The 115343-nt window shown below is 56.5% G+C and carries 104 protein-coding genes (1 of these 104 running past the window's edge); 55 read left to right on the top strand and 49 right to left on the bottom strand.

Annotated features, from left to right (window positions below):
• The 5 genes in view from AC2FIT_RS15875 to AC2FIT_RS15855 are tightly spaced (at most 46 nt apart) and all read right to left on the bottom strand, a layout consistent with a single transcriptional unit that may run on beyond the window.
• Positions 1–729: the 5' portion of a geranylgeranyl diphosphate reductase gene (locus AC2FIT_RS15875; protein ID WP_496831024.1), read on the bottom strand. The gene continues 450 nt to the left of window position 1, outside the view; the window shows 729 of its 1179 coding nt (coding positions 1–729); it begins with the start codon at positions 727–729; its stop codon lies beyond the left edge, outside the window.
• A 2-nt stretch (positions 730–731) separates the two neighbouring features.
• Positions 732–2024 (bottom strand): BCD family MFS transporter, encoded by a 1293-nt coding sequence (locus AC2FIT_RS15870; RefSeq protein WP_496831023.1) that lies wholly within the window; start codon positions 2022–2024, stop codon positions 732–734.
• On the bottom strand, positions 2021–2929 hold the full coding sequence (gene chlG, locus AC2FIT_RS15865) for a chlorophyll synthase ChlG (protein WP_496831022.1): 909 nt from the start codon (positions 2927–2929) through the stop codon (positions 2021–2023). Before chlG ends, AC2FIT_RS15870 begins: the two co-directional genes overlap by 4 nt.
• A gap of 46 nt (positions 2930–2975) precedes the next feature.
• Positions 2976–4394 (bottom strand): transcriptional regulator PpsR, encoded by a 1419-nt coding sequence (ppsR, locus tag AC2FIT_RS15860; RefSeq protein WP_496831021.1) that lies wholly within the window; start codon positions 4392–4394, stop codon positions 2976–2978.
• A gap of 1 nt (position 4395) precedes the next feature.
• Entirely contained in the window at positions 4396–5178 is a 783-nt protein-coding gene (locus AC2FIT_RS15855) for a cobalamin B12-binding domain-containing protein (protein WP_496831020.1), read from the bottom strand.
• Positions 5179–5498: 320 nt separating this feature from the next.
• On the opposite strand from AC2FIT_RS15855, the gene bchF reads away from it, so the two are divergent.
• The 15 genes from bchF (at position 5499) to AC2FIT_RS15780 (ending at position 21127) form a co-directional block, all read left to right on the top strand.
• Positions 5499–5972 carry a 2-vinyl bacteriochlorophyllide hydratase gene (gene bchF / locus AC2FIT_RS15850; RefSeq protein ID WP_496831051.1) on the top strand — a complete coding sequence of 158 codons (474 nt, stop codon included), beginning with the start codon at positions 5499–5501 and terminating at the stop codon, positions 5970–5972.
• Positions 5969–7246, top strand: coding sequence for a ferredoxin:protochlorophyllide reductase (ATP-dependent) subunit N (locus tag AC2FIT_RS15845; RefSeq protein WP_496831019.1), 1278 nt, complete (start codon positions 5969–5971; stop codon positions 7244–7246). Before bchF ends, AC2FIT_RS15845 begins: the two co-directional genes overlap by 4 nt.
• Positions 7243–8751, top strand: coding sequence for a ferredoxin:protochlorophyllide reductase (ATP-dependent) subunit B (bchB, locus tag AC2FIT_RS15840; RefSeq protein WP_496831018.1), 1509 nt, complete (start codon positions 7243–7245; stop codon positions 8749–8751). Before AC2FIT_RS15845 ends, bchB begins: the two co-directional genes overlap by 4 nt.
• On the top strand, positions 8741–12277 hold the full coding sequence (locus AC2FIT_RS15835) for a magnesium chelatase subunit H (RefSeq protein WP_496831017.1): 3537 nt from the start codon (positions 8741–8743) through the stop codon (positions 12275–12277). Before bchB ends, AC2FIT_RS15835 begins: the two co-directional genes overlap by 11 nt.
• Before the next feature lie 10 nt (positions 12278–12287).
• Positions 12288–13187 carry a ferredoxin:protochlorophyllide reductase (ATP-dependent) iron-sulfur ATP-binding protein gene (gene bchL / locus AC2FIT_RS15830; protein WP_496831016.1) on the top strand — a complete coding sequence of 300 codons (900 nt, stop codon included), beginning with the start codon at positions 12288–12290 and terminating at the stop codon, positions 13185–13187.
• Positions 13187–13855, top strand: a complete 669-nt coding sequence (gene bchM, locus AC2FIT_RS15825) for a magnesium protoporphyrin IX methyltransferase (RefSeq protein ID WP_496831015.1) — start codon at positions 13187–13189, stop codon at positions 13853–13855. The genes bchL and bchM overlap by 1 nt, the downstream gene beginning before the upstream one ends.
• A complete protein-coding gene (locus tag AC2FIT_RS15820) occupies positions 13852–15273 on the top strand; it encodes a PucC family protein (RefSeq protein ID WP_496831014.1) in 1422 nt (473 codons plus the stop codon). The genes bchM and AC2FIT_RS15820 overlap by 4 nt, the downstream gene beginning before the upstream one ends.
• Positions 15274–15304: 31 nt before the next feature.
• Positions 15305–16075: a photosynthetic reaction center subunit H gene (puhA, locus tag AC2FIT_RS15815; RefSeq protein ID WP_496831013.1), complete on the top strand. Its 771-nt coding sequence runs from the start codon at positions 15305–15307 to the stop codon at positions 16073–16075.
• Positions 16076–16091: 16 nt separating this feature from the next.
• The gene (puhB, locus tag AC2FIT_RS15810; RefSeq protein WP_496831012.1) at positions 16092–16715 is read left to right on the top strand and encodes a photosynthetic complex putative assembly protein PuhB; all 624 of its coding nucleotides are present in this window, start codon (positions 16092–16094) and stop codon (positions 16713–16715) included.
• A gap of 10 nt (positions 16716–16725) precedes the next feature.
• Complete coding sequence (gene puhC / locus AC2FIT_RS15805; RefSeq protein WP_496831011.1) at positions 16726–17193, top strand: photosynthetic complex assembly protein PuhC; 468 nt, start codon at positions 16726–16728, stop codon at positions 17191–17193.
• A 13-nt stretch (positions 17194–17206) separates the two neighbouring features.
• Positions 17207–17503, top strand: a complete 297-nt coding sequence (locus AC2FIT_RS15800; RefSeq protein ID WP_496831010.1) for an O2-dependent cyclase accessory protein — start codon at positions 17207–17209, stop codon at positions 17501–17503.
• Complete coding sequence (gene acsF / locus AC2FIT_RS15795) at positions 17500–18627, top strand: magnesium-protoporphyrin IX monomethyl ester (oxidative) cyclase (RefSeq protein ID WP_496831009.1); 1128 nt, start codon at positions 17500–17502, stop codon at positions 18625–18627. Before AC2FIT_RS15800 ends, acsF begins: the two co-directional genes overlap by 4 nt.
• Entirely contained in the window at positions 18627–19430 is an 804-nt protein-coding gene (puhE, locus tag AC2FIT_RS15790; RefSeq protein WP_475180556.1) for a putative photosynthetic complex assembly protein PuhE, read from the top strand. Before acsF ends, puhE begins: the two co-directional genes overlap by 1 nt.
• Complete coding sequence (gene hemA / locus AC2FIT_RS15785; protein WP_496831008.1) at positions 19420–20634, top strand: 5-aminolevulinate synthase; 1215 nt, start codon at positions 19420–19422, stop codon at positions 20632–20634. Before puhE ends, hemA begins: the two co-directional genes overlap by 11 nt.
• A 67-nt stretch (positions 20635–20701) precedes the next feature.
• Positions 20702–21127 (top strand): c-type cytochrome, encoded by a 426-nt coding sequence (locus tag AC2FIT_RS15780; protein WP_496831007.1) that lies wholly within the window; start codon positions 20702–20704, stop codon positions 21125–21127.
• On the opposite strand, the gene dxs is transcribed toward AC2FIT_RS15780, so the two are convergent.
• The 13 genes from dxs to AC2FIT_RS15715 form a co-directional block, all read right to left on the bottom strand.
• The gene (dxs, locus tag AC2FIT_RS15775; protein WP_496831006.1) at positions 21124–23046 is read right to left on the bottom strand and encodes a 1-deoxy-D-xylulose-5-phosphate synthase; all 1923 of its coding nucleotides are present in this window, start codon (positions 23044–23046) and stop codon (positions 21124–21126) included. The genes AC2FIT_RS15780 and dxs overlap by 4 nt on opposite strands.
• A 185-nt stretch (positions 23047–23231) precedes the next feature.
• Positions 23232–24347: a photosynthetic reaction center cytochrome PufC gene (gene pufC / locus AC2FIT_RS15770; protein WP_496831005.1), complete on the bottom strand. Its 1116-nt coding sequence runs from the start codon at positions 24345–24347 to the stop codon at positions 23232–23234.
• Position 24348: 1 nt separating this feature from the next.
• Positions 24349–25335 carry a photosynthetic reaction center subunit M gene (gene pufM, locus AC2FIT_RS15765; RefSeq protein WP_496831004.1) on the bottom strand — a complete coding sequence of 329 codons (987 nt, stop codon included), beginning with the start codon at positions 25333–25335 and terminating at the stop codon, positions 24349–24351.
• A gap of 3 nt (positions 25336–25338) precedes the next feature.
• Positions 25339–26178: a photosynthetic reaction center subunit L gene (gene pufL / locus AC2FIT_RS15760; protein WP_475180537.1), complete on the bottom strand. Its 840-nt coding sequence runs from the start codon at positions 26176–26178 to the stop codon at positions 25339–25341.
• Between the two features lie 126 nt (positions 26179–26304).
• On the bottom strand, positions 26305–26463 hold the full coding sequence (gene pufA, locus AC2FIT_RS15755; protein ID WP_068334249.1) for a light-harvesting antenna LH1, alpha subunit: 159 nt from the start codon (positions 26461–26463) through the stop codon (positions 26305–26307).
• A gap of 13 nt (positions 26464–26476) precedes the next feature.
• Complete coding sequence (gene pufB, locus AC2FIT_RS15750) at positions 26477–26626, bottom strand: light-harvesting antenna LH1, beta subunit (RefSeq protein ID WP_068334243.1); 150 nt, start codon at positions 26624–26626, stop codon at positions 26477–26479.
• Positions 26627–26713: 87 nt separating this feature from the next.
• A complete protein-coding gene (gene pufQ / locus AC2FIT_RS15745) occupies positions 26714–26941 on the bottom strand; it encodes a cytochrome PufQ (protein ID WP_068334241.1) in 228 nt (75 codons plus the stop codon).
• Positions 26929–28422, bottom strand: coding sequence for a chlorophyllide a reductase subunit Z (gene bchZ, locus AC2FIT_RS15740; protein ID WP_496831003.1), 1494 nt, complete (start codon positions 28420–28422; stop codon positions 26929–26931). The genes pufQ and bchZ overlap by 13 nt, the downstream gene beginning before the upstream one ends.
• A complete protein-coding gene (bchY, locus tag AC2FIT_RS15735) occupies positions 28422–29978 on the bottom strand; it encodes a chlorophyllide a reductase subunit Y (RefSeq protein ID WP_496831002.1) in 1557 nt (518 codons plus the stop codon). Before bchY ends, bchZ begins: the two co-directional genes overlap by 1 nt.
• The gene (locus AC2FIT_RS15730) at positions 29975–30976 is read right to left on the bottom strand and encodes a chlorophyllide a reductase iron protein subunit X (RefSeq protein ID WP_496831001.1); all 1002 of its coding nucleotides are present in this window, start codon (positions 30974–30976) and stop codon (positions 29975–29977) included. The genes bchY and AC2FIT_RS15730 overlap by 4 nt, the downstream gene beginning before the upstream one ends.
• Positions 30973–31911 carry a chlorophyll synthesis pathway protein BchC gene (gene bchC / locus AC2FIT_RS15725; protein ID WP_496831000.1) on the bottom strand — a complete coding sequence of 313 codons (939 nt, stop codon included), beginning with the start codon at positions 31909–31911 and terminating at the stop codon, positions 30973–30975. The genes AC2FIT_RS15730 and bchC overlap by 4 nt, the downstream gene beginning before the upstream one ends.
• A gap of 125 nt (positions 31912–32036) precedes the next feature.
• A complete protein-coding gene (locus AC2FIT_RS15720; protein WP_496830999.1) occupies positions 32037–33161 on the bottom strand; it encodes a methyltransferase in 1125 nt (374 codons plus the stop codon).
• Positions 33162–33163: 2 nt separating this feature from the next.
• Positions 33164–34033 carry a polyprenyl synthetase family protein gene (locus AC2FIT_RS15715; RefSeq protein ID WP_496830998.1) on the bottom strand — a complete coding sequence of 290 codons (870 nt, stop codon included), beginning with the start codon at positions 34031–34033 and terminating at the stop codon, positions 33164–33166.
• A gap of 77 nt (positions 34034–34110) precedes the next feature.
• Here AC2FIT_RS15715 and crtD point away from each other — a divergent pair, with 77 nt between their 5' ends.
• Together crtD and crtC are read left to right on the top strand one after the other, a co-directional pair.
• Positions 34111–35709, top strand: a complete 1599-nt coding sequence (gene crtD, locus AC2FIT_RS15710) for a 1-hydroxycarotenoid 3,4-desaturase CrtD (protein WP_496830997.1) — start codon at positions 34111–34113, stop codon at positions 35707–35709.
• Entirely contained in the window at positions 35628–36542 is a 915-nt protein-coding gene (gene crtC / locus AC2FIT_RS15705) for a carotenoid 1,2-hydratase (RefSeq protein WP_496831050.1), read from the top strand. The genes crtD and crtC overlap by 82 nt, the downstream gene beginning before the upstream one ends.
• On the opposite strand, the gene tspO is transcribed toward crtC, so the two are convergent.
• The 3 genes from tspO to AC2FIT_RS15690 are packed head-to-tail and all read right to left on the bottom strand — an operon-like array spanning position 36539 to position 39611.
• The gene (tspO, locus tag AC2FIT_RS15700) at positions 36539–37021 is read right to left on the bottom strand and encodes a tryptophan-rich sensory protein TspO (protein ID WP_496831049.1); all 483 of its coding nucleotides are present in this window, start codon (positions 37019–37021) and stop codon (positions 36539–36541) included. The two genes, crtC and tspO, sit on opposite strands and share 4 nt — an antisense overlap.
• The gene (gene crtB / locus AC2FIT_RS15695) at positions 37021–38064 is read right to left on the bottom strand and encodes a 15-cis-phytoene synthase (RefSeq protein ID WP_496830996.1); all 1044 of its coding nucleotides are present in this window, start codon (positions 38062–38064) and stop codon (positions 37021–37023) included. Before crtB ends, tspO begins: the two co-directional genes overlap by 1 nt.
• Entirely contained in the window at positions 38061–39611 is a 1551-nt protein-coding gene (locus tag AC2FIT_RS15690; protein WP_496830995.1) for a phytoene desaturase, read from the bottom strand. Before AC2FIT_RS15690 ends, crtB begins: the two co-directional genes overlap by 4 nt.
• 102 nt (positions 39612–39713) lie before the next feature.
• On the opposite strand from AC2FIT_RS15690, the gene crtA reads away from it, so the two are divergent.
• The 4 genes from crtA to bchO are packed head-to-tail and all read left to right on the top strand — an operon-like array spanning position 39714 to position 43929.
• Positions 39714–40433, top strand: a complete 720-nt coding sequence (gene crtA / locus AC2FIT_RS15685) for a spheroidene monooxygenase (RefSeq protein ID WP_496831048.1) — start codon at positions 39714–39716, stop codon at positions 40431–40433.
• Positions 40430–41437, top strand: coding sequence for a magnesium chelatase ATPase subunit I (gene bchI / locus AC2FIT_RS15680; RefSeq protein WP_496830994.1), 1008 nt, complete (start codon positions 40430–40432; stop codon positions 41435–41437). The genes crtA and bchI overlap by 4 nt, the downstream gene beginning before the upstream one ends.
• A 5-nt stretch (positions 41438–41442) precedes the next feature.
• Positions 41443–43068, top strand: coding sequence for a VWA domain-containing protein (locus tag AC2FIT_RS15675; RefSeq protein WP_496830993.1), 1626 nt, complete (start codon positions 41443–41445; stop codon positions 43066–43068).
• Between the two features lie 3 nt (positions 43069–43071).
• Entirely contained in the window at positions 43072–43929 is an 858-nt protein-coding gene (gene bchO, locus AC2FIT_RS15670; RefSeq protein ID WP_496830992.1) for an alpha/beta fold hydrolase BchO, read from the top strand.
• Between the two features lie 239 nt (positions 43930–44168).
• Here bchO and AC2FIT_RS15665 read toward each other — a convergent pair whose 3' ends face one another.
• Positions 44169–44936, bottom strand: a complete 768-nt coding sequence (locus tag AC2FIT_RS15665; protein ID WP_496830991.1) for a hypothetical protein — start codon at positions 44934–44936, stop codon at positions 44169–44171.
• A gap of 289 nt (positions 44937–45225) precedes the next feature.
• Here AC2FIT_RS15665 and AC2FIT_RS15660 point away from each other — a divergent pair, with 289 nt between their 5' ends.
• The 3 genes from AC2FIT_RS15660 (at position 45226) to AC2FIT_RS15650 (ending at position 48756) form a co-directional block, all read left to right on the top strand.
• The gene (locus tag AC2FIT_RS15660; protein WP_496830990.1) at positions 45226–46758 is read left to right on the top strand and encodes a phospholipase D family protein; all 1533 of its coding nucleotides are present in this window, start codon (positions 45226–45228) and stop codon (positions 46756–46758) included.
• A 65-nt stretch (positions 46759–46823) separates the two neighbouring features.
• Entirely contained in the window at positions 46824–47189 is a 366-nt protein-coding gene (locus AC2FIT_RS15655) for a cupin domain-containing protein (protein WP_496830989.1), read from the top strand.
• A 175-nt stretch (positions 47190–47364) separates the two neighbouring features.
• Entirely contained in the window at positions 47365–48756 is a 1392-nt protein-coding gene (locus AC2FIT_RS15650; protein ID WP_496830988.1) for an alpha/beta fold hydrolase, read from the top strand.
• A gap of 168 nt (positions 48757–48924) precedes the next feature.
• Here AC2FIT_RS15650 and htpX read toward each other — a convergent pair whose 3' ends face one another.
• Positions 48925–49830, bottom strand: a complete 906-nt coding sequence (gene htpX / locus AC2FIT_RS15645) for a zinc metalloprotease HtpX (RefSeq protein ID WP_496830987.1) — start codon at positions 49828–49830, stop codon at positions 48925–48927.
• A 283-nt stretch (positions 49831–50113) separates the two neighbouring features.
• Here htpX and AC2FIT_RS15640 point away from each other — a divergent pair, with 283 nt between their 5' ends.
• A complete protein-coding gene (locus AC2FIT_RS15640; protein ID WP_496830986.1) occupies positions 50114–50533 on the top strand; it encodes a hypothetical protein in 420 nt (139 codons plus the stop codon).
• A 118-nt stretch (positions 50534–50651) separates the two neighbouring features.
• Positions 50652–51146 (top strand): P-loop nucleotide/nucleoside kinase family protein, encoded by a 495-nt coding sequence (locus AC2FIT_RS15635; protein ID WP_496830985.1) that lies wholly within the window; start codon positions 50652–50654, stop codon positions 51144–51146.
• A gap of 30 nt (positions 51147–51176) precedes the next feature.
• Here AC2FIT_RS15635 and AC2FIT_RS15630 read toward each other — a convergent pair whose 3' ends face one another.
• Positions 51177–52154: a serine hydrolase domain-containing protein gene (locus AC2FIT_RS15630; RefSeq protein ID WP_496830984.1), complete on the bottom strand. Its 978-nt coding sequence runs from the start codon at positions 52152–52154 to the stop codon at positions 51177–51179.
• Between the two features lie 289 nt (positions 52155–52443).
• Between AC2FIT_RS15630 and AC2FIT_RS15625 the strand changes: the two genes are divergently transcribed.
• Positions 52444–53340: a hypothetical protein gene (locus tag AC2FIT_RS15625; protein WP_496830983.1), complete on the top strand. Its 897-nt coding sequence runs from the start codon at positions 52444–52446 to the stop codon at positions 53338–53340.
• 85 nt (positions 53341–53425) lie between these two features.
• Here AC2FIT_RS15625 and AC2FIT_RS15620 read toward each other — a convergent pair whose 3' ends face one another.
• Both AC2FIT_RS15620 and AC2FIT_RS15615 read right to left on the bottom strand, forming a co-directional pair.
• Positions 53426–54523 carry a Gfo/Idh/MocA family protein gene (locus AC2FIT_RS15620; protein ID WP_496830982.1) on the bottom strand — a complete coding sequence of 366 codons (1098 nt, stop codon included), beginning with the start codon at positions 54521–54523 and terminating at the stop codon, positions 53426–53428.
• 12 nt (positions 54524–54535) lie between these two features.
• Positions 54536–55246: a GntR family transcriptional regulator gene (locus AC2FIT_RS15615; RefSeq protein ID WP_496830981.1), complete on the bottom strand. Its 711-nt coding sequence runs from the start codon at positions 55244–55246 to the stop codon at positions 54536–54538.
• Between the two features lie 106 nt (positions 55247–55352).
• On the opposite strand from AC2FIT_RS15615, the gene AC2FIT_RS15610 reads away from it, so the two are divergent.
• Genes AC2FIT_RS15610 through AC2FIT_RS15585 form a run of 6 tightly spaced genes read left to right on the top strand, consistent with a single transcriptional unit; the run spans position 55353 to position 60929 of the window.
• A complete protein-coding gene (locus AC2FIT_RS15610) occupies positions 55353–56507 on the top strand; it encodes an LLM class flavin-dependent oxidoreductase (RefSeq protein ID WP_496830980.1) in 1155 nt (384 codons plus the stop codon).
• Positions 56507–57397, top strand: a complete 891-nt coding sequence (locus AC2FIT_RS15605; protein ID WP_496830979.1) for an aldo/keto reductase — start codon at positions 56507–56509, stop codon at positions 57395–57397. Before AC2FIT_RS15610 ends, AC2FIT_RS15605 begins: the two co-directional genes overlap by 1 nt.
• On the top strand, positions 57397–57912 hold the full coding sequence (locus AC2FIT_RS15600) for a flavin reductase family protein (protein WP_496831047.1): 516 nt from the start codon (positions 57397–57399) through the stop codon (positions 57910–57912). Before AC2FIT_RS15605 ends, AC2FIT_RS15600 begins: the two co-directional genes overlap by 1 nt.
• Before the next feature lie 53 nt (positions 57913–57965).
• Positions 57966–58553 carry a TRAP transporter small permease gene (locus tag AC2FIT_RS15595; protein ID WP_496830977.1) on the top strand — a complete coding sequence of 196 codons (588 nt, stop codon included), beginning with the start codon at positions 57966–57968 and terminating at the stop codon, positions 58551–58553.
• Entirely contained in the window at positions 58554–59843 is a 1290-nt protein-coding gene (locus AC2FIT_RS15590; protein ID WP_496830975.1) for a TRAP transporter large permease, read from the top strand.
• 24 nt (positions 59844–59867) lie between these two features.
• Entirely contained in the window at positions 59868–60929 is a 1062-nt protein-coding gene (locus AC2FIT_RS15585; RefSeq protein ID WP_496830973.1) for a TRAP transporter substrate-binding protein, read from the top strand.
• 33 nt (positions 60930–60962) lie between these two features.
• Here AC2FIT_RS15585 and AC2FIT_RS15580 read toward each other — a convergent pair whose 3' ends face one another.
• On the bottom strand, positions 60963–61433 hold the full coding sequence (locus tag AC2FIT_RS15580; RefSeq protein WP_475180430.1) for a tetratricopeptide repeat protein: 471 nt from the start codon (positions 61431–61433) through the stop codon (positions 60963–60965).
• 75 nt (positions 61434–61508) lie between these two features.
• Between AC2FIT_RS15580 and AC2FIT_RS15575 the strand changes: the two genes are divergently transcribed.
• The gene (locus tag AC2FIT_RS15575; RefSeq protein ID WP_496830971.1) at positions 61509–62720 is read left to right on the top strand and encodes a cytochrome-c peroxidase; all 1212 of its coding nucleotides are present in this window, start codon (positions 61509–61511) and stop codon (positions 62718–62720) included.
• A 117-nt stretch (positions 62721–62837) separates the two neighbouring features.
• Here AC2FIT_RS15575 and xylA read toward each other — a convergent pair whose 3' ends face one another.
• Complete coding sequence (gene xylA, locus AC2FIT_RS15570; RefSeq protein ID WP_496830969.1) at positions 62838–64145, bottom strand: xylose isomerase; 1308 nt, start codon at positions 64143–64145, stop codon at positions 62838–62840.
• Between the two features lie 415 nt (positions 64146–64560).
• Here xylA and AC2FIT_RS15565 point away from each other — a divergent pair, with 415 nt between their 5' ends.
• On the top strand, positions 64561–65748 hold the full coding sequence (locus AC2FIT_RS15565) for an ROK family protein (RefSeq protein WP_496830968.1): 1188 nt from the start codon (positions 64561–64563) through the stop codon (positions 65746–65748).
• Between the two features lie 139 nt (positions 65749–65887).
• On the opposite strand, the gene xylB is transcribed toward AC2FIT_RS15565, so the two are convergent.
• The 11 genes from xylB to AC2FIT_RS15510 all read right to left on the bottom strand — a co-directional run bounded on the left by xylB (position 65888) and on the right by AC2FIT_RS15510 (position 77916).
• The gene (gene xylB, locus AC2FIT_RS15560) at positions 65888–67345 is read right to left on the bottom strand and encodes a xylulokinase (RefSeq protein ID WP_496830966.1); all 1458 of its coding nucleotides are present in this window, start codon (positions 67343–67345) and stop codon (positions 65888–65890) included.
• An 81-nt stretch (positions 67346–67426) separates the two neighbouring features.
• A complete protein-coding gene (locus tag AC2FIT_RS15555; RefSeq protein WP_496830964.1) occupies positions 67427–68581 on the bottom strand; it encodes a Gfo/Idh/MocA family protein in 1155 nt (384 codons plus the stop codon).
• Positions 68581–69636, bottom strand: coding sequence for a sugar phosphate isomerase/epimerase family protein (locus AC2FIT_RS15550; protein WP_496830962.1), 1056 nt, complete (start codon positions 69634–69636; stop codon positions 68581–68583). The genes AC2FIT_RS15555 and AC2FIT_RS15550 overlap by 1 nt, the downstream gene beginning before the upstream one ends.
• Positions 69637–69663: 27 nt before the next feature.
• Positions 69664–70722: a LacI family DNA-binding transcriptional regulator gene (locus AC2FIT_RS15545; protein WP_496830960.1), complete on the bottom strand. Its 1059-nt coding sequence runs from the start codon at positions 70720–70722 to the stop codon at positions 69664–69666.
• Positions 70723–70729: 7 nt separating this feature from the next.
• Entirely contained in the window at positions 70730–72352 is a 1623-nt protein-coding gene (locus AC2FIT_RS15540; protein ID WP_496830958.1) for a dihydroxyacetone kinase subunit DhaK, read from the bottom strand.
• A gap of 11 nt (positions 72353–72363) precedes the next feature.
• Positions 72364–73356: an ABC transporter ATP-binding protein gene (locus AC2FIT_RS15535; protein ID WP_496830956.1), complete on the bottom strand. Its 993-nt coding sequence runs from the start codon at positions 73354–73356 to the stop codon at positions 72364–72366.
• Positions 73349–74446 carry an ABC transporter ATP-binding protein gene (locus tag AC2FIT_RS15530; RefSeq protein ID WP_496830954.1) on the bottom strand — a complete coding sequence of 366 codons (1098 nt, stop codon included), beginning with the start codon at positions 74444–74446 and terminating at the stop codon, positions 73349–73351. The genes AC2FIT_RS15535 and AC2FIT_RS15530 overlap by 8 nt, the downstream gene beginning before the upstream one ends.
• Before the next feature lie 2 nt (positions 74447–74448).
• Positions 74449–74637, bottom strand: a complete 189-nt coding sequence (locus AC2FIT_RS15525) for a hypothetical protein (protein ID WP_068334147.1) — start codon at positions 74635–74637, stop codon at positions 74449–74451.
• A complete protein-coding gene (locus AC2FIT_RS15520) occupies positions 74634–75572 on the bottom strand; it encodes a carbohydrate ABC transporter permease (RefSeq protein WP_496830952.1) in 939 nt (312 codons plus the stop codon). Before AC2FIT_RS15520 ends, AC2FIT_RS15525 begins: the two co-directional genes overlap by 4 nt.
• A complete protein-coding gene (locus AC2FIT_RS15515; protein ID WP_224890237.1) occupies positions 75569–76516 on the bottom strand; it encodes a carbohydrate ABC transporter permease in 948 nt (315 codons plus the stop codon). Before AC2FIT_RS15515 ends, AC2FIT_RS15520 begins: the two co-directional genes overlap by 4 nt.
• Positions 76517–76596: 80 nt before the next feature.
• Complete coding sequence (locus AC2FIT_RS15510; RefSeq protein ID WP_496830950.1) at positions 76597–77916, bottom strand: ABC transporter substrate-binding protein; 1320 nt, start codon at positions 77914–77916, stop codon at positions 76597–76599.
• Positions 77917–78299: 383 nt separating this feature from the next.
• Here AC2FIT_RS15510 and AC2FIT_RS15505 point away from each other — a divergent pair, with 383 nt between their 5' ends.
• Positions 78300–79079, top strand: coding sequence for an MOSC domain-containing protein (locus tag AC2FIT_RS15505; RefSeq protein ID WP_496830948.1), 780 nt, complete (start codon positions 78300–78302; stop codon positions 79077–79079).
• A 108-nt stretch (positions 79080–79187) separates the two neighbouring features.
• Here the strand turns inward: AC2FIT_RS15505 and AC2FIT_RS15500 are convergent, their stop codons facing one another.
• From AC2FIT_RS15500 to AC2FIT_RS15485, 4 genes are read right to left on the bottom strand one after another with little or no spacing between them, the layout of a single operon-like run.
• Entirely contained in the window at positions 79188–79937 is a 750-nt protein-coding gene (locus tag AC2FIT_RS15500; protein WP_496830946.1) for a proteasome-type protease, read from the bottom strand.
• Between the two features lie 11 nt (positions 79938–79948).
• Positions 79949–80746, bottom strand: a complete 798-nt coding sequence (locus tag AC2FIT_RS15495; protein WP_496830944.1) for a transglutaminase family protein — start codon at positions 80744–80746, stop codon at positions 79949–79951.
• 3 nt (positions 80747–80749) lie between these two features.
• Positions 80750–81691 carry an alpha-E domain-containing protein gene (locus AC2FIT_RS15490; RefSeq protein ID WP_496830942.1) on the bottom strand — a complete coding sequence of 314 codons (942 nt, stop codon included), beginning with the start codon at positions 81689–81691 and terminating at the stop codon, positions 80750–80752.
• Positions 81692–81693: 2 nt separating this feature from the next.
• A complete protein-coding gene (locus AC2FIT_RS15485) occupies positions 81694–83112 on the bottom strand; it encodes a circularly permuted type 2 ATP-grasp protein (protein ID WP_496830940.1) in 1419 nt (472 codons plus the stop codon).
• Between the two features lie 249 nt (positions 83113–83361).
• Here AC2FIT_RS15485 and AC2FIT_RS15480 point away from each other — a divergent pair, with 249 nt between their 5' ends.
• Positions 83362–84684, top strand: coding sequence for a glycosyltransferase (locus tag AC2FIT_RS15480; RefSeq protein ID WP_496830938.1), 1323 nt, complete (start codon positions 83362–83364; stop codon positions 84682–84684).
• A 302-nt stretch (positions 84685–84986) separates the two neighbouring features.
• Here the strand turns inward: AC2FIT_RS15480 and AC2FIT_RS15475 are convergent, their stop codons facing one another.
• The gene (locus AC2FIT_RS15475) at positions 84987–85247 is read right to left on the bottom strand and encodes a hypothetical protein (RefSeq protein WP_496830936.1); all 261 of its coding nucleotides are present in this window, start codon (positions 85245–85247) and stop codon (positions 84987–84989) included.
• A gap of 28 nt (positions 85248–85275) precedes the next feature.
• Here AC2FIT_RS15475 and AC2FIT_RS15470 point away from each other — a divergent pair, with 28 nt between their 5' ends.
• The 9 genes from AC2FIT_RS15470 (at position 85276) to AC2FIT_RS15430 (ending at position 99079) form a co-directional block, all read left to right on the top strand.
• Positions 85276–86430 (top strand): HupE/UreJ family protein, encoded by a 1155-nt coding sequence (locus AC2FIT_RS15470; protein WP_496830934.1) that lies wholly within the window; start codon positions 85276–85278, stop codon positions 86428–86430.
• A gap of 111 nt (positions 86431–86541) precedes the next feature.
• Positions 86542–90660: an amino acid adenylation domain-containing protein gene (locus AC2FIT_RS15465; RefSeq protein ID WP_496830932.1), complete on the top strand. Its 4119-nt coding sequence runs from the start codon at positions 86542–86544 to the stop codon at positions 90658–90660.
• 1 nt (position 90661) lies between these two features.
• A complete protein-coding gene (locus AC2FIT_RS15460; protein ID WP_496830930.1) occupies positions 90662–94495 on the top strand; it encodes an amino acid adenylation domain-containing protein in 3834 nt (1277 codons plus the stop codon).
• Positions 94496–94772: 277 nt separating this feature from the next.
• The gene (locus AC2FIT_RS15455) at positions 94773–95231 is read left to right on the top strand and encodes a hypothetical protein (protein WP_496830928.1); all 459 of its coding nucleotides are present in this window, start codon (positions 94773–94775) and stop codon (positions 95229–95231) included.
• Positions 95224–95892, top strand: coding sequence for an ABC transporter ATP-binding protein (locus tag AC2FIT_RS15450; RefSeq protein ID WP_496830926.1), 669 nt, complete (start codon positions 95224–95226; stop codon positions 95890–95892). Before AC2FIT_RS15455 ends, AC2FIT_RS15450 begins: the two co-directional genes overlap by 8 nt.
• Entirely contained in the window at positions 95889–97058 is a 1170-nt protein-coding gene (locus AC2FIT_RS15445) for an ABC transporter permease (RefSeq protein ID WP_496830924.1), read from the top strand. The genes AC2FIT_RS15450 and AC2FIT_RS15445 overlap by 4 nt, the downstream gene beginning before the upstream one ends.
• A gap of 13 nt (positions 97059–97071) precedes the next feature.
• The gene (locus tag AC2FIT_RS15440) at positions 97072–97842 is read left to right on the top strand and encodes a DUF4198 domain-containing protein (protein WP_496830922.1); all 771 of its coding nucleotides are present in this window, start codon (positions 97072–97074) and stop codon (positions 97840–97842) included.
• Positions 97839–98174, top strand: a complete 336-nt coding sequence (locus AC2FIT_RS15435; protein WP_496830920.1) for a hypothetical protein — start codon at positions 97839–97841, stop codon at positions 98172–98174. Before AC2FIT_RS15440 ends, AC2FIT_RS15435 begins: the two co-directional genes overlap by 4 nt.
• Before the next feature lie 2 nt (positions 98175–98176).
• Positions 98177–99079, top strand: coding sequence for a metal ABC transporter substrate-binding protein (locus AC2FIT_RS15430; RefSeq protein WP_496830918.1), 903 nt, complete (start codon positions 98177–98179; stop codon positions 99077–99079).
• A 98-nt stretch (positions 99080–99177) separates the two neighbouring features.
• Here the strand turns inward: AC2FIT_RS15430 and AC2FIT_RS15425 are convergent, their stop codons facing one another.
• The gene (locus AC2FIT_RS15425; RefSeq protein ID WP_496830916.1) at positions 99178–100107 is read right to left on the bottom strand and encodes a response regulator; all 930 of its coding nucleotides are present in this window, start codon (positions 100105–100107) and stop codon (positions 99178–99180) included.
• 728 nt (positions 100108–100835) lie between these two features.
• Between AC2FIT_RS15425 and AC2FIT_RS15420 the strand changes: the two genes are divergently transcribed.
• Positions 100836–101399, top strand: a complete 564-nt coding sequence (locus tag AC2FIT_RS15420) for an acyl-homoserine-lactone synthase (RefSeq protein ID WP_496830914.1) — start codon at positions 100836–100838, stop codon at positions 101397–101399.
• 742 nt (positions 101400–102141) lie between these two features.
• Here the strand turns inward: AC2FIT_RS15420 and AC2FIT_RS15415 are convergent.
• Positions 102142–103125 carry a calcium/sodium antiporter gene (locus tag AC2FIT_RS15415; protein WP_496830912.1) on the bottom strand — a complete coding sequence of 328 codons (984 nt, stop codon included), beginning with the start codon at positions 103123–103125 and terminating at the stop codon, positions 102142–102144.
• A gap of 388 nt (positions 103126–103513) precedes the next feature.
• Here AC2FIT_RS15415 and AC2FIT_RS15410 point away from each other — a divergent pair, with 388 nt between their 5' ends.
• From AC2FIT_RS15410 to AC2FIT_RS15385, 6 genes are all read left to right on the top strand, one after another.
• A complete protein-coding gene (locus AC2FIT_RS15410) occupies positions 103514–103729 on the top strand; it encodes a helix-turn-helix domain-containing protein (protein ID WP_496830910.1) in 216 nt (71 codons plus the stop codon).
• Between the two features lie 56 nt (positions 103730–103785).
• Positions 103786–104334 (top strand): cation-transporting P-type ATPase, encoded by a 549-nt coding sequence (locus tag AC2FIT_RS15405; RefSeq protein ID WP_496831046.1) that lies wholly within the window; start codon positions 103786–103788, stop codon positions 104332–104334.
• 33 nt (positions 104335–104367) lie between these two features.
• Positions 104368–105756, top strand: coding sequence for a cation transporting ATPase C-terminal domain-containing protein (locus tag AC2FIT_RS15400; RefSeq protein ID WP_496830909.1), 1389 nt, complete (start codon positions 104368–104370; stop codon positions 105754–105756).
• Between the two features lie 13 nt (positions 105757–105769).
• Positions 105770–106789, top strand: a complete 1020-nt coding sequence (adhP, locus tag AC2FIT_RS15395) for an alcohol dehydrogenase AdhP (protein WP_496830907.1) — start codon at positions 105770–105772, stop codon at positions 106787–106789.
• Positions 106790–106819: 30 nt separating this feature from the next.
• Positions 106820–108547: a cation:proton antiporter gene (locus AC2FIT_RS15390; RefSeq protein WP_496830905.1), complete on the top strand. Its 1728-nt coding sequence runs from the start codon at positions 106820–106822 to the stop codon at positions 108545–108547.
• A 63-nt stretch (positions 108548–108610) separates the two neighbouring features.
• Positions 108611–109522, top strand: a complete 912-nt coding sequence (locus AC2FIT_RS15385; protein WP_496830903.1) for a universal stress protein — start codon at positions 108611–108613, stop codon at positions 109520–109522.
• A gap of 89 nt (positions 109523–109611) precedes the next feature.
• On the opposite strand, the gene AC2FIT_RS15380 is transcribed toward AC2FIT_RS15385, so the two are convergent.
• Together AC2FIT_RS15380 and AC2FIT_RS15375 are read right to left on the bottom strand one after the other, a co-directional pair.
• The gene (locus AC2FIT_RS15380) at positions 109612–110385 is read right to left on the bottom strand and encodes an FkbM family methyltransferase (protein WP_496830901.1); all 774 of its coding nucleotides are present in this window, start codon (positions 110383–110385) and stop codon (positions 109612–109614) included.
• Positions 110386–110474: 89 nt separating this feature from the next.
• A complete protein-coding gene (locus tag AC2FIT_RS15375; RefSeq protein WP_496830899.1) occupies positions 110475–111503 on the bottom strand; it encodes a GlxA family transcriptional regulator in 1029 nt (342 codons plus the stop codon).
• 143 nt (positions 111504–111646) lie between these two features.
• Here AC2FIT_RS15375 and AC2FIT_RS15370 point away from each other — a divergent pair, with 143 nt between their 5' ends.
• On the top strand, positions 111647–113041 hold the full coding sequence (locus AC2FIT_RS15370) for an FAD-binding oxidoreductase (protein ID WP_496830897.1): 1395 nt from the start codon (positions 111647–111649) through the stop codon (positions 113039–113041).
• A gap of 444 nt (positions 113042–113485) precedes the next feature.
• Here the strand turns inward: AC2FIT_RS15370 and AC2FIT_RS15365 are convergent, their stop codons facing one another.
• Positions 113486–113974, bottom strand: a complete 489-nt coding sequence (locus AC2FIT_RS15365) for a hypothetical protein (protein ID WP_496830895.1) — start codon at positions 113972–113974, stop codon at positions 113486–113488.
• A 761-nt stretch (positions 113975–114735) separates the two neighbouring features.
• On the opposite strand from AC2FIT_RS15365, the gene AC2FIT_RS15360 reads away from it, so the two are divergent.
• Entirely contained in the window at positions 114736–115227 is a 492-nt protein-coding gene (locus tag AC2FIT_RS15360; protein ID WP_496830893.1) for an Lrp/AsnC family transcriptional regulator, read from the top strand.
• Positions 115228–115343 lie beyond the last annotated feature (116 nt).

Below are 115343 nucleotides of genomic sequence, written 5' to 3'. Positions count from 1 at the left end.
GCGGATCGTACGACACTCTCCCAAACCGGACGCAGTGCGCAAATCCTTGGTGGCCTTTTTCAGATCGAACCCGTTGATCCCGGTGCCCATACCAACGCTGGCAGTCCGACCGTGCGGAAACACCCAGCCGTAAAAATCAGGCGAGATCGCACCGTCATAGACCACGTCGCACCGGGTTGGGTCATAGGCATTCACCGCCTCTGGCGCTTCGATGATCTCATGATAGGCGATCACATAGGGGATGGTGTCGCCACCGGGCACCTCGGCCCGTGCAACATCTGATCGCGCGCCGTCAGCTCCGACGATCAAACGGGTGGGCAGTGTGCGTTCTTCGCGTGTTTGCTTGTCCCGATAGATGACCTTGGGTCCAGCCTCATCCCGTTCGATCCTAAGGAATGTTCCCGTGCAACGGTCTGCCCCGGCTGATTGCGCACGGCCCCGCAGGTACTCGTCAAAATGTTCCCGGTCCACCATGCCGACAAAGCCGTTTTCGATGGCAATATCCACCTGCCGCCCGGTTGGGGAAATCATGCGCGCCGTGTTGATCTTGGCCACCAGCTGCGCGTCGGGAATATTGTAATCCTCGATCAGGCGCGGCGGGATGGCACCGCCGCAAGGTTTAATGCGCCCGTCCCGGTCCAGCATGCAAACCTTGTGGCCTGCTTTTGCCAGATCCTCGGCGGCTGTTGCCCCGGCTGGGCCTCCTCCGACAACGACGACATCATACATGGCTATTCTCCCGCAACGACGCGCGTTTCACGCCGTGTTTCGTGAATGACTTGTGCAGCCAGAATGGCAGCGGCTACGAACAGCGCGGCTTCGGCCAGAAAGACAGCGCCGAATGCGGTTGCATCCAGCATCACCGACCGGAACAGGTCAGCGGCTGCCGCACCGACCAAGCCTCCGACCCCGGCAGCAATGGCTTGCGCTGCGCCCCACAGGCCCATGCGCGTCCCTTCCTGCCCTTGGGCCTGTTCACCGGCCAGCTCCATCATTGCGCCGATCGCCGCGACGGCAAACATGCCGTTGAAAAACCCAAGCACCACCACCGCAAGTACTAACGGAGCATCCGGCCCTATCTGGCCCATTGCACTGATCGCGCCCAGACTGGCCGCAGAGCCTAGGCACCCTGCCACGACCCATCCGCGCAGCGATCCGATTTTAAGACCGGTAACCGCAATGCCAACTGACAGCATGCCCAGGAAAACTCCGCCATTCTGCGCGCCGGAAAGCGACGTGGACTCACCCGGCGTGAACCCGAAGACCAAACCGGCATAGGGTTCGAGGATCAATTCCTGCATGAAGAAGGCAGTCATCGACAAAAATACAAAAACAGTGAACCGCCGCGCAGCGTCGTCTGCCCAGACCTCGCGCAAGGCTGCGCGGAAACGGGGTTTTACGGCCGATGGCTGGGCGGAAACTCCGACCTCAACACGCCAGACGGCAAGAGAGGTCAGCACCACGGCGCCTGCCCCGACTAGGGCCACGATGACCAGCAGCCGCCTTGGGCTATACGGGTCCAGCATCGCACCGACCGAGGCCGCGGTGATCGCGATACCGGCGATCATCATCAGCCATGTGATCGTTGCGGCCGCTGCACGTCGACGTGGCGCTGTTGTCGTGGCCAACAAGGCCAGCAGCGACGTACCCGATGCACCCACGCCCTGCCCAATCGCTGTGTACGACAGGACGGACAGTGTCAATGCCGACCAAAAACTATTATCAAACAACGGGATAGCAAGTGCAGCGCCCAAAGCGCCAAGCGCGAGAATGGCCATTCCTCGGACAATCCAAGGGGTCCGCCGACCGGTTGCATCCGACAAGACGCCCCAATGAGGGCGAGAGATCTGGATGCCGTAGTGCAGCCCCACCAACAGGCCCGGTAAAATGGCAGGCAATGCCAGTTCAACCACCATCAACCGGTTCAGTGTCGAAGTGGTCAGAACAACGATACTGCCCAAACACATCTGCACCAGACCCAGACGCACAATTCCGATCCACGAGAGGTTTTTGGCGCGGGTCATAGTGCGGCCTCCAATCCACGCAGGCCAAAGGCTGCGATCATCATGCCGCTGACATAAAGGGAAACGCCCGTTCCATTATACCACGGGGCACGCGCCTTTGGGTCCCGCAAGAGAACCCGCATGGCCAGGACCTGCCCAATCAACGCCGCGAATATGGCCACTGCAAAGGCTGGTTTGCCCCACAAGAACAGCAAGGCAATGACCGCAATCTGCGGGACAATCATCACCACACAGGCCAAACGTGCAGCGCGATCCGGGCCTAACGTGACCGGGAGCGAATTAATTCCCAGCTGACGATCCCCCTCCAAGGCTTTGAAATCATTTAAGGTCATGATCCCATGCGCCCCAAGCGCGTAAAGAGCCGCGATACCGACAACCTGAACCGACGGTGCCCCGGCGGACAGGATTGCCGCGCCTGTAAACCAAGGCAGACCCTCATAGCACAACGCTACAAGTCCCGGCCCCCACCAGCCTGATCTTTTCAATCGCACAGGCTCGGCCGAATAGGCCCAAGCCGCCAGAACACCAAAGACGGTGGCACCAAATCCCCACGAGCCCAACTGCCAACCAACGGCCAAGGCCAGCACGCTCATTGCGATGGCGATCCACGCGCCCCACATTCCGGGGATGCGGCCCGATGGAATTGGACGATGCGGTTCGTTTATCTTGTCAACATGGCGGTCGCACCAGTCATTCGCAGCCTGACTCATGCCACAGACAATTGGTCCCGCGAGGATCAATCCCAACGCAATCAGTCCCACGTTTCCAGTCAGCGCACCGCCCGAGGATACAACTCCGCACAGGAACGCCCACATCGGTGGAAACCATGTGATGGGTTTGATCAGCTCAAGGGCAGCCAGAGGCTGCGGCCACGAGGATATTTGTAAATTTGAGTTTGCGCTCATGCGTCAATCTTGATTGACAACTTGAGTCGATGCAAGAAAAACGCGGCTAATGGCCGTCCTGTTTTTCCTGAATACCAAGCTTGTGCAGCTTGACGTAAAGACTTTGACGCGAAAGCCCCAGCATCTCGGCTGCGGCGGCACGGTTGTTGCCCGTTAACTCAATTGCCGTTTCGATGCAGATACGTTCAATAACATCTGTTGTCTGAGATACGATGTCTTTCAGATGAGCCGATCCGACCAGATCCACAACATCCTCGCCCGCCATATTTGAATTTCCCTGCGCAGGCGTACGCATTGCCTCGGACCGCGTCGCGTCACGGATCACAAAGGCCACCGTCGGAGTGGAGCGTTTATTCAGATATGACACCGAAACTTCGGCAGCCGTCCACACCCCAACATCATTGCAGAATTTGGTCGAATAAGCGGACATTCGACCCGTCTTAATAGCATTGTCCAACATCACATTCAGGTCAATCTGACCGCGCGACATATACTCGGCCAAGCTGGTACCGCGCACGTCAACATGATGCGCAAAGTCCACCAGCCTCAGAAATGCGTCATTCGCCGACTGAACGACTCCGTTACTGTCGGTAAACACAATCGCCTCGGGGCCATGACGGAAAAGACGTACCAAATTGTCCGAAAGCTTGTCACTTGCATGTTCTTCGGACGTGCCGACCTCTAGCCGACAGATCAGCATACGCGCCCCTCCAGCCCGAAAGCTGATCGGTGTGATCGTGACCTCGTTGCGGGTACGCTTGGTCTGAATCGTGACCTCGGCATCCGCTTCGGACAATGCGAGGGCCAAGATATTCTGAACAAATTCCGCGCGCCCGCGATCCTTGAACTCATTTGCAAAGGGCTGTCCCTGCAACTGGTCCTTTGCCGCGCCCAGAATATGCGCGGCAGCATCGTTCAAATCCCTAATCCGACCATCCGCAACAGAGACCAGAACAAACGCCTCGCGCGCGACTGACATCAACATGCGGTAACGCGCATCAAACTCGCGCCGCTCTTCATATCCCTGCTCAAGTGCAAATTGGGCCTGAACCAATTGCTGTTGAGTTTCAGCGACTTGCCGCAGATCGCGCCCCAACATCAAAATGGCCCGCTCGCTGTGGCCGACCGGATGGATCGAATACCGAACAGGATATTGCCACACCATTTTATCGCGATGGTTCAGCTCGACACGCTGAACTTTTTCATCCCGAGAGCTTCGCTCAAGTATGCGGTCCAACTTTGGAATACATTCTTCGGTCAGGAAATTTGTAAGCTTTTTGCCGATCCAATGATCCAGGCTGCCATACGGAGATCCGGTTTCGTTGACCAAGGCAGCCATGACCACGCCTTCCGGATCCACAATCAACGCGATGTCAGATGCCTCGGACAGAACACCGGACAAAAACTCTGGCTCGATCATCGGCAATGCCGCGATCTGCCAGGGGTTTGGCTTACCGGAAGTCATTTTATTGAGCCGCCAGCGGTTCCGTAGAACTCCTGGCATTTGTCAGACCAGCGAGAGCGGCCTCAAAATTGGATGTTACTAAATCCGCCCCTGTACTTGCTGAAGTCAACTTCACTTGCTTTTCTATCGCCCCGCCGATGACCAGTCGTGGCGGCTGGTCTATTTCTGATCGAATACGTGTTATGAAATGCACAGCATTGTCAAGAGCCAGACTTCCTGCGCAAGAAATTAGGACCGCATCGAACGCGCCCCGCTTGATGCACGCGATGGCCTCTTTCGGCGTAGCGCCCCCCAGCAATTGAACCGAACAGCCCATCCGCCGCAGTTGCGATGCAGCGACAACGGACCCAATCATGTGCTGTTCACCCGGTGCAATTACAACCAGAACGGTGGGTTGCCCAGTGCAGCGCGGGCGCAACTCCCACGTTTCGGAAAGAGCCTTGCAAATTGCATATAAGCGCGAGGACGCCAACGTAACATCGGCAAAGCTCGCTTCGTCATCCACCCATGCTTGACCTGCGCGACAGGCGGCGTCGGGGATGCAAATATCGATTATTTCAGACGAAGACACACCGGTTTCCTCCAGAAAACAAAGCGTTTCTTCAAACGAGAACGGAACCGGGGAAATGACGTGTGCATATAGCCAATCCGTTATCGAACCTAAATTCAGAGACGACGGATTCTGCGGATGAGAGTCCAAGGATTTCAGCACCCGCTTTGCAAATGCTTCCAGTTGATTTTGATTCAGCGGTCGACTGCCTTCAAACGGATCGACTGGGGGCATTGGATTATCCAATCCTTGCTAAAGAAAAGCCGCTGGAATCGGCAGAAACACATTCAAACGACTTAATGTCAGTCTGGTTCAAGCCGCAGCGTTTGTCAAATAAAGTAGACATAATATGGACGCCCTGAGCGCCAACGTAAGGAAACTTCAATTTTCCGTATTTAAAGCAAATAGTTATGCTTTTGCTTATAAATTGTGCGCTCGGCTTTACAGTTCGAATCCGTCAATTCAAAAGTGTAAGTTTTAATTGACACATTCATGTTTATCCTTCTACGCTGAGATGGAAGTTCAGCAGGGAGGCCATCGTGGCGCAATCAGCCATGAACACGCCTGGAACGCACCAGCTTTACACTCCTGACCAACTGGCGCGCCGGGACAGCACATATTGGACGACCGTTCAGGGCGTCCTGGCGCCACTGCAATTCGCGGTGTTTCTCGTCTCGCTTGCGTTGGTGGTGCGCTATCTTGCGACCGGCGAAGGCTACGCAATCGCCACGGTTTCAATTCTCCTGAAAACTCTCGTTTTGTACCTGATTATGATCACAGGGGCGATCTGGGAAAAGGTTGTTTTCGGGCAGTACTTGCTGGCGCCTGCTTTCTTCTGGGAAGACGTGGTCAGCTTTTTGGCCATTGCGCTGCACACGGCGTATTTGGTCGCCCTTTCAACTGGTTGGCTGACGCCGGCACAACTGATGCTGCTGACGCTGGCAGCTTATCTTGTGTACGTTATCAACGCTGGCCAGTTTCTTTTGAAACTGCGCCGCGCGCGGCTGCAGATGCAGGTACCCACATGACGACGCCCGGCCAGATATCCAAAGGCTGCACCCAAACGCCGGTCCTGCGTGAGCGTGGACAGCACGAGGTTTTCTGCGGCTTAACCTCTATCATCTGGTTGCATCGGATGATGCCAGATTCCTTCTTTCTGGTTGTTGGATCCCGCACCTGCGCCCACCTTCTTCAAAGCGCAGCAGGCGTGATGATTTTTGCCGAGCCTCGCTTTGGTACCGCGATTCTTGAGGAGACCGACCTGGCCGGAATGTCTGACGCACAGGATGAGATCGACCGCGAGGTCGACCGTCTACTGTCAAGGCGCGCTGACATTCGTCGTTTGTTCCTTGTCGGGTCCTGCCCATCCGAAGTGATTAAGCTGGATCTTGCCAAGGCAGCCGAACGCCTGAATGCCCGCTACGCGCCGAAGATCAGGGTACTGAACTTTACAGGTTCAGGGATCGAAACGACGTTTACCCAAGGCGAGGATAGCTGCCTTGCGGCGATGGTGGCCGCAATGCCCTCAAGTGACACCGCAAGGCTGGTGATTGCTGGTGGTCTTCCTGACGTGGTGCAGGATCAGATGCTGGACCTGCTGGATAGGATTGGCGTGAAGGACGTCAGGCTATTGCCCAACCGATCCAGCGATGAGGAATTCGGCATTGGCCCGAACACACACGTTGCCTTTGTACAGCCCTTCCTGGGCGAGACATTTGACATTCTGCTCCGTCGGGGCGCCCACCCCATAAGCGCGCCGTTCCCATTCGGCGAACAGGGGACAACAGCGTGGTTGCAAGCCATCGCGTCCCGGTTCGGCATTTCTGCAAATCATGTCGATGCCGTGACCGAACCCGCGCGGCTTCGGGCGCGTAAGGCTGTGGCGCAGGCGTCCGAGCCGTTGGACGGAAAGCGTGTCTTTCTTATGCCCGACAGCCAGCTAGAGGTTCCACTTGCCCGCTTTCTATCGCGTGAATGCGGTATGGAACTGGTGGAGGTTGGCACTCCTTACCTCCATCGCGATCTGGTCGGGTGCGATCTGGCCCAGATTGCCGAATGCCCCACCCTGTCCGAAGGGCAGGACGTGGAAAAACAACTCGACCGCGTGCGCGCGGCGCGTCCCGATCTGACGGTTTGCGGTCTTGGCCTCGCCAACCCGCTGGAGGCCGAAGGGCTGGCGACCAAATGGGCGATCGAGCTGGTCTTCTCACCCATCCACTTCTACGAACAGGCTGGCGATCTTGCCGGGCTGTTTGCGCGACCGCTGAGACGACGGGCCATGTTGCAGGTGGCTGCGGAATGAAGCTCTCGGTCTGGACATATGAAGGCCCGCCCCATGTCGGGGCCATGCGTGTCGCCACCGCGATGAACGGCTTGCACTATGTCCTGCACGCGCCGCAGGGCGATACTTATGCAGATCTTCTGTTCACCATGATCGAGCGCCGCAACCACCGCCCGCCAGTGACATATACGACTTTTCAGGCGCGTGATCTGGGCTCGGACACGGCCAAACTGTTTCGCGATGCCTGTCAGGCGGCTTATGACCGGTTCCGACCGCAGGCCATGATTGTCGGAGCCTCTTGCACCGCCGAATTGATACAGGACGATCCCGGCGGCCTGGGCGCAGCCCTCGGCCTGCCGATCCCTGTGATCCCATTGGAATTGCCTAGCTATCAGCGGAAAGAGAATTTCGGGGCGGATGAGACCTTTTTGCAGATCGTGCGTACGCTTGCCAAGCCGACAGACCGGAGCGCTCGGGTATCGTGCAACCTGATCGGGCCAACCGCGCTTGGGTTCCGGCACCGCGACGACATTACCGAAGTTACCGCTCTGCTGAACGACATGGGTGTCGAGGTGAATGTCACTGCCCCCTATGGCGCAACGCCAGCAGACATCGCGCGTCTGGGTGCCGCACATTTCAACGTATTGATGTATCCTGAAACCGGTGAAAGTGCCTGCCGCTGGATGGAGCGCACTCTGGGCCAGCCCTATACACGCATCATCCCGATTGGGGTTGGCTCCACCAAGGATTTTGTCGACGAGGTCGCTGCGTTGACCGGGTGCGCACCGCGTCTCGATACGGATCGCCTGCGCCTGCCGTGGTACTCGGCCAGTGTTGACAGCACCTATTTAACCGGAAAGCGCGTGTTCATCTTCGGCGATGGCACTCATGTCGCCACCGCCACCCGGATCGCGCGCGAGGAAATGGGGTTCGAGGTTGTAGGCATCGGCTGCTTCAACCGCGAGATGGCTCGCCCGATCCGCGCGGTTGCAAAGGATATCGGCGTCGAGGCGCTGATCAGTGACGACTATCTTGAGGTTGAAGCCAGGATTTCGAACCTCGCCCCCGAACTGATCCTCGGCACCCAGATGGAACGCCATATCGGCAAGCGCCTTGGCATTCCCTGCGCGGTGATTTCGGCGCCGGTGCATGTGCAGGATTTCCCCGCGCGATACTCGCCTCAGATGGGGATCGAAGGCGCCAATGTCATCTTTGACACCTGGGTCCACCCGCTTGTGATGGGACTTGAAGAACACCTTCTGCACATGTTCCGCGAGGATCCCGAATTCAACGACGCCGCTGGCCCTTCGCATCATGCACACGGGGCCAAACAGGTGTCGGACGCACCAGACCCCGTCGGCGCGCAGATCATCTGGCTGGACGAGGCCGAGCGTGAACTGCGCAAGGTTCCGTTCTTCGTGCGGGGCAAGGCGCGTCGCAACACCGAAGCCTTTGCCGAGGCACGGGGCGAATCCGAAATCTCAGTCGAAACTCTGTACGAGGCGAAAGCCCACTATGCGCGATGATTTCCAGACATATCGGCCCTATCGCGTCGCGATCGTGACGCTGGACAGCCACGCCGCTGGCCCGTGCGCGCGCGTCCTCTCGACACTGCAGCGTGATTTTCCGGGGCTGGAGGTTCAGGTCTTCGCGGCTGCGGAATGGGGCAAAGACACCGCAGCGCTCGATAAGGCGAAACAGGTGGTTTCGCAGGCAGATATCGTCATCGCCAACCTGCTGTTTCTGGAAGAGCATGTTTTGGCAATCCTTCCCAGCCTGCAAGCCCGCCGTGACAGTTGCGACGCAATGATCGGCATTATCGCCGACGCGCAGATCGTCAAGCTGACCCGGATGGGTGTGCTGGATATGGCCGCGCCGACCTCTGGCGCGCTGAAACTGTTACGACGGCTGCGCGGATCGTCCAAACCATCGTCCGATACCGGCCAGCGCAAGATGAAGATCCTGCGTCGCCTGCCGCAGATCCTGAAATTCATTCCCGGCAAAGCGCAGGATTTGCGCGCGTGGTTTATCACCATGCAATACTGGCTGGGCAGTTCCGACGACAATATGGAGGCGATGGTCCGCTTTCTGATCGGCCGATACGCATCTCGCCCCGAATGGCGAGACGCCGCAGCCCCCGAGCCGCGCGACTATCCTGATACCGGGCTTTACCACCCCGACCTGCCGAGCCGTATCACCACAAACCCTGACGATCTGCCCGGCCCCAAAAAGCCGCACGCGACCGTTGGTGTTCTGATGATGCGGTCGTATGTGCTCAGCTCAGACACCGCACATTACGACGCCGTGATCCGAGCTCTTGAGGCGCGCGGCCTGAAAGCTATCCCTGCTTTTGCGGGTGGGTTGGATGCCCGACCGGCCATTGATCAGTTTTTCCAACCGAACGGACAGCGCAAGATCGACGCGCTGCTTTCGCTGACCGGGTTCTCGCTGGTGGGTGGCCCGGCATATAACGACAATGACAGCGCCGTCAGAGTACTGGAACAGCTTGATATTCCTTATGTTTCGGCACACCCGCTTGAATTCCAGACACTTGAGCAGTGGGCCGGGTCAAAACAAGGGCTTGGCCCCATTGAGACCACGATGCTGGTCGCGCTGCCCGAATTGGACGGGGCAACCTGCCCCACCGTGTTTGCCGGCCGCCACGGCATCAGCAATAATGGAACGCAAGGCGGCAAGGCCATGGCCCCATGTCCGGAACGTGTAGACATGCTAGCGGCCCGTCTGAACCGGTTGGCATCGCTGCGCAAGTCCCGCCCGCAAGACCGTAAGCTGGCCATTGTCCTGTTCGGTTTTCCGCCCAACGCGGGCGCTGCCGGGACGGCGGCACATCTGGATGTCTTTGCCTCTTTGCTGAATACGATGCAGGCGCTGAAGGTCGAAGGATACGACCTTGATCCGCCTGAAACCGTCGACGAGTTGCGCGAAGCCGTTCTGGGCGGCAGCGCCGAAGTTTACGGGCAAGAGGCCAACGTTGCCGCCAAGATCAGTGCCGACGATATCGTGCGTGATACGCCATGGCTGGAAGAGATTGAGGCCAGCTGGGGCCCTGCCCCCGGAAGGGTTCAGACCGACGGGCGGGATGTCTTTGTGCTTGGCCGTCAGTTCGGCAACATCTTCGTCGGCCTGCAACCGGGTTTCGGCTATGAGGGCGACCCGATGCGCCTGCTGTTCGAGCATGGCTTTGCCCCGACCCACGCCTTTGCGCAGTTCTACCTGTGGCTGCGCAACAGTTTTGGTGCAGACGCAGTGCTGCATTTCGGAATGCACGGCGCGCTGGAATTCATGCCCGGAAAGCAAACGGGTCTCAGCGGTGCAGACTGGCCGGACCGCCTGATCGGGGACTTACCGAACATCTACCTTTATGCCGCGAACAATCCGTCCGAAGCCTCGTTGGCCAAACGTCGGTCATGTGCCGTGACGGTCAGCCATTTGACGCCGCCGCTCTCAAGCGCAGGATTGTACAAAGGCTTGGCCGAACTGAAGGACAGCCTGAACCGTTGGCGCACCCTGCCCCCTGATGCGATAGAGCTGGCTGATCTAGAAACACTGATCGCCGATCAGGCCGAGGCCGTTGACATGGAGGGGACGGATCCGGCGGCCCTGTGGCACACACTTTTGGACACCGAAGGCGCACTGATCCCCGAAGGTCTGCACGTGGTCGGCCAGACCATGACCGATCAGGAGCGGTCAGATTACTTGGACCTGTTGCCCGATCTGGATGCCGTTGATCGCGCGGAAATGGACGCGGCACTGTCGCGAGAAACCGAACTACCCGCATTGATGCGGGCTTTGGATGGCCGGTACACGACCCCCGTTCCCGGCGGTGATCTGCTGCGCAATCCCGATATTCTGCCAACAGGCCGCAACATCCACGCGTTTGATCCGTTCCGAATGCCCACGGCCTATGCCTGTCACGACGGCGCAAAACAAGCTGAGTTGCTGTTAAAAACCCATGCCTCAGTGCCGCGAAGTGTGGCTTTGGTTCTTTGGGGCAGCGACAATATCAAATCCGACGGTGGTCCTATCGGGCAAGCGCTGGCGCTGATGGGCGCAAAACCCCGGTTTGACAGCTTTGGCCGTCTGTGCGGCGCGGACCTGATCCCGCTGTCGGAACTGGGCCGTCCGCGGATCGACGTGGTGATGACCCTTTCGGGTATTTTCCGCGATCTGTTGCCCCTGCAAACCCGCCTGCTGGCCGAGGCCGCGCTGAAGGCCGCGCAAGCCGATGAACCGCTGGGCCAGAACTTTATCCGCGCGCATAGCCTCTCGTATGCCGAGCGCACGAATGTGTCGTTGGACGAGGCCGCACTGCGCGTCTTTTCAAATGCCGAAGGGGCCTATGGCTCGAACGTTAATCAACTGGTCGACAGTCTGGCCTTTGTGGATGAGGACGAGCTGGCCGACGCATACGAGGCCCGCAAGGGGTTTGCCTATGATACGAAAGGCAAGGCCCACAAAAACACCGATCTGTTGCAACAGACGATGAAAGATGTCGAAGTTGCCTATCAGAACCTCGAATCCGTTGAGCTTGGTGTCACCACTGTTGACCACTACTTCGACACGCTGGGCGGCATTTCCCGCGCCGTTCGCCGGGCGCGGGGTTCAGATGTTGCTGTCTACATCAGCGACCAGACACGCGGCGACGGCAAGGTGCGGACGCTGGCTGATCAGGTGGCACTGGAAACTCGGTCACGCTCGCTGAACCCGAAGTTTTACGAAGGCCTGCTGAAACATGGTGCCGAAGGTGTGCGCCAGATCGAAGCGCATGTGACCAACACACTGGGCTGGTCAGCCACGACCGGTCAGGTCGAACCCTGGGTGTATCAGCGTATTTCGGAAACATTCGTCTTGGACGAAACCATGCGCAACCGGCTGGCCGATCTGAACCCGGTCGCGTCAAGCCGTATGGCAAACCGTCTGCTTGAGGCCAATGACCGCGCCTATTGGCAGCCCGATGCCGAAACGCTTGGCGCACTGCAACGTGCGGCCGACGCCCTGGAAGACCGGATGGAAGGGATTGCTGCGGAATGAGGATTACATCATGAGCCCACTGGATAAGAACCTTCCGAACCTGACTGGCCTTGATGGAGAAGGCTCGGTTCAGGTGCATCAGGACCCGACCGCGCGGATAGAAGGAGCCAAGGTGTTCTCGGTCTATGGCAAAGGCGGGATCGGGAAATCCACCACCAGTTCGAACCTGTCGGCGGCGTTTTCGACCTTGGGTAAGCGGGTGCTGCAGATCGGTTGTGACCCAAAACATGACAGCACCTTCACCCTGACCGGATCACTGGTGCCGACGGTCATCGACATTCTGAAAGAGGTTGATTTCCACCCCGAGGAACTGCGCCCCGAAGACTTTGTGTTCGAAGGCTGGGGTGGCGTGCAATGTGTCGAGGCTGGCGGCCCTCCTGCCGGGACTGGCTGCGGTGGCTATGTCGTGGGCCAGACCGTGAAACTGCTGAAACAGCATCACATGCTGGACGATACTGATGTGGTGATCTTTGACGTGCTGGGCGATGTGGTCTGCGGCGGGTTTGCCGCGCCGCTGCAACATGCTGACCGGGCTGTGATCGTCACCGCAAACGACTTTGACTCGATCTATGCGATGAACCGGATCATCGCAGCCGTTCAGGCGAAATCCACCAATTACAAGGTTCGTCTGGCCGGGTGCGTCGCCAATCGCAGCCGTGACACGGATGAGGTGGATCGCTTCTGTGATCAGGTCGGCTTCAAGCGCATCGCGCATATGCCCGATGTGGACGCCATCCGCCGCTCGCGCCTCAAGAAGAAAACCCTGTTCGAGATGGACGATGACGAAGATGTCGTCCGCTGCCGCGCTGAATATGTCCGGCTGGCCGAAACCCTTTGGAACGGGACCGAAGCCTTGGCCCCCGACCCTCTGCCAGACCGTGTGATCTTTGAATTGCTAGGGTTCGACTAATGACTTATGAGGCGACACGCGCACGGGTCGAAACCTATTTCGACCGCACCGCCACCCGCACGTGGGAGCGGCTGACCAGCGATGCGCCGGTGTCGAAAATTCGTCAGACCGTGCGCGAAGGCCGAGACCAGATGCGGGATCGCCTGTTGAGCGCGCTTCCACAAGACTTGACAGGCCGTCGCATTCTGGATGCGGGCTGCGGCACAGGTCAGTTGACCGAGGTTTTGGCAGCGCGCGGCGCCGAGGTTGTGGCAATCGACATTTCGCCAGCCCTGATCAACATCGCCCGTGCGCGTTTGCCAGCGCCATTGCAAGCGAAGGTGGATTTCCACGCCGGTGACATGCTGCACGAACCCAGCGGCCCATTCGATCATGTCTTTGCCATGGATAGTCTGATTTACTACGACACCGACCATATCCGCACAGCGGTTGACCGGTTCGTCGATCACGGCGCGACCGTGCGGTTCACCATCGCTCCACGCACGATGCTGCTGGCAGCCATGTGGTACGCGGGCAAGGTGTTCCCCAAAAGCGATCGCTCGCCGACCATGGTGCCGCACAACACAGCGACGTTAAAGCGCAAGCTGGATGGTGCCGGTAAAGTCCGCGATCTGGGGCGCGTCAATTGCGGTTTCTACATCTCTCACGCGTTGGAGGTCGCCTCATGAGCCAGCGCCCCTCGCCCTTCACCCGGATACCGGCCGAGTTCCTGCCCTTTGCAGATGCCGCAAGCGCGGATCTGCCTTTGGGGCAGTTGCTGCGGCTGTCGCTGTTTCAGGTGTCGGTCGGAATGGCCTCGGTCATGCTGCTGGGCACGCTGAACCGCGTGATGATTGTCGAACTTGGCGTTGCCGCGACGGTTGTTGCCATCATGATTGCCCTGCCTGTGCTGATCGCACCCTTCCGTGCCCTTCTGGGGTTCCGCAGTGACACCCATCGCAGTGCGATTGGATGGAAGCGTATCCCTTATCTGTGGTTCGGCTCGATCTGGCAGATGGGTGGGCTTGCTGTCATGCCCTTTGCCCTGCTGGTTCTGGGCGGCCACTCCACGCTGCACGTTCCCTTCGCGGGTGAGGCACTGGCGGCGATATCCTTCCTGATGGCGGGTCTTGGCATCCACATGACCCAAACCGCTGGGTTGGCTCTGGCCTGCGACCGCGCAACACCCGAGACGCGGCCCAAAGTTGTTGCTCTGCTCTATGTCATGTTCCTGATTGGCATGGGCGCATCGGCGTTGATCGTCGGTTGGCTGCTGCGTGACTTTTCCGACCTGCGCCTGATCCGCGTGGTTCAGGGCGCGGCAGTTGTTGGCATGGTGCTGAACATGATCGCGCTTTGGCGGCAGGAAAAAGTCCGCCCGATGAGCGCAGAAGAACGCGCAGCCCCCCGCCCCCGGTTCAGCGACGCATGGTCCGATCTGCTGAGCGGAGGTCAGGCCGGACGGCTTTTGGCCGTCGTCTTCCTTGGCACCATGGCATTCAACATGCAGGATGTGCTGCTTGAGCCTTACGGCGGCGAAATCCTTGGCCTTTCGGTTTCATCCACGACCGTTTTGACGGCCATGTGGGCAACCGGAGCACTGGCTGGATATGGCTTATCGGCGCGGCTGCTTGGGCATGGGCGCGATCCGATCCGTCTGTCCTGCGGTGGCATTCTTGTTGGCATCGTTGCCTTCAGCGCAGTGATTTTCTCGGCCCCGATGCAAGCTCCGATGCTGTTCTTCACCGGTGCCGGGCTGATTGGTTTTGGCGGCGGGATCTTCGCCGTCTGCACCCTGATCTCAACGATGTCTCTACCCGAACAGGGCTTTGCCGGGCGCGGTCTGGCCCTTGGCGCGTGGGGGGCTGCACAGGCAACCGCGTCGGGCCTTGCCATCGCTTTGGGCGGGGCTCTGCGCGACATCGTCAATGTGCAAGCCTTGAAGGGTAACTTGGGCACCGCGCTGGACTCGGCCGCCACGGGTTATTCCTTTGTCTACCATGCGGAAATCGCACTTCTTTTCATAACGCTGATTGTACTTGGCCCACTGGCAACCCGCAAACGCCGGGCTGCCGCGCCATCCGGATTGCCGGAGTTTCCGACATGATGCGTATTCCTCAAACCGAAAGGATCCCGGAATGACCCAGACCTTCTTCGGAAATTTTGACCTCGCCAGCCTGTCGATCTGGTTGTTTTGGGTCTTTTTCGCTCTGCTGATCTTTTACATCCAGCGGGAAAACATGCGTGAGGGCTTTCCACTGGTTGATGATGACGGCGAGGAAGCCCCCAATCAGGGGTTATTCTCAGTCCCCGACGACAAAACGTTCAAACTGCCGCACGGGCGAGGTGAAGTAACCGTTCCCAGCGGGCAACGCGGTGACCGCGATGACCTTGCACTGGAACGCACCAACGCCGCCGGTGGGTATCCGTTCGAACCCACTGGCAACCCGATGCTCGATGGTGTTGGGCCAGCATCTTGGGCGCCGCGCCGCGACATCCCGGAACTGGACGGACACGGACATCTGAAACTGCAACCGATGCGCGGGCTTGAGGCGTTCTCGCACGCTGCAGGTCGCGATCCGCGCGGCAAGCCTGTCGTCACCGGCGACAACAAGCCGGTGGGCACCGTGACGGATATGTGGATCGACGTGCCCGAGCAATTGGTCCGCTATCTCGAATATGAGCTGGACGCTGAATACGGCGGCGGCACCCGGTTGGTTCCGTTGACGATGACGCGCATCCAGTCAAACCGGGTCAAGGTACGCTCGATCTTTGCCGAGCATGTCAAAGACGTGCCCCAGATCGCCAGCCCCAACCAGTTGACCATGCTCGAAGAAGAAAAAATCAGCGCCTACTACGCCGGTGGCACGCTTTACGCCAGCGAAGCCCGGCAAGAGCCGCAGATCTGAAGTCAGGAGCAAACCCATGCCGCACGACGATTTCGCAGTTGAACCAGTTCCGGGCCTACCGGAACGCCCGCCCGAGGGTGAGGTGATCCTGTGGCAGGGTCGCCCTCATTGGTGGGCGCTTGCCAAATCCTCGGTCAGCGTTTTGTGGGTGGCTGGCTATTTCGCGTTTCTGACCATCTGGCGGTTTGTATCGGTCGTTGACCTGATGCCGCTGGACTTGGCCATCGCCGCGTCCCTGCCCTTTGTGATCCTTGGGGCGGTGACCTGTGCTTTGCTGGTCGTCTTTGCGGTGATTCAGGCGCGCAGCACAATGTATACGCTGACCAATCGCCGCGTCGCCATGCGTATCGGAGCGGCGCTGACCATGACGCTGAACCTGCCTTATACCAAGATCGACAGCGCCGATCTGGATCTGCGAAAAGACGGCACCGGGACGATTGCCTTAACTCTGCAGGGTCCGGTCCGGTTCAGCTACCTGTTGTGCTGGCCGCATGTGCGCCCCTGGCATTTCCACACCCAACCCGCCCTGCGCTGTATTCCCGATGCGGCGAACGTTGCGCGCATCCTTGCAGATGCCGCGGAAGCCCGCGTCAGTATCCCCCGCGTTGAACGCGATCTGAAACCGATCGCCGCGGAATAGGAGGCTCAAAATGACCGACACCCTGCACCAAACCCAGAACCAGGACCGAGAGTTGATCCCGCGCGTCCTGCTGCGGGCGATGGGACTGTTGGTTTGCGCCGTCCTCGCCATCGTCGCCTATGCGCGCCTAACGGATGTGCCGCTGTCGGCCTCGCCCCCCGCTGCAGAAATCACACATGAACGTGCGATGATTTTGGTCAGCGATGGCGTCAGCGGGGCGGTCACCGTCTTGTCCCCCGAAGGCGCGGTGATTGACCAGCTCAGCGCCACCGAAGGCGGCTTTGTCGCTGGTGTCGCCCGGGTGATTGATCGCACTCGAATGCAGGCAGACCAGCCTGCGAATACCCCCGTCATCGTGACGCGCCGCGCCAACGGCCGTCTCGATATTACCGATCCCTCAACGGGATGGAGCGCCGACCTCATGGGGTTTGGTGCCGACAACGCCAGACGTTTCGCCAGACTTCTGGATAAACCTTGAAAGGAAGCCAAACATGGGAATTTTGACGAAAGACTTTGAACGCGCGCCCTGCACAGTCGAGGTGAGCCACAAATTCGAGAGCCTGCACGCCCATGTCAGGTTCGACAACGGTGCCGTGATCTATCCCGGCGACGAGGTAAAGGTAAAAGGCCCTGAAATCATGGCTCCTTTCGGTGAAATCGTCATCGAACAGCGCGAGGCCACGATCATCCGCGCCAGTCTGTTGGAACGTCTCTGGACCCGCCTGACCGGCGATTTCGAAGTGATGGAGCTGTGCGAATTCTCGTTCTCTGAGGAGGTGTCGCTATGAACATTCAAGCCAAGCACACAGCTGACGCGACCTCGGTCGAAGAAGGTCTGGCTATCGCCGCCGAACAGGACGCCATCTATAACAACGAAATGGCGACCGAGACGGCGATGCAGAACACTCTGCTAACGCCGCGCTTTTACACCACCGATTTCGATGAGCTGGACGCGATTGATGTGTCTCCCGTTCGCGAAGACTGGGACAAGTTGATCGCGCAGATGGTTTCAGACCCGAACAAGGGGCACTTCAAAAAGAACGAAGACTGGGACCAGATCGACTGGGACGGTATGGAGCCGCAACTGAAGAAAGAGTTCATCGATTTCTTAATCTCATCCTGTACCGCCGAATTCTCGGGCTGTGTGCTGTACAAAGAGATGAAGCGGCGCGGAAATAACAAGGACATCACCCAGTTGTTCCAGCTCATGGCTCGGGATGAGGCGCGCCATGCGGGTTTCATCAACGATGCGCTGCGCGAGGCCGGGCTGCGGGTCAATCTGGGCTTCCTGACGCAGAAGAAGAAATATACCTATTTCCGGCCCAAGTTCATCTATTACGCCACTTACCTGTCTGAAAAGATCGGCTACGCCCGCTACATCACCATCTTCCGGCACCTTCAGGCCAATCCCGAGCATCGGTTCCATCCGATCTTCAAGTGGTTCGAAGAGTGGTGCAATGATGAGTTCAGCCATGGCGAGGCGTTTGCTTTGCTGATGAAGACCGACCCCAAGCTGACCTCGGGCGTCAACGTGCTGTGGATCAAATTCTTCCTGACCGCCGTATACGCAACCATGTTCGTGCGCGACCATCAGCGACCAGCCTTCCATGAGGCCTTGGGCGTCGATCCCGATTGGTACGCTCACGCGGTGTTCGAGAAAACCAGCGATCTCAGCAAGCAGATCTTTCCGATCACGCTGGACATTGACGATCCGCGCTGGCTCAAGAACTGCCGTGCGCTGCACCGGGCCAATGTGGATATCGCCGCAGCCAAGGAGCGTGGAGGTATTGCAGGCAAAGCCTCGCAGGTTTGGGGCTCTGTCAGGGCTGCCCGTGCTTTTGCCGCGTTGTACTTCATCCCAGCCAAAAAACATGAGGTTCCGGCCCAGACAAGATTGGAGCCTTGCTACTGATGACCCTCGCGCCCTGGATCGCCGCGCCTGCTGCGCTTTTCCTCTGGTGGTTTTCCACCGGGGCGATCCTGTGGGTGGTGCGCCGCAGTGCGGGCGGACGCAGCCGCGCCGCGCTGTGGTCATTACCTGCTCTGTTCGCCGGGTTGGCTGGATTTTGGGTGTCTCTGGCTAACGGCGACACGATGGCGGTCTATTTGGGCTTCATCAGTGCCCTATTGATTTGGGGCTGGATCGAATTGGCCTTTCTGTGTGGCATGATTACTGGCCCCAACGCCTACCCCTGCCCGACCGATGCGCCGTTCTGGGAAAGGTTCATCCGCGCCTGGGGGACGATCGCCTACCACGAGATGCTGCTGGTTCTGATCACCATCGCGCTTGCCGCAATCAGTTGGAACCAGCCCAACACTGTTGGCGCTTGGTGTTTCGGCATCCTCTTCGCGGCCCGCATATCGGCCAAGCTGAACCTGTTTTTCGGCGTACCGAAATTCAATACAGAATTTCTGCCCGACCACCTGTCGCACCTGCCCAGTCATTTCCGCATTGCCCGGATGAACTGGTTTTTCCCGATATCCGTGTCGCTCTTGTCAATTGCCGTCGCGCTGTTCATGGCGCAGGCCGGACATGCGGCGACTGATCCGCAGAAGACCGCAAAAATATTGTTGGCCAGCCTCACAGCGCTGGCCCTGTTGGAACACTGGTTGCTGGTTCTGCCGCTGCCCGACGCCAAACTCTGGCGTTGGATGCTGCCGGATCCGAAGCCACTGGCCATGAATACCGAAAGGGAGGGACGTCATGGAATTTGATAAGATGTTCAATGCACAGCTTGACAAGCTGAAGGAGGAAGGCAATTACAGGATATTTGCCGAGCTCGAACGGCTCTGCGGTGCTTTCCCGACCGCGAAATCCCATGTTGAAGACAGCCCTGACAAGGTAACGGTTTGGTGTTCAAACGACTATCTTGGCATGGGTCAGAATCCGAAAGTTCGGCAAGTGATGAAAGAGGTCATCGACAGTTGCGGCGTGGGTGCCGGCGGCACCCGCAATATTTCCGGCACGAACCATCACCATGTGCGGCTTGAGGAAGAACTGGCCGATCTGCATGGTAAAGAGGCCGCGTTGGTCTTTACCTCGGGCTATGTGTCCAACTGGGCATCGCTGTCGACCCTGGGAAGCCGTTTGCCTGATGCGGTTATTCTGAGCGATGAGTTGAATCACGCCTCAATGATCGAAGGCATCCGCCATTCGCGGACCAAGAAGATCATCTGGAAACACAACGACCCCGAAGACCTTGATCGCAAGCTGGCGGCCCTCCCTGTCAACAGCACCAAGATCGTGGCCTTCGAGTCGGTGTACTCGATGGACGGCGATGTCTGCCCAATGAAAGAAATCGTCGAAGTGGCTGAGAAACACGGTGCTCTTACCTATTTGGACGAGGTGCATGCCGTTGGCCTGTACGGGCCTCGCGGCGGTGGTATCAGCGAACGCGAAGGGCTGGCAGATCGCATCACGCTGATCGAAGGAACCCTGGGCAAAGCCTATGGCTGTATTGGCGGATATGTTACGGGGTCTGCTGCCCTGTGCGATTTCCTGCGCAGTTTTTCCAGCGGGTTTATCTTCACAACTGCTCTGCCCCCGGCCGTTGCGGCCGCGGCTACGGCAAGTATTCAGCACCTCAAAACCAGCGATGCTGAGCGCAACGCGCAAAGGCGGCAGGTGCAGCGTTTGCGCGACAAACTTGATGCCTATGGCATCCCGCATATGGACAACCCTAGCCATATTATTCCGGTGATGATCAAAGACCCTGTCAAGTGCCGGATGCTGTCGGATATATTGATGCGCGACTATGGTATCTACGTTCAGCCAATCAACTATCCAACTGTTCCCAAGGGTACCGAGCGGCTGCGCTTTACACCGTCACCCCTGCACAGCGATGCAGATATCGATCGATTGGTCGAGGCGCTGATGATATTGTGGAAGCAGTGTGCCTTGGCCCACGCGGTCGCTTGAATATACTGTGTGACGATTTGACATTGGAGCACGCGCGCTAAGTTTAGACTTCTCAGGAGGTATGCATATGAAAAGTACTCTATCAGCAGCGGTCGCCTTTGCCTTTGTGGCCATCCCCGCACTAGCGGAGGGTGACGCGGAACAAGGCGCAAAGAACTTTAATAAGTGCAAAGCCTGCCATGTCATAGTCGATGACGCCGGTGAAGAAATCGTAAAAGGCGGTAAGACCGGACCCAATCTGTACGGAGTGGTAGGCCGGACAGCCGGCACCTATGAAGGGTTCAACTATTCAGATGCAATGGTTTCTGCGGGTGAAGCCGGGCTCGTCTGGGAAGAGGCCGACTTTACGACCTATGTTGCGGATCCATCAAAGTTTTTGAAAGAATACCTCGACGACACAAGCGCGCGCGGGAAAATGACCTTCAAGCTTCGGAAAGAAGACGAAGTCGCAAATATCTGGGCGTATCTGGCCTCGGTTGGACCTCAGAGCTAACCCACAGCCGGAAATGACAAGATTTTGGTCTCGCGTGCGTAAAGCGCGCGAACTACCTCTTTAATATCTTGAGCTGTCATACCGGCATCTTCGTACATTTCACTTGGCGCGGCCTGCTCGATAAATCGATCGGGTAAGGTCATTGTGCGGATTCTCAATCCACGATCCAACGCGCCGGTGTTCGCCATGTGTGACAGAACGTGGGCCCCAAACCCGCCTTGCGCGCCTTGCTCAACAGTAACGATGGCGCTGTGAGAGGCTGCCAGGTCTGCAAGCAGTTCCGTATCAATCGGCTTGGCAAATCTTGCATCTGCAATCGTGGGGTTAAAACCTTGTTCAGCCAAAAGATCGGCTGCAACCATACATTCACTCAAATGCGCCCCAAGGGAGAGAATCGCGACATCTTCGCCCTGGCGGATAATCCGCCCTTTGCCAATGGGCAATATGTCTCCACGTTCGGGCAGCTCTGCCCCAACCCCGGCGCCGCGGGGAAAGCGCACGGCTGAAGGGCCTGCATCATAAGCCAGCGACGTGGCAACCATGTGGCGCAGCTCAGCCTCATCAGAAGGGGCCATGACGACAAACCCGGGCAGGCTGCACAGATAAGCCAGATCAAACGCGCCTGCGTGGGTCGCGCCGTCCGCGCCAACCAAACCTGCACGGTCGATGGCGAATCTGACCGGAAGACCTTGTAAGGCCACATCATGCACAACCTGATCGTACCCGCGTTGCAGGAATGTCGAGTAAATGGCGCAGACGGGTTTTAAGTCGCTCGCCGCCATTCCGGCCGCAAATGTCACCGCATGTTGCTCGGCTATGCCAACGTCGAACACGCGGCCGGGAAACCGGTCGGCCATGGTTTTAACGCCGGTTCCGGCTGGCATCGCGGCTGTTACTGCAACGATGGACGGATCGCGGCTGGCTTCGTCTGTCAGTGTCTCACCAAAGACCGAGGTATAGCTGGGGGCGTTGGACTTGGCCTTGTTCATCGCTCCGGTAGAGACATCGAACTTGGACACGCCGTGATACTTGTCGGCACTTTTTTCCGCTGGCGCGTAGCCTTTGCCTTTCACGGTCACGCAGTGGATCAACACCGGTCCCGTCGCGCGGGCCCGCACCGCGCGCAGCACCGGCAAGAGCTGACCCAGATCGTGGCCATTGATCGGGCCGATGTAGTCAAACCCCAATTCTTCGAAAAGCGTGCCTGTACCGGGCAGGCCCGATACCAACTGCCGAGCGCGGCGCATACCGGCACGAACAGGCGGCGGCATTGCGGCCTCGAACCCTTCGGTCAAGGAGTGCATCCGTGCCAGCGAATCCGGCGCGCAGAGCCGCGACAGATAGGTCGACATCGCACCAACGGGTGGAGCAATGCTCATCTCGTTATCATTCAGGATGACGAACAAACGTCGACCTTCGTCGCCCGCATTGTTCAGCGCCTCGTAAGCCATGCCTGCACTGATTGAGCCATCACCGATCACCGCGACCGCATCCCCGGTCGGCATTCCCATGTCGCGGCCGACGGCAAATCCCAATGCGGCGCTGATCGAGGTTGAGCTATGCGCCGCGCCAAACGGATCAAAGGCGGACTCGGACCGCTTGGTGAATCCGCTAAGACCACCCTTCTGCCGCAACGTTCGCATCCGGTCGCGCCGCCCCGTCAGCACCTTGTGCGGATAACACTGGTGCCCGACATCCCAGATCAGCTTGTCCATCGGCGTATTGAAAACCGCGTGCAGGGCGACGGTCAGTTCGACCACGCCCAGTGACGACCCCAGATGCCCACCTGTTTCCGATACAATGTCGATCACCTCATTGCGCAGTTCATCTGCAATCAGGGCCAGTTCCGCATCGCTTAAGATGCGCAGGTCGGACGGACCGGCAACGCGGTCCAACAGGGGTGTCTGAGTAGATGCCATTGATCCTCTCCGGTATATTGACCGGTGATCCGCTTGGGATTGAACGCACGCCCGCGCGGATCACCAGCCGGTCGTTCTGTCGCCACAGAACAGGTTTGGAACAGCTTGTGTTCCCTGCGCGAACCGCGGAAGCCACGGGGTCCGTGCTGCGTCAGGGCGTGCCGGCTAGGTTAAGTCAGCCTGCCCTATTCGTATTCCGGCGCCTCGGACGTGGTTAGTTCGGGCCAGTCCGCGATCATGTTCAAACCTTGCAACGGCTGTTGATAACCTTTGTGGCAGGTCCGGCAGGCGGCCTTGGGCGCATCCTGATGGATCGGGCCCAGACGATCTTCCGGGTAAACATCAGCCAATGGAACGAGGTAATCGTTGTTCAACTCCAGCACCATCGCGATACCAAGACTTGCAGTCGCCCATTGCGGCGTCACCTGTTCCGCGTCGTAAAATGCCCGGCTGTTGTGGCAGAACAAGCAATTCACACCCAAGGAGTTGCTCACATAATTCATCAGTGAATACGTGCGCTCGGTATCCTGAACCGTTGGGAAACCCTCATCCGCAGGTGAGCCTTCAACGCGGGATTCCAGATCGTGCACGCCGATTACGCCGTAGTTCAACAAATAGGTTTCCAAGGCATCCGACGGCAGAGACGTAAATTGGCTTTGCTCTGTGACGCGGTTCTGAACCGCGCCCCAACCCGTCATGGCATCGACCACCGGAGTGATGCTGAACCAGATATCGCTGGGGACGTTTTGCCCGCGATGGCAAGTATAGCAGTTTACACCAACCTCCTTGTTTGCATTGACGTGGCCATCCCAGTTTTCATTGATGTTCTGCGTCATCTCGATCATGCGACGGGACACGACCTTAGTATAAAGGTTGTCCTCTCCATAAGTCTCAAGATCACCGTCGCCATGGCAATAGGCGCAGCCCTGTTCGGGGGCCACCCAGAAAGTCATGGCAGTCATAAATCGGTTAAAATTGTCTTCTGTCAGATCACCGAGCACCTGAACATTTTCATAGATATCCTTGGCCAGAGCATCGCCGGGCTGAGGGATATATGGCTCTTCGGTTAGGTAATCCTCGATCGTCGGGTCGGGACGCTCGATTTCATTGACGAACTCGGTGACCGACATCCCCGTTCCCCGCGGTCCGGTCTGAATGCTTTTCGTGGCGAAGGGTTGCCCGAAAGCCACCAGCATTGCGGCGATAAAGATCGCGCCGCCCAGCGCACCGACCAGGATTGCCGGGCCGTAGATGTTTGTCGGGTTGTCTTTGTTCCAGTCATCGAACCACTTGGGAAGCATCTCAGTTCTCCTGGCCGATGAAGGCTTCGTAAGTGCCGAAGGCTTCGTATCCGTATGACCCGTCATAGGCGGGGGCGAAGCTGCGTTCCTGGGCCCAGATGAACCAGTTGTCGACCACTGTCCCGGTCAGCAGGATACCGATCCCGCCGGTGATCGGGGTCAGCACCGCAAACCACCAGGCCCAGCGGTGGATACCCTCCATCGTGGCGTTAAAGCCCATGGTCCAGCGCCAGAACAAAGCAGCCCGTTCTGATGCCGTGCCGCGATCCACGATCTGTTCAAGCTCACGGTCGCCACCAAAGCGGGTGACCGCCAGAATGGTCGCCCCATGCATCGCAAACAGCAGGACTGAGCCATAAAGGAACACGATCGAGAGACAATGGAACGGATTGTAGTAAAGATTGCCGTACCGGATCGAAAAGGCAGTGGTCCAATCCAGATGCGGGAAAATGCCGTAGGGCACCGCCTCTGACCAGGACCCCATGAAAATCGGGCGGAACAGACCTAGCACCAGGAACAACCAGATCGCCGCGGCAAAAGCCCAGGCCACGTGCTTGCCCATCTTGTGTTCTGCCGCCAGCAGATATGTGCGCAGCCACCATGAACAAACTGAAACCAGCAAAAAGAAACTGGCGATGATGTACCACCCGCCATCGCTCAGCGGTGGTATCGTCAAACCGTATTCCGGGCTGGGCGGCTCAAGCGCCAGCCAGAAGCCCTGCCGCAGAAACTCTGAGATCGACCAGTTGACCTGCGCCAGCATGTTCAGTCCGATGATATTCAACCACAGGATACCAGCCGCGACGCTGACCATACCGAACCAACCCAGATAAATCGGCCCGATCTGCGCGTTCCCGACCCAGCCGACGAGCTTTGAGAAAAACGGCTTGCCGATCCGTTCGCGGCTCATCTGGCGATTGTCGTCCATGCCCCATTCGGGTTCGCCCTGCACCTGCACTTGAGTAAAGATGTTTTGATATTCAATCATGGGTCACATCCCCGCCTGACTGGGCCAGATCGGCAGCTCAAGCCACCAGTTCCACCACTCGGGCCATCCTCGCGTCCAAACGGGGCCAGAGATGATTATACAAACGGCAGAAAAGAACCCGGCATTGATGGCCAGAAGGAAGCCGAGCCGGTGAATGCCCAGCGTTCCGATCGAATAGCCAATGAAATCGCGAAAGAACGTGTCCTCATGGTCCGGCGTCTTCATCTCTTCGCCCTTTTCCGGGTTCGCAGCCGACAGGATCAGCGCACCGTGCAGGGCTAGGGCGAACGTGGTCGCAAAGAACAGCGTCACGGCCAACATATGCGCCGGATTGTAGTGGAAATGCAGATATGCATAGCCTGTGTTGGACACCCAGTCGAGATGGCTAAAGATGCCGTAGGGGAAGCCATGACCCCACGCTCCCATCAACAATGGCCGGAAAACGACCAGGGTGACATAGGCGAAAATGGCGACGCCAAAGGCGAAAGGCACATGGTAACCCATTCCCAGCTTGCGACAGATTTCAACCTCGCGTAACGCCCAGCTGACAAACGCCCCGACCGCACAGAACGTTATGATCTGCCACAGCCCGCCCTCCATCAGAGGTGCCATGCCCAAGCCATAACTCAGATCAGGTGGGGCAATATTGATAAGCCAGGGATTGAACGTGCCCTGCATGGCCGCGCCCCAGAATATCAGGATCGTACCCAGCGCGGCGAAGAACACCGTCGTGACCCCGAAAAAGCCGACGTAAAATGGCCCGAACCAGAAATCGAACAGATCACCACCGATCAGCGTACCCCCGCGAACGCGGTATTTCTTTTCAAAGCTCAGCATCGCCATTGTCTTGCTCCGACAGTTCTGGTCATGGCCGGGTCAATTGCCCCGGTTCATGCCGCGGGCGATTCACGCCGCCCGCGGCTTTCTTTCAATCCATCGCGCGGCGCATTGCGCCCCGCCCTGGGCCTGTTAGAACCCGGCAGTCGCCGCGGCGTTCTCAAACCAGTTGAGACCGCTGCTAAGCACAACAAGATGGATCATGACGGCGAGCAGGAAGAGGAACACGCCTTGCGCCACAAAGACGCGACGCGGATCGAAGATCAGCCAAATCTTGTAGAATTTTGCCATTCTCAATCCCTCCTCAGAACCACGGAGCCCAGATATAGGTTGCAAGATGTGCAACCAGCGCAACGATCGCGAACAGCCATAGGCCGCTCATATAGACCGAATGCAGCTCCTGAGCTTGCTCGTCGGTAAGACCTGTAAAAGACAGGTCGTCATTATCAGCCATAAGGAACCTCCGGGTCACTATGCTGACGCCGCTTACCCAGCGGCTGGGCCCCGCCCCGCGTGATACGGGCCGGATCTCGGGTCGCCGTCACCTGGAAAAGATGATCGGCGTGATCCTGTCGGCCTCGGACCAGGCCCGCGCTAATGGCCCACGCAGGTTCAGCGTGCGGCGGCGCAAGGCATGTCTGATCCATTCGACCACTGCGAAGGGGATCGAAATCAGGAACAGGATCGAAAAGTACAGGATGAACTCGGGCGTGCGTTGTGACCGCTTTTTGCCCGCTTCGCTATGTGCATTAAGGGTTACTGCTGGCACAGGTCACCTCCTTCGGTTGGATCGGTTTCGGAACGCGTCGGGTCCAGCGCCTGAACGGTGCTGACAAAGACCCGGGCGTCCCCATTGGAAATCGCTGCCTTCTCGGCGGCATCGCGCAGAGATTTGGCGGCGGAGATACGGGTGAGAACGGGATGGGATTCCAAGATGCGCTCCAGCGCGGCGCTGGCATCCTCATCCCATGGGATTTCGGTGCGTTGCGTGGCGGGTGTGGCTGGCCCCGCATCCATTTCAGTGCCCAGAGGCAAAATGTGAAACAGCGCGTCAAACAGGCCGTTGCACACCTCTTGCAGGACATAGGTCGCGCCCGCGTAACCCATGAAAGGCGTGCCGGTTGCCCGCCGGATCGCGGCCCCCGGAAAGCTGGCCGGAATAAAGGCTGGTGACGGTCCGAACCCGCCTTTGTTTTCAGCCAGGTAAATTTTCTCGTTGATACTGCCGAACACGACCAATGGCTTCTTCTGCGTGATCAGCGCCCGCACCTGATTGTTGTCGGTTTTGGTTCCGGCGCAGCGCGCGACCGAGAAAGCGCAAGGCAGCCCCAGATCCTCTTCCAGGAACAGCCGCAGCCCCCGTGCGTAAGTCTCATTCGCCACAACGCAGAACGAGGCGGTTGCAAAGAAATCCTGTGTGACGGACCGCCACAGATCCCAGACGGGTTTGATGGTCGAGTGTTTCTCGCGCTTAATGAAGGGTTCCGGGTCAAGTCCGGTCAATTCGCCCAACATCCGTAGGAATCTGGTGGTCGAGTCCACGCCCACTGGTGCTTGCAGGTAGGGCTTGCCCAACAGCTCGGCCAAGCCTCGTCCGAATTCGCGATACATGACAATGTTGGCGTCCGCATTCACCAGATTGCGCATCTCGGCCAGATGGGCGCCCAAAGGCATGACCATGTTGACCTCGGCACCTATCCCCTCGACCAGACGTCGAATTTCGGCCAGATCGCTGGGCATGTTGAAGGTGCCGTACATCGGACCGAGAATATTGACGCGCGGCCTTGCGCCTTCTTCGCGCTTTTTCTCGGGCGGCATCCGCCCCTTGGTCATGCCGAACTCGGTGAAAATCCAGGTCATCGCCCGGTCAGCCGCTTCCCATTGGTCTTCATCGATCGTGCGCGGCAGAAAGCGTTGAATGTTGGTACCTTGTGGCGTCACACCCCCGCCGATCATCTCTGCTATCGAGCCGGTAACAACCACCGCAGGCAGCGCCGGATCAAGCGTACCCCATGCGCGTTTCATCGCCTCTTCGGTCCCGTCGCGGCCCAGTTCTTCTTCGCCTAACCCTGTGACAACGATGGGAAGTTCATGCGGCGGCAGCGCGTCGGTGTAGTGCAGAACCGACGTGACAGGCAGGTTCTCGCACCCAACCGGGCCGTCGATCACAACCTGCAGGCCTTTGACGGCACAGAAGGCATAAACGGCCCCCCAGTACCCTCCGGCGCGGTCATGATCCTGGATCAGCATCAGATCATCTCCTGCGCTTTGGCGGCCTTGGCCTGCCGTTCCAGTTTCTTTTGGTTGATGGCGCGGAAATCGGGGCGGAGGTTCGGATCGCCCTCCCAGATTCCGGCGGCATCGTCGGTGCCGACGTCCTCGAAGAAGTCGCGCATCTGGTCCATCCGGTCCTTGTTGCCAATCGCTGCGGTGATCACTTGTGCCAGTGATCCTGCACCCGCTGGCCCCATCAGGGGACGGGCGGAGATCAGATTGGTGAAATAGAGCGCCGGAATGCCCAGTTGCTTGGCTTTTTGCACCACCGGTGTCGTGCCGATGGCTAAATCGGGCTTGATCCCTTCCATCGCCGCGCAATCCTGCTCCAGCGAAGCGCGGAACTGGACTTTGGCTCCGTGTGCCTGCAACCAATCCGCGTCCTGCGCCGACCATTTGCTTTTGGCACAAGCGGTTCCAACATAGGGTACGGTTGCGCCGCTTTCGATCAGTAGACGGGCCACCAACAATTCGCTGCCCTCATATCCCGAGACAGTCACAGTCCCCGAAATCGGCGCGGCAGCCAATGCGCCCTTGATGGCGGGCAAGAAACCGTTCTGCGCTGCGCTGATCTTGTCTGCAGCGATACCGAACACATCGCCAACGGCTGATAGCCAAGCGGCAGTGCCTTCAATTCCAACCGGTCCGCTGCCCAAGATGGGGCGGCCCGCGGCCTCGAATTCCCGAATAGCCGACGTATAGAAGGGATGGATCGCCGCCACTGCGCCGCAGTCGAGCGCTGCGTAAAGTTCGCGCCATTCGCGGCAAGGCACTACCGGCCCTGCAGCCAGACCCAGCGGAGCCAACATCTGGCCAATCATCACCGGATCGGCGGGGAACATCTCTCCCAACAGACTAACAGTAGGCCGGTCCTGCCGCGCACCGTCTGGCGCAGAGACCGGCCCCGCTTCGACCTCGGAGCGGGCATAGGCCAGCATTGCGCCAGCCAGAACATCCTTAGCCTCAGCATGGGTAGGGATGCCGAATCCGGGCACATCGATGCCCACAATCCGCACTCCGTTTATTTCCTTCGGCAACAAGCGCAGCGGAACACCACTGGCGGTCGGCACGCAGAGGTTGGTGACAACGATGGCGTCGAATTTCTCGGGATCTGCCAGATCGTAAACTGCGGCGCGGATGTCCTCGAACAGTTTGCCGGTAACCAGCGTTTCCGAGTTGAATGGAACATAGCCCACTGACCGCCGCGCGCCGTAGAAATGGCTGACGAAGGTCAGGCCATAGACGCAGCAGGCCGAACCGCTGAGAACCGTTGCCACCCGTTTCATCCGCAGCCCAACACGCAACGACCCGAAGGCCGGGCACATGCTTTGCGGTTTGTCATGGGGGCCTTGCGGATAATCACGTGCGTATTGGTCCAGCAATTCGGACTGCCCCGCCATCCGCGCGGCGTCTTTCATCTCGGACCCAGAGTGACAGCCCAAAGCAGGCGGCTCACCGCCAGTTTCCGCGCGGGGTTCACCCTTGATCACCTGCGCCTCGGCGGACGCGTCATATGTCACTTCTTTGTTCATGCGTCGTCGTAAATCACTTCGAGAGATTTCTTTGGCGCCGCGTTCTTGCCACGCATATCCTGATCCGTGGCCGGAACCAGCTCGATCCCTGCCCCGGTTTCCTTGCCGTCAAACAACGCCAGCAGACCGTCCTGATCCAGCGGCGCGGGCCGGACGGGCGGTGCATCGGCCACATTCAGGCCAAGCGTCGCAAAAAGCGGACCCCATTGGCCGGAACCTGTGCCAACTATCTGATAATTTGCGGATTTCTTGCGCAGGTCGTCATCCTGCGGGATCGACGCGAGAACCGGGATTTGCACCGCATCGGCAAAGGCCTGCGCCTCACCCGTTCCATCATCTTTGTTGACGACCAATCCAGCGACGCCGACATTACCGCCAAGTTTGCGGAAGTATTCCACCGCCGAGCAGACATTATTGGCGACATAGAGCGATTGCAGATCGTTCGAACCGACCAGGATGACCTTTTGCGCCATGTCCCGCGCGATTGGCAGACCGAAGCCGCCGCAAACCACATCACCCAGAAAATCCAGCAGAACAAAGTCGAAATCCCAATCATGGAAGCCCAGCTTCTCCAGCAACTCGAACCCATGGATGATCCCACGGCCACCGCAGCCGCGCCCGACCTCGGGGCCGCCCAGCTCCATCGCGTAGACACCGCCACGTTTGAAGCAAACATCACCAATCTTCACCTCTTCCCCCGCCAGTTTCTTCTTGGTCGAGGTTTCGATGATCGTCGGGCAGGCTTTGCCGCCAAACAGCAGTGAGGTTGTGTCGGATTTCGGATCACACCCGATCAGCAGCACGCGTTTGCCCTGCTCGGCCATCATGTGGCTGAGATTGGCCAGCGTGAAACTTTTGCCAATGCCACCTTTGCCATAGATGGCAATGATCTGGGTTTTCTTGACCGCCTCGCTTGGCAGAACATCCGCCAAGTCCTCATGCGCTTCGGCTTTCAGCCGGGCGTCGAACTCTTTCAGGTTGGGGGCTTCGTCTTTCATGTGGTCTCCCAATCAAGAACGAGTTTCAAACAGTCGGGGTCTTCGAAGGCCGAAGCATAGGCTGTCTGGGCATCCGACGCGGGCGCGGTATGGCTGATTAGATTGCTCAGCGACAAAGCCCCGCTTTCGACCAGCAATCGGGTGGCCTGCATATCCTCGGGCGTCCACTCGGCAGCGATCCGTATCCGGGCTTCTTTCATGAAGGCTGGCGGAAAAGCAAAGCGGAGGGGCTGCGTATAGAACCCGGCCAGTACAATCTCACCCGTGCGTTTCAGGCGGGAAACCAGCGTATTCAGAATCGCGCTGTCGCCAGACGCGTCATAGATGCATCCATAGTCACGGCGCGGGTCGTCCTCGGGGGCGATGACCTGATACCCCTCGGCTCCGTCGCGGCGCGCGGGATCTGACTCCCATACAATCGGTGCAGGCGCACCTGCGGCGATGGTTAAACGTGCTAGCAGGCGACCCACGACACCATGCCCGACAATGAGCTCGGGCACATGGTGACCCAGCCCAGCCATCGAGTGTCGCGCGGTGGCGGCCAGGGCCAGAAGTGTCATCTCACGTTGACAACTCGGATCAATGGGTGTGACACGGTCCGCATCTGTGACGATCAGGCGCGACGACCCGCCGAACAACCCATGCGCATCCTCGTAACAGGTCGCGCCCGGTACAAAGACGGCATCGCCGACGCCGAAACGGGTTCCTGATCCTGCCTCGACCACTTTGCCGACGGCCTCATAGCCTGGAACAAGAGGATACCCCATACCAGGAAAGGGCGGCATCTCGCCGGACCAAAAAAGTTTTTCCGTACCGGTAGAAACTCCGGAATGCCGCACCTCGACCACCAAATCCGAAGCGGATGGCGGGGTGAGTGTCACGGTATCAACAGACAGATGTCCGGGACCATGCAATATTACGGCCGAGGATTTCACGGTCTTCCCTCCTCTCGCCTGCAGTGGCTCATCTAAAGGGTGAGTCCATGGCGAGCTTTTATGTCAGTTTAACTTTACATCGCAATCTGTCAATTAAAACTGACACATTTCAGAAATTCGTTCGCCTATCCAGACTTAATTGCCGTAACGACCGAGGTGATGTAACGCCGGAGGGGTTTTGGATGCTCGATCTGCACGAAGCCCGAAGCTGCAAGCAATTCTGATATCTGTGCAGCAGACCGAGTTTTGCCCGTGCCCATCGCAAGGGTGTAAATCGCGAAATAGACATCGGTGATCGGATCGGGGCGATCTCCGCCCGACATGGGTTCCGAGATGATCAACCGCCCGCCGGGTGGCAAGGCATCAAAAACCTTTGCAAAAAGCCTGAGGACTGTTTCGTCGTCGTGATCATAGAGGACACGGATAAGGCTGATGGCATCAGCGCCTGTAGGCAGAGGGTCCAGGGCGAAACTGCCGCTTGTGCACGTGATGCGATCGAACTGACCTACCCCTTCCAAATAGGACTGCGCGGCACTACGGGTCTGTGGCAGATCGAACAGAGTCAGCCGGGGCGCAGGGTATCGTTGCGCGACTTCCGCCAGAAAAGCGCCGCTACCGCCACCAATATCCAACAGGTGCCGCACGCCTTTCAGACGAACCTGTCTGAGTGTATCCTCGGCCACCAGACGTTGGCTGCGCGCCATTAATAGGGAGTATCGCTCGGCCTGTTCCGCGCCAATCTGGGCAGCGTCGCCAACATAGGGCCAAAACCCGGATAGTTCGGTTTCCGATCCATTGCGCAGAAAACTCTCGGGGCTTTCCAAGTCGCGGTACAAAGCCCGGTGATGAAGGATTATATCCGCCAGACCGGGCACACCCCGCAGCGCCGCTCCCTTGCGTGACAGGCCATAGCGATCACCGCGATGCACCCGCAAAAACCCTAACGCAGCCCCCGCGTGCAGAAAAACCGCCAGCCTGTTCGCATTGACCCCAAGCCTATGGGCAAGCTGCCGTGCCGTCATCGGGCCACCCGCCAGATGATCGAAGATATCCAGCGCCACAAGCGCCATTAAAACCTGACTGGAAACAAACCCTTGAACGACCTCGAATATCTCTTGCCCGTCCCGCCGAGCCATCCAACGTGTTACGGGCAGACGCATCGCCAAGGATTGCACGTCTGACCGCGCCAAAAGGCGTCCGAACCAAGTTCCCAGCGAAGGCCGCGTGACCGTGTCGGACGAGCGTGCCACCGTCAGGCTTTCGCAACAGCAGGTGCAACTGGAGTCAGCGCCTCGGCCTGCTTGCGAACAAGTTTGGCCAGCATCGCCTCGCCCGGGCAGGACGGGATTGAGGCAATTGCACCGCTCAGAATATCGTTCAGGCGCTGGATCGCACCCTGAACTCCGAATTGATCCACCGCGCTTGGCCGACCGTGCAGATCGTCTTGCCCAGCGGGTTTTCCAAGAACCTTTTCGTCATAAAGAACGTCGCGCAAATCGTCGGCAACCTGATAGGCCTCACCGATCCGCGCGCCCAGTTCGTACCAGGGTTCTGCTTCGTGACCGGCGGCAACTGCTCCCATCTGAGTTGCCGCGATGAACAAGGCACCGGTTTTCGAACGGTGATAAGCGCCAAGGTCAATTGTGTCTTCGCTTTCCCAGCCCTGCCCAGCGCAAATCCCGTTGGGCATCCCGGTCCGTTTTGCCAATATCCCAAGCAAGTCAAGCGCCCGCTTCGGATCTTGCCCGGCGGCGCGCGTGAGTATCTCGAATGCCAAGATTATCAGGCTGTCGCCTGTAAGGACAGCAAGGGGTTCAGAAAACGCACGGTGGACCGAAGGCTTGCCGCGCCGAAAATCCGCGTCATCAAAACAAGGCAGATCATCGTGAACAAGACTGGCGCAATGAATAATCTCTAGCGCCGAAGCAGCGGCATCCGTAACCCGAGGGGCGTCATCGCCACAGGCCAGCGCGACAGACATCAAAATCGTTGGACGCACCCGCGCCCCGCCCGGAAAGCAGGCATAGTCGAGCGCTACCGCAAGCTGCGCTGGCGCAGGCTCTGCGCGTGCATCTGCGATATTCTGTGCAATAGCGCCGTTAATCCGCGTCTTCAGTTCCATGCGCTTCCCTTTGCTGACGTGAATGTGAAAAGTAAAATTGACACATTTGTGTAAATTACACTGGACAGTATTGTGTCATGAGTCAACAATTCCGTATGAACCCGACACATCCTCAAGCGCGCCAAGCAGTTGTAATCGGTGCGGGCATTGGTGGCCTGTGCAGTGCCGTAAGGCTGCGCGCTGCGGGGTTCGACGTCACAGTTCTTGAGCAACACGACAGCCCGGGCGGGAAGATCAGAACCCTACCCTCGGACAGTGGGCCAGTGGACGCAGGACCAACCGTTCTGACCCTGCGCCATATCTTCGACGATGTTTTCAAGACTCTAAATGAGCGGTTGGACGACCATCTTGATCTGATCAAACTGCCCGTTATCGCGCGACATTTCTGGCCCGACGGGTCGGTATTGGACCTGCACGACAAACCAGAAGCAAACCGCAAGGCCATCGCCGCGTTTTCCGGACAAAAAGCACAAGCGGAGTTTCGTCAGTTCCAGAGGGATACCAAAGCTCTGTTCGTTGCATTGGATCAACCAATGATGAACACGCCCGAACCGACGCCGATCAGCCTTGGTGCTACGATCCTCAGACACCCCAAGTTACTGCCAGCAATGGCCCCGCTACGCAGCCTGAGCAGCCAGCTTTCCCACCGGTTCAGCGACCGACGCCTTGCGCAGCTCTTCAGTCGATATGCGACCTATGTCGGTGGATTGCCGCATCAATCGCCCGCCCTGCTCAGCCTCATATGGCAGGCCGAAGCTGCCGGAGTCTGGTGCGTTCAAGGGGGCATGCAAGCGCTGCCCAAGGCGCTAGAGGCGCTTTGCGCACGGCATGGGGTTCAGTTTCGATATAACAGCGCGGTTGCTTCGATTGAGTGCGACGATGGTCGGATCAGCCGTATGGCACTGGATGACGGAACTTACATCCAGACGAACCTGGTTATCTTTAACGGCGATCCGCGTGCCCTTGCGGCTGGTGCGCTGGGGCCGGATGTTGCCACTGTTGCCCCCCAAACCCTAACCACCGACCGCAGCCTTTCAGCCGTAGTCTGGAGTTTTGACGCCGCTCCACATGGCCTGGACCTCTCTCATCACAATGTGTTCTTCGCCGACGCGGACAGTCAGGAGTTTCACGAACTGCAGGCCGGACTTTTTCCGCGGGAACAGTCGATCTATATCTGCGCCCAGGATCGCGGCCCGCAAGCACGGCACGAACCCGGCGCCCCCGAGCGGTTCGAGATCGTCCTGAACGCCCCGCCCCTTCGACCCTTTCCCCAGCCCGAAATGGAGTTTCAGACATGTCAGACACGAACATTCGACGTGCTGCGCCGGTTCGGCCTGACCTTCGATCCGCAACCGGGGCCGACAGCTCTGACCCGGCCAGCAGACTTCGAGCAACTGTTCCCCGAGAGTCACGGATCGCTTTACGGGCAGAGCCCGCACGGACTCATGGCGGCGCTGAAGCGCCCGCGGGCACGGACGCCGATCAAGGGGCTGTATCTGGCGGGCGGCGGCACGCATCCGGGGGCGGGATTGCCGATGGCTGCGCTCTCCGCCCGGCACGCGGTCGAGACGATCTTACAAGACCGAATTTCGACATTGGCGTCCCGCCAAACGGATATGCGTGGTGGTATGTCGACGGGATCAGCGAGGATCAGACACGGGCAATCTCGATCATAGCTTTTATCGGCTCGGTTTTTTCCCCGTGGTATCGGTGGTCCGGGCGGAAGGACCCGCAAAACCATGTCTGCATCAATGTAGCGACCTATGGTCCGGGCGGGCGTTTTACCATGACGGATCGGGGGCGATCAGCGCTGCGGCTGACGCGCGACTGCATCACCGTTGGCCCGTCGTCGATGCGATGGGACGGCAACCACCTGATAATTGATATCAACGAGATGGGCGCGCCCCCATTGATCACTCCGGTTCGCGGGCGCGTCACATTAAGGCCAACGGGGTTAACCGCAGTTGAAATGCCGCTGACCGAAGACGCCGCCCATATCTGGCGCCCGTTTGCCCCGACTGCACACATAGATGTCGACCTTGCGGCCCGCGGCTGGAAATGGAGCGGACATGGCTATTTCGACGCGAATTTCGGAACACGGGCGCTGGAAGAGGATTTCAGTACATGGAGTTGGGGGCGTTTTCCAACCAAGGGTGGCAGCACCTGCTTTTATGACGCGGAACGACTGGATGGCAGCACGCTGAATCGTGCTGTGTTTTTTGGTGCAGATGGCCAGCATGAAATCGCCGCGTTGCAACCCAAAACGCGCTTGAAACGCAGCTTGTGGGCAGTGCGGCGCGAAACGCGGGCCGACACGGGTTATCGTCCCAAGCAGGTCATGAATATGCTCGACGCACCGTTTTACTCTCGTGCAATGGTACAAACCCAATTGGGCGGAGAGGAAACAACCGGCGTGTACGAGGCGCTGGATTTGCGCCGGTTTCGGTCACCTTTTTTGAAACCCATGCTTGCGGTACGGGTACCGCGCCGCGCAAGCTGGCGATTTTAGGTTTTGATTTCGGGCGGGTTATTTGCGACCTCGGGATTCAGCTGCAAAACCGACCAATTCAGCGCTGCGGCCACGCTAACCCACATCAGGTAGGGCACAAACAGGAGGCCCGCAAAAGTGTCGACAGACCACAACGCCACCATGGTCGCCGCGACAGAGGCCCAAAGCGCGCTAAGCACCACCATCCCAGCGCGCAGACGTCGCAGCCCAAAAAACACGGGGGTCCAAAGTGTGTTGATCGCGATCTGAAGCCCCCACAGCGCAAGCGCGAGGCTTGCATCGCCCTGCACCGCTGCGCGCGCACCCGCCCAGGACATACAGACATAAAGCGAGGTCCAGGCCACAGGAAACAGCCAATCCGGCGGCGTCCAAGACGGCTTGTTCAGGTCACGATACCACTTTCCCGGGGGGAACATCCCACCAGTGGCACCCGCGGCCATACATGCCGCAAAAAAAATCAGGAAATAAAGCGCGAACATCATTGCAGATGTGTCCGAACAGACGCCATCATACGCCGCCGCCGGGCGTGTTCCTGCGTCTGCAGTTGTGCGAAAGCGGTATACAACGTATCGCTCCAATCCGTTTGCGCGTGGCGGTTCTGCGCGGCCGCGTCGACCAGAAACGCGGTTTCAGGCAAGGGCCGAGCGTAAAGCCGCGGCGAGTGGGGTGCAACCGTGCTGAACGCCGTGCGCCACAGAGACCACGCCAACCAGCCAAGTTTTTGACTTTTCCCCGTCCGCGCGCGCTGAGACACGCTTTCAAAGCCAGATCTTCGTATTTGGCCGCCAATCCCGGCATAAACAAACCTGGCCGCGTAGATACCGGGACGGCACTGCAAAGGCAGTTCGGCAATTCCAGCCTCGGACCGTTGATACAGGTGTTGCGCATGTCTGAGCAAACGCGAGACGCATATGCGTATGCCCGGTTCGGCACGCGGGTTCGCGATGAACGCCTCAGGATCGACACCCTCTTGCTGCAACCAGCTCAACGGCAAGTATAGCCGGTTTTCCCGCGCGTCTTCGCCTATGTCGCGGGCAATATTGGTCAACTGCATCGCCACGCCGAGATCGCAGGCACGTGCCAAGGCATCCGCGTTTCTCTCGCCCATCAGCACCGACATCATGACCCCAACCGCGCTGGCGACACGGGCGGAATATGCGATCAGCTCGGGTAGATCGTCATAGCGCCGTTCCATCGCATCCCATGCCAGACCTTCCAACAAGGCTTCGGGCAAGGCGCGGGGCATGTCGAAATCCTCGACCAGTGATGCAAAAGCCCGGTCCGGTGCAGCATTGCGTGGGCGACCTGCGTAAACCATCTCAAGCCGTTCTTTCAGCATCAGAACCGCGGCCGCTTTTTCCGTTTTCAGATCGACCTCATCATCAGCCAGCCGACAAAAGGCATAGAGCGCCAGAGCGGGATCACGAACCGAACGCGGCAACAGTCGGGACGCCGCGTGAAAGGATAAGGACCCATGACGGATCGCATCCCGGCAGAACTGCATGTCTTGCGGATCAATCATGGCGCCCTCACAGGATCGGGAACCAGTTTCGCCAGCACCTCGGCGCTGCTGATCACGCCGGGGAGCCCGGCTCCGGGATGCGTTCCAGCACCTACCAGATAAAGCCCCTTGGCTTCTTCACTCACGTTATGGGGGCGAAACCACGCGCTTTGCAGAATGCGGGGTTCGATCGAGAACCCACAGCCCAATGGTGAAAGATACCGGTCGCGGAACGTATCGGGCGTAAAGACTTCGGATGCGGTCAAATGTCGGTCTAACCCCGGCAATAATTGATCCTCCAGCACGGATTGAGCCCGCTGCCGGTAAGTTTCAGCGTGCTCGGCCCAATCAACTGGATTGTCATGCCCCAGATGCGGCACAGGGCTGAGGACATAGAACGTATCATCGCCATCCGGCGCGGCTGTAGGATCAGTGACCGATGGTCGATGGACATAAAGGCTCATGTCATCAGCCAAATGCCCTTGTTGGAAAATATCCCGGATCAACCCGCGATAGCGCGGCCCATTCAGGATTGTATGATGCCCTACATCCGGCCACAGATCGCGGGTACCCCGGGTACCGAAATACCAAACGAACAGGCCCATGGACCACCGTGTCCGCGTGAGCTTTACGTCCGTCCACCTTTTGCGCGGCGCATTGCGCAACAGCGTGGAATAGGTGTGCCCCGGATCGGCGTTTGAAACAACAACGTCGGCCGGTATGACCTCGGCATTCGAAAGCCGAACGCCCTTGGCCGCACCTTCCGACAGCAAAATCTCATCCACTTCGGCATTCTGACGCACCAGCCCGCCCTGCGTGGCAATGACGTTGCGCATCGCCTCGGCAATCGCGGTGACGCCGCCAATCGCGTAGTGGACGCCGAACGCCTTTTCCAGATGACTGACCAGAATATACATTGACGTCACCTGCGTCGGATCTCCGCCAATGAATAATGGGTGAAAGCTGAAAGCCATGCGCAAACGCGGGTCTTTGAAACGCCGTGATGCGTGGGCATAGACTGAACGATCTGCGCGCATGCGGGCGAAGGTCGGCAAAACCTTGATCAGGTCACCTATCCGGTTCATCGGGCGACGGCCCAAATCCTCGAACCCAAAGATATACCGCGCCTCGCTTTCCTTCAGGAACTTTCGCAAGCCCGTTACATCATCCGGAGACAGCCTTGCGACCTCTGCCTCCATCGCGTCTGGGTCTTGGCGGGCCGCGAAACTTGATCCGTCCGGCCATCGGATTTCATAGAACGGGTCCAGCGCGATCAGCTCGACATCCTTGTCAAAGTCCCGATTGCAGTCTGCCCAAAGGTCCCGAAACACCTGGGGCACCGTTACGATGGTGGGCCCCAGATCAAACCGGTGGCCGTCGCGCCAAAGGGCCGAACCCCGCCCGCCGGGCATATCCAGCCGATCCAGAACAGTAACGCGATACCCTTTGGCCCCCAGCCGCATTGCCGCGGCCAGACCACCCAGACCGGCACCAATCACCACAGCGTGTGGGCGCGCATCCCCAACCGGGGTCGCATCATTTACCAACTGCGGATCTAGGCGAGTCATGCCTTAACGTTCCAATCTGTTCACTTAAATTGACACATTCATAGAAGAGTCTTCCGATTTTGGCGCCGTTATGTCAATCTAAACTGACACTATGGAGGTTCGATCATTCAAGTCGCGACCCTGAGCCTGTTTCGTTTCGACGGCTTTGCCCGCCGTTTCAGCGCCTTTGCCATGATGGGGCTGGCGCGCTGGCCGCTGTCGCGCCTTTGTGGGTTGGAGTTCTGGAAACTCTGCGGATCCGGCACCGGCGAAGGGTTCACTCCGCGCCCGAATACGGCGGTCTGGGCCGTACTATGTGTCTGGTCTGACGAACAGAGCGCACAAAACACGCTGCAGACCGCGCGACCCTTTTCCTGGTACCGGACAAACGCCAGCGAACACTGGACAGTCTATCTGCGCCCGACCTCATCGCGCGGTGCATGGTCGGGACGCAATCCGTTCCATGTCGAAGACCCCGACCCCACCGGCCCGGTGACCGCAGCATTGACACGCGCGACGCTGAAACCCCGTATTCTTCTGCGGTTCTGGCGCCGAGTGCCGGACATCAGCCAGATGATCGGCGTTAACTCGGACGTTTTGATGAAGGTCGGCTTGGGGGAAGTTCCGTTTTTGCATCAAATCACATTCTCGATCTGGCCGGATACCGGATCGATGGCCGCATTCGCCCGCAATCCCGGCCCCCATTCCGAGGCCGTCAAGGCGGTGCGCGAAGGCAATTGGTTCCGCGAAGAACTTTACGCAAGGTTCGACGTGATAAATGAAACGGGCCACTGGGAAGGGAAGCACCCCGTGGTCTTGAAGGAGGGTCAGGACAACAGATGACGCACGCGTTTCCATTCTCCGCAATTGTTGGTCAGGATCAGATGAAGCTCGCCATGATCCTAACCGCGATTGATCCAAAACTGGGCGGTGTCCTTGTCTTTGGCGACAGAGGCACCGGCAAATCCACCGCTGTTCGCGCGTTGGCTGCACTTTTGCCACCCATCTCAGCCGTCGAAGGTTGCCCGGTTCAGTCCGCAACTCGCGCGGCTTGTCCGGACTGGGTTGAGCTGCCAGAGAACGCCGAAATTCATGAATACCCTACCCCGGTTGTCGACATGCCGTTGGGCGCGACCGAGGACCGGGTGACCGGAGCGCTGGATATTGAACGGGCCCTGGTGAACGGTGAAAAGGCATTTCAGCCCGGACTGCTTGCGCAGGCAAATCGGGGTTATCTTTACATAGACGAGGTAAATCTGCTGGAGGATCACCTTGTTGACCTGTTGTTGGATGTCGCACAAACCGGCGAAAACGTGGTCGAACGCGAGGGGCTTTCGATCCGCCATCCTGCCCGTTTCGTGCTGGTCGGGTCAGGAAACCCCGAGGAAGGCGAACTGCGCCCGCAATTGCTGGACCGGTTCGGATTGTCGGTCGAGGTGCGATCCCCCGACGATATCGATCAGCGGGTCGAGGTCGTGCAGCGCCGCGACGCGTTCGAGATGCAGCCAGACAAGTTCCTCAAGAAATGGCACCGCGAGGATACCCGCGTCCGCAGCGCGATCCTGACAGCTCGCGACATTTTACCTGATATCAAGGTCCGCAAAAGGGAACTGCGCGACTGTGCTGAACTGTGCATCGCGCTTGGATCGGACGGTCTGCGCGGAGAGCTGACCTTGCTGCGCGCCTGCCGTGCGCTGGCGGCTTACGAAGGCGCGGCCTCGGTCACGCGCCGCCATATCCGCCGCATCGCGCCGATTGCGTTGTCCCATCGGTTGCGCCGCGATCCGATGGATGAGGCCGGCTCGGTGTCCCGTGTTCGCCGTGCGCTGGATGAGGTTCTTGGATGACATCCATGCCCGACCCCTGGGCGCAAGTCTGGCAAACGCTGCGCCTGTTTGCCGTTGAACCGGTGGGCCTTGGCGGGCTGGTCTTGCGTGCCCGTGCAGGACCCGCGCGCGATATGTGTATGGCTGCCATGCCTGATCTGGGCCTGCCAAAGCAGCGGCTGCACAGATCACTGTCCGATGCCGAACTGTTTGCCTCCATGGATTTTGCGGCAACCCTGTCCTGTGGTCGGCCTGTCTATCGCCCTGGTCTGCTGACCAAACCATCCGCCTATCAACTAAGTATGGCCGAGCGCTGCCCTGCTGAATTGGCGGCAAAACTGGCCGCGCAGCTGGATGCCGGACAGTCCTGCGTGATCGCCTTTGATGAAGGCGCAGACCCTGACGAGACGCTGCCCCTCACCCTGTCAGACCGTATGGCTTTTCGTATCGATCTGACCGATCTTCGCATCACTGAACCACGGGATATTGGTGCTGGCGACTTGAAGGCGGCCCGTGCTGCGTTGCCGATGGTCCGGACATCGGCAGAGGATATCTCGACCCTGGTGCAGTTGTCCACCCGGTTGGGCGTCGCCAGTCTGCGCGCACCTTACTTTGCCCTACGGGCTGCGCGGTGTAATGCTGCCCTTAATGGCAGGGTATCCCTGTCCATCGAAGATTTGGAAATCGCCACAATGTTGGTGCTTTCGCACCGCGCAACTTGCTTGCCGACGTCCGAGCCGGAGCCAGAGACACAAGCGGCAGAACCGCCCGAGCCTTCCACGAACAATAAAGGGACGCCTGATCAGGACGTTTTGGTCGAGGCTGTACGCATGGCCCTGCCGGATGGTATTCTGCCGAGCGCCCTTGCGCAGCGCACCACGGCAACCGGAACCGGGGCGGGCGATTCACGGATCGCGCGGCAACGTGGCAGACCCATCGCCCCTCGCCGCCGCAGGCCTGACGGGCGCAGCCGCGTCGATCTGATCGCCACGCTGCGCATGGCGGCCCCGTGGCAAAAACTCCGCCGTGCAGCACAAGGCCGGATCAGTGTTCTGCCAACCGATATTTGCCTCAAACGGTTCGAAATACAGACCGAGCGACTGCTGATATTCCTGGTCGATGCCTCGGGCTCTGCTGCTCGGGCCCGCCTGAACGAGGCCAAGGGCGCGGTCGAACATCTGTTGGCGCGGGCTTATTCGCATCGCGATCACGTCGCACTGATTGGGTTCCGGAATTCGTCAGCTGATATTCTGCTTCCGCCCAACAGGTCCCTTGTTCTGGCCAAACGGCGACTTGCCGCCCTACCCGGAGGCGGGGCGACACCACTGGCCGATGGGCTGCACTGCGCGGGGCTTATGGCGGGCAGCGCCCTGAAGCGTGGTATGACACCGACCGTGATCCTTCTGACGGACGGGCGGGCGAATGTGGCGCTGGACGGCCAGCGCGACCGGAAAAAGGCAGCCGAGGACGCAGAGCTTACTGCCGATTGGTTGCGCGCCTCCAAGGTTCGAAGTGTCGTTCTCGACACTGCCATACGCCCCCAGAAACCGCTGCAAAATCTTGCACAGCGCTTGGGCGCGGATCATATCGCCCTGCCCCGGTCCTCGGCTGCGGGTATGACGCAAGCCATCGAAACCGCGGTGAATACCTAAGCAATGGACTGGCAGCGCGACCTTCCAACCTGGCCCCATCACACATGGTCGAAGCGTGTGGTCTGCGCCCCACATCGTTGGCACGTTCAGGAACACGGCAAAGGACCAACGCTACTGTTCTTACACGGCGCGGGCGCGTCGACGCATAGCTGGAACGCGATGATGACCGACCTGGCCAAGGATCACCACGTGGTTGCGATCGACCTGCCGGGCCATGGCTTTACCGTCATGGGTGCCAACAATCGCAGCGGCCTTGAGACAATGGCCGAAGATATTGCCGCCTTGAGTACGCAGGAAAACTGGCAGCCGACCAAGATCGTCGCACATTCTGCCGGGGCCGCCATCGCGTTGCAGCTTTGTGAAAAACACCTGACCATGCATGGCAAGCCGTCAATTCTGGCGATAAACCCGGCCTTCAGCGATTTTGACGGACTGGCGGGTATTCTCTTTCCGATTATCGCAAAGTCTTTGGCGGTGAACCCGCTGACGCCCTGGCTGTTTACACGTGGACCTGACTCGCTTGGCCGCGCCCAGCGCCTCATTGCTTCAACCGGATCAACAATCCCCGCCGAGCAACTGGCGCTCTATGCGCGTTTACTGAAGAACCGTCGCCATGTTCAGGGAGCATTGTTCATGATGGCGCAATGGTCGTTGAGAGACTTCAAACGCTGCATGTCGAAATCGCAGACACCCATTGAAATTATTGTAGGCTTGAACGATCGGGCGGTTCCGCCGGAAACAACGGCCAACTTGCAAAAGACCCTGCCGAATTCGAACCTGACCAAACTTGCCGACCTAGGGCACCTTGCCCACGAAGAAGCACCCGACCTTTTTGTGTCGCGTGTTCGGTCAATGGGGTGACATCAAGCCTGTCGAAACGAAGGCCTTTGTTGCCAAGGCGGTCGCGATTGTAACGGCACTCGGCTGGTTGGTCGTCAGACTCCAGGTTTTCGGCACCCTTCGCCTTGCTTTGACTTAAGACAATCGTAGCGGACACGGAACCCAAATCGTTGCTCGTGCCGCGATATGCGTCTGAAATTCGCGCTGATTTTCCAGTGAAAACCGCTCAACAACGCGACATCGACCGTCGGGCGTTCATTCTAAAACATCATGCAGTCTGCACCCGGCGAAAGCGGTGGCGCGCCGTCCGGCAATGTGGGCGTATAGTCAAACGTCACAATCTTCGCACCGCCATCAAACGCGACAAACAACTGGTTCGAGCCGGGGCGAATTGCGATACCTTCGGGGTCAGTGCCGAATTCCAGCAGGCTTGCCTGCGCAAGAAGCTGACCCTCTGCTGTGAATTCATACAGACTGTTCGATCCTTCCCAGTCATCGACAATCAGCATATGTCCGGTGCGGGGATCAATCGCGATGCCCTGCGCCTCGGTCAGTGGCGGAGAAAGCTCCATGGTATTTAGCCGCGCCGCCAGCTTTCCATCGGCATCGAACCAAGACAGCCGCTCAGGGTCATCCTCGACAGTAACAATCTGGCCTTTGGCATTAATCGCGATGCCTTCGGTGTCAGCATAACCACCCTCAAGCTCAAAGGGCGCTCCGAGCGTGGCTCCATCTTTCGTCACGCGCTGCAGACCACCAAAGCCGTCCCCAAGCAACAGGTGATCCCCTTCAATGGCTATTGCCTTGATCCTGAACAGATCACTTTTGATACGCCGCAGCTCTTCGCCTTGAAGCGTAACAAGCACGGCCTCGGGGCCCTCATTCGCAATCCACAACCCGCAAAAGGTTGGATCATAATCTAAGCTGGCCGGGTGGTTTAGTTGATACCGGCCAGTTTCGCGAAGTTCCAATGCCGTGACCGGACCGGACAGCGCGAAGATCGAAACAAACAGGACCCTTGTGAACATTCCAGACGCTCCCAGCGATCAACGCTAAAAGGTGGTCTGGGTTTTCCCAGCGTCAACACGGAACTTTCTTGAATAATGCGAAACGTAAAAATCTCGGTCTGCCCAATACTCAAAAGAGCGGCACCGGGTTGCTTTCTTCGGGTCCAGTCGCGACGAACAGGCCAAGGCGCTATCCGGTAAACCCAACCGACATCACACCATCTTAGGAAAGAACCGCCAAGGGTAGAGAACAAACTTGCAATATTGCCCCAAGACGTTGTCATCTGGACAAGGCAGTTGGAGGATATCGATGAAACCATGGACGAACGTGGTTTGTTTGTGTTGCACGCTGGTTCTTGTCGCTTGTGCCCCGAAAACACGCACGTATGAAAAGACAGTGACGGCGTCGGTTCCTGCAAGTTCGAACACTACTCTTGCGCGGGCAGCCAGACGGTTGGGAGATCCGAAAGACGGGCGCTCGGGTGTTCGACTGATTAATGACGGAGAGCAGGCGCTTGTCTCGCGGCTTTTACTGGCCGCTGCGGCAGAGCAGACGATTGACGCGCAATACTACCTTTTGCACAACGACCCGACGGGCCATCTTTTTGCAGCCAGTCTTTTACAGGCTGCGGATCGCGGCGTGCGCGTGCGGTTGCTTGTGGATGACATGGACACGTCCAGCTATGACGCGATGACGGCCGCGCTGGATAATCACGAAAACATCGAAATCCGACTATTCAACCCATTCTGGCGTGATCAAAGCCTTGCCATCGCAGGTCTTACAGATTTCAAACGCATCAATCGCAGAATGCACAACAAGTCGATGACTGCCGACAATACATTTACGATTGTCGGCGGGCGCAACATTGGGGCCGAGTATTTCCTGGCAAGGGAAGAAATGAACTATGCCGATCTTGACGTACTGGCCGCAGGGCCGGTGGTGGCGGATGTCTCAACAAGCTTTGACGCCTACTGGAATAGTGAATTTGCCGTTCCTGCCCGCGCCGTGATTGAAGACCCCAAAGAGTTCACCCTGAGCGATGCGCGCAATCGGCTGAACGAGCTTGTGGAAGACGCGAAAAAAACCGAATACGGCGCGGCCCTCAGACGGTCGGCCGAGGAAAACTTTGCACACGGCGCGTTGTCGTTGGACTGGGTGCCAGCGAAATTATATGCGGATCCGCCGTCCAAAGCCGCAGGAGTTGAGGGGTCAGACCCCATTCTTGCCTCGCAGCTTCTTCCATATTTCGAAAACGCCGAAAGCGAAGTGAACATCGTTTCAGCCTATTTCGTACCACGCAACAAGGGTGTGAAATGGATGACCGAACTGGAAAACCGCGGTGTCGACGTCAAGGTTGTCACGAACTCGCTGGCCTCGAACGACGTCGCTCCGGTCTATGCACACTACGCCAAGAAACGCCGGGCGCTGTTGCGGGGCGGGGTTGAGCTGTATGAATTGCGGCCTGATGCGTACCAGGTTCAACGCCGGGGCATCAATTGGGGTCAGTCCCGCTCTGGTCTTCATTCCAAGGCCTTTGCCGTCGATGACCGCTATCTGTTTGTCGGGTCGTTTAATTGGGACCCGCGTTCAGTCAACATAAACACTGAAATGGGCATACTGATCGACTCACCCACATTGACGGTTCAGACACTCGGTGCTTTGGACGAAGCACTACCCGCTTACACTTATGAAGTGACACTAGAGGACGCAGGTCAGCTTAAGTGGCGGACACAGGGCGAAGACGGCTCAATCCTCGAATATGATTCTGAACCAACGGGGTCCGTTTGGGATCACATAGTTGCCGGCTTTCTAAGCATTCTTCCAATCAGTTCTCAGCTGTAAGATCGCGGCCACTCCGGTATCAAGCCGAGCTTCAAACAAGCTGACAGTCAGAAGGGAAATTGATTGTGAAGTACCTCAAACTCTACGCTGACCCTGAAGGCGAAAGCCACTGGGACGATATCAACGTTGAAGTTGAGGAACGCAGTTTTGCGCCACCTGCCCAGGCAATCGAGATTTCCAGGCCGGAACACGTTAGACAAACCATGTTTCTGAGACTTCGGTCAGGATGGAACGAACCCATCCACCCAACACCAGTGGCGCAACGCTTGGTGTGCCTGGCGGGCACAATCCGCGTAACCGCGAGCGACGGAAGTTGTCGAGACATTGGCCCTGGCGACGTGTGGCATATGGAAGACAAGTTCGGAAAAGGCCATCACACCAGGGTCACGAGCGACGAAGACTTCGAGGCCATCATCATCCAATTCGAGTGATTTTAAAGGCAACCAATCCGATTCCCGAGCCTCAAAACGCGTTCGGAATACTCATCTGTTGATATCATTCTTACTGCCTCTCAATTTCCAGCTATACTGATCGCAAGACTTCGCACGTGCCGCGGACGGATACGAACCGTCCGCCAACTGATGACTGACGCAGAGGGGGATTGCCTTGGAACAACGCCTCTCGGCTGTTCTGGCCGCCGATATGGTCGGATACGCCCGCCTGATGGAACTGGACGAGATAGGTGTGCTATCGCGCCAAAAGAAATATCGGCGCGAGTTAATCGATCCGGAGATAAACCGCCGCCGGGGAAGCATCATCAAAACGACCGGAGACGGCATGCTGGCCACGTTCGAGTCGGTTCAGGATGCGGTACAATGCGCTGTAAAAATCCAGCAAGCGATGAGCCTGAGGGAAACCGAACTGGAAGCCGATCAGAGAATTCGTTTTCGGGTCGGTATTAATCTTGGCGATGTCATCTTCGACGAGGACGACATTTTTGGAGATGGAGTGAACGTCGCCGCAAGGCTGGAAGGTTTGGCAGAACCCGGTGGGGTATGTGTCTCGGACATCGTTCATCAGGCGGTACAGGATCGGGTCGATGCCCCGTTCCGTGACATGGGCGGGCAACGTGTCAAGAACATCAGCCGCCCCATTCGAGCTTGGCATTGGTCACCCCAGTCCGGTCCGGTGCGAGCGGCTCCTGATATTTCGCTGCAACAACGCGTCAGGTTCTGCAAATCGGCAGATGGTACAAATCTTGCATGGGCATCCACCGGAGAAGGCATGCCTGTACTGAAAGCCCCAAACTGGCTTAATCATATCGAGTATGAGTGGACCAGCCCGGTCTGGGGGGACTTTCTTTCAGAAATGTCGCAAAAGTGCCAATTGGTTCGGTTTGATCAACGCGGCAACGGGCTTTCAGACTGGGATGTTGATGACATTTCAGAAGACAGAATGATTGATGACATGGTGGCCGTGGCCGATGCTGCGGGGCTTGGTCGTTTTGGCCTGCTTGGCATCAGCCAAGGCGCTGCTTTCTCGATTCGCTTTGCAGCAAGATACCCGGATCGTGTGAAATTTCTTGTCTTGCTGGGTGGTTACGTCCGGGGGCGCATGCTGCGAGGGGACGCAGAGGCCGAACAGTTTTATGAAGCATCGCGCGCCATGGTGTCGGCGGGCTGGGGATCACCGAGCCCATTGTACCGTCACTTCTTTACATCCTGCTACATGCCTGACGCCACCCCGGAAGAAGGCGCAAGCTTTGATGAAATGCAACGTATCTCGGCAAGCCCGGAAACAGCCTTGCGGATTATGGAAATGAACGCCTATGTGGATGCGCGTCCGGACGCGCAAAGCCTGCAAATTCCAACACTGGTTCTCCATGTAAAAGGCGATCTGGCCGCCCCTATAAGTGAAGGGCGGGCAACGGCCCGTGAAATCCCGGCCGCAGCATTTGTTGAGCTACCGGGCGCCAATCACTGCATGATCCGCGGCCATCCGGGGTTTGATGAGTTCTTTCAGGAAATCGGGCCTTTTCTCAGGGAACACTCTGACTGAGGCATTTACCGCCCGGACTCGACGCGGATGGCCCTCGCCCTTCCCGACAAGCGCGCTGCTTGATTTGTCCGTACGGCCCAAACGTAGAGTTTCTTTACGTACCCCGCGCGCAAAGCACGGTTGCGCATGCAGGGTTTGCCCGGATCACGTTCCATTGGCCATTGCCGCCTATCCCCAAGGCCCACGATCTTGCGGCGGCTCTCTCCCAGCACTTGCGCGCCCGGAATGGGATGGGCTGGACTGTTGCGCGAGTTTTCTCAACGCCGCAATGCGGTTTGCCGTCGACGGGTGCGTTGAAAACAGTTTATCGCGGGTATGCACGTGTAGGGGGTTGATAATAAACATATGTGCGGTCGCGGGGTTACGTTCGGCCGTGTCGTTGTCGATACGCGCTGCGCCTCTCTGAATCCGCTCAAGCGCAGACGCGAGCGCCAACGGCTGGCCGCAAATCTCGGCACCAGCACGATCAGCAGCATATTCTCTGGTTCGGCTGATCGCCATCTGCACCAATCCAGCGGCAAACGGAGCCAGGATCATCAGCGCAAGGGTTCCCACCAAGCCAAGCGCGCTATCCCTGCGGCCCCCAAAAAACAATGCGAAGTTTGCCAGCATCGTGATCGCACCCGCAAATGTCGCAGTCACCGTCATGATCGCGGTGTCATGGTTTTTGATATGCGCCAACTCATGCGCGACGACGCCCGCCAACTCATCCCTCGATAGGGTCTGCAACAAGCCCGCAGTCACTGCCACGGCTGCGTTATGGGGGTTGCGCCCCGTGGCAAATGCATTGGGCTGAGGGGTATCGATCAAGTAGACGGCAGGTGTGGGCATACCTGCGCTTTTTGCAAGACCTTCAACCATCTGCGACAAACCCATCGGATCACCGGCAGGAACAAGGCGCGCATTGTGCATGCGAAGGACCATTTTATCCGAGTTCCACCACGTGAACGCATTCATGCCAGCCGCGATCACCAAAGCAAACAACATGCCTCCAAACCCGGCAAGCAGGTATCCCAGCCCCATGAACAAGGCCGTCATTGCGGCCATTAATATCGCAGTCTTCGTGTAACCCATGTGATGCAAACCTCCGACCGGCTCGCTTGTAGATGTGTGATCAATACGCTGTTCTTGCAATGATTATCGACCTGATTGTCGACAAAGCAACAGATGAAGCCAGTATGCTCGGGGTCAGAAAGATCACACGGCATTAAAATAAATATTTTAAATCTGTATCTTAGAGCAGCGTATTCATATGCCGCCAATCAAATACCCTGACGTGTGAAATACTTTACTTTACGGAAGGCATATTTCTGGCAGTATTATTTTATGTGTTTGTAAAAAGTGTTGTGGGTAACAGATGTACTTAGCCAAGTTCAACGACCAGTTTTGTGCTGTAGCAGACATCCAAAAGACCGAATTTGCCGAAAAGTTCCCGTTGCTGGACAGTGGTGCAGTGCACGCACGGTGGAAAAAAGGATCGTGGCAGATCACACGCATAGGCGACATCTGGAAGCGAACCGGAAAAATTTTCTCTGTACCCTACGATGGTGCCGACGCATATCCATCGTTCCAGTTTGACGTGGATGGAACCCCGCTTCCTTTGATGGAAGAGGTGCTGAAAGCACTACCCCCTGAAATGACGCAATGGCAACGTGCATTTTGGATGACCTCGCCGGTGCCCGAACTTGACAACAGACTCCCTGTACACTGCATTCGATCTGGTGATCGCCGCGTCGTCGAAGTCGCAGCCAAAGCGGGCACAGGCTTTCTGAACTGATCTGACGCCCAGCATCGCTTGGACCGTTCAGATCGTGACACCCAGACGCTGAAGTATCGACCACCGCTGTACGTTTGGCAATTTTCAGGACCGACATAGTTTTCGACCGAGTAGTATAATGACCGAAGCCGCACCCAAGCTCTTTCTCTTTTGCGGGAAACCTGCGTCCGGAAAATCAACGCTTGCCCATAGGCTGGCCGGATCAGACCGCACTGTTGTCATCACAGAGGACGCGTGGTTGGCCGCTTTGTTCTCAGATCAGATGTCGGCGATCTCGGACTATGTTCGGTGCTCTGAAAAACTGCGCGGTATCATGGGGCCGCATATCATCTCGCTTCTTAGGGCAGGAACATCTGTGGTTTTGGACTATCCGGCAAACACACTCAAAGCGCGTGCCTGGATGCAGGGTCTTGCCAAAAGCGCAAACGCGATCGGTGAGTTACACTATCTCGACCTGCCAGACGAAATCTGCAAAGCAAGGCTGCGGAAGCGAAATGACACCGGTGAGCATCCCTTTCACCTGACGGACGCGCAATTCGATGAGCTTTGCAGTCACTTTGTCGTCCCGACCGATAATGAGGGCTTTCAGATCATCGTGCACCACCAAGCCTAAACCGCTGGCACAGCGCGCGCCCACGTTCCATCATGACATGTTCAGGATCGGACCATCCAGCAACCGGATCAGATCGCCAAAGTACCCGCCTGACCGCGCCGGGCGCGTTGGATCGGATGTGATCGCCACGGCAAGCCTGCGATCCGGGTGGGCAGCTATGATTTGTCCTCCGTACCCTCGGGCCAAAGCATAACCTGAAGGCAAAAGAAACCAACCATACCCGTAACCCAAACCAGAAAATGCTGATCTGCCATAAGGTTTGGTCGAGGCCGCGATCCAGTTTTCGGGAATGACCTGCTTGTTGGCATACACACCACGATCCCGAAGCAAAACCGCGATCTTCAACATTGATCTTGGCGTTATCGCCATTTCATTGCCGCCCAGGTAGTAGCCTTGCGGATCGCGCGTCCAGGCTGGGATCTCAATATCGAGCGGCCTGCCCAGTCGTTCACGTGACAAGGTCAAAAGGCTTTTGCCCGTAGCCTCGGTCAATGCGGCGCCAAGCACGTGTGTGGAACCCGTGGAATAGAGCATCCGCCCGCCCGGAGTGGCGACCATAGGCCTGCTCAGTGCATCGGCGATCCAATTCGAAGAACCGATCCATTCCCCGTAATTCCCACCCGATGTTCTTTCCAGACCTGCCCGCAGGGTCACCAGATCCTCCATCGTGATGTCTTCCGCGCCGGGGGTCGCATTCGCGGGCAGTAACCGTGGCGCAACCTCTTGCAAACTGGCATCTACCGATGAGATTTCCCGCCTGTTAATCGCCGTTCCCAGCAAGAGGGCCACGATGCTTTTGGAGCAGGACTTTATGTTAGCCAGATGATCAAGACCCGGCCCTTTTTGAGCCTTTTCAAAAACTATCTCATCCGCCCGCTGGATCTGAAGCGAATGCAACTGCGGCAGGTTCCGCATTGCATCAGCAAGCAAGGCACTCCGCCCTTGCGCAAAAACGGGCGCAGCCAGAGCGGTTGTGGAAGCTATCAGGAATGAACGGCGCGTGATCATGGCTCAGATGTGGTGGCTTTCCCCCCGATGTCCAGCCGCCAACAAAACAACATGGTCATTCTGCCCAGAAACGAGGAAGCATCGGTTCGTGCGATAGATGGGTATTGTAGCAACAGGTAGCCGCGATCATTTGCCGATCGGTCGTCTGTGCCCCGGCGATCTGTGGTAGACTGGCGTCAAAGGCATTTCGGCAGGAGACGTCCCGTTGCTACCGAATTCACTCCGTCTTGTAATCACCGTCACGACACTTGCGCTCTCGGCAGGGTCCCTGCCCGATCGCGTCGAGGCGTTGTCCTCAGAAATCCCCAACTGGTTGCAAAAGCATGTCGGCACAGGAGATGGCCAAATCGCGCCAATCGTCCTGCAAAGGGCACGTGAGCTGTATCGGGATAAGCTGCGACAAGGCAAAGTACGAAACCCCTGCTATCTTGCCAAGGATGCGACCCGTCCCAGCACCTCGGCCAACGGAAATCCCGGGCGGCGGTTCTACGTCATCTGCGAGGCTCGGAAGTCCTTTCGCGCCGTCTCGTCCGGTTATGGAAATGGTCGCAAATTACAGCGCGCCAATTTCGCGAACGGGCGGCAGTGTGCGAAGAATTTCAGCAACGCAGAAGGATCAAAGCTGACGGCGGGCGGGGCTTATGTGACCGCTGAAACGCGGACGTCGTTCAAGGGCTATTTCAGCCGCAGCGGGCAAACGAAGCCCTTTTACCGCACGTTTCTTTTGTTTGACGGCGAAGGTGAGACAAGCAACGCCCGCGAGCGCGCCATCGGCGGCCATCCCGCTATTTTCCTAAAATGGCAATGCCGCTTTAACAACCCGCAGAGCAAGCACGCCGACGACAAAGGATTTGTCCCTTACGGACGGCTCGTGAACTATACCGGCGGTCGAAGCAACGGGTGCACGACGTGGTCACAAGCCGCCTCACAAGAGATTTTAGCGTTGGTAGAGGGGAACCCAACGACCTTGTATATCTATCCGGAATCAAAAGATATCAACGCCGTCGCAAAGGCCGTGAAAAAAGGGAAGTCACTGACACGTGCTGGCGTTTACTGGAACGCCGCATGCCTTCAAGCAATCGGCGCTCCTAAGTTTTGGCCCAAAAGCACGCTCCAACCCATTATCAATCAGTGGAGGGATTCTCTGCCGAAGCACCCCCCGTTGGAGCTGCCGATCTGTCAGTAAGAGATTCTCCTTTCAGAGAACCGATCACGCGTATCTAGTTCGCCACCCCTTCCAAGCAACATTGAGGCCCCCCAGTACGCGCCGTTTATGCGATCAGGTGCACAGTCTCACCCGTTGCTATGGCTTGCTGCGCGGCATGTCCCATCCTGACGGCCCACAGACCGTCCTGCAAACTCACATCCGGTTGCGCCTTTTCACCACGAACAACGGCCAGAAATCCCTTGTGCTGGTAAAAGGTAGATCCGTTGTGATCCCCCGCCGCCAAGAGCGTTGGGTCAACGGGCACGTCCATTGTCACCGGCCCCTTGGGGTTGCGAGGGCTGACGATCACCTGCGGCAATGGCGGTGCGCCCAGGTGATCCGGCCAGAAACGTCCGGGCCCGGGAACCAAGGCCTCAATCTTTGCATCCGGCCCTACGGCCGATATCTCTTCCTGATAGCGTGAGCCTTCGGCGAACATACATAGCTCTAACATTGCGCGCCCGCCCGAGGCAAAATCGACAATGACATAGCCGTGGTCCAGAATATCCGGGGTTTCGCCATCATATGCCTCATCCAGATGGTTTACCGCCTGCCCGCCACTTGCCGTAATGCGCACCGGGTCAGACCCAAGTATCAACCGCATGAGATCAAAGAAATGACAGCACTTTTCTACAAAAGTGCCGCCCGTGTTTCGGTTGAACCGGTTCCAGTTTCCGACCTTATCGAGAAACGGAAAGCGATGTTCACGGATCGACAGCATCTTTACGCCACCCGTCGCTTCGACCTTGTCGATCAAAGCAGCAATCGGCGGCATATAGCGGTATTCCATCGCAACCCAGATCGGGCAAGGATAATCGCGCAGCACCTTTTCCAGCCGGGCTGCATCGGCGGGATCGGTGAACAAGGGCTTTTCCACCAACAGCGGCAGCGGACGGGTATCTGCGACCTCACAGATCTGATCTACATGCAAATGGTTCGGGCTGGCAATCACAAGGCAATCCAGATTCTCAACCGCCAGAAGCTCTTGCACCGAGCCCACCATTGCAGCATCCGGCGTAAGAGCTTTGGCTGCCCTCGCCATTTCCGGATCAGGCTCAAAAATCGCGGACACCCGCGTGCCTTCAAGCAATGCGATATTGTGCAAATGCTCTTGCCCCATCATACCGCATCCGATCAGCCCGTAATTGATGCTTCGCGTCATGCGCGTTTCCTTCTATTTCAAACGTTGGACATAGGTGGCCCGATCCGGGTCGAACCAAGTTTTCGAAAATTCAACGGGTTCCGTCTTTTCCGACCAACTGAACCGCTCGATATAACCCACCAACTCACCCGCCGCTTTTGTGAACTCCGGCGGCGTCCATTGCGGCAACGGTCGAACCGACACGCGGTCCTCGGCGCGTGTGATCCAAAAGCCAAGTTGGTGTTGGTAATATCGATAGAGTGAGTCCGACAGCATCTCCCGCTCGATCCGGCCAGCTGATTCGTCCAACCAGATTTCTTCGACGGCGATGATTGTGTCATTCAGGTAGCGCATCCGGCGAACCCGCGACCCAAAGCCTGAGGTACCAAACTCCGGCAGCTCAGACGGTTTAGCCAGGTAGTCGACGGCCAGAATATCGGCCTTAGGCAAACCGCCGCCTTCGGGCAACTCCAACCGAAACATCGCATAGACGCTGTTCTGCGTGCCGCTTTCCCGGACGTAGTTCCCAGACCCCTGAATACGCTCCAGCATTCCTTTTTTTTCAAGCTCGGCCAGCGATTTTCGCAGCGTCCCGACCGAGACGTTCAAGTGCGCCGCCATCTCGCGTTCCGGCGGCAAGCGTTCGCCGTCGATCAGGCGGCCAGCCGCAATATCGCGGATCAGAAGTTCCGCGATCTGGATGTACACCGGAAGGGCGTTTGGATTTCTGTTGGCCGCGGTCATAATGGGCGCTTCGCTAGGTCGCAGGAAAAATTGATACACCATTGATCTACATCAAAGCGATTGCTACGCAAGAGGAAAAGTAAAACCGAAGCGGAGCCCGAATCAGATGACAATCGTCCCCATAAATTCCCCCGATCTGGACGCGGCTGAAGTTTCATGGTTCGCGGCGCTGTGTTCGGACGATTACCAGTTTTTGGGCGTTCCTGATGGCGATCTGCGGTCGAGTTGGGAACACTGCTCGGGCATCGTGAAAGAGGCCGAAGCACAGGGGTTTCGCAACATTCTTTGCCCATCATCTTATCAGGTCGGTCAGGATACGTTGAGCTTTGTTGCCGGGTGCGCGCCGATCACCGAAAAGATCAACATGTTGGCGGCCGTACGTTGCGGTGAAATGCAGCCAATCATGCTGGCCCGCACCATCGCGACCCTTGACCACATGCTGAAGGGGCGGTTGACGGTCAATATCATCTCATCCGACTTCCCCGGCGAAAAAGCCGACAGCGCCTATCGTTATCAGCGGTCGCGCGAAGTGGTGGAAATACTCAAACAGGCCTGGACGCAGGATGAGATCAACCATTCGGGCGAGGTTTACAATTTCTCGGGCCTGACAACTGATCCGGCCAAGCCCTATCAGACCGGTGGTCCCCTGCTTTATTTTGGGGGGTATTCTCCGTCCGCGTTGGAGCTTTGCGGCGAGCATTGCGACGTCTACCTGATGTGGCCCGAGACGAAAGACCAGCTTGCCCAGCGCATGAAAGCGGTTCACGCAGTTGCTGAAAACTACAACCGCACCTTGGACTACGGCCTACGCGTTCACATGATCGTTCGCGACACCGAAGCCGAAGCGCAGGAATACGCGGATTACATCGTCTCAAGGCTGGATGATGAATATGGCCGCGCGATCCGTGAAAGGGCGCTGGACGCGACCTCTCTGGGGGTGGCGCATCAGGCCAAAAACCGCGATCTTGCCGATGAGTACGGCTATGTCGAACCGGGGCTTTGGACCGGTGTTGGCCGCGCGCGCTCAGGCTGCGGTGCGGCGTTGGTCGGGTCGACAGATCAGGTTATGTCAAAGATCGAAGACTATCAGAAAATGGGCATCCGCGCGTTTATCTTCTCGGGCTATCCTCATATCGATGAAGCCAAGCACTTTGGTGCCCGGGTGTTGCCCAACCTCAAAACCTGCTCGCTCCCGGAAGCATATGGGCGAGTACCAAAGTCGACCCCAGCCACACCGCTGGGCCAAGGAGTTCGCCGCTGATGCAACGTGTAAAACTATCTGACTCGCTGGAAATGAGCCGTCTTGTCTATGGCATGTGGCGTTTGGGTGATGACAGCGACACTTCGGCGGGTCATGTTGAAGCGAAAATACAGGCCTGTCTGGATCAGGGCATTACGACCTTCGATCAGGCGGATATATACGGCGACTACAATGCCGAGGCGGTTTTGGGCGCTGCATTGCACGCAAACCCCGCGCTGCGTCAAAAGATGGAGATCGTCACGAAATGCGATATCATCGCGCCGTGCGGTCGGTATGCACATGCGAAGGTGAAACACTATGACACGTCGCGGGCTCATATCCTGAAATCGGTTGAAACATCCCTAACCGAAATGGCGATCGACCATATCGACCTGTTGCTGATCCACCGCCCCGATCCGTTTATGGACCACAACGAAACAGGCGCTGCGCTGGACGAAGTTGTCGCCAGCGGCAAGGTGGGCGCGGTTGGCGTATCAAATTTTCGCCCGTGGGACTGGAGCTTGCTTCAATCGGCGATGAAAACACAACTGGTCACCAACCAGATCGAGATTTCATTGGGAGAGATCAGTCCGTTTACCAATGGCGATCTGGCGTTTCATCAACAGCATGGCCAACCCGTGATGGCTTGGTCTCCGTTGGGAGGAGGCATGCTGATGGCGGGCAATCCTCCGGTCGGTGTGGTCGCAGATGAAATCGCGGCCGAGTTTAGTGTAGATCGCGCTGCTGTCGCGGTTGCATTCCTTCTGGCGCACCCCGCCGGTATTCTACCCGTTCTGGGCACCAACAATCTGGATCGCATCAAGGGCATATCCGATGCCCTGAAAGTCAAACTGGATCGCGAGACCTGGTTCCGTCTTTACGAGGCGGCGCTGGGACATGAGGTACCATGATGAATGCAATCTCAAGGGACATGACTCACACCTTCGTCCCTCACAAGGACGACACTCGAACCCTGCGTGATGCTTTCGGCCGCTTTGCCACCGGCGTCACGATCGTAACCTGCAACAGCAAGGATGGCCCGATCTGTATCACGGCCAACAGTTTCTCGTCCCTGTCGCTTGACCCCCCGCTGATCATGTGGGCCGGAGACCGCAATTCCCGCCGCTTCCCGTATTTTCACCGGGCCCGCCATTTCAGCGTGCACGTTCTTTCATCTGATCAGGCCGAGCTGTGCTTTGGCTGCTCCAAAGACGCGCACGCTTTGCGGGACATTGACCATGAGTTGTGTGAAAACGGCACGCCGCTGCTTCCAGACTGCTTGGCGCGATTTGAATGTGAGCAGCACGCTTACCACGATGCAGGCGACCACGTTATCGTGGTTGGAAGAGTTCTGAGGGCCAGCATAGCCGAGGGGGATGCGCTGACCTTTTTTGCCGGAAAGTTCGGCCAATTCGCGCAAAAATAAGCGCGCTCTGACGATTGCGGAGGCAATCCGCGACTGAACAAGGGAGGATCCGCATGGGCGGATTGACATCGGTGCTAGCACCGATTGCGATCGTGAATGAAACCGCGCTGCGTCTGGGCCGCGCGGTTGGCGTCGTTGCTATGGCGCTGATGGTGATCGCGATTTTGGTCCAGGTTTTCTTCCGATACGTGCTGGGCAACGCTTTGCCCTGGCCGGACGAAGCCGCGCGTTTCTGCATGCTGTGGATGACCGGCCTTATGGCACCGACAGCCTTTCGGAGGGGCGGCTTCGTTGCCATCGACATGGTGCCATTGATGCTGCCACGCATGATGGGGCAAATCCTGACCCTTTTCCTTCTGGTCGTGTCGCTGGCCGTGTTGCTGGTCACCGTCAACATCGGCTGGTCCGAAGTCACAGGCTTCGGCGGTAAATTTGCCACTGCCGCGCTGTATCTGCCGACGTCTATCGGCTTTGACGAATGGTACCGCATACCGCGCAGTTGGATGATGGCGTCTTTGCTGGTCGGCGTGATCCTTCTGATCGCCGTCAATATCGAGCTGATACTGCGGGCCATCATCACACTGCTTGGCGGCGGAGATCTGTTGCCAAAAATCGCTGATGCACCGGTGGGGGCTGAATAGATGCTGATCTGGTTCCTGCCGACTTTCCTGATCTTCCTTATGATCGGCCTGCCGGTCTTTTTCGCGCTTTTGGCCGCGCCGGGTATCCTGCTTTGGCTGAACGGACAAAGCAACGACATCACGCTACTGTATCGCAATGTCTATAACGGCATGGACAGCTTTCCCCTGATGGCCATCCCGTTTTTTATGCTGGCCGGCGAATTGATGAACCGCGGCGGTATCACAATCCGCCTTGTTGAATTCAGCCAGGCGCTGATGGGCCATTTCCGGGGCGGTCTGGCGCATGTTAACGTGCTGAGCTCAATCCTGTTCGCAGGGTTGTCCGGCTCTGCCGTGGCCGATACTTCGGCTTTGGGGTCAATGTTGATCCCAGCGATGGAGAAACAGGGATATACCCGTCGTTTTGCCGCTGCTATCACAGCTGCCAGTTCAGTGATCGGACCGATTATCCCGCCTTCGGGTATCATGATCATCTACGCTTATGTCATGGGTGAAAGCGTCGCCGCCCTGTTCCTAGCGGGCATCGTGCCCGGTGTGATGGTCGGCGTGGGCCTGATGCTGATGATCAAGGTCATGGCCGACAAATACGACTTCCCTGTCGCCAGCCGCAAATATACCTGGCCTGAGCGTCGTCAGGCGAGCCTCAAGGCGTTCTTTCCGCTGCTGACGCCAGTTATTATTCTCGGCGGCATTCTAGGCGGCATCTTCACACCCACCGAAGCCGCCGCCGTGGCTGTAGGTTATGCCTTCATGATCGGGTTTTTCGTCCTGCGCACACTGACCTTCAAGGAGGTGCCCGAAATTCTCAGCAATGCGGGTCTGACATCGGCTGTTGTTCTGCTGCTGGTTGGTGCGGCAATGGCGTTCAAGACCGTCGTCAGCCTGAGCCATGCACCGGAACAGCTGGCGTCTTTGATCCTGAGCCTGTCTGAAAACCCACTGATCCTTTTGTTCCTGATAAATCTGCTGCTGTTCATCGTCGGCATGTTTCTGGACGCGGGTCCGGCGATTATCATCCTTGGCCCCATCCTCGCGCCTATATTTACCAGCCTCGGCGTGGATCCGATCCACTTCGCCATTATCATGAGCGTCAACCTGACCGTCGGCCTGGCGACACCACCGATGGGCCTAGTTCTGTTCGTGGCCGCAGCCGTTTCGCGCGAGAAAGTTGAAACCATCGCCAAGGCAATCCTGCCATTCCTGGCGGTAGAAATCATAGTGATCTTTTTGATCACCTATGTCCCAGCCCTATCCATGACGATCCCACGAATAACGGGATTTGCAAATTAACTGAGTATCACAGGGAGGAAACGCATGCTCAGAAATTTCCTAAAAACCGCGGCGGTGGCCACATCGCTGGTGGCTGCGTCCGCCATTGCGGCCACGGCGGCCGATTTCACGTTGCGCGCTACGGCAAACTCGAACGAAAATGACGAGGATTACGACGGTCTTGTTGTTTTCAAGAACTATGTCGAGGCGGCCTCGAACGGTGCGATCGAAGTCGAGCTGTTCATCGGCACGCAACTATGTTCGAACGGTGCGGAATGCCTTCAGGGCGTGGCCGATGGTACCATTGATATCTATATCTCAACTTCTGGTGGTGCATCGGGTATCTTTCCTTACGTGCAGGTTTTGGACCTGCCGTATCTGATGGCTGATGACCGCGTCGCAGAACACGTTCTGTCAGGCGATTTCACCCGTAAAATGCGCGATATGGCGCTGGAGGATTCCGGTGGTGCAATCCGCCTGATGACAATCGGAAACACCGGAGGTTGGCGCAACTTCGCCAACACACAGCGCCGTATCGCCGAACCTGCCGATATGGAAGGTTTGAAAATCCGCACCGTGGTGGCCGACCTGCCGCAGGAACTGGTCAAGGCGCTGGGTGCATCCCCGACCCCAATCCCGTGGCCCGAGCTGTTCACCAGCTTTCAGACCGGTGTTGTTGAAGGGTCCAAGAATGGCATCACCGATATCATGGGGATGAAATTCCCTGATGCGGGCCTGCAATATGTCACTCTGGATGGTCATGCCTATATGGGTGCGCTGTGGTGGATGAATAACGCCAAGTTCCAGGACATGCCCGAGGATCTGCGCCGCGTGGTTGTGGACGGTTTCTATGCCTTGCAACAAGCGACGTTTGCCTCACCCAAGCGCAAGTCGATTCAGGCATACGAAGAGTTTGTTGCCGGTGGAGGAGACCTCTATGTCCCGACGCCCGAGCAAAAGGCCGCCTTCAAAGAGGCCGCTTCCCCGGTCTATGACTGGTTCCAATCCAACGTTGCCCGCGGAGATGAGATCTTTGTGGCTTTGACCGAGGCCGTGGCGGAGGCCGAAGCACAGATCAACGCAGCACGTGACGCGGACTTGAACTAATCGCCAAGGGGTCGGGCCAATGGCCCGGCCCGTTCAACGAAACGGATACATCCAAACCTTGTAGTCATTTACCAGAACATGCGCCCTTTCGATCTGCTCCGGCGACATTTTCTTAACCACTTCCTCAAGGCTGATCGCCGCGTCGGGATCGCCGCCAATGGCGCTGAGCGTATACCACATATAGGCCCGCACCAGATCGGGTGCTGGCATGCCCAAACCCAGCTCATAATACCAGCCCACTCCAGATTGCGCCCCCGGATGACCTTTCATCGAAGCGCGCAGATACCACTCGAACGCGCGCTCATGGTCCTGCTCGACACCAAGGCCAAGACCGTACATCACGCCGATCAGTTCCTCGGCCTCGGCATTTCCAGACCGGGCGGCGGGCAAAAGCTCTTCGCGGGCTGCATCAAATTTCCCCTCCTCCATCAGATCACGAGCCCGCTCCAATTCGGCCAGCGCAGGGGTGGCAAGGAAACAAAGGGCAAAAACAAACTGGCGCATGGGGCGATTGGTCTCCTGTGGGCCGGAGCCGCTGCCGCACAGGAATTGCCGCAACCGCTGACGGATGATGACTTTTTGTCCTTTGATATGGAACAGGCCGCAATCGGTCATCAACTGTTTTACGATCCAATTCTGTCGGGCAATCGGAACATCGCCTGCGCGCATTGCCATCACCCGGATTTTGGCACATCCGATGGTCTATCGCTGGGCATCGGCGAAGGCGGGCAAGGTTTGGGGCCTGACCGTATGCCGGGTTCCGGCCCCGACAAGATTCGCAAACGCATACCCCGCAATTCACCGGGGTTATGGAACCTTGGCGCTAAAGAGATCCATACCGTTTTTCACGATGGTCGCCTGAGTATCTCTGACGCATACGAAAACGGCTTCAACTCACCCGCACAGGAATGGTTGCCGGATGGGTTGAACTCACTGCTGGCGGCGCAAGCGCTGTTTCCGTTGACCTCGCAATTCGAAATGGCGGGCAATGTAGCCGAAAACCAAGTGACCGGTGCGGTCCATGACCGGATCGACAAAGGCTGGCCGATCCTGGCCAAACGTGTACGTACCGATCCGTTTTATGGACCAGCGATCGCAGCGGCTTTCGATGATATTGAGACGCCTGAAGACATTACAATCACACATATTGCCAACAGTTTGGCGGCCTTTATGGCCATCGAATGGCGCAGCACGGACAGTTCGTTTGATCAGTACCTTGCCGGAAACGCCGACGCCCTGTCACCCACCCAAAAAGACGGGATGGACCTGTTCTACGGAAAAGCGCGCTGCGCCACCTGCCATTCAGGCCCATTACTGTCGGACCAAAGTTTCCACGCCTTGGGTTTGCCACCCTTCGGCCCGGGACGAACCCGGCAATGGGACCCGTTCGTCCGAGACGTTGGGCGTATGGGTGAAAGCAACCGTCTGGAAGACGCGTACCGGTTCCGCACCCCGATGCTGCGCAATGTCGCCCTGACCGCACCTTATGGACATAACGGGGCTTTTCCCGACCTGGAAAGTATGATCCGCCATCACATGGACCCGCAGAAAAGCCTGGCAAATTGGACGCCCGAAATGGCCGCACTGCCAAATGTTCCGTGGCTTCAACAAGCAGATTTCCTGGTTTGGGACGACCGTTTAGAAATGGACCGTCAACGGAACAAGATCGACATTGAGCCGGTCAAACTCAACGACCGTGAAGTCCAAAACCTTGTTTCATTCTTACACGCTTTAACGGGGGCGAGCGTGAACACACCGATATTCGGTGTGCCCGACAGCTTTGTTCCTTAGACTATCCAATTACCTGTGCCGTCTGACAATTCTTCACGCGTCCTTAATGGGCCTGAAGGTTCGGAATAAGCATTCTGCAAACACTGTGTGAACCGTTTTTTTAGTCCTCAGCCCGCCTCAGACAAACCTGTTCACATAGTTTTCGAGCATTTCTTGGCGACCTGAGCGCGGCTCCGGATTGATATCTTCTTGCAGAACTCGCGCGGCAATCTCGTCCAGACTGCTATCCAACATGGACGCGGATTGCGGAGTGTCCCAGCCCGAATACCTCTCTTGCAGAGCACGCTCCAAGCCGCCATCTTCGATCAGTGCCGCAGCGGCTTTCAGACCCCGTGCACAGACGTCCATCCCGCCCACATGGGCCGCAATCAGATCCTTCGCATCAATGGACTGCCGGCGTAACTTGGCGTCGAAATTTGTGCCACCGGTCGTGAAGCCCCCCGCCTTCAGAATGTGGTAATAGGCCAAGGCAACCTCTGGCGTATTGTTTGGGAACTGATCCGTGTCCCACCCCGATTGGTAGTCATTGCGGTTCATATCAATCGAACCCAGCATCCCCTCTGCGGCGGCGACGGCGATTTCATGTTCAAAACTATGCCCGGCAAGGATCGCGTGCCCCTGTTCGAGGTTCAGCTTCACCTCATTTTCCAACCCATATTTCCTGAGAAAACCGATGCAGGTCGCCGCATCATAATCATACTGATGCTTTGACGGTTCCTGAGGTTTCGGCTCCACCAGAATTGTGCCTTTGAACCCGATCTTGTGCTTATACTCCACAACCATGTTCAGAAACCGGCCCATATGGTCCATCTCGGCCTTCAAGTCGGTGTTCAACAGGGTTTCGTACCCTTCGCGTCCCCCCCAGAGAACATAGTTTTCACCGCCCAGTTTCTGCGTTGCATCCAAACACGATTTTACAGTTGCAGCCGCGAACGCAAAAACATCAGGGTCTGGGTTTGTGCTGGCACCGGCCATCCACCGGCGATGGCTGAACATATTGGCCGTTCCCCAAAGCAACTTAGTACCAGATACCTGCATTCGTTCTGCGATGTAGTCGGTGATCTCCTCCAAGGTCTTAAGGTTTTCGGCGAAATTGCCTTGTTCGGGCCGAACGTCAGCGTCGTGCCAGCAAAAGAAAGGCTGACCCAGTATTTCAAACATTTCGAACGCAATATTCGCCTTCATGCGCGCCCGCCCCATATCGTTCTGCGGGTGCCACGGACGTTCGAATGTCGGCCCGCCAAAGGGGTCTCCGCCCTCCCACGCGAAAGAATGCCAGCAGGCCACTGCGAACCTAAGGTGGTCCTCCATACGCTTCCCCATCACGATCTCGTCTGGGTCATAGTGCCGGAAGGCCAGCGGGTTATTGCTGTCTGCCCCTTCGAATTGAACTTTCTCAATCCCGTCGAAAAATCCACTTGTCATGGCTTCCCTCCCCCTCGGTTCCGCACTGGCTGCTTGCCGAGAATAATCATCAACCAAAGATTGCCTAGAAATTCAGGCAATCTAGGCGCTTCAGTGGGGTTATCCATGAACAATGCGTCATCATCGGATTAGCCATGCTCGATATGCGATTTCGCGCTATGCCCGTGCATCACGCCCTCGCAGGCACGGGAAAGCGAGCTTTCATAGACAAAAGCAACGGCGCCTAGGATGTCGCAGGATAACCTCTCATTTTTCAAGCCGTCTTATCTCGATTCCCGACCTATAAGTTTGAATATCATATTTATTTTATTCGGCAAAATATTATTCTATATGCGGCACCAAAATTGCTTTAAATTGAATTCACAGAAAGATTCACGAGGGCAAGAGACTGAAAAACAAAGCCTCTTTGATTTCCTTGGAACAACGGAACGCAACCCGTCTGCGGGTCCTGGAGCATATCAGGACAAAGGGTGCCGTTTCGCGGATTGATATTGCGTCGGCATTGCAAACCAGTCCGGCAACTGTAACGGCGGCCACTGCAGATCTGATCACAGCCGGGTTAATTAAAGAGATTGAAAGCGAAGCGATATCCGCGCCCGGCAAAAGAGGCAGACCAAGGGTTTTGCTGCAGCTGGATGCCAAGTCCTACATTGTTGCAGGTCTAAAAGTCGCGCGGCAAGGTATCTCGGTCATTCTGGTCGATTTTGAAGGTAGCGAAATCGCGTCTTACAAACACCCGCTGGAAAAACCTAGAATGTCACCATCTGAGTTCGTAGCGTCCATCCGCAGCGCTCTTGACGAAACCTGCGCGCAAATTGGCCGATCTGCCAAAGATCTTGCTGGCGTTTCAATTGGAGTGGCTGGCCTTGTGGACGCAAACAGGAATTTTGTGTACTGGTCGTCTTCGATCACTGAAAGGAACATTGATTTCAGTAACTTGCTTTCTCACGATCTACCCTGCCCTGCCTTTATGGACAACGACGCCAACCTGGTTGCGAAAGCCGAGCAATTGTTTGGACTTGGCAAAGGTCTAAAGACCTTTCTCGTCGTTACGATCGAGCATGGCGTCGGCCTTGGGATCGTTCTGGATGGTCAGCTTTACCGTGGAAAAAACGGATGCGGTGCCGAGTTTGGGCACACCAAGGTTCAACTTGACGGTGCCTTGTGCCAGTGCGGCCAACGCGGGTGTCTTGAAGCCTATGTCGGCGACTATGCTTTGATCCGTGAAATGGCGGTCACAGGTCAGACAAACGAAGCAATGACCGTTGCAGACATACATGATCGCGCGCATTCGGGTGATCAAAGGGCCGCTTCGGTTCTTTCCCGTGCCGGTCAGATATTTGGTCTTGGGGTATCCAACCTCATCAACCTGTTCGACCCAGAGTGTATTATCGTGTCAGGCACGCAAAAAAGCTTTGAACATCTCTGTACGGATGAGGTTTTGGCCCGCATACGCAGTGGCGTTGTAAATGTCGACGCAGCCTTGCCTGAAATCAAGGTTCACCATTGGGGCGACCTGATGTGGGCCAAGGGCGCTGCGGCCTATGGAATCGAACAAGTTTCCATCCTTAAAGTGAGGGAGCTCATAGCGAACACACCCTAAATGCTAAACATCCTTTGCTAAGGCCAAATCGGGTGGCCCGTTGGCGTTCAGATCGCAAACCACGCCCTTGAGGACCAAGATGCGCATGCCCTCGTAAAGACTGCACTTTCGATCCGAGAAACACTCGCAGCCTCAGTTGTCACTTCGCGGCCAGTGGCGCCAGCGCTGTGTAGAATTGCCTGTATCTGCCGTATTCAGTTTCGTAAGCGTCAATCAAATCACTGCGGGGTTCAATCTTATCCTCGATTTCCGGCGGCAACATCACTTCGGCTGGCTCTGCATTGTTCACGGTACAAATGGCCAAACGCGCAGCCCCCATGGCCGCCCCGAATTCACTGCCTTTGGGCAGGTTCAGAGGGACCTGCAGAACTGTTGCCAAGGTCTCTAACCAAAACCTCGATCGCGCGCCCCCGCCGACAGCCATCAGGTTCTGCGGCGATGTTCCAGTGCTTTTCAGAGCTTCCAGGCAATCACGCATGGCGAAGGCCACGCCTTCCATAACGGCATGGGTTAGGTCTGCGGGGGCGGAAGAAACGTCCAAGCCCATAAACGCCCCTCGGACACTACTGTCGTTATGGGGCGTTCGTTCCCCGGAAAGGTAGGGCAGGAATGTGATCCCAGACGGGCCAGTGACCGCGTCAGGCAATGATGCGGCCAACTTGTCCACGGGCTGTCCGAGGTTTCGCGATAGCCAGTTCAGGCTGTTGGTGGCCGAGAGAATAACGCCCATTTGTATCCACGTGTCTGGAATAGAATGGCAAAAACAGTGCACCGCAGTTTCCGGAGCCGGAGCGTATGCGTCCCTTGCAACAAGCAGAACGCCCGAAGTTCCCAGCGAAACAAACCCCGCGCCGTCTTGTATGCTTCCGATACCGCAGGCGGCCGCCGCGTTGTCGCCAGCACCGCCCGCCACGACCACGGGACCAGACAGCCCCCATTCGCGCTGCAAATCTGCCTTTAGATCACCACCCGGATCGGTCCCTTCGATCAAACTTGGCATCTGTTCCACGCGCATGTGTCCCAAGGCAAGCGCAGCATCCGACCATTGTCGCCGACCAACGTCAAACCATGACGTGCCCGCACTATCCGACATGTCCGAGATGTATTCGCCAGTCAGCCAGAACCGTAGATAATCCTTCGGCAAAAGCACTTTGGCTATTTTCGAGAATACATCAGGCTCATGCGCGCGCACCCATTCCAGTTTCGGCGCGGTAAACCCCGGAAATACGATGTTTCCAGATATGGCGCGCATTTCCGGCGTTTGATCCAGTATCCTGGCCTGATCCGCTGACCGTGTGTCGTTCCACAGAATACACGGCCGAAGAACCGCACTGTCAGAGCCCAGCAAAGTCGCACCATGCATGTGCCCGCTCAGCCCGATGCCACGCAGTTTTGAAAAGGCGGTTTCGTCACTTGCGCGAAGCTTCCTGACAACCTCCTTACACGCGTTGATCCAATCCAACGGGTTCTGCTCGGACCAACCGGGTTTTGGTGTTGAGGTTGGAATGCTGGTTTCGGCATCGCTTAGCACGTGACCGGCATCATCTATCAAAATCCCTCTGAGACCAGACGTCCCCAAATCCAATCCAAGATACATGCGCGCCTCTTCGGTATTTGTTTAGCACAGAGACCTTTTCACGGCGCTATTCGTGCCATGCAACCCCACAATTTCAGGGATTTACTCCAACTTGACCCACGCCGCATTCCTTGCAGAGCTTTGCACACAAGCAGCCACGAACCTGACACCCTCCAGCCCATCGTGAACTGTCGGATACAAAACCGATGCCTCTGGTGGCTTTTCATGTCGGAAAGCCAGAATGGCTTCGGCGGCTTCACCGTAGATGTTCGCGAAACCTTCCAGATACCCCTCTGGGTGTCCCGGTGGTACGCGGCTTATCCGATTGGCGGCATCCCCTGCCCCGGGTCCATTTCTGGTGATCAGACGCTTTGGCTCACCATAGGGCGTAAACCAAAGATAATTCGGGTCTTCCTGAGCCCACTCCAGCCCACCCTTTTCGCCGTACACACGGAGTCGTAGGGCGTTTTCGTTGCCGGGTGCGACCTGAGAACACCACAGCATTCCGCGCGCTCCGCCATCGAAACGCACCAGGACATGCGCGTTGTCATCGACTTGGCGCCCCGGAACAAAGGCTTGTATGTCTGCGGCAAGGCTATCGGCTTTCAAGCCGGTAACAAAGCAAGCCAGATTATAGGCATGGGTTCCAATGTCACCGGTCGATCCGCCAGCGCCTGATCGTTCGGGATCGGTCCTCCACTCTGCCTGTTTGAAATCCTGCTGCTCGGTCAGCCAATCTTGGGCGTACTCAACCTGAACTACCCGGATTTTGCCGATCTGCCCGCTGGCAACCATGTCACGCGCCTGCCGGACCATGGGGTAGCCGGTGTAATTATGAGTCAGAATAAACAGTGCATTTGAACTTTCAGCCGCTTTGACCAGCTTTTTAGCGTCACCCAAGGTCGCGGTGAGAGGCTTATCACAAATCACGTGAATGCCGCGCTTCAGGAACTCACGCGCGGCGGCGTAATGCACGTGATTTGGCGTGACAATTGAAACTGCTTCGATCCCTGATTTCAGCCGTGCCTCTCTGATCGCCATCTGCTTGAAATCGTCATAAACACGTTCAAGACCCAGCGCCTGCCCGCTTTCGCGGGACTTCTCTGGCGTTGAGGACAACGCTCCGGCAACCAATTGGAACTTGTCGTCCAATCGCGCTGCAATGCGATGCACGCCTCCTATGAAGGCATCATTTCCACCGCCGACCATGCCAAGGCGAATGCGACCAGAGGTTTCTTCGCTACGTCCAGTGACCATCAGTCTATCCCCAGCATTTTACGATTGGCCGCCTCATCGGTGCCGCTGTCTGCGAAATCGTCAAAGGCTTTTTCGGTCACACGAATGATATGATCCGACACGAATTGGGCACCTTCGCGCGCGCCATCCTCAGGGTGCTTTAGGCAGCATTCCCATTCGACCACCGCCCAACCGTCAAAGTCGTTTGCCGCCATTTTTGAAAAGACAGCCCCAAAATCCACCTGCCCGTCGCCAAGAGACCGGAAGCGTCCTGCCCGATTGACCCAGCTTTGATAGCCAGAATAGACACCCTGCCGACCCGTTGGGTTGAATTCCGCATCCTTGACGTGGAACATCCGGATGCGATCCTTGTAAATGTCAATGTTGTCCAGATAGTCGAGGCATTGCAGAACATAGTGCGATGGGTCGTACAACATGCAGGCCCGTGCGTGATTGCCTGTCCGCTCCAAGAACATCTCGTACGTGACGCCGTCATGTAGGTCTTCGCCCGGATGGATTTCATAGCAGACGTCTACGCCGCAGTCTTCTGCATGGTTCAGGATCGGCACCCATCGGCGCGCGAGCTCATCAAAAGCGGTTTCTATCAGCCCGGGGGGCCGCTGGGGCCAAGGATAAACATATGGCCAGGCCAGCGCGCCCGAAAAAGTCGCATGCGCTGAAATTCCCATATTTCTGGACGCTGAAAGCGCCTTTTTGACCTGATCCACCGCCCATTCTTGCCGGGCTTTCGGATTTCCCCTGACAGTTTCGGACGCAAAACCATCGAACGCTGTGTCATAAGCCGGGTGAACGGCCACAAGCTGCCCCTGAAGGTGTGTGGACAATTCGGTAACTTCAACGCCGTTCTCTTTGGCCTTACCCTTGAAGTCATCGCAGTAGCCGGGGCTGGACGCAGCAGTATCAAGGTCAAAAAGTCGGCCATCCCAACTGGGAACCTGAACGCCCTTGTACCCGCACTCAGCCGCCCATTTCGTGATTGCATCCCATGAATTGAAAGGTGCTTCATCCCCGGCAAACTGCGCCAGAAACAAAGCCGGGCCTTTGATCGTCTTCATAATATGTCCTCCCCAAATTCCATGCCCTTACGGCGGCAAATTTTCCTTTAGATAGATATCGATACGAATGCGTTCCTGGGCTTTGTTGAACGGAACCTTGTCTGATGTGGCGCGCAGCAGACGGACGGCAGACCGAACCAAATGCCCGGAGTCCTGCGAGATCAAAGCGTCAAAGGTACCGCGGGTCAGAGCCTCACGGCTGAGCGGCGTAAGCTCGTGGGCTATAATCACCAGATCCTTGCTGATCTTGCTTTCGGACAGAAACTGAATCAGGCCCGCATTGCCCGCAGCGGAAGAATATATCCCAACCAGATCGGGATAGGTTTCAAAAATCTCGGGCATCATCTTGTAAATCAGGTCGGGGTCATCGCGACCCTCGACAGACGCCACGACTTCAAGATGCGGAAACTCCTCGGCAACGACCAGATCAAAGCCTTGGCGCCGCTCGAGATGATCACGCGCCAAGCGCGAGCCGGTCAGGACAAGAACTTTGCCCTTTTTATGCACGAACCGACCCATCAGTTGCGCCGCTGTTCGCCCGGCCGACACGTTGTCAATTCCCACGAAATGATCGCGGTCCGAACTGGGCAGGTCGGACACAAGGGCAACAACCGGGATACCCTTGTCCCTGACCCTTTTGACAGCATCGCGTACCGATGGAGTCTCAGGGCCAAAGACGGCGACGCCGTCGACCTCTTTGCTTTCCACGGCATCCAGTATTTCGACGATGTCCTGTGGTTCGAACGGCGCAACGCGCTGAATCTTCAGACGCGTACGTTCGATAAACTGATCGCGTGACTGTTCAACGATTTGCTTACTCAACGCCTCAAGAAACTCGTTGTCGGCGTCGGGCAGTACGAAAAGAAAATTGTAAACGCGTTTACGCGCCAGATTGGCAGCGGCGGTGTCGCGCACATACCCCAAGTCATCAATCGCTTTTTGTACCTTTTCAACAGTCACGGCGCGAACACCGGGACGTCCGTTCAGAACGCGATCAACAGTCGCGAGGCTGACACCTGCAACGCGCGCGATGTCGTTGACAGTTGGCTTTTCCACCACTTCTAGTTTTTGCTTATGGTCTTCCACGCGTCTTTCAGCCTTCAATCTCGTGCGCCAATCCCTCGAACAACAAGGCGACGGCTTCAGCGCCCGGGTCGTTATGCCCAATCAGGTTTTCTTCCGGGACATAAGCTGCGCGACCCGCCTTCGCATGGTGAATATTTGCCGTATTGTCAGCGCCTTCACGTGCAGCCTTCGCAGCATGCATCAGCCCCGAGGGCAGCGCCGCAAGCGCGGGTGCAAGCGCATCGATCATTGTTCTGTCACCCACCTTGGCTCCGCCTACCTGACTGACGCGGTTCAGTCCTTCCACCAGAGATTTGGATACCGAAGCCCCGCTGGCACAGGCGTCCCCTGCCGCGTTGAAGAATATCGCGAGGATGACCCCAGAAGAGCCGCCCATTGTCTGGCTCAGTTCATTGCCCAGCGCGGGGAAAAGCTGTGTCAGATCGGCCAAAGGCATTCGGTCAAGACTGCCCTGCAATGATTTGGCCGCGGTCGCAAGTGTGCTGCCTGTATCACCGTCACCGGATTTGGCATCCAGCTCGTTCAGATGCTTTTCCGCACTGATAAGCAAATCGGACAACCGAGTGATCGTTTCTTTGGTCTTAGGGTTGCTCGACGGAATGGGATCAATCGGGGTCAGCCCATCAGGCAGGGGTGCAATCTTTACCGGTTCGATAGAACTGACACCGGGCCAGGCGGCCATCTCAACTGGGGTCTCAAGTGCCGACAAATCGGCTTGGGTGACTGGCAAGATAGAAACCGAAAACCCATGCATATCCAATGAGGTCATCATCGGTGCTGGCCCAATGATATGTTGAGCGATTCCTGTTTCAGCCAAAGCATGTGTCAGGACGGCCATTTCCAAGGGGGTAGTTGACCCAAGGTTGTTAACCAATGCCACGCAAGTGCCAGAACTTACACGTTGTTTCAGTTTCTCAACAACAGTGGACATGGCGGTCATGGCATTTGCGAAATCCACTTGCTCGACACCCGGTTCGCCGTGGATACCCAAACCCAACTCTGCTTTGCCCGGCGCAATCCTATCCTCTTTGGGAGAGCCCGGAACGGTGCAGGTATCCAAGCTCATGCCGATGCTGACAACTTTTTCAATGACATTTTTTGCGGCAGTCGTCACGGTATCCAGATCGGCACCACTTTCGGCGAGCGCACCGGCAATCTTATGCACGAACAGCGTACCCGCCACACCGCGGGGCTGTGGAAGGTCTGGCAAGGCGATGTCGTCATCGACCACCACCATTTCCACTTTACGCCCCAAGGCGCGGGCCCGTTCGGCAGCCAACCCGAAATTCAGCCGGTCGCCCGTATAGTTTTTCACGATCAGCAAGCACCCCGCCTCACCTGTCACGGCCAGAATGCCTGCCAGGACAGCCTCAACCGAGGGCGAAGCAAAAACCTCTCCGCACACGGCCGCCGTTAGCATACCGGCCCCAACGAACCCGGCATGTGCGGGTTCGTGACCGGACCCTCCCCCCGAGACCAGCGCAACTTTGGATTTGTCCCAATCCGACCTGTAGACAACCTTGATATGCGGATACCCATCCAGGCGGGTCAGCGCCCCGCCGGTTGCGGTCAGAAGACCATCTATCGCCTCTGTCACAAGGGTTTCTTTGGTATTGAGGAACTGGACCATGCTTGTGCTCCTTAATTCACACGTGCGCCGGACGCGTCAAAGTACAAAGGGTTGTGAGGGCGAATCTTTATTATCTTTCCAGATGGATAGTCCTGATGGACATCAATCAAGGTCACGACCGGGTGACCTTGTAACTCCAGATGCAACCGCGTTTGATCGCCCAAATGCTCAGCACGTATCACGCGCGCCTCACTGCCCTCACCTTCGATGATGTTTTCTGGCCGCAGTCCAATCTGCGGGCCTTTGTGATCGCCACCGAACAATTCGGACGGCAGGATATTTATCCGCGGCAAGCCCAAGCGGCTAGCGACATAAACACTACCCGGATTTTCGTAGATGTCCCGCGGTGTGCCGTATTGAACCAGTCTGCCCTCTTCCAATACGCCGATATGTGTCGCCATGGTCATGGCCTCGACCTGGTCATGGGTCACGTACAAAAGCGTGGACCCGAGGTCCGCCTGAATTCTCTTCAACTCAACACGCAAATCTGCCCGAAGCTTGGCATCCAGTGAGCTGAGCGGTTCGTCCATCAGGAATATCTGGGGATCGCGGACCAATGCCCGCCCGATTGAGACGCGCTGCATCTCACCGCCAGACAGCTCGGTGGCTTTGTTGTCCAACTTGTGGGGGATTTGAAGGATTTCAGCGGTTTCGTTCACCTTTCTGGCGATCTCATCCTCGGGAGTTTTCAGGATCGGCGAGCGCAACGGAAAAGACAGGTTCTCGCGCACGGTCATGTGCGGATAAAGCGAATACTGCTGGAACACCATCGCCACATCGCGCTGAGCTGGCGTTTCCACCCCAACATCCCGACCGGCAATCCGGATTGATCCTGAATCCAGTTTTTCCAGCCCAGATATCAAGCGCAATGTTGTTGTTTTTCCCGCGCCCGTCGGCCCAAGCAGTACCACAAACGCACCGTCAGGGATCGTCATCGAGATATCGTCGACCGCCTTAACACTGCCGAAGGATTTTGAAATATTTTCCAGAACGACCTCAGCCATTGCTCAGCACCTCATCGTTCAGCACAGACCTTAGCGCCCGACCCGCGGACTTATCGAACAGGGTGACGGTCGGAGAGCGGAACTCCAGGCCAACCGTCTCGCCGGGGCTGACCGTTTCGCGCGCGTCGATCCGGGCCTTCAACTCACCATTCGGGCTTTGCAACGTCACGATCTGGGTCGTTCCCAGATATTCTGCCGCCAGAACCTTGGCCCGATAACCACTGTCGTCTGAGAAAAAGACATGCTCGGGGCGAACACCAAAGACAAGATCACCCTCTGCCCCCTCGATCATCTTGGGCACGGCCTCGTCATGTCCATTCAACCGGACCATCTCGGACCCAGGCTTTACCGCACCCTGAAACGGCAAGAAGTTCATCGAAGGCGAGCCGATGAAATCTGCCACGAACATGGTCGCTGGTTTGTCGTAGATTTCCTGAGGCGTGCCGAATTGTTCGATCACCGCGTTGTTCATCACGACGATCTTGTCACCCATCTGCATCGCTTCCAGCTGATCATGCGTGACGTAAACCGTGGTCGCGCCCATGCGATCATGCAGCGCACGCAGTTCTTCGGCCATATGCTCGCGAAACTCAGCGTCCAAGGCACCAAGGGGTTCATCCATCATGAAGGCTTTTGGTTCGCGGACAATCGCACGCCCAAGGGCCACGCGCTGCCTGTCGCCACCGGAAAGCCCGCCTACGGGGCTGTCCAGAATGTCCTTTATTCCAAGAATGTCCGCGACTTCTTCTACCTTGGCCTTTACGGCGGCACGCGGCATTCCCTGCGATATCAATGGGTAGCTGATGTTTTTTCGCACATTCATATGCGGATACAGCGCAAACATCTGGAATACGAAAGCTATATCTCGTTCCGATGGCGGCCTTTGGCTGATTTCCTCACCATCAAGGTAGATTTCGCCGGAGGTCGGAAGCTCCAGACCCGCGATCATCCGTAAGGTCGTCGTCTTGCCGCACCCCGACGGCCCAAGCAGCATGAAGAATTCACCATCTTCAATCGTGAACGAGCTTTCACGAACAGCCGTGAAATCGCCGAACATTTTCTTGACGTTTTTGACTACGATCTGGGCCATTTCTACTCCGGAAAGTGGCTGACGATGATGAACATGACGGTTCCGATCAGCGTGACGATGAAGGAATAGGTGAACGCCCAAAGGACAAACGGCTGCATCAGCATGAAGACGCCGACCGCGATCAGTATTGTCGCCACCATTTCCCATGGTCCCCGGCGAAGCCGCATCAGTCCTGAAAAAAACTTGGTCATTTGCGTACAGCTCCGAACGTGATCCCACGCAGCAGGTGTTTGCGCATCAGGATGGTGAAAATCATGACCGGGATCAGGAAGATCGTTGCGCCAGCCGCGACCGCAGGCCAATCAAGGCCACCGATACCGATGATGGTTGGAATAAACGGCGGGGCCGTCTGCGCATTCGCAGAGGTTAGCAGCACGGCAAAAGCGTACTCATTCCAAGCAAATATCAGGCAGAAGATCGCGGTTGAGGCTATGCCTGTGGCAGCCTGCGGCAGAACCACCTTGTAGAAGGCCTGAAACCGGGTGTAGCCGTCGATCAGCGCCGCTTCTTCGTATTCCCGCGGGATTTCATCGATGAATCCTTTCAGCAGCCAGACTGCCAGTGAGATATTCACGCCCGTATACAGCAGGATCATCCCCAGATGCGTGTCGCTTAGCCCAAGGTTTCTGAACATCAGAAAGATCGGGATCGCAACGGCGACGGGGGGCATCATTCTTGTACTCAGAATAAAGAACAGAAGATCGTCTTTGAGCGGCACCTTGAACCGGCTGAACGCATAGGCCGCCAAAGTGCCAAGGAAGATACTCAGGAATGTCGAACCGAACCCGATGATGACCGAGTTCATGAACCGCTCACCAAACTTGGATGGTCCGACGATCACCATGTCGTATTGGCGGACGATTTCATCGGCCCAGTTCTGCGGTGGGTTCGCGTCTAGAAACTCCTGCGTTTGACGCGTTCTGGTTGTGAACAGATTAACGTAGCCCTCCAGAGTTGGTTCAAAGACGACTTTGGGCGGGTAACTGATGGCGTCTGATGGAGATTTAAACCCGGTCAGCAGGATCCAGACCAAAGGGATCATCGTGATCAGCGCGTATGTGATTACCAAGGCGCCAGCGATCCACTTGGACCTGTTTGAGGGTTCGGTAACTGAGAAACTGCTCATCTTTGCTTCACCCTGTTCAAAGCCTTCACATAAATAGACGCCAGCCCAAACACCGTCACAAACAAGATGATTGCGTAGGCCGAGGCATAGCCCGTACGCCATTTCTCAAAGGCTTCCCGTTTCAGATTGATCGAGGTAAGTTCGGTGGTCGACCCCGGCCCGCCGCCCGTCAACTGAACCACAAGGTCGAACATCTTAAAGTTCTCGATCCCACGGAACAGGACGGCAAGCATCAGGAACGGCAGTACCATCGGGATCGTGATCGTGAAGAACTGCCGCAGCTTGCTGGCCCGGTCAATTTCCGCAGCCTCGTAGATGTAGTCCGGTATGCTTCGCAGCCCGGCCAGACAGATCAGCATCACAAACGGCGTCCACATCCACGTGTCGACGATCACGATCGCCCATGGCGCCAATGTCACCGATCCCAGCATCTCAAAACTCGACGGTTCCTTGCCGGTGAACCACGATACGATGTAGTTAAACAGACCGATCTGAGGTTGATAGAGGAACTTCCAGAAGTTCCCCACAACCGCCGGAGACAGCATCATTGGCAGTACAATGATCGTGGTCCACAGGTCGTTACCCTTGAATTTCTTGTTGATAAGCCAGGCCAAGGTGAACCCGATCAGAACCTGAAAAAAGATTGTCCAGAACAGAAAATGCGCTGTGGCCTGCATATTCAGCCAGGTGTCGGTATCTGTCAGAATACGCTCGTAGTTCCGAAGCCCGACATCCTTGACCTCACGCCCGATCCGATTGGCCTTGTAGTTGGTAAAGCTGAGCTGGATGGTCCAGATCAACGGAAAGATATTGATCGCAAGCAGCAGGAAAATCGTTGGAGAGATGAATATCCAGGCGATTGCGCGGTCGGATAGCCCCCGAATTTTTCGCGCAACTCGCACGGGCGTTGCCTGCGCAACGCGATCTATCGTCCTGTCAGACATATCTTTACCAGTTCTTGTCGGTTTCGGGCGCACGGGTGATTGCGGAGCGGGACGATGCCCGCTCCTACCCGGCTACCTGATTACAGCTTGCCTTCGTCTTCAAAGACTTCCGTCCAGTCCTCGATCAGAAGATCAAGCGCCTCTTGTGCTGTGCCCTGATCGGCCACAACATAGTCGTGGATGCGCTTTTGCATTGCCAGAAGCAGTTCCGCATAGGCTGGCTCCTGCCAGAAGTCCTGCACGCCTGCCATCGCTTCCAGGAAGTCACCGGCAAAGGGCTGGCTATCCACAAATCCGGGATCTTCCAGCACCGAGTTATGTGCGGAATATCCGCCCAGTTCCCACCATTTTGCCTGAACCTCTGGCTGTGCGAACCACTTGATATACTCAAGCGCGGCATCCTGTTTGTCGGAATAGCTGACTACAGAAATACCCTGCCCACCAAGCGTAGACCCCGGCTGGTTTTGCGGTGGGTTGACGAAAAAGTCGATCTTGTCGCCGCCCGTATTGGGATCAGCGTACAGGCCCGGGAAAAACGCGAACCAGTTCATCGCCATGGCGACCTGACCAGATTTAAAGGCGTCGAGGCTCTCACCCATGTAAGAGTTTGTATAGCCCGGCGGCGTCGCGGTTTCGTAGAACTCTTTATAGAACTCCAACGCTTCCACCGCCTCGGGGGAATTCACGGCACCTTCCATATCGTAGGAACCCGGCGTGTTTTCGTATTTGAAGCCCCATGGATAAAGCGCGCCAGTCACACCCATTGTGATCCCTTCCGAGCCGCGCTCGGTAAAGATCGCCGCGCCGTAAACGGTTTTTCCGTCAATCTCGCGACCCTGGAAGAATTGCGCGATTTGCAGCAGCTCTTTCTGGGATTGAGGTTCGCGTAAGTCCTGCCCCGTGGCATCTTTGTAAGCGGCCTGAATTTCAGGGTCCTCAAACCAGTCTTTCCGGTAAAACCACCCGTTTGCGTCGCCCATCGCGGGCAGAGCATAGTAGTTCGGCGTACCTTTTGGCCACGTTGAATAGGCATAAACCGTGGCTGGCGCGAAATCATCCATGCTGATGCCTTCAGCATCGAAGAAATCATTCAATTTCACGTAGTGGCCGTTTTCAGCACCACCGCCAATCCATTGGCTGTCGCCGATCAACAGGTCGCACAGCTTCCCGCCAGAGTTTAGTTCGTTCAGCATCCGGTCCGCAAAGTTTGGCCATGGCACAAACTCGAAATTCATCGTGTGACCGGACTCTGCCTCAAATTCTTTCGAAAGCTCGACAAGCGCGTTGGCCGGGTCCCATGCTGCCCAACACAGCGTCAGTTCTTCAGCATTTGCCCTGGTAGAAAGAGTAGTAGCGGCAAGGACCATTGCGCTGGCCGAAGCCAGTTTAAAGTAAGTCATCCATTCCTCCCTTTTTTGCGCCGTCATTCGAGGATGTGCGAATCGCGGCATATGCCCAAGGGTATTTGAGGTACGCACCTCAGGTCTAGGATTTTCTGAGGTTCGTACCTCACTATTCTGAGGATAGCTTCAAAAAAATTCTCTTACTTGGTGTTTTTACATTATTTTTATCCAACTCATTCCTGAGGACTCTCTCAGAAAGGGGAGCACACAAAGAAACCGACACGCGAAATTCGTCCTGGCAGGCCCACAAAGCGGTAGCTTTGGGTCGCCAAGTTTGCTGATCTGTGCCTGCAATTCTCGCAATCATCTGACCGGCAGCTAAAAAGCTTGTGCGACGTTCGTCAGGTCAGGGGTGCATTTGTCAAATAGCGGACCAAGGCATGACCGATCTCACTATTGCGCAAATGAACCGATACGCGATCAAGGGTTTAAGCCCCGAGGTGCTTAGCTCTGTAGAATTGCGCGCGGGCGAAGGTATTCCCGGTGACCGCCTGTTCGGTTTTGCACGATATAACTCCGGTTTCGACCCGCTAAACCCCAGCCCGCTTCCCAAAGACCGCTTTGTTGTTCTTTTGAACCAAGCCGGGCTGGCCGGTCTCAAGACAGGTTTCGACGCTGACACGCATGTGCTTGAAATTGAAGTCGGCCAAAGAACCCATCATTTCGTCATGAGCGATCCAAAAGGGCAAGTCGATGCGGCAAGGTTCCTTTACGCCAACCTTGGCCTTAAAGACCCCGAACCGCCGAAATTTGTATCCTCTGCACCTCATCGTTTCACCGATGTATCGGTCGTTTCTCCCAAAATGATGAATGCGATATCATTGTTGAATCGTGCGTCTGTTGAGGCTTTGGGGAGGAAACTGAACACAGATATCCATCCTGCCCGGTTTCGTGCGAATATCGAGATTGACGGATTGCCGCCCTTTTCAGAACTGGATACCATCGGCTCAACCTTGATATTTGGCGATGTTCAGCTCCGAATATTATCCCGCACAAAAAGATGCGCTGCGACCGAGGTAAACCCGGAAACGGCCGAGCGGGACCTGAACCTTCCCTATCTTCTTAGAAAACACCTAGGCCATATGGATATGGGCGTTTATGTCGAGGTCGTGACAGGTGGAACCCTTACCCTGGGCCAATCCGGTCAACAGACTGCATGAGGCTACTGCGAACGCGAGGGCATGACCATTCAGCCCCGCAGCCCCCCGCGTGCAAAACCATGACAGGTAACTAAAGCACTGCCCTTACCCCGAGCGTCGAACGGTTCTTCAATCGCTTGGTTCTGGTGTCACGTTGTAATCCGGAAGCTTGGACAAGGCGGATTTCAACGCGTCACTCCACCCTTCAGAAATCGTGCGGAAATAGACATCATCAACTTCAAACCTTGACCGAGTGCCCGAGTTTAGACTGTCTTCTTCGTAAAGCAGCAGGTCCAGCGGTGCTCCGACGGACAGGTTGGCCTTGATTGTGGAATCGAAGCTGACCAGCAACAGTTTCACGGTTTCCGGAAAGCTCATATTGGCATCATATGCACGCACCAGGATCGGGCGCCCGTATTTTGTCTCTCCGATCTGAAAGAAAGGAGTGTCGTCACCCGCTTCGATAAAGTTTCCCTCTGGGTAGATCAGAAACAAACGCGATGGTCCGCCTTTGATTTGCCCACCCAGAATAAGCGTTGCGTGAAATGAACTGTCGGCCTCCTGCCCCGAGCGTGAGTGCTGTTCGATCACGTCGTTCAGGGTTTCAGCGATCCGCTGAGCAACCTGAAACATTGTCGGCGCCTCAAGGATTGAAGGTGATCGATCTTCGGGGGCTTTTGTGCGCTCTTCCAACAAACTGACGGTGGCTTGCGTGGTCGCCAGGTTTCCCGCTGCCAACAGGGTGATCGACCGCTCGCCCTCGACCGTCCAGTTAAACATCTTTTTGAAGGTCGAGATGTTATCCACACCCGCATTCGTGCGCGTATCGGACATGAAAACCAGCCCGCGGTTCAGCCGCATCCCCACAGCGTATGTCATTGTCTGCTCCGTTACTGCTGTGCGACCCGCAACTGTACTGTCAATTGCTCGCCCGCCGCCCCAATCCTGTTTCCTATTACCGGCGCGGCCTGTGCATAGTCCAGACCAGTTGCAACGCGCACATATCGACTGTCAGGAGAAATGCCGTTCGAAACATCGAACCCGACCCAACCTAGCCCGTCAACATGCACCTCGGCCCAGGCATGGGTCGCATCCTGCAACTGTGTGTCGTTCATCATCAGATAGCCCGAGACATACCGTGCGGGCAGCCCGATTTGCCGAACACAGGTGATGAATATATGGGCATGGTCCTGGCAAACACCGCTGCCAGCCTCAAGCGCGTCCTCTGCGCTCCAGTCCGGGTGTGAGCTCCCGACCTCGTATTGCACACGCTTACGAATGGCATCGGACAAGGCGTGCATCTGCTCAAGCGGCTCGCATTCGGGTAAAGACCGGACCAGGTCTTCAACGCCCTTACCCGGTTTCGTTCTGCGCGTGCTGCGATTGAAAAGCCATAACGGGGTTGAACCTTCGTGACGCCCCAGAATTCCGTGGTTGTCCTCGATCTCAACTACGCCGTCAGAGATCAGGGAAACACTTTGGGTATTCGCTTCAAAGCTGATTAGCTCTACCGTGTTGCGGTGGTAATCCTCATAGCTCAGCTCTTTTGATCCACCAACAATTTCAGTGTTCCAAGTTACTACACTTTGATTACGGAAGGATTTTGGCGTTTTTCTGAGTTGCTGCAGTCCGAAGGGGACCGGTGCATCAAAATCGTATCGCGTCTCGTGTCTTATATGCAGTTTCATAGGCTACTCATAGAACCGATAATCAACCTCAATTTGACGACTTAAGCCGCTAAGATCATTCAAGAAATCTTGAATGTACTCATGCAAACCAAAGTCAAAGATATCAGAAATCTGCCGGTTCAGATACTTTTCATACACCGTGTTCGACGCCTCGCATGACGGGCCGGCAAAGCCATAGTCTTTCTTGAGATAGGACAGGTTTTCCTGAATTTTCCTGCAACAGAAATGAAGACTTCGGGGCATACGCTGGTCGAGGATCAGGAACTGAGCGATATCGGATGGGGTTGTCCGTTGGCCGTAAGTCAATTGATACCCCCCGCCCGCGCCGACCGAACGCAGGATGCTTTCCCACTGGATATTGTCCAAAGACGACCCGACCGCGAACGCCGTGGGCAACAGCACGTAGTACTTGACGTCAAGTATGCGCCCGGTGCTGTCGGCGCGCTCGACAAAGGTGCCGATACGCGTAAAATCGAAGATGTCATTTCGCAGCATTGTGCCAAGGGTTGCGCCGCGGACCAAAGCGGCTTGCTGGCGCACCAACTCCAGTACGGCGGGCAAATCTCGTTGGTTCACCCGTCGCTGCGTGGCCTCGTCGGTTTTCATCCACGTGGCATTTACTGCGCCCCAGACATCATAGGTAAGTGCCGTGCGCACCAGACGGGCGTTGTGTCTGGCCTGCTTGATGACCGATTTCACCGAGGATGGGTTATCAACATCTCGCAGCAACCAATCCACCGCGTTTTCCCTGTCGACCTCATCATATTTGGCGAGGTATCCATCCAGAACGCCCGCGGTTTTTAACACAGACCCCCATTCTTCTGCCGAGTTCTTGGTGCGGGTCAAAGCCATCCTCTGGCCGGTTTCCAACAATCGCGCCGTATTCTCCGCCCTCTCCAGGTAACGGGACATCCAGAACAGACCGCCAGCAGTTTTTCCCAGCATGGTCAGTCCTCCAGAACCCAGGTGTCTTTGGTCCCGCCGCCCTGACTTGAGTTCACGACAAGTGACCCTTTCTTAAGGGCGACCCGCGTCAACCCGCCGGGCGTGATATTGATCCCTTCGGGAGAAACCAAAACAAACGGACGAAGATCAACATGCCGTGGCGCCAATCCAGACCGTGCGAAAATCGGAACCGTCGACAGGGACAAGGTTGGTTGAGCGATGTAGTTTGCAGGTCTTGATTTTAGCTTTTCTCGAAAGGCCGCGATCTCTTTCTTGCTCGCGGTCGGTCCTATCAGCATCCCATACCCCCCCGACCCGTGCACTTCTTTCACCACAAGGTCAGACAAGTTGTCGAGCACATAGGAAAGAGACTCGGGATCGCTGCATCGCCAAGTCGGCACGTTTTGCAGCAGAGGTTTCTCACCCGTATAAAACTCAACAATTTCGGGCATATAAGAGTAAATTGCCTTGTCATCGGCAATACCGGTGCCCGGCGCGTTGGCAATCGTGATACCCCCGGCGCGATAGACATCCAGGATACCCGGAACCCCAAGCGCGCTGTCGGGATTGAAATTCAGCGGATCAAGAAAGTCGTCATCCACCCGTCGATACAGAACGTCGATCGGCCGGTATCCTCGCGTAGTGCGCATACAAACACGCCCCTCAACGACGCGCAGGTCGTGCCCTTCTACAAGCTCCACCCCCATCTGATCCGCAAGGAAAGCGTGCTCGTAATAAGCCGAGTTATAGATACCGGGTGTCAGCACCGCGACGGTAGGCTCGTTGTCAACGCAATCGGGCGCGCAGGCGGCCAGAGATCGTCTTAAACTGCGCGGATAATCCGACACGTTCCTTACATTTGTGGCGCTGAACAACTCGGGGAACATTTTCAGCATGGTTTCCCGGTTCTCAAGCATATAGCTGACACCTGACGGCGTGCGCGCGTTGTCTTCCAGAACGAAAAACTCATCAGGTCCGGTTCGCACCAGATCGACGCCAACAATATGCGTGTAAACCCGACCGGGCGGCGATACGCCAAGCATTTGCGGCAGAAACGCCTCGTTTTCCGAAATCATTTCTATGGGCACGCGCCCTGCACGAACAATTTCTCGTCGGTGATAGATATCATGCAGGAAAGCATTTATAGCCCGGACCCGTTGTTCGATGCCGCGTTCCAGGCGCTGCCATTCCCGCGCCGAAATCACACGCGGCACGATATCGAACGGTATCAACCGCTCTTCTGCCTCGGCTTTCCCGTAGACGTTGAACGTGATGCCTGTAAGCCGAAAAACCTCTTCGGCTTCGCGTTGTTTGGCTCTTAACCTTGAAACATCCTGTGCATTAAACCAGCGGCCGATTTCTTCGTAGGAGTCTCGCAGAGATCCATCGCTGTTCAACATTTCATCAAAATATTCACTCATATGAGGATTTTGACGAACTATTCCAAGTTTTCAAGTCAAACACCCCAACCACCAAGCGCAACATGGCCAGGCGCCTATTAATAAGTCTAAATGATGCATGGCCCTCGCACTTGTGTCCGATACCCAACAGGATTCTTGTCCGCACTCCCTGGTGCAGCTACCGTTATGTTCCGGCAGCGTAAGACGGCAAGTTTTGGCTGTAAGTGGCGGCCTTGACCAAATGGGTAAGCAATCCAACTGAAGCGGGCAATGTTGAAACGACTGGCGATAGTATCGAGCGGATTGAACAGCCCGCTAAGCAGTGCATTGGAGTTTGCAAAGCAGGCTAAGTCTCTCGGTTACGAGGTTCGGGTGTTCGCACCCAATTTTTCAGCCGAGTTAATTACACAGTTCGGCTTGGAGCACTTTGAAATTCCAATGCCGCGCGTGGATGCGTTTGCACCATTGCTCAGTCATGAAGAACTGAGGGCGCTTTCATCCAAAGATCGCCTTGATGCTGCAATCAAAGCCCTCGGCGCGGATGAATTCGCCGAAGCCCTGTCCCGTATTCAACCCGATGCCGTCTTTGTCGATTGTGAACTGCATGCGCATATCATTGTCGGGCTGTCACTGGGTTTGCCTGTGCTGCAGTTCAGCAATATGTTCCTGTCACCGCCTAGCTCCCGCGCGCCCCCATTGAGCAAGCGCATCTATCCCAAAGTTGGTCTGCGCGGTAGCCGGGTTGGAGTTTCGTTGCTTTGGATCAGCTTTCTGCTTTGGAAGTTGAAGAAAGCGCTGAGAAACAAGCTCAAGTACCCCGGTGCAGAGTACTCTGCGGTGCTTCTGGAATTGGCACGACGCTATGATGTGCCGATAGCGAAAAAGTTGCGACTGGTCTGCTGGCAAATGCCGTGGACCTACAAAATCCCCACGGTTCTGTTTGTACCACAAGCGGTTGACCTTCCTACACGCTCTTATCGGGATTTTTGGTATCTTGGTTCGATGATTTTGCAGAACCGGCCCGAAAAACCATATGATCGGGCAAAGGTTGCAAGGTTTTGTTCGGGTCAAATTGAAGGTGGCAGGATTTTCGTGGGGTTTGGCACCATGATGAAACCCAAAAGCGACTTGCTTGCCAACCTCTGGATCGTGGCCCGCAGAAACCCAGAGTGGACGTTCTTGTTCGCCGCTGGAAAAAACTGTGAAGACATAAGCTCACTCGACGTGCCGCCAAACGTTGATGTCGTCGCCTGGGTCCCGCAGCAAAAGGTTCTGGAACATGCGGATCTTGCCATCATGCACGGAGGGACCGGCGGGTTTGTCGAAGCGATTGAAGCAGCGACGCCAATGTTGCTCTATCCGCATGTCAACGATCAGGAAGGCAGTGCGGCCCGCGCGGTGTTTCACGGCATCGGCCGCGCCGGGCGCCGAACGGATACCGCAGACCAGATAGAAGCCAACATCGGCAGCCTGCTGACCAACCCGAAATACAAGACAAACTGCGAGAAAATGCAGTCAGCTTGCCACCGCGAAAAGGCCACCAGGGGTCTGGCCGATTTTCTAGAACGGGTAACTAACCCGAAGGGCGGATAGCGTAGCTGATTCAAAGGCTTCTTGACCGCACGCTGCGCCGACAACGCGGTACCTCGGCATGTTTGACACCGACATCGTGGGGTGGACTAAATTATTTCATTCTATAATTTTGATATTATGATCCATTCGCCTTACACGTGCGTAAGCATATTACAGACACCAAGTAAGACACGACAGTGAATACGAAAACGTTCGATATCAATCGCTATTGCCGACACAGCCTGCACCGTATTGCGGGATACTTTCTCGATAACAGCCTGATACGCGCTCAAATGGTCTTTTTCGGCTTGAGGCGTGCGGCTTCAACTCTCTGGCTTTACCTTGGAGGTGGCGCAGTCCCAAAATATGGTGCGATCGGTCACCTCCGGTTCGTAACGGTGGGCCGGGTTAAAAAACACGTATCCGTTGGTGGAGCAACGCCCCTCACCTCGAACAACCAACTCAACCGCGTTGGCCTTCAGTTTGACCAGAACTCGGAGCGTAAAAACATGGGGGCATGGGTCGATGGCATCTAAAATACCGGCCCGCTGCGCCGCAATCGCCCTCCATTCGGCGACGAACATTCAAGGATTCTTCTTTTGGATGTGCGCGTTGATCCTTTTGTTGGTATCAACACCGGTTCAGGCTCATCGGTTCAATGAAAGCTACGTGTATTTCGACGTGACCGACGACAGTCTGAGTGGTCGTGTCGAAATTACTGTCCGGGACCTTGCCCGCATCCATCAAGGCTCTGCTGAGGTCCTTGAACCGATGACGCAGGAAGACGTGCTTGGGCTGCAAGAGCGATTTTTTGAATACTTCTATGACCGCATGAAACTCTACTCGGGCGGCCAACCACTTGGGGTGCAGTTTGATGATATCTCGTTCTTCAACACGTCGGTCGGAAACTTCGCTCAGCTTCATTTCAGCGTGCTGGGTATAGAAAAGACCCCTACTACGATTGACATGTCTTTTGACGGTTTGCAGTCGGATATCGATGCGACCCATCGCGGTTTTGCCCTGATCGCAACGAACACACGCAACGGGATGGGCGAGAATGAGTCCTATATCTCTCTTGTCTTCTCGCCCGGCGACGGCGTCAAAAGCCTGTACCTGAACGACGAGCCAACAAGACGTATCGCCCGAGGTTTTTTTGAATACGGCGTCTGGCATATCTGGCACGGGTTCGACCACCTTCTATTTTTAGTCACCCTGTTGTTGGGGGCCGTGATGCGGGTGGAAAATCGACGCTGGGTTCCGTCTGAAAGCATCGGGGAAAGTCTTTGGCCGACCGTTAAAATCGTAACGGTCTTTACCATCGCAAACATGATCGCGCTCGGCCTTGCGACGTTCGAAATCATCACCCTGCCCGTGCCACTTGTGGAGGCGGTCATTGCGTTGTCGATAGCAGCCGTGGCGGTTGTCAATCTGGTTCCACGCTTTCACAACATACTATGGCTGGTTGTAATTTTGTTTGGCGCGTTCCACGGGTTCGGTTTTGCCACTGTTCTTGATCCGCTGGGCTTGGACCCAGAGCGCAAGTCACTTGGCCTAGCAACATTTAACATTGGCATCGAGATCGGCCAGCTTGCCGTTGTAATGCTATTGTTCCCCGTCTTTTTCGTCCTGCGCCGACTGACTTTGTATCGGGTGGTTGGATTACAGCTAGGGTCGATAGCGCTGATCGCGCTTGCCATGTTCTGGTTCTATGAACGGACGATCGGTTTCCCTTCTATCGGCGAAACCCTTGCACTGGTGACTGAATGATGGACAGAACCATGCTTCCGGAACAGGTGCGCCAGACTCATACCTTCGCAGCAGGGCAGCTGTTGATGTCAGCCCCCAAACACTTCGACAATCCACTTGGGGATACCTGAAATGACCCGGGTTTCGCATCCATTGTCTGAAAGCCAGTTGAGATTCTGGAAGGGCCATCAACTTCATCCGGATGTGCCAATCTACAACACGGCCTGGCGGTTCGATTTGCACTTCGACGTGAATCCAGAAGTGTTTCGGAAGGCGTTTTTCCAGATAGTTCAAGACAATGAAATTCTGCGCACCGTATTCCATGACGAAAACAGCGCGCCAGAGCAGATTGTTTCAGACGCACCGAAAAACCTTCTCGAAATTTCTGAACTTGGTCAGTCACTTGATCCGGGCATGAGTTTGGAGCAACACCTTGAGAAATGGGTTCAAACCCCGTTCGATATAACGCGCGCAACGATGCGCAGCCAATTGATAAAAGCATCGGACAGCCATTGGGTTTGGGCCGTTTGCCAGCATCATATTGTTTGTGATGCGCACTCCAGTGCTTTGCTTTTTGACCAGGTCGCGCGCCGCTATTGTGCAATCGAACGAGGTGAATACGACACAGCCGAGCCTTTACCGAGCTTTTTTGAAAGCTCCGCTGTGCAAGCTCCCTCACCGAACCCCGGGCCTGTCGCACCTCCCCGGCCCTCTTCGCCACCATACGGAACCACAGCGAGACGCGCGGCCCTTTCAAAGCGTCTCAATGTGCCGATGGGGCAGGAATTAACCGATGCACTGGCGCGCGCTGTTACTCAGCCAGCCTTTCGCTTGTTCACGCCGGATTTGTCGAGACTGGCGATCTACTTGACGGCCTATCTGGCTTATCTTCAACGGGTTACAGGGGATGACCAGATCACGATCGGCTTGCCATCCCACAACAGATTGTCCGGCATCGATAAAAAGACGCTTGGGCTGTTCGTCGAAGTGCTGCCGTTTAGTGTTCAAATTGGGGCTGACGATACGCTTCTGGACCTTCACACAAAGGTCAAATCAGGACTGGGTGCTTTTTTGAGGCAAGCCAAACCGGGTGCTGTGGCGGCTATGGATACATCCGGGATCAGCGCTGTGTGCAACTTCATTCAAGCGGAGTTTCAAGATTTCGCCGGTCGTCCTGCAACCGCGACTTGGCTTCACAGCGGCGCGCATGATGTAACGCATGCCATGCGCCTTCACATCATGGATTTCACCGGCAGCGGGAAAACGCAGCTTTTTCTGGATGTGCATGACGAGATTCTGCAAGCCGTGTCAGAGGAATGCTTGCGGCATCACTTTTTGCGCGTTCTGCAAGCGATGGTCGAGATCCCGGATACACCGATAACGGCGCTGGATATATCTGCGGGCGAAAAAGACCGGTCAATTCTGTTCGGGCGCACCGAAAGCGACGGCACCCCCGCAACGGTGCTGCACGCGTTTCACGCACAAGCGGCCAAGTCCCCGGACGCTTTGGCCCTCTCATGTGCTGAGAACCGGATGACCTACAAAGAGGTTGATGAACAAAGCGACCGGATCGCTGCTTACCTGAAAGGTCTTGGCATTGCGCGCGGTTCATCCATTGCGATGGTGCTGCCGCGCTCGGTGGAATTTGTACTGATCACGTTGGGCATCCTTAAGGCCGGGTGCAGCTTTGTACCGATCGCGTCAAACACACCCGATGCGCGCACCGCGCAGATCGTCAGGAATTCCGGCGCGGCAGCGGTATTTGTAACGCCTGACGATGACCGTGCCTTTTCATGCAAACGCTTGACCCCGCCCCCTGCCACATCGGATGCACCTTTGTCCGAACCTGAGCCCGTGGGGACAGATCTGGCGTATGTCCTGTTTACTTCTGGCTCAACCGGTACGCCAAAGGGGGTGCAGGTCAGCCATGAAAACCTGTCACGCTACATCCACTGGGCCGCGGAAACGTTCAGTGCCAATCGCCCAGCGCATTACGCGTTCTTTTCGTCGGTTTCGTTCGACCTGACACTGACTTCATTGTTCGCGCCGCTTGTGTCAGGCGGATCAATCCGTGTGTACCCCGAACGCTCGGACCCGGACCTTGCCGTGCTGGACGTATTTGCCGAGGACGCGGTAGATGTTGTGAAGCTGACCCCCTCTCACCTCGCGTTGGCGTGCAAACAAGGTCACGCCATCAAGCGTGTTCAAACGCTCATCCTCGGGGGTGAGAACTTGACGTCGCAACTGTGCCGCAACGCGACCGAGGTGCTGTCGCATTCCTTGACATTGGTCAACGAGTACGGCCCCACGGAGGCCGTTGTGGGGGCCATGCATCACGTCTATAGCCCTGACAACGACACCGACGCCTCTGTTCAGATTGGTCGCCCGGCGGCCGGAGTATCACTCAGCATCCGGGACAAGGGTTTGAATATCTGCCCGCTTGGTGTAACCGGAGAAATTGTTCTCGGCGGTCGGTTGGCAGAGGGGTACCTAAACGACCCGGCGAAGACCGCAGAGAAGTTTCTGGATGATCCCGCCAAGGCTCAGGGCAGAGTGTACCGGACTGGTGACATTGGACGCATCAATCAGGATGGCCGCGTTGAATACCTTGGTCGCGCAGATCAGCAGGTTAAAATCGGCGGGGTCCGTTTCGAAGTTGCAGAAATTGATCGCGTTCTGCGCCAAATCCCCAACGTGAACGCCATCCACGTTGCCTTCGGCTCTGCCTCATCTTCGGCAGAGGGTCAGCAAGCCTGTCGAAAATGCGGGATTACAGACGCCGTTCCCGGATTGGAGTTCGCTGAGCCCGATCTTTGCGGGATTTGTGCTGAGTTCGACAGCTACAAAGATCGGGCTCAAGCCTATTTTCGTGACGAACCCGATCTGAAGCACCAAATCGCACGCGCAGCGCAGGCAAGCACAGGCGACTACGACGCGGTTATGATGCTGAGCGGTGGCAAAGACAGCACATACGCAGCCTACCGTTTGGCTGACTACACCTCGCGCGTTTTGGCGGTAACATTGGACAATGGGTATATCGCTGATCAGGCAAAAGCGAATATTCAACGGGTTGCAGACGATCTTGGCTGGGATCACCGGTATCTCAGCACGGACAAGATGAACCGGATTTTCGTCGACAGCTTGAAGGCACATTCCAATGTCTGCCAGGGTTGTTTCAAGGCACTCTACACGTTGGCCTTTCGTACAGCCCTGTCCGAAGGCGCCCCAATGCTGGTGACGGGGTTGTCCAGGGGGCAGTTCTTTGAAACCCGCTTGACCCCCGATCTGTTCCGCAACACAGCCCCGACATGCGCCCAGCTAGACGATTTGGTTACAAAGGCCCGCAAAGCCTATCACGCTGAGGATGATGAGCTTTCGCGGCTTTTAGAAACCGACGATTTACAGGACGGCCGGTTCCTGAACAAGGTCGAGGTACTTGACATCTACCGGTACATTGATGTGCCGGTTTCCGAGATTTACGAGTTTCTCGACAAGCACACCGCATGGCAACGACCGTCGGACACCGGCAGATCGACCAACTGCCTGATCAACGACGCGGGCATCCATCTGCACAAGTCACGCGAAGGCTTCCATAACTACGCCCTGCCCTATTCGTGGGATGTCCGCATGGGTCACAAAACCCGCGAGCAGGCCCTGGACGAGTTGAATGACGATATCGACACCCAACGCGTTGAGCAGATTCTTGAAGAAATCGGGTTTGACGAACCTCTGCGCCCACAACGCTTATCCGTGTATGTGGCCGGTCACGACATCGCAGAGCAGGACGTTTGGCAGGCCTTGGAGGCGCATTTTCCCCGAAACTTGCTTCCTGACGACGTGATTGTTCTGAACGACATGCCGCTAAGCGCCAATGGGAAGGTCGATACAGCCAAACTGCCCAAAACGCGCAGACGGAGCAGAAAAAGCACGGGTATCGTAGCGCCAGCAACCGACGCGGAACAAAAGCTGTCTGCAATTCTGGCAGCCGTGTTGGGCGTGCATCAGATTGGGGTGACCGAGGATTTCTTTGACCTTGGCGTGGATAGTCTGGCGGCGATTGAAATCGCGATTAAGGCCAACGAAAACGGCTTTGCGTTGCCCGCAACGTCGCTGTTTGAATATCGAACCATCCGGTCGCTGGCTGAACATGCAAGCGACTTACCCTCGGCAGTTTCAGACAAAGATCAGGACGACGTGCTTCTTGACCTGGACGATGATGATCTTGCGAGCATCACGGAGGCGCTGAGCTAGCATGGGATATCCTCAGGGTGTAGCTGATATTCTTCCACTGTCCTCGGCTCAGAAAGGAATGCTCTTCCACGTTGAGGGCGAGACGCAGTCTCGTGGGCAATACGTGGCTGTTATCAGTTGCACATTGCATGGCCCGCTAAACCCACAGCGTCTAAGAACCGCGATTGAGGCACTGGTCGCGTCACGCGATGCGCTCCGCGCTGGTTTCGTGTGGAAGGGTGTAAAGCAACCCGTTCAAGTCGTTCAGGAAAAGGTAAACCTGCCTTGGACCGAACTGGACTGGACCGGGCATTCAGATGCAGAGAAAAGGTTTGATTACCTTCTTCAGCACGAACAACTGCGCCAGTTTGATCTAAAAAAGCCCCCGTTGATGGCGGTCACTCTGATCAAAACATCGCAGGACACGTGGCGGTTTGTTTGGACGATCCACCATCTGATAAGTGATGGATGGTCAACACGCGTTGCGTTTCACGAAATTTTCGCGCGTTACAACGGTGAACACCCGGACGATGCGAGTATTCCAAGCTTCAAAACCTATCTTGGTTGGCTAAAGAAAAAGCGCCCGCTTTCGGATGTTGCGTTCTGGACAGATTATCTTGCAGGTCTCGACGAGCCCTGTTTGCTGCCCGAGCCGAACGCACTCGGTCAGGCTACGACGCAGGTTTCACACTCAGAGTCTTTGGGCCAGGACCTGATGGAACAGGTTGAGGCCGTCTCAGCCAGTTTAAAAATCACGCCTAATACTGTTCTGTCAGCGGCTTGGGCCTTGGTCTTGCGCAGGCAGCTACAGCAAAATGATGTGGTATTCGGAACGACAACAGCAGGACGACCAGCGGAGATTCCGAATATCTCAGACACAATCGGCGCGTTTGTCAGCACGTTACCCGTTCGGCTAAAAATCGACCCTTCTCAGCTGGTTGACGTATTTCTAAAAAATCATGCTCGCGCCGAAATGGATCGGCTTAAACACGAATACGCCGCGCTGGCGGACGTGCAAAACTGCTCCCCGTTTCCGAAGGGTACGCCCCTTTTTGACACCCTTTTTGTAAACGAAGGCGTGCAACCAACAGACAGCACATTTGGTGAGATACAGGTCAAAGACTTCAAGTCCGCGCAGTTCAACAACTATCCGTTGTCTCTTTTGGTGACGCCGAACAGGACACTTGGGGTCGAAGTCATTTACGACCCGGCGCGAGTGAATGCCGAAAAAGCCCGGTCCTGTATTGCGGTCTACAAGCAGGTCTTGTCTGCGATCACTGCTGACCCGTCGCAGCCGATCAACGGCATCATGAAAAACCGAGCAAGATCAGTTCAGGTGTCACCCGCTCCCAAGGCTGAAACAGTTGTCCAACGGTTCTTGAATTGCGCCAAAGCTGCGCCGGGGGCAGCAGCGGTTACCGACGCCGAACAAACGCTGTCTTACTCCGATCTTGTCACGCGCGCGCGTCAAATCGCCTTTTTGCTGCGAGAGTCCGGCATCCAACCAAGTGACATCGTTCCAGTTGCACTGCCACGTGGGGCCGATGCAATTGCAGCCTTTCTGGGTGTGATGATGTCAGGCGCTGCCTACGTTCCATTGGATCTGGATTACCCGCAAGCCCGCCTTTCGCAGATCATGGATACTGTCCAACCTCGCTTTGTGATTTCGACGCAGGCGTCACGCTCAAGCCTGCCAGAAACGTCTGCAAAGCTTGTTCTGCTTGAGGCGCTCGACCAGGCAATTCCCCTGACCGAAGTTACACACGGTCCGCGCGCATACGTTATGTTTACGTCAGGGTCGGAAAACAAACCCAAAGGCGTCGCAATCTCTCAGGCAGCGTTGGCAGTATCCACAGCAGCGCGGGATGAGGTCTATGGTACGGCGCCAGAGGTATATCTTCTGTTGTCCTCGCTCGCTTTCGATAGCTCGGTTGCCGGGATTTACTGGACGCTTTGCACTGGCGGGCATTTGGTGATTGCGTCAAAGAACGCCGAACAGCGACCCGCCGCATTGGGGGAGTTGATTTCCCATCATGGTGTAACGCACACGCTGTGCCTGCCCGGCCTTGCGCAAGCATTGTTATCCACTGTGCCACCGCAGGATTTACACAGTCTCAAGGTTCTAATTGCAGCCGGAGAAGCCCTCTACCCCGCCTTGTCACGCGACTTGCAACGGGTACTGCCCAACTGCACTCTGGTAAATGAATATGGGCCCACGGAAGGCACGGTCTGGTGCACGTCATTTGATGCAACATCGTTCGACGGCGATCAAGTCGTACCAATTGGCAAAGCCATTCCGGGAACCTGGGTCGGTATTTTCGACAGTGATGGTGTCCCCGCGGATCCGGGCGTGGTGGGTGAAATAGTCGTTGCGGGCACGACGATCGCGGACGGCTATCTGCGCGATCCCGAGCAAACGAAAGACCGGTTCTTTGAAATTGGACCAGACCGCCTACGCGCCTACAGAACGGGCGACGTTGGAACGGCTGACGTATCAGGCTGCATCACGTTTCTGGGCCGCAAAGACAAACAAATCAAAATACGCGGGCATCGCGTTGAGTTGTCGGAAATAGAGACCACAGCGCAGGTTGTGTCAAATGATCGGCGGGTTGCCGCCCTTACGTTGGACGACACTGGCGCCAAAACAATCGCTTTGGCCGTGGAATGCCCCGCCAATGACCCTGCATGCAACGCCGTGGCGCGCCATATCGAAGCCAGTCTGCCAGTCCCGTTTCACCCAAGATTAGTGGTCGGAATAGAAAAGTTTCCCGCGCTCCCGAACGGAAAGCTGGACCAAAACACCCTGAAGTCCGTGATCTTACAGCAATCTCAGACTCAGACCGGAGAAGCGCCAAGAGATATCCTTGAGGACCAAATAGCAGCCCTTTTCTCTGAAACGCTCAAGACCCCGTACAAAACCCGAGATGCCAATTTCTTTGACCTCGGGGGCGACAGCCTGTCCACAATCGCGGCCTATACATTGGGTCAAAAGCAAGGAATACAGTTCGAGCCTATCGATCTGTTCAGCTATCCCACGGTTGCAGAACTGGCCAAGCGCGTAATGGCACGCCGCGCGGGCGACGCATTCTTGGGCAACGACAGCACCGTACAGATTTCCAACCCGGGTCCGGGAAAAACCACGGTGGTGATTGCGCATTGCTCTGTTCAGTTCAGCCGATATATAGCGCGCAGCCTTGGCCCGGATCATTCTGTTGTGCATATTCCCAGCCATCGCACAAAGGGCACCCCCGTGCCATTTGGCAGGTCCTTCAACGACCTTGCAGTCGAAGCAATCTTGCATTTGAGACAATCTGGAAATTCCGGCCCTTTCGTCCTGTGCGGGTATTCAGCCGGGTGCCCGATGGTCTTAGAGATGGCAAGACAATTGGGTCAAGAGAATATACTCGGCCTGATCCTGTTGGACCCACCCTTCAAGATGATAGGCGCAGAACCCGCGTTGCAGCCTTTGTATTTTCGAACGTACAAGCGATGGAGATACATCGTAAAAGGTTGGAAACTGCGGTTCAGATCAAGGCGAACCGTGTCGGAAATTAAGCGCGCCATTGCGGAACGCCCCGACGCCGAAGACTTACGCATCAGAGGCGTAGAAATCGCGCATGAGCTGGCGGTCAGTGCGTTTCGTGTCCCTCGGTTTAGTAAACCTGCGCATATTTTCTTGTCACAGGGCAACCCATCGCTGGCCGCTGGCGATGCTTTGGACACGCACCTAACCCAAAAGCACTTTTACAAACTGGACATGAAACATGATGAATTGATGACGCGATCAGACATCTTTTCCACGATTGCGTCGATATTGTCAGAATGCACAGGCCTTGGCAGCCATCGTGAAACGTGATGCAAGACCGGAGGCATATCGCGCTGCCCTGCAAACAGCGCGGTTCTTGTTGCTTCCTCGTTGGGTTCTGCACAAAATTGAACCAAGGTTTGATCCAAAACGCGTTTTGCTCCGTACATCTTTTTAGTTGGGACTGAAGCTTGTGCGCCAAGAAGTAGTGTTAGCCATTGTATTTTTTCTGGGCGTCAGCATCGTTGCTGGCGTGTACTTTTCGTCATTGGATGGGTTAAGCCGCACGGACGGGGTTGAGGCGTACTCGGTTCCGGGAAAACCGCGAATGACTGTTCCCGTAGCGATCGAACTATCCGACGAGCTGACACCCGCCTTGTTGGCTGTCGTATACGAAGCGTTCGGAAAGACACAGGAAGATGAAATATACGACACGCTCGCGCAAGTGTCCGACGGTGCCGCGCTTGAGTATCTGTATCTGGATCGGGTTGGCGCAATGGCCGGTGGCGGCTTGCACGAAGCCGACCAGACGCTTCACGAAATAAAGATGTTGGACAGCATCGTCACAAACGAAGGTTCAACGCTGACGATTGATGCGACATGGCAAGTGATTGGAACCGTAGGCCATGAAGAACATCTTCACGTGCGGGGCAATACGTACAGTGCCGATCTATCGATTTCTCCGATCAATGGAGCGTGGCGGATAACCGACTTTGCGCTGCGCGAGGTCATCCGGGACATGGCAGGCGAAATGTTCGAAGTTTCCGAAGAGTCCCACGATGATTAGCGTCGAAAACGTCTCGTTCGAATATGGAGAAGGCGGGTTTCGGTTGCATGTGCCGCACTTGTCGCTGCAGGAACGGGAACGTCTTGCCATTGTCGGGCCAAGTGGAAGCGGAAAAACTACCCTTCTGAATCTGATTGCCGGTATCCTCTTGCCAAAGAGCGGGCGCATAGACATCGACAGAACGGATGTAACCGGGTTGTCAGACGCCGAACGCCGACAGTTCCGGGCAAGTCACATAGGATTTGTTTTTCAGGACTTTGCGTTGCTTGATTACCTGTCGGCGCGGCAGAATATCCTGTATCCCTACCGGATTACGCCAGCGCTAAAGCTAGATGCAGACGCCCGCGGCCGTGCGGAAGCCTTGGCCGATGCCTGCGGAATAGGCGACAAGCTTGACAGGCACCCCGCTGCATTGAGCCAAGGTGAACAGCAGCGGGTCGCTATTTGCCGTGCCCTGATTACGCAGCCCAAGCTCATCCTGTCCGATGAGGCGACCGGAAATCTCGACCCCGAAAGCAAGGGGCGCATCCTTGACTTGCTATTCCAGCAAGCCGCAGATGCCGGCGCGACTGTGCTGGCCGTGACGCATGACCACGAGCTTTTGCCGCGTTTCGAGCGTGTAATAGATTTCGCGCAGTATCGCGAGGTGGCCGCGGCATGAATGCGCTGTACCTTGCTTATGCCTATCTGCGCTTTCACTGGGCGCGAAGCCTTGTGCTTGTCGTCGTCGCAGCGCTTATCCTGTTCGTGCCCGTCGCGACACAGATCTTGTTGTCGACGAGCCAGACCGCTCTGGTCGCGCGCGGTGAAAAAACGCCCCTGCTTCTGGGTAGCCGCGGATCACAGTTGGATTTGACGATGGCGGCGCTCTACTTTTCGGACGAACGCCCTGCCCCAATTGCAATGCAAGAAGTGGAGACGCTTTGGGACAGCGGTTTGGCGATGCCAATTCCAGTGCATACCGCATTTTCATCGGGGGGCTTCAGGATCGTCGGCACGACGCTTGATTATTTTGACTTCCGAGACCTGGGTTTCTCAGAGGGGCGCGGTCTGTCGCTGTTAGGCGATGCGGTGATTGGCGCAGATGTGGCGCGAAAGCTTGGCAAGCGCGTTGGTGATAGCCTTGTTTCGTCGCCGGAAAACCTGTTCGACCTTGACGGCGTCTATCCGTTGGAGATGCCCATTGTCGGTGTTCTTGCCCCCACGAACACACCGGACGATCAGGCGATTTTCGTTGATATCAAAACAGCTTGGGTGATCCAAGGGATCGGGCACGGGCATGAGGATGTCGTGACCGCAGCGGACATTGCAGCGAGAACTGACGCGCTTGCCAATGCTGCCGTCGTGCAATTCCAGCGCATCACCCCCGAGAATATCGAAAGCTTTCACTTTCACGGCTCACAGAACAGCTTTCCTGCCACAGCGGTGATCGTTGTGCCAAACGACCAAAGGTCAGGTACAATCCTGAGGGGTCGCTATCTGGACAGCGAAAACCCAAGCCAGTTGATCGAACCGGCGGGTGTCATCCAGGGACTGGTTGACCGTATCTTTCGGATCAAATCGCTTTTGGATGGCGTGACAGCCATTATTGCGGTTGCAGCGATTGCCGCCGTTGGACTTGCGGTCTTTCTAAGTTACCGGCTGCGTGCGCGCGAAATCGCGACTGCAGTAAAACTGGGCGCCAGGCGCGGCATGGTCTTGCGCCTGCTGGCTGCAGAGACAGTGACCCTGATGTTTCTTTCAGGGTGTATCGCGGCAATTGGCGCCGCATTGATTTCACGAAATGCCGAGACTTGGGTGGGCTGGCTTCTTTCACTCGGCGCATGAGAAAGGGAAAAATATGAAACGTCATATTCTTTTTGCAGCATTGGTGGGCAGTGTCGCGGTCACTCCGGCGCTGGCGCACTATGGTATGATTATTCCGAATGACCCGATGATCAGCCAGGAAGACGGTCGCAGCCTGTCCCTGACCATGTCCTTCTCGCACCCGTTCGAAATGGATGGGATGATGCTTGAAAAGCCCGAGGCGTTCACCGTGACCCATGAAGGCGCAACCACGGACCTTCTGGGTGATCTACAGGACGCTACTGTCATGGATGATCAGGGCTATACGCTCGATTTCCCGCTGGAACGCCCCGGCACCTATATCTTTGCGATGGAGCCCAAGCCCTATTGGGAACCGGCCGAGGACGCGTTCATCATCCACTACACCAAGACCTATGTGACGGCCTATGGCGATGACGAAGGCTGGGATACCGAGCTTGGCCTGAAGACCGAGATCGTCCCTCTTTCCAAGCCATTTGGCCTGTGGGAACACAACGTGTTTCAGGGGATCGTCAAAATGGACGGGGAACCCGTACCCTATGCCGAAGTCGAAGTAGAGTTCTTCAACGACGGTGCAAGCGCGACTGCACCCGATGAGTTGATGATCACCCAAACAGTCAAGACAGACGCAGATGGTGTGTTCACCTATGCTGCACCGTCTGACGGGTGGTGGGGTTTCGCGGCGCTGAATACGGCGGACTATACCTTGCCTCAGGACGGTGAGGAAAAGGCTGTTGAACTGGGTGCTGTCATCTGGGTTCACTTTGAAGAGTGGACGGGACAGTGATCCGGGCCGTTGGTCTGGCGACGCTATTGGCTGCTGCTGCCTTGGCAGCAGCGGCTCATAGCCTTGTTGTGTTTGCCTCTGTCGATTGTGACGCAGTGACCGTCGAGGCCAAGTTCTCGAACGGAAAAGTCGCTCAGCAAGGTGAGGTTCGCGTCTTGGATGGGGAAAACTCTCTGCTTACGACGCTGCAACTTGAAAGCGATGGCACGGTCCTTATACCCCTGTCCAGCGTGGACCATTCGCAAGGCTTGGTGATCGAGGTCGATACGGGTGGTCACGACAATTATTGGATCGTGACACCCGAAGACATCGCGCGCAAATGCGGGAGCTGACGATGCAGCGATTGTTCAAGCGCACTGTTATTGCCACCTTGGGGCTTTTGCTGGCGACCGTTGCCGTAGCACAGGATCGACCCAAGGTGGTGACGCCAAACTATCCGCTTCAGTACTTTGCGGAACGTCTGTTGGGCGACTCGGCAGATGTTGAGTTTCCGGTCCCGGAAGATGTCGATCCGTCTTTCTGGCGCCCTTCCATTGCCGATATCAGCATGATCCAATCGGCGGACCTGATCCTTTTGAATGGTGCCAGCTTTGCGACTTGGGTCGACCGCGTAACGCTTCCGCGTTCGCGGTTGGTCAACTCGTCTGCCGCAATTGAGGATCAGTTCATCGTCACCGAAAGCATAACCCACAGCCACGGCGACGGGGGCGAGCATTCGCATGAGGGAGTTGCATCTTACCTCTGGCTCGATCCGACGCTGGCAATTGCCCAAGCTGAGGCTATCGCCGAGGCGATCACGGAGCGCGAGCTTGCCTCGGCAGATGACGTCGCAGTTCGTCTTGAGGAATTGCGCGCTGATCTGGAATCAATGGACCAAACGACCCAAAGCGCATTCTCAGACACTCGGGACGTTGCACTGATCGCAACGCACCCCCGGTATCAGTACCTTGAGCGTCGCTATGGCCTTTCGATTACATCGCTGGAATGGAATGCCGGTGCAGCCCCGACCCCCGAACAACTGGCCGAACTGAGTTCAATTGCACAGCAGACAGGTGCACAGGTTCTGATTTGGGAAGCTGAGCCTCCGGCAACCGCCATCGAAGCCTTGCGCAGCCTTGGGATGGAAAGCGTCATTTTCCCGCCCCTTGCCCACAAGCCGTCTGCCGGGACGTATTTGGATGCCTACAAAAAAGCTGTGTCTGATCTTTCACAAGCCAGCCTTGGTGCGAATAACTGACCGAAGGGTTCGCGCATCCAAAAGAATTTTGAGGCTGGTATTCTCCCATGTTGATTGGGAGAGCCCTAACCTCATCATGATTGCGTATTGACGGCCAGTCAGCCGAACTGAGCGGCTTGGTTGCTCCGCAATTCGGCAAGCTCGACAGCTTTGTCGATCAAAAACAACGCTTCCATTTTTGTCTTAGCTTCCAGGGGAATTTCCTCCCCCACCTGGAACACCAATGGGCTGCCCAGCATGACACCATCCGCAATCTCTGGTCCCTGCTTCAGCAGACGTTCCGCGTGCGTACTATCTTGCTGGTCGAAGACAAACAGAAAGACACCATTTCCCCAATATGTCGCCACCTTGCGCCCTTCCTTGGTGGCCCGGAGAAGTGCGGCACCAGCTGACGCCATCGACTCCCGGAACTCGCTTGTGGAACTGGGCTTGTAGATTTCTTCGACATTGGTGACCCTGACAGCCAGAATCTTTGCGGCTGCGGAATGCATGGTGGCAACCTGAACCACGTAGTTTTCGAACTCGGCCAGCCCTATGCATCCTGGTAAGCCACCAAAATATTGCGGGTCGCTGATGCGGACGTCCGGGTATACCTCCGAGTCCTGCCATGCGTCTTCATCTGCCTGCAACACCTCAATTGCAGCTCTCCGCTCGGCCGCCATCCGGTAGGCATCTGAAAGCCGTTGTTTAAGGTCAGAGAATTCAAATGGCTTTGTGACGTAGTCCGTAGCACCTGCTTCGAAAGCTTCGTCAATATACTGCTTCTGAACCATGGCCGTGACCATGATAATGGGCGTGTAGGTATAGCCGGGAAGCTTGCGCGCTTCCTCACACAGTGTGATCCCGTTCATTTTGGGCATCTGTACGTCCAGAAGCAAACAATCGAACACCTCTGACGGGTCCGATAATATGTCAAGCGCGTCCCGACCACTGCGGGCGGTAACGACATCTTTGTAACCGAATGCAGCAAGTACGCTGGTCAACAACTCCAGGATGCTAGGGTCGTCGTCTACGGCAAGTATACGCATATCTTTTCACCAACCTTTTGCACCGAACCAACCGCTGGGCGTCGCAGACTGTGAGCAGCGACTGGCCCGGGTGCGTGGAAATCTCAGGACTATGTCAGAATGACGAGGAAAGGCGGCAAAAGGTTGACCCAAGATGGGCCTCGTTATGTCTGCGCATCATTTTTTCGTTTGCACAATGTTTTGACAGAAATCGTGTGGATCGGATTTGAGGTTCATAGGCCGAAGGACAAGAATCGCGCTCAGTCTCAGGCCGTGGCACAAAACGTTTTGAATAGTTTCCCAAGACCACGCCCGTGCAGGTAAAGGGATGGTAGCCCCAAAATATAACTTAATCCAAACAACATCTTGCCAGGCGAACTGCAAGGCGGGGATCCCGCTTTAGCGCTCTAAAAAGGGGGAACATTTGAAACGATCTACAGGAATAAGCGACGTCTTTATCAAAGGGATGTCAATTAGACACACTTGTTCGATAAATCCACAAAGTACTTGATTAGGTTGTAGACCAGCCAGTTCAAATCTTGTCATAAGTGTGCCGAAATTATGAGAAAAGTATGGACCGACCACTCAGGTACCAGCAGGCATACCAATCGCCGGAAACCTTTCCGGACCTGAGTCCTGCCAACGACTCTGTGACTGCGCCGAAGGCTTTGGCGCAGCGCAAACATCGTGCGCCCCAACGTGCCCTTTCAACGCCTCGCAGCAAACTTGGCAACATACGCGCGACAGCGATGAGCTTTCGCAATATCCACGAGCATGGCACATTGCTTACAAAATACCTTGAGACACGAAAATCCATATTTATCGACAGATTGAATTGGCAGATTTGCGAAGCTGATGGAATGGAGTTCGACCAGTACGATACCCCAGCCTGCCAATGGATCATTCTTCATGAATTCGGCGAAGTCTTTGGCGGTGTGCGGCTGCTTCCCAGCACGGCGCAATGCGGAATATACACCTATATGCTGCGGGATGCGCAAAGAGGCATTCTAAAAGGAATGCCCACCGATATCCTGTTTTTTGAAGCTCCCGTAAAACCGACTGTATGGGAAGCGTCCCGGTTTTTTGTAACAGACAACGTATCGGCCTCTCGTAGGCTTTTGGTTCAGCGTGAGCTTTTTCACCAAATGACAGTCGCCGCAAAACGCGGTGGAGCCAAAAGCATCTTGGGAATTGTCCCTGCTGTCTGGGCGCGGTGGTCCAGACGACTGGGTGTTTACGCCACGCCTGTTGGTGCCAAATTCTCGATAGACGGCACCGCAAGCCAGTCGGTTTTGTTCAACATTGAAAACTAGCGGCAGGATTCTGCGCTGGAACCTGACATCAACTGCCTGTGCGTTTTGGTACAATATGACACCCATCCATCTGCAGAAGGGGTCGGTGATTCTGTCCTATGATCGCAAAAGCTACACTTCAGAAGCAGGTCGCAGAAACCCTGCGTTTGCCTGGAAAAGCCCTTCAGGGGACAGGATTCGGCACTTTGGCTGATACCTTTCAATGAGTTATCAGCCACTATCACACGCGAAATTGGCGTTCTGAGATGCAGAGATACAAGTTAGAACATGATCTAGTTTTGATCAGTGTTGGACCATATAAACACTTGATTACGTAGGGTAATGTAGGCGGTGTGACGTACCGTTTAACCCCCTCAATCAAGTCATTAAGACTAGAAAACTCTAAAATTAAGCCACACCACCCGACTGTCAGGATGACATTGCGGCAAAATTGTGTCCAATTATTAATGTGATTAATTGTTTCCAAAATAGAAATTATCTGTTTCAGTTGCTATCAGACCACAGGAGTCCCTTTATTCAAGCGGATTCACTGAAGAAAGAAGCGTTTTTTCGCTACCCCCTCCCGAGAGGGGCTGGTTGCCCCCTCATCCAGTCCCTCTCGACTTCCATTAAAATGAATCAGGTTGAAGCACCTGGTAGTTTTTTGGTTGCTGACAAAGACGTACTGAAACAAGCTGGTGTTCGAGCGCTGAAGATAGGAACTCGTGCAAAGACGACGCCGAGCCACGTTGCCCGCGATAGATTACGGCCAGAGCACGTAGACATACGCGACATACCCGGCAAGTAACAATGCGCCTTCCCACCTTGCAATGCGCAAACCGGTCCAGGCAAAGCCGACCAGTACCAGCGACACGCCAATCATGACAAGATTGTCAAAACTGACGATTTCAACCGGAACCGCGCCCGGCGCGATCAGTGCAGTAAAGCCGCCTATTCCAACGATGTTGTAGATATTTGAACCGACGATATTGCCAAAGGCGACGTCGCCCTGTTTGCGCAATCCGGCCACGACAGATGTGACAAGTTCCGGCATCGAGGTGCCGACAGCAACTATGGTCAGGCCAATCACCGTTTCGGAAATACCCAGGCCGCGTGCCAATGAGACAGCACCCTCCACTAGGAATTTACCGCCGAACACGACCAGAACCAATCCAGCAACCGCAATCAGGGCCGAGACAAGAAGCGACGACTGCGGTGGTGCGAGTGGTGCGAGCGCAGGGTCAGCCTCTTGCAAGGCGATGCTTTTTTCGTAGACCGCCCCGTGATCCAGCGCGGTGCTGGCACGTTCCTGTCGGAAGGCAACAAAGATGTACCCGGCCAACGTTAGGACAAAGATCGCACCAACGGCGGGACCCATCGGCATCACAGCAGCGATAGCGGCAAAAGCAAGAACGGCAGCCAACATCACGAACCCGTCCCGCCTGAGCGCAGACGATGCCACGGCAATTGGACACAGAAGCGCGGCAACGCCAGCGATCAAAAGGGTATTGGCGATATTGGATCCAACAATGTTGCCGTAGGCGATACCTGGCGCATCCGACAGCGCCGCCTGTACCGAGGTGACAAGCTCGGGCGTTGAGGTGCCGAACCCCACCAGCGTCAACCCAATCACCAACGGTGAGACACCCATCCCGGTTGCTACTTGCACGGAACCACGAACCAGGAACTCGCCACCAACGATCAACAGGATGAGACCGCCGAGCAGCGGCAACCAGGTGTCAAACACAATAGAGCCCTTACATTTTACGTTTAGGACAAACAAAAGCAGGGGTTGAAATCAGGCCGATGCCTATCCGCCGTATGCCTTAGGGGGAAAGCCTGCCACCGAAGATCGCCCTGCCGAAAACAAAAGCCGAGGTACAGTAGCCAGTCAACAGCGGGATGCGGCCTGGCTGTCTTTGACCTCTACCTCGGGAACAGACGGCTCGACATCTTTCCCGAGCGGCCACGGTGAAACGTGGCGGACCGAAGAGAGTACTAGAATACTTTTTCTTAAAAAAACCGAACGTACCTGATGATTGTTCAACGCTTCTGAACTGTCCTGAGACGTCTTGACGCTGTAACATATATTTGAATAAGCGTAGTAAACTCGCCCATGCAACGGGAGAGTGCGCATGCTCAGCAAGCCGTTTCTGACAACTCATGAGATCGCCGAGCTTTTGAAAGTTCGCGAACAAACGGTTCGCAGCTGGATTCACCAGCAAGAACTACGCGCGGTAAAACTCGGTCGGGAATTCCGGGTGGCAGTCAAGGACCTTAAGGCGTTTGTCAACGAACACGCGACGCGTGAGCCAAGCTGGCAGAGCGACCCAGAGTCAAATCGGTCATGACAGTGCAACATGCGAAGATTTCGGCAGAATCGCCCGATTGATCAAATACGCCTGATCTGGCGTCAGCGCACTGGCATGATCGTTCCTTAGACGATGTACTGAACCTTATCGGTACGAATACTTCGGGCTTGACAGCGGCCATTGCGTCCGATCGGCTGCGGTCCGAAGGTCCGAACCGGTTGCCGGAACCGCCGCAAACTGGCGCGATGGTGCGTCTGCTGCGGCAGTTTAACAACCTTCTGATCTATGTCCTGCTCGCGGCTGCGTTGGTGACTGCACTGCTTGGGCATCTTGTAGACACAGGGGTGATCCTTGCGTTCGTGCTCGTGAACGCGGTAATCGGCTTTGTTCAGGAAGGCAAAGCTGAACAGGCGCTTGCAGCAATAAAGGATATGCTTGCACCCGAGGCACGTGTGCTGCGCGGCGGGCGCCGCACCCTCGTGCCAGCAGAGCGTATTGTTTCAGGCGATATCGTCCTGCTTGAACCGGGTGACCGGGTGCCGGCCGATCTTCGGATTATCGCACCTCATGGCCTTCGCATTCAAGAAGCGGTGCTGACCGGTGAATCGGCGCGGGGTACGGCCTCAGGGCGGCATAACACTTGACGGCGTGAGGTCGACACAGCGTCGTACCCGCTGTTGGGCGACCTGGCTCGCGGATCAACCTTTTGCAATGACGCAGAAATCGCAGAGGTTGATGGCCAATGGTCTGTCACGGGCGATCCGATGGAAGGTGCGCTGGTCTCATTCTGCTGGAGGGCCGGGTATGAGCCGGACGCGTTGCGCCGGACAAATCCACAGACCGACGCCATCCCCTTCGATGCAGCGCACCGATTCATGGCAACGCTTCATCACGACCATGAAGGCTGCGCTGCAATTCATGTGAAGGGGGCGCCCGAACGCATCATTGCCATGTGCCCGTCCCAACACGGTGAGGAAAATGGCAACGAGCCGCTGGACGCGGATTACTGGCACCGACGCGTCGAAGAAATCGCCGCACGGGGACAGCGCGTGCTTGCCATCGCCAGCAGGGAAGTCGATCCGGCAAAGCAGACCCTGACGTTTGACGACGTCGAAAGCGATCTTATTTTGCTTGGTCTTTTGGGTCTGATCGACCCGCCCCGCGATGAAGCTGTTGCGGCAGTGGCAGAGTGTCGTGTCGCCGGTATCCGCGTCAAGATGATCGCCGGCGATCACGCGGGAACAGCCTCAGCCATTGCCCGGGAATTGGGGCTGGAGAATGCGCAAGAAGTCCTGACGGGTACGCAGATCGACGGGCTTGAACCCGATGAGTTGGTAGATGCCGCCGAGCGTGTCGACAACTTTGCCACCATCGCCGAAGCTGTTCGCGCAGGTCGGACCGTTTATGACAACCTCAAAAAAGCCATCGTTTTTCTTCTGGCAGTGAACGGAGGAGAGGCGCTGGCCCTTATCCTTGCGCCGTTGCTGGGCCTGACGCTTCCGATCACGCCAGTGCAAATTCTTTGGGTTAACATGGTCAACTCGGTCGTGCTTGCCATAGCACTGGCGTTTGAGGGGCCGGAACCTGACATCATGCGCCGCCCCCCGCGCCGCGCGGATGAGCCAATACTGACTCGCTTTGTCTTGTGGCGGGTCGGGTTTGTCTCACTGCTGTTCTGCGCCGGAATCTTCGGAATATTCACTTTCGCGCAGGCTCAGGGTGCAAGTTTGGAGGAAGCGCGCACCATCGCGGTCAACACGTTGGTGGTCATGGAAATCTTCTATCTGTTCTCGGTGCGGTTTCTCAACACGACGTCCCTGTCGCTGCGCGCCGTTCTGGGCACGCGGCCCGTGTTGATTGCGATCGCGGCGGTCACGGCGCTTCAATTCACTTTCACATACGCCCCGTTCATGGAGACGTTTTTTGAAACCCGGCCGCTCAGCTTGCTGCAAGGGGTACTGGTCGTCGCCGTTGGTCCCGTGCTGCTTGTGATTCTCGAGTTGGAGAAAAGAGTGCTGCGGCGTGTACCGAAACGCTCACCCCCTAGTCACTCGACCTTTACCTGAAAGGAGCTCATTCATGTCCACGATGAAAGCCGCCGTTGTTACGGATTTTTCGCAGCCGCTAAAGGTTAAGGAAGTCCGCAAACCAACGGTCAAAGACGGCAAGATTCTTGTGAAGATCGAAGCTTGCGATGTTTGCCATACCGATTTGCACGCGGCCCGGGGCGACTGGCCCGTCAAGCCCGAACTGCCCTTCATCCCGGGCCACGAGGGCGTCGGCATCGTGGCCGAGGTCGGACGCGGTGTGACTTCGGTAAAGGAAGGCGACCGTGTTGGCGTTCCGTGGCTGCACCATGCCTGCGCGCGCTGTACCGCCTGCGTGACGGGTTGGGAGACGCTGTGCCGCACTGAACCGCAGTATACCGGCTACACAGTCAATGGCGGGTTTGCCGAATATGTCGAGGCCGACCCGACCTATGTCGGACACCTGCCTGACAATCTGGATTTTGCACCCGCTGCCCCGATCCTCTGCGCCGGTGTGACGGTCTATAAGGGTCTGAAAGAATGCGACCTGCGGCCGGGCCAGACGGTAGTGATCTCTGGTATCGGAGGGTTGGGGCACTTGGCGGTCCAGTATGCGCGGGCATTGGGGCTGCATGTGATCGCCGTTGACGTTGCCGAAGACAAACTTGCGTTGGCGCGCGATCTGGGTGCCGGTGCCACGATAAACGCGACAACACAGGACCCAGTTGATGAAGTGGCTCGGCTCGGCGGAGCCGAAGGGGTTTTGGTCACTGCCGTTTCAAACACCGCGTTCAGTCAGGGTGTAGGTATGTTGGCACCCGGCGGCACGATGAGCTTGGTCGGCCTGCCACCGGGCGACTTCCCGCTGAACATCTTCGACGTGGTGCTGAACCGCAAGACGATCCGCGGCTCAATCGTTGGTACACGCGCCGATCTTGCGGAAAGCTTGTCCTTCGCGGCCGAGGGGAAAGTAACCTCGCATTATGCCACGGACACGCTCGACAACATCAACGGCATCTTCGAACAGATGGAGAAGGGACGGATCGACGGTCGCATCGTGATGACGATGTGACACGAAGGAACCCGGCCTGATGCACGAGATATGTTCACACCAATCGAGGGTTACATATTCTACGAGATCGCGGCGCTTCTTGTGCTGGCGGCGGGTGTCGGCTTTGCGGGGCTCATGTTGCGTCAGCCGCTGATAGTGAGCTTTATCGCCGTAGGAGTTCTTGCTGGGCCCTCAGTCCTGAATATAGCGCATTCCGACGAGCAGATTGACCTTCTTGCCGAACTTGGCATTGCGCTGCTGCTTTTTCTTGTGGGGCTCAAGCTGGATTTCAACATGGTTCGGACGTTGGGTCCGGTTGCGCTTGTTACCGGCCTTGGGCAGGTGATCTTGACAACTGTTTTCGGCTTTCTAATCACACTTGCCCTTGGATTGGACGCCCGTACCGCGATCTTTGTCGCGATTGCACTAACGTTCTCGTCAACGATCATCATCGTGAAATTGCTGTCCGACAAGCGTGAGATCGACGCCTTGCACGGGCGGATCGCACTCGGTTTTCTGATTGTGCAGGACATTGTGGTTGTGGTCGCCATGTTCGCCCTGTCAGTCATTGGCGTGGGCTGTGCCGCAGCAGAAGGCGATAATGCGGTGACCGAGGTCTTGCGGGTGCTGGGCTATGGCGCGGCGATGCTGGTTTTCGTGGTCATCTTCATCCGCTTCGTGGCCGACCCATTAGTAGAGCGGCTATCCCGCGCGCCAGAGCTTTTGGTCTCATTCGCCATCGGTTGGGCTGCGCTTCTGGCAGCGGTCGGGCATTACCTGGGGCTCGGCAAGGAACTCGGCGGGCTGCTCGCCGGTGTCTCGCTTGCGTCGACGCCCTTCCGCGAGGCGATCGCCGCGAGACTGGCCTCTTTGCGCGATTTCCTGTTGCTCTTCTTTTTTATTGCGTTGGGTGCTTCGCTCGACCTCTCGGTCCTGGGAGCCAGCATCGGCCCGGCCATCGTGCTGTCGCTGTTTGTACCGATCGGCAATCCACTGATCGTTCTCGTGATCATGGGGGCTATGGATTATCGCAAACGCACCGGCTTTCTCGCTGGGCTGACCGTCGCGCAGATCAGCGAGTTTTCCCTGATCTTCATGGCGATGGGTGTTTCGATCGGGCACGTGGCTGAAAACGCCCTTGGGCTTGTCACCCTTGTGGGTCTCGTGACCATCGCCGCATCGACCTATATGATCACATATTCCCATCAGCTTTACAGCTTGTTCGAACCGGTATTGGGCTTTGCCGAGCGCCGCCGCCCAAAAGCCGAGGATGACGGCAATTCCGACGCAGCCCGCGCTCATGAGATCATTCTATTTGGCTTTGGCCGCTATGGTTTGGGCATCGCATCGGAACTGCGCGATGGCGGCAAGCGCGTCCTTGGCGTCGACTTCAGCCCCGAAGCGGTACGCCATGCCCGGTCACAGGGGTATGACGTTGTCTTTGGTGATGCGACCGACCCAGAGTTTCTGGCCCACCTGCCCCTTGCGCGGGCAGAGTGGCTGGTTATGGCCGTGCCGGAAAACGACACCGGACTGACGCACGACGATCCGCGCTATGCTATCCTCAAGGCCGTGTGCGATCTTGGCTTTGATGGAATAACTGCGGTCACAGCGCATCTGGACGCAACCGCTGATAAATTGAAAGGTAAACACGCTGATCTGGTTCTGATGCCCTATCGCGACGCATCGTTCGCCGCCGCCCAGATGATCGCGGGTGATGCAAAAGCGCCCGAGCACGTTGTCGCGGACCCGGATGGCCAGAAGGAACTGCCAGCATGATTACGAGCACCTTAAAACCCAAAAAAACTGGACGTAGCGGACACGAGCGAGACGCAGGTTGCCTTGCAGAGCGCGATAACCCTTGCCGATACGCATGGCGCGTCGGTTGAGGTTATCGCCTGCATTGAGGCCCCGCATAATTTGTCGATCCTCTCGCGCCTTTCGGGCGCAGACCCCGACAGGCTGATTGAAAAAGCCGTAGAGACAACGCGCCAAAATGTCGGTGCCAGGTTGGCGGCGATTGCACATGACCGACAGATCAATCTGTTTGTGTCAGTCGGCAAAACCTATCTTGAGGTCATCAGACACGTTGCCAAGTCGCGTTGCGATTTCGTTGTCAAAAAGGCGGAACCTCTAGTCGGCATGGAACGTTTCCTGTTTGCAAGCACCGACCAACACTTGCTGCGTAAATGCCCCTGCCCTGTTTGGCTTCAGACATCGGATGCAAGACAAAACCCTAAACGTATTGTGGCCGCAGTCGATCTTGATACCCGCGACGCGGCAGAGCCCGAGACGCTTGCAGCGTTGAACCGGCGGGTTGTCGATGCGGCGTGCATGATTGCAATCGCACCCGACGCCGAGGTCATCGTTCTTCACGCCTGGGATGCGATCGGCGAGGGCATGATCTGGGCATTCTCCAGCGGCAGCGACTCTCGGATGTCAGCGGATCGCTGTGTCAACGAAATTCTGAATGCACGGCAACAGGCGATGGATCGATTCCTTGATCAAACTCGCGCCGAGATCGGCCCGCAGCCCCGTCTGGTTCCGCGCCTTTCAAAAGGAAGCCCGGAAATTGTCTTGCACGAACAGAGCCACAAAGTTGGCGCCGATGTCGTCGTGATGGGCACAGTGGCACGCACCGGGCTGAGTGGCGTACTCATCGGCAATACGGCTGAGAACATCATAAACAGCCTTGAATGTCCGGTTCTTGCCGTGAAACCCGAAGGCTTTGTGAGCCCCCTTCTTCGCGGCTGATACCCTGTTCACCCATGCATTGCGGCCATCCCGCGCAGGGATATCTTGACTATACGAAGACGGTGGGTGGCGGGCCTTAACAACAAAATTCAGGAACGCCCGTCGCACCGCCGCGCATAAACGTCGCCCGAATTCACGGAAAAGGGCAGATCGTCGACCCTTTTTCGCATTGTGTCAGGGCTTACCCAATCCGGGTATTGCAGTGCATGTTCCTCGCCCACGCTAAAATTGTATTCGTAGCGCCCAAGCGATGACAGCCTGTCGATGCAGTCATGCGCCCCTTCGCGGTAGATCGTTGTAACCTCGAAAGAAAGAAGTGGAATTGCCTTGGAAAGCCCCCGAAGAACAGCCGGCTCATGACCTTCAACGTCGATTTTCACAAAGTCCGGCTGGCCGTATTCATCGATGAGGGCGTCAAGCGTCGTGACGGGGACCTTGATACTGACGTCCCAAACCTGATCCTCCCAACCGGGCGCGCCAGAGGCCGCCTTTACAAAATCTGACGTGGCTGTCGCGACCGTTGGGTTTGAGGGATTTACCAACAGGTCCACATGGTCGGTCTGATCACCAACCGCACAGGGAAGCAGCGTCGCCCTAGGGCATCGACCATAGATCCGTCGCAGGGCGCGGAAAACAAGCGGTTGAGGCTCCAGAGCCACAACCTCAGCCCCCAGACGCAGAAAACTGCCTGTGCGGTCGCCGACATGAGCTCCGATATCAAAGACAGTGGCACCACGCCCCACAAAGGCGGCATTCAACCTGTCCATACGCGCGGTACGTTCGCGATCCCGATAGTAGATATCAAAGGACCGTCGCAAACCTTGCATCGCAAGCTGCCCTTGAGTGTTGATACCAACCACCATCGCCGCGCCGTCCCTTGAATGTTGTTTCGTTGAATCAGGTACTCATTCGCATTCTGCTGAAACCTGTCATGCGCTAGAAGAACCTGTTGCTAATCTCCCTTCGCAATCTGCGAGATACGCTGAAATTTCTTCCTGTATGCCGCAGGAGACAGGCCAGTGCCCCGTTTAAAAATGCGCCGAAACGACGCCGGATCGTCATAGCCGACGGCAGAACCCACATCGCCACTGGAGAGCTGATCCGTCTCAAGCATCTGTTTGGCCTCTTCAACCCGCAGCGCCTGAACATATTCAATCGGAGTAAATCCGGTCGCCGCCCGAAACCTGCGAGAGAAAGTACGCGGTTTCAATCCCGACCGCTCAACCATTTTCTCGACCGGTCTAACAGTTGAGTAATTGTCGGCAATCCAAAGCTGGCACTCCGAAATCGACCTGTCATTGCACTCCATCGGGCGGGTCATCACCGAATATGGCGACTGACCTTCGGAATGGCCGCTGATCAGAAAGACCTTGGCCGTCTCAATAGCCGTTCTATACCCGCAAAACCGCGCAATAAGATAAACGGTCAGGTCATGCCACGCGCTGACACCGCCAGCCGTTACAATCCGATCGGATTCCGCTGCAAGGCACAAAACCGACGCATTGCGAAACGTGATTTTTGGAAAGTGCCGCTGGAACATATCGCGATAGGCCCAATGCGCAGTCGCTGCGTGCCCGTCAAGCATCCCGGATTCTGCCAATAGCAATGCGCCCGAACAGACGGACGTTATCAAAGCGCCTGACGCGTGCATGCGCTCAAGCCATTCAACCTCGCGCGGATAGCGCCCTTTTGGCACGTCGTAGATGGACGTGTACATATCGCATACGACAATCGCATCCAGCGTGCTTATGTCGTGAATAGCCGCATGAGGTTCTACCGGAATGTTGCCGATGCAGTGAAAGGGTTTGCCATCTGCAGAAACGATCCGCACATCCAGCAGCTCATCACCCGGCACGCCGTTTACCATATCAGGATACACCGCGCCCACAGAGAGCAGCACATCGTAAAGACCGTATAGAACTGACGCAGAGGTTTCAGGCGCGGCAAGAAGTGCGATGCTAGGTTTTCGATGGGAAGACATGAACTCTCCTGTCCTATTCGGCACGCTTTCGGCGATTATCCCATAACTACCTGTCCAGTATGCCACCTACCTGGCAAAATCGCCACTGACCCAGAGCGCTTCGGCGGCATAGTCTTAGGAAACCTGCAGATAGGAGTTGAGACATGGACAGTTTACATTTGAACCATGAAGACGACATCCACGGCATCGCGGGAAAGGTCATTCGACCCGGACACCAGGGATACGACAGTGCCCGCGCAGTCTGGAACGCGATGATAGACAGGCGCCCCGGTGTGATCGTGCAGTGTCAGAACACCGAGGATGTGATTGCTGCGGTCAATCACGCGCGGGCTAAGGACTTGCCGATTTCGATCCGGGGTGGTGGTCACAATGTTGCGGGCCATGCTGTCTGTGACGATGGCGTCATGATTGACCTGAGCGGGATGCGCAGCGTTACGGTTGATCCCGAAACACGCGTAGCCAGTGTGGAAGGCGGTGCACTTTGGCGGGATGTGGATGTCGCCAGCCAGGCTCATGGGTTGGCCACGCCAGGTGGCCTGATATCAGATACAGGGGTCGCGGGGCTTACACTTTCCGGCGGCATTGGGTGGTTGCGGGCAAAACACGGTCTGTCGATCGATAATCTGGTCGCTGCAAACGTAGTGACTGCCGATGGCAGTTTGGTCCGGGCAAGTGCGGAGGAAAACTCCGATTTGTTGTGGGCGCTCAAGGGTGGCGGAGGCAACTTTGGCGTCGTCACACAGTTTGAGTTCGCTCTGCATCCAATTGGCCCCGAGGTGATGTTTGCCGCACCGGTTTATGCTGTTGACGACGGCCCTGCCCCAATTCGCGCGTGGCGTGATTTAATGAGAAAACACGGTGATCTAGTCGGATCACTCTGCGAATTCTCCACTGCCGGAGGCGAGGATTTCCCTCAAGAGATGTGGGGAAAAAAGGTCTATACCTTAGCCTGTGTCTACAACGGTGATGCCGCTGAAGGAGAAACCCTGCTGCAGCCATTGCGCGAGTTGGACAACATGGTGGTCGATTTCTCGGGGCGTATGACTTATTGCGACTTGCAAAAAATCTTCGACACGCTGATGCCTGCGGGCGAATTCCGGTGCTATTGGAAGGCCCGTTATCTATCCGATCTGTCCGACGAGATGATTGATCTGGCAATGAATACTGCGTTGACGGCCCCATCCGACGCCTCGATCTCGTCCCTTTGGAACTTTGGTGGAGCGACGATGAATGTCGCGGCCAACGCCACAGCATTCGGTGACCGGTCTATGGGGTGGATGTATTCGCTCGACAGCGTTTGGTCAGACCCGAAGGACGATGCCAGCAATATTGCGTGGTCACGCGACGGATGGGATGAGGCTGCGCCTTACGGGCACAAGGGCCGGGCCTACCTTAATTTTCCGGGGCACGGTGAAGACGGCGATGCCCTAACCCGCGCCTCGTTTGGCGAAAACTTCGCGCGATTGGTTGAGATAAAGACCAAGTATGATCCGCAGAACAGGTTTCGCTTCAACCAGAACATTCGCCCCCAGTCCTAATACAGCCTTGCCGCTTTCGATAATTTGGCGGCGGCAAGGTTAAGCTGACACCCTCGCATTTCTTTCAGCTTTCAATGCGTTGCACGACCACTTTCAGCTTGAAAAACGGGCCTATATACTTGGGCTTGTGACATGACATGATGATCCGAACGTCACACTATTCTTCCTTTTACAGGTGGATTTTGCCACATCAATAGCAGCACAAGCGCCGCAACGAAGGCACAGAAGAGGCCGCGCAGCATGGCGTTATCGGTCACTTTCAGCGCCACTTCCCTCCTAAACCAGCATGGCCTTGCCAGTCCGGATTGAAGCACAAAGCCCGGGGCACGCTGGGGCAGGATGACGTTTGATATAGTCGTACTCCACCTCGGTTATGCGCCCGTCGTCAAAGGTAAAACGCGCGCGTTTTGCGGCCCCGTCAATCGCTGTCAGAGGCTGGCCCGACTATGACCGGATACCACGACCGCCAAACAACATACGTACCTTTTCGTTAGCGATGGGAGCACTGAACAGGCCGTTCTGCGGCGCGACATAGTCCATGTTGGTCTTGCCGGCGTTCCCGGTCCTGCGCGCGATATTGTCGATCAGGAACCTATGTTTCAAAGGCGCACCCGCGCATTTCATTTCGGTCGCTGGGCGGGTAAATATCCCCGTCCCTCGTTCTTCCGTGAAACGACTTGCAGCTTTCCAGGTCTTAGCAGCGTATTCAGGCCCGGCATAAAGCGCGGCGATCCCGTTTTCACCCACCATGTCGAGGCTAAAGCCCTCAATGGCGACATGATCAAGAACAAGCCCAGGCGCGATTACCGGCCAGTCGTAGTCCAGACGCTCGCTCAGCCGATTGCAAAGCGCCGTTCCAGCAGCGCCCGCGCCCGTGTTGACGATGCGTTTCGTTCCCCCCCCCCAAGACTGGTGCTGTGAAATGAGCCACAAATCTTGAACATCTGTCGCCAAGTCGGACGGTCCGCCATGAAAAAGTGCAGGGACTTCAACCCGGTGTTATCCAGCGCCGTTGAAAATCCTCCCTAGATGGAGCGGAGCCCGGCTCACTCAAGCAGTGCCCAGGTTGTACGTCATTAAAAGTCCAAGATAGCATACACCCGTATACTGTAGACGCTTGGCGTCATCATCACCAAGTCAGCAAGAAAGACCGGGCTGTATGTTGTAATCGGGACGGGTGGCACCCATGTGCAACCGCGACAACCAAGGCAACTGGCAATGCATCAAAAAGCCGGAAATTTCTTTTCAGACAATACTTTGACAGTCTCATTCAAGGGCAGTTTTCCGTTTCATTCCTTGTGATGCGCGCCGAAGGTAAACGTAAGCATTGCCATCTGATCAACCAAGCCGACCCTCCGCAAACCTTTCCCCCCGCCCCCGCGTCGGGCTCAGGACAAACGGCTTCACCCGCTTTACACACTCAGTATGCTCGCCAAGCGGTGTAGTCAGTGGGTGGTTCTTCGAACAAGACCCCTTCCAGTTCTTACTTTCGACGCGGATCTCTTGGGTTCAAAAAAATTTTCAGCTTGTTGCACGGCAATCGTTACAGATCGTGAGTGCCTTTCGATTGCACTGAATGTGCCTGAAGGACGACTTGTTGCGCAATGCGCAAAAAACTAGACTGGAACTATTCAATACAGCAATGCAAATGTCAGCGACATATAGCCCAACGACATGATGGAATATCTGACTGGATGAAGAAACCTGGCCTCGATGCAACCGATATCCGCATACTCAGCGCGGTCCAGAGACATGGTCAGCTCAGCAAAAGCCGTCTGGCCGAGATCGTAAATTTGTCGCCGACGCCTTGCTGGGCACGTCTGACCAAACTGAAAGAAGCTGGGCTTATCCTGGGATATCACGCCGACATCGCGCTGGACCGGGTTGTCGATTTTACATTGGTAATTGTCACGATCTCGCTCACACATCACCGCAAGGCTGATTTCGACCGTTTCGAAAACATGATCAAAGGCATGGACGAGATCACGCATTGCATCGCCACAGGCGGTGGCATGGACTATGTGATGCATGTATTCACCCCTAGTCTTTCCGCCTTTCAAAACCTGATGGACACCCTGCTGACCGCCGATATCGGCATCGATCGTTACATGACCTACATCGCGACCCGTAGAATAAAATCGCAACCGCCCGATGTCGCAAAACTGGTCAAGCAAGGCACGAAATGACGTAGCGCGCCCAAACTAGCTGTGGCGGGGTCGAATTCGGTCCGTTCGGTCTGTCCGAGGCTTTTTATCAGTCTGCTTTCAGTCTGCGTGTACGGGTAATCCTGCACCCAGTTAAA

The sequence above is a fragment of the Ruegeria sp. YTSA135 genome, assembly GCF_059610165.1.
This window is presented reverse-complemented; position numbering and strand designations above follow the sequence as displayed.

Excerpts from the sequence above, each read along its gene's own strand:
- AC2FIT_RS15870 (WP_496831023.1), bottom strand. The coding sequence starts at position 2,024 with ATGACCCGCGCCAAAAACCTCTCGTGGATCGGAATTGTGCGTCTGGGT.
- chlG (WP_496831022.1), bottom strand. The coding sequence starts at position 2,929 with ATGAGCGCAAACTCAAATTTACAAATATCCTCGTGGCCGCAGCCTCTG.
- ppsR (WP_496831021.1), bottom strand. The coding sequence starts at position 4,394 with ATGACTTCCGGTAAGCCAAACCCCTGGCAGATCGCGGCATTGCCGATG.
- AC2FIT_RS15855 (WP_496831020.1), bottom strand. The coding sequence starts at position 5,178 with ATGCCCCCAGTCGATCCGTTTGAAGGCAGTCGACCGCTGAATCAAAAT.
- bchF (WP_496831051.1), top strand. The coding sequence starts at position 5,499 with ATGAACACGCCTGGAACGCACCAGCTTTACACTCCTGACCAACTGGCG.
- AC2FIT_RS15845 (WP_496831019.1), top strand. The coding sequence starts at position 5,969 with ATGACGACGCCCGGCCAGATATCCAAAGGCTGCACCCAAACGCCGGTC.
- bchB (WP_496831018.1), top strand. The coding sequence starts at position 7,243 with ATGAAGCTCTCGGTCTGGACATATGAAGGCCCGCCCCATGTCGGGGCC.
- AC2FIT_RS15835 (WP_496831017.1), top strand. The coding sequence starts at position 8,741 with ATGCGCGATGATTTCCAGACATATCGGCCCTATCGCGTCGCGATCGTG.
- bchL (WP_496831016.1), top strand. The coding sequence starts at position 12,288 with ATGAGCCCACTGGATAAGAACCTTCCGAACCTGACTGGCCTTGATGGA.
- bchM (WP_496831015.1), top strand. The coding sequence starts at position 13,187 with ATGACTTATGAGGCGACACGCGCACGGGTCGAAACCTATTTCGACCGC.
- AC2FIT_RS15820 (WP_496831014.1), top strand. The coding sequence starts at position 13,852 with ATGAGCCAGCGCCCCTCGCCCTTCACCCGGATACCGGCCGAGTTCCTG.
- puhA (WP_496831013.1), top strand. The coding sequence starts at position 15,305 with ATGACCCAGACCTTCTTCGGAAATTTTGACCTCGCCAGCCTGTCGATC.
- puhB (WP_496831012.1), top strand. The coding sequence starts at position 16,092 with ATGCCGCACGACGATTTCGCAGTTGAACCAGTTCCGGGCCTACCGGAA.
- puhC (WP_496831011.1), top strand. The coding sequence starts at position 16,726 with ATGACCGACACCCTGCACCAAACCCAGAACCAGGACCGAGAGTTGATC.
- AC2FIT_RS15800 (WP_496831010.1), top strand. The coding sequence starts at position 17,207 with ATGGGAATTTTGACGAAAGACTTTGAACGCGCGCCCTGCACAGTCGAG.
- acsF (WP_496831009.1), top strand. The coding sequence starts at position 17,500 with ATGAACATTCAAGCCAAGCACACAGCTGACGCGACCTCGGTCGAAGAA.
- puhE (WP_475180556.1), top strand. The coding sequence starts at position 18,627 with ATGACCCTCGCGCCCTGGATCGCCGCGCCTGCTGCGCTTTTCCTCTGG.
- hemA (WP_496831008.1), top strand. The coding sequence starts at position 19,420 with ATGGAATTTGATAAGATGTTCAATGCACAGCTTGACAAGCTGAAGGAG.
- AC2FIT_RS15780 (WP_496831007.1), top strand. The coding sequence starts at position 20,702 with ATGAAAAGTACTCTATCAGCAGCGGTCGCCTTTGCCTTTGTGGCCATC.
- dxs (WP_496831006.1), bottom strand. The coding sequence starts at position 23,046 with ATGGCATCTACTCAGACACCCCTGTTGGACCGCGTTGCCGGTCCGTCC.
- pufC (WP_496831005.1), bottom strand. The coding sequence starts at position 24,347 with ATGCTTCCCAAGTGGTTCGATGACTGGAACAAAGACAACCCGACAAAC.
- pufM (WP_496831004.1), bottom strand. The coding sequence starts at position 25,335 with ATGATTGAATATCAAAACATCTTTACTCAAGTGCAGGTGCAGGGCGAA.
- pufL (WP_475180537.1), bottom strand. The coding sequence starts at position 26,178 with ATGGCGATGCTGAGCTTTGAAAAGAAATACCGCGTTCGCGGGGGTACG.
- pufA (WP_068334249.1), bottom strand. The coding sequence starts at position 26,463 with ATGGCAAAATTCTACAAGATTTGGCTGATCTTCGATCCGCGTCGCGTC.
- pufB (WP_068334243.1), bottom strand. The coding sequence starts at position 26,626 with ATGGCTGATAATGACGACCTGTCTTTTACAGGTCTTACCGACGAGCAA.
- bchZ (WP_496831003.1), bottom strand. The coding sequence starts at position 28,422 with ATGCTGATCCAGGATCATGACCGCGCCGGAGGGTACTGGGGGGCCGTT.
- bchY (WP_496831002.1), bottom strand. The coding sequence starts at position 29,978 with ATGAACAAAGAAGTGACATATGACGCGTCCGCCGAGGCGCAGGTGATC.
- AC2FIT_RS15730 (WP_496831001.1), bottom strand. The coding sequence starts at position 30,976 with ATGAAAGACGAAGCCCCCAACCTGAAAGAGTTCGACGCCCGGCTGAAA.
- AC2FIT_RS15715 (WP_496830998.1), bottom strand. The coding sequence starts at position 34,033 with ATGGAACTGAAGACGCGGATTAACGGCGCTATTGCACAGAATATCGCA.
- crtD (WP_496830997.1), top strand. The coding sequence starts at position 34,111 with ATGAGTCAACAATTCCGTATGAACCCGACACATCCTCAAGCGCGCCAA.
- tspO (WP_496831049.1), bottom strand. The coding sequence starts at position 37,021 with ATGTTCGCGCTTTATTTCCTGATTTTTTTTGCGGCATGTATGGCCGCG.
- crtB (WP_496830996.1), bottom strand. The coding sequence starts at position 38,064 with ATGATTGATCCGCAAGACATGCAGTTCTGCCGGGATGCGATCCGTCAT.
- AC2FIT_RS15690 (WP_496830995.1), bottom strand. The coding sequence starts at position 39,611 with ATGACTCGCCTAGATCCGCAGTTGGTAAATGATGCGACCCCGGTTGGG.
- bchI (WP_496830994.1), top strand. The coding sequence starts at position 40,430 with ATGACGCACGCGTTTCCATTCTCCGCAATTGTTGGTCAGGATCAGATG.
- AC2FIT_RS15675 (WP_496830993.1), top strand. The coding sequence starts at position 41,443 with ATGCCCGACCCCTGGGCGCAAGTCTGGCAAACGCTGCGCCTGTTTGCC.
- bchO (WP_496830992.1), top strand. The coding sequence starts at position 43,072 with ATGGACTGGCAGCGCGACCTTCCAACCTGGCCCCATCACACATGGTCG.
- AC2FIT_RS15665 (WP_496830991.1), bottom strand. The coding sequence starts at position 44,936 with ATGTTCACAAGGGTCCTGTTTGTTTCGATCTTCGCGCTGTCCGGTCCG.
- AC2FIT_RS15660 (WP_496830990.1), top strand. The coding sequence starts at position 45,226 with ATGAAACCATGGACGAACGTGGTTTGTTTGTGTTGCACGCTGGTTCTT.
- htpX (WP_496830987.1), bottom strand. The coding sequence starts at position 49,830 with ATGGGTTACACGAAGACTGCGATATTAATGGCCGCAATGACGGCCTTG.
- AC2FIT_RS15640 (WP_496830986.1), top strand. The coding sequence starts at position 50,114 with ATGTACTTAGCCAAGTTCAACGACCAGTTTTGTGCTGTAGCAGACATC.
- AC2FIT_RS15635 (WP_496830985.1), top strand. The coding sequence starts at position 50,652 with ATGACCGAAGCCGCACCCAAGCTCTTTCTCTTTTGCGGGAAACCTGCG.
- AC2FIT_RS15630 (WP_496830984.1), bottom strand. The coding sequence starts at position 52,154 with ATGATCACGCGCCGTTCATTCCTGATAGCTTCCACAACCGCTCTGGCT.
- AC2FIT_RS15620 (WP_496830982.1), bottom strand. The coding sequence starts at position 54,523 with ATGACGCGAAGCATCAATTACGGGCTGATCGGATGCGGTATGATGGGG.
- AC2FIT_RS15615 (WP_496830981.1), bottom strand. The coding sequence starts at position 55,246 with ATGACCGCGGCCAACAGAAATCCAAACGCCCTTCCGGTGTACATCCAG.
- AC2FIT_RS15610 (WP_496830980.1), top strand. The coding sequence starts at position 55,353 with ATGACAATCGTCCCCATAAATTCCCCCGATCTGGACGCGGCTGAAGTT.
- AC2FIT_RS15605 (WP_496830979.1), top strand. The coding sequence starts at position 56,507 with ATGCAACGTGTAAAACTATCTGACTCGCTGGAAATGAGCCGTCTTGTC.
- AC2FIT_RS15600 (WP_496831047.1), top strand. The coding sequence starts at position 57,397 with ATGAATGCAATCTCAAGGGACATGACTCACACCTTCGTCCCTCACAAG.
- AC2FIT_RS15595 (WP_496830977.1), top strand. The coding sequence starts at position 57,966 with ATGGGCGGATTGACATCGGTGCTAGCACCGATTGCGATCGTGAATGAA.
- AC2FIT_RS15590 (WP_496830975.1), top strand. The coding sequence starts at position 58,554 with ATGCTGATCTGGTTCCTGCCGACTTTCCTGATCTTCCTTATGATCGGC.
- AC2FIT_RS15585 (WP_496830973.1), top strand. The coding sequence starts at position 59,868 with ATGCTCAGAAATTTCCTAAAAACCGCGGCGGTGGCCACATCGCTGGTG.
- AC2FIT_RS15580 (WP_475180430.1), bottom strand. The coding sequence starts at position 61,433 with ATGCGCCAGTTTGTTTTTGCCCTTTGTTTCCTTGCCACCCCTGCGCTG.
- xylA (WP_496830969.1), bottom strand. The coding sequence starts at position 64,145 with ATGACAAGTGGATTTTTCGACGGGATTGAGAAAGTTCAATTCGAAGGG.
- xylB (WP_496830966.1), bottom strand. The coding sequence starts at position 67,345 with ATGTATCTTGGATTGGATTTGGGGACGTCTGGTCTCAGAGGGATTTTG.
- AC2FIT_RS15555 (WP_496830964.1), bottom strand. The coding sequence starts at position 68,581 with ATGGTCACTGGACGTAGCGAAGAAACCTCTGGTCGCATTCGCCTTGGC.
- AC2FIT_RS15550 (WP_496830962.1), bottom strand. The coding sequence starts at position 69,636 with ATGAAGACGATCAAAGGCCCGGCTTTGTTTCTGGCGCAGTTTGCCGGG.
- AC2FIT_RS15540 (WP_496830958.1), bottom strand. The coding sequence starts at position 72,352 with ATGGTCCAGTTCCTCAATACCAAAGAAACCCTTGTGACAGAGGCGATA.
- AC2FIT_RS15535 (WP_496830956.1), bottom strand. The coding sequence starts at position 73,356 with ATGGCTGAGGTCGTTCTGGAAAATATTTCAAAATCCTTCGGCAGTGTT.
- AC2FIT_RS15530 (WP_496830954.1), bottom strand. The coding sequence starts at position 74,446 with ATGGCCCAGATCGTAGTCAAAAACGTCAAGAAAATGTTCGGCGATTTC.
- AC2FIT_RS15525 (WP_068334147.1), bottom strand. The coding sequence starts at position 74,637 with ATGACCAAGTTTTTTTCAGGACTGATGCGGCTTCGCCGGGGACCATGG.
- AC2FIT_RS15520 (WP_496830952.1), bottom strand. The coding sequence starts at position 75,572 with ATGAGCAGTTTCTCAGTTACCGAACCCTCAAACAGGTCCAAGTGGATC.
- AC2FIT_RS15515 (WP_224890237.1), bottom strand. The coding sequence starts at position 76,516 with ATGTCTGACAGGACGATAGATCGCGTTGCGCAGGCAACGCCCGTGCGA.
- AC2FIT_RS15510 (WP_496830950.1), bottom strand. The coding sequence starts at position 77,916 with ATGACTTACTTTAAACTGGCTTCGGCCAGCGCAATGGTCCTTGCCGCT.
- AC2FIT_RS15505 (WP_496830948.1), top strand. The coding sequence starts at position 78,300 with ATGACCGATCTCACTATTGCGCAAATGAACCGATACGCGATCAAGGGT.
- AC2FIT_RS15500 (WP_496830946.1), bottom strand. The coding sequence starts at position 79,937 with ATGACATACGCTGTGGGGATGCGGCTGAACCGCGGGCTGGTTTTCATG.
- AC2FIT_RS15495 (WP_496830944.1), bottom strand. The coding sequence starts at position 80,746 with ATGAAACTGCATATAAGACACGAGACGCGATACGATTTTGATGCACCG.
- AC2FIT_RS15490 (WP_496830942.1), bottom strand. The coding sequence starts at position 81,691 with ATGCTGGGAAAAACTGCTGGCGGTCTGTTCTGGATGTCCCGTTACCTG.
- AC2FIT_RS15485 (WP_496830940.1), bottom strand. The coding sequence starts at position 83,112 with ATGAGTGAATATTTTGATGAAATGTTGAACAGCGATGGATCTCTGCGA.
- AC2FIT_RS15480 (WP_496830938.1), top strand. The coding sequence starts at position 83,362 with ATGTTGAAACGACTGGCGATAGTATCGAGCGGATTGAACAGCCCGCTA.
- AC2FIT_RS15475 (WP_496830936.1), bottom strand. The coding sequence starts at position 85,247 with ATGTTCGTCGCCGAATGGAGGGCGATTGCGGCGCAGCGGGCCGGTATT.
- AC2FIT_RS15465 (WP_496830932.1), top strand. The coding sequence starts at position 86,542 with ATGACCCGGGTTTCGCATCCATTGTCTGAAAGCCAGTTGAGATTCTGG.
- AC2FIT_RS15460 (WP_496830930.1), top strand. The coding sequence starts at position 90,662 with ATGGGATATCCTCAGGGTGTAGCTGATATTCTTCCACTGTCCTCGGCT.
- AC2FIT_RS15455 (WP_496830928.1), top strand. The coding sequence starts at position 94,773 with ATGACTGTTCCCGTAGCGATCGAACTATCCGACGAGCTGACACCCGCC.
- AC2FIT_RS15450 (WP_496830926.1), top strand. The coding sequence starts at position 95,224 with ATGATTAGCGTCGAAAACGTCTCGTTCGAATATGGAGAAGGCGGGTTT.
- AC2FIT_RS15445 (WP_496830924.1), top strand. The coding sequence starts at position 95,889 with ATGAATGCGCTGTACCTTGCTTATGCCTATCTGCGCTTTCACTGGGCG.
- AC2FIT_RS15440 (WP_496830922.1), top strand. The coding sequence starts at position 97,072 with ATGAAACGTCATATTCTTTTTGCAGCATTGGTGGGCAGTGTCGCGGTC.
- AC2FIT_RS15430 (WP_496830918.1), top strand. The coding sequence starts at position 98,177 with ATGCAGCGATTGTTCAAGCGCACTGTTATTGCCACCTTGGGGCTTTTG.
- AC2FIT_RS15425 (WP_496830916.1), bottom strand. The coding sequence starts at position 100,107 with ATGCGTATACTTGCCGTAGACGACGACCCTAGCATCCTGGAGTTGTTG.
- AC2FIT_RS15420 (WP_496830914.1), top strand. The coding sequence starts at position 100,836 with ATGAGCTTTCGCAATATCCACGAGCATGGCACATTGCTTACAAAATAC.
- AC2FIT_RS15410 (WP_496830910.1), top strand. The coding sequence starts at position 103,514 with ATGCTCAGCAAGCCGTTTCTGACAACTCATGAGATCGCCGAGCTTTTG.
- adhP (WP_496830907.1), top strand. The coding sequence starts at position 105,770 with ATGTCCACGATGAAAGCCGCCGTTGTTACGGATTTTTCGCAGCCGCTA.
- AC2FIT_RS15390 (WP_496830905.1), top strand. The coding sequence starts at position 106,820 with ATGTTCACACCAATCGAGGGTTACATATTCTACGAGATCGCGGCGCTT.
- AC2FIT_RS15380 (WP_496830901.1), bottom strand. The coding sequence starts at position 110,385 with ATGGTGGTTGGTATCAACACTCAAGGGCAGCTTGCGATGCAAGGTTTG.
- AC2FIT_RS15375 (WP_496830899.1), bottom strand. The coding sequence starts at position 111,503 with ATGTCTTCCCATCGAAAACCTAGCATCGCACTTCTTGCCGCGCCTGAA.
- AC2FIT_RS15370 (WP_496830897.1), top strand. The coding sequence starts at position 111,647 with ATGGACAGTTTACATTTGAACCATGAAGACGACATCCACGGCATCGCG.
- AC2FIT_RS15360 (WP_496830893.1), top strand. The coding sequence starts at position 114,736 with ATGAAGAAACCTGGCCTCGATGCAACCGATATCCGCATACTCAGCGCG.